The sequence below is a fragment of the Kitasatospora sp. NPDC054795 genome (assembly GCF_053611565.1).
Genome location: NZ_JBSHAP010000027.1, coordinates 1 through 83,708 on the forward strand (window position 1 = coordinate 1; position 83,708 = coordinate 83,708).

An 83,708-nucleotide genomic window follows, 5' to 3' on the forward strand; every position below is an offset into this window, starting at 1 on the left:
GGACGGGTCGGCGCCGTGGCGGGCGCCGCGTCCGTCCGCGTGCCGTGGTGACCGCCTGTGCTGTCTGCGCTGCTCCCGTTCACCCCTACATCATGCTGGAAGCGCCGCCTCATGCGGCGCGGCGGGCGGCGATCCGCTGCGCGTCCGGCCAGCGGACGTCCCGGACCCAGCCGGCCAGCTCGAACCAGCGGATCAGCCGGGCCGAGGAGTCGATCTGCCCGCGCAGCACCCCGTGCCGGGCCGCGGTCGGGTCGGCGTGGTGCAGGTTGTGCCAGGACTCCCCGCAGGAGAGCACGGCGAGCCACCAGACGTTGCCGGAGCGGTCCCGGGAGCGGAACGGGCGGCGGCCGACGGCGTGGCAGATCGAGTTGATCGACCAGGTGACGTGGTGCAGCAGCGCCACCCGGACCAGCGAACCCCAGAAGAAGGCGGAGAGCGCCCCCTCCCAGGACAGGCTCACCAGGCCGCCGATCAGCGCGGGCAGCAGCAGCGAGATGGTGGTCCAGAGCCAGAACAGCCGGGAGATCCGCCGTATGGCCGGGTCGCGCACCAGGTCGGGGGCGTACGTGGCCTGCGAGGTCTGCTCCTCGTCGAACATCCAGCCCATGTGGGCCCACCACAGGCCCTTCATCAGCGCCGGGACGCTCTCCCCGTAGCGCCACGGCGAGTGCGGGTCGCCGTCCTTGTCGCTGAACCGGTGGTGCTTGCGGTGGTCGGCCACCCAGCGCACCAGCGGGCCCTCGACCGCGAGGCTCCCGGCGATCGCCAGCGCCAGGCGCATCGGGCGGTTGGCCTTGAAGGCGCCGTGGGTGAAGTAGCGGTGGTAGCCGATGGTGATGCCGTGGCAGGTGAGGTAGTACATCGCGACGGTGATCGCGAGGTCCGTCCAGCCCAGTCCCCATCCCCAGGCCACCGGGACGGCGGCGACCAGGGCGGTGAACGGTACGAGGATGAACAGGGAGAGCGCGATCCGCTCGGCCGGGCCCTGTTTCTCCCCGCCACGGGTGGCGGACAGCCGGGTGGCCGCGGCGTCGGCGTCGGCGGTCCCGGCGGTCTCGGTGATCGGGGCCGGTTCGGTCGGACCGGTGGGATCGGCGGGATCGGAGTCGGAGGACGGGGTGCGGGATGCGGCGTTCCCCGCGCGCGTCTCGCCGGCCTGGATGGTCATGGGGGTCCCTTTGCGGCGTCCCGGAGCGGGAGGGAAGCGGAGCTACGTCGGCGTAACCTACGGCATCGTAGGTTGCGCTCCGTGTCCAGGGGAACACTCCGCCGCGCGGCGCTTGAGTGAATTCACCCGACTGGATGGATGAACCGGGGGCCCGGCGAGTTCGGTCGCCGGGGGCGGAATCGGGCCGCGGATCGACGCAAGTCGATACCCACGGCAGGGCCCTCTCCGGTAGGGTCTGACACGACTGTCCGCCGTGGTGTAATGGCAGCACAGGGCCCTTTGGAGGCCTTTGTCTGGGTTCGAATCCTAGCGGCGGAGCCTCTGCACGCCTCGGGTTCGGGCGTTTTCCCTCGCGCCGGTATTGTCGGTGCTGCTCGGCGGACTGTGCGAATGGCGACCGGCCTGGGTCCGGGCCGGGCCTGCTCTGCCCTCTCTGTGAACTTACCGAGGAGCCTCCCCGCATGGGTGCCAATTCGCTTGCCGCCGTTGTCGTGCTCGCCGCCGGTGGCGGGACCCGGATGAAGTCGAACAAGCTGCCCAAGGTGCTGCACGAGGTGTGCGGGCGCTCGCTGGTGGGTCACGCGGTCTCGGCGGCCCGGGAGCTGACGCCCGGCCAGCTGGTCGTGGTGGTCGGCCACCAGCGCGAGCAGGTCGAGGCGCACCTGGCGGAGCACTACCCGGCCACCCGTACCGCGGTGCAGGTGGAGCAGAACGGCACCGGGCACGCGGTGCGCACCGCGCTGGAGTCGCTGGCCGCCGACGGCGTGGCGCTGGACGGCACGGTCATCGTCACCGCCGGCGACTCGCCGCTGCTGACCGGCGAGACCCTGCGCCGGCTGGCCGACGCGCACATCGCCCAGCAGAACGGCGTCACCGTGCTGACCGCCGTCGTCCCGGAGCCCTTCGGCTACGGCCGCATCCTGCGGGACGAGGACGGCACCGTCGCCGCGATCGTCGAGGAGCGGGACGCCAGCGCCACCCAGCGCGCGATCACCGAGATCAACTCCGGCGTCTTCGCGTTCGACGCCAAGCTGCTCACCGCGGCGCTGGGCGAGCTCACCACGGACAACTCGCAGGGCGAGGAGTATCTGACCGACACTCTGGAGATCCTGCGCAAGGCGGGCCACCGGGTCGGCGCCGTGGTGGCCGAGGACCACCGGGACATCCTGGGCATCAACGACCGGGTCCAGCTGGCGCAGGCCCGCCGGCTGCTGAACGACCGCCTGCTGGAGCGCGCGATGCGCGAGGGCGTCACCGTGGTGGACCCGGCGACCACCTGGTTCGACGTGCAGGTCAGCTACGAGCCGGACGCCGTGGTGCTGCCGAACACCCAGCTCCAGGGCGCCACGCACCTGGGCGAGGGCTGCGAGGTCGGCCCGAACTCGACCCTCAAGGACACCCTGGTCGGCGCCGGCGCCCGGGTGAGCAACACCACGGCCGACCGCGCCGAGGTGGGCGAGCTGGCCACCGCCGGTCCGTACGCCTACCTGCGGCCCGGCGCCAGGCTGGCCCGCAAGGCGAAGGTCGGCACCTACGTCGAGGTGAAGAACTCCGAGCTGGGTGAGGGCGCCAAGGTGCCGCACCTGTCCTACATCGGCGACGCGACGATCGGCGAGGGAACCAACGTCGGCGCGGCCTCGGTCACCGTGAACTACGACGGCGTGAACAAGCACCGCACGGTCATCGGCGCGCACTGCCGCACCGGCTCGGACAACATGTTCATCGCGCCGGTCACCATCGGTGACGGCGCCTACACCGCCGCCGGCTCGGTGATCACCGGTGATGTCCCGGCCGGGGCACTCGGTGTGAGTCGGGCCACGCAGCGCAACATCGACGGCTGGGTCGAGCGCAAGCGCCCCGGGACGGCATCCGCGCAGGCCGCGCAGGCCGCGGCGGACGGGGCCGAGCAGGCCTGAGCGGCCGGGCCGGGGGGCCGGGGGCGGTCCCGAGGCGGACGGTTTCTGCGCGGGCGCGTAACCTTGGGGACATACGTGCGCCACTGGGCTTACCGCCCGTGTCCAGGCGTACCGACAATTCCCCTACCCGTGCCACGAGCGGGCCCTGCCTGCCCGCCACCGGGTCGAGGGTTCAGCGTTCGCAACGCGAGGAGACGGTGCAGTGAGCGGGATCACGACGTCGGGTGAGAAGAAGCTGAAGCTCTTCTCCGGCCGTGCCCACCCGGAGCTGGCGGGGGAGGTGGCCGCGGCACTCGGGACCGAGCTGGTCCCCACCAAGGCCCTGGACTTCGCCAACGGCGAGATCTACGTCCGCTTCCTGGACTCCGCGCGCGGCGCGGACTGCTTCGTGATGCAGAGCCACACGGCTCCCATCAATCAGTGGATCATGGAGCAGCTGATCATGATCGATGCTCTGAAGCGGGCCTCCGCCAAGAGCATCACCGCGATCCTGCCGTTCTACGGCTACGCCCGCCAGGACAAGAAGCACCTCGGCCGCGAGCCCATCTCGGCCCGGCTGATCGCCGACCTGCTGCGCCAGGCCGGCGCGGACCGCCTGATGGCCGTGGACCTGCACACCGCGCAGATCCAGGGCTTCTTCGACGGCCCGGTGGACCACCTGTTCGCGCTGCCGCTGCTGGCCGACTACATCGGCGGGAAGGTCGACCGCTCCAAGCTGACCGTCGTCTCGCCGGACGCCGGCCGGGTGAAGGTCGCCGACCAGTGGTGCGACCGGCTGGACGCCCCGCTGGCGATCATCCACAAGCGCCGCGACATCACCCGGGCCAACACCATCCTGTCGGCCGACGTCGTCGGTGACGTCGAGGGCCGGGTCTGCGTGCTGGTCGACGACATGATCGACACCGCCGGCACCATCTGCGCCGCGGCCGACGCGCTGTTCGACAACGGCGCCGCGGACGTCGTCGTCGCCGCCACCCACGGTGTCCTCTCCGGCCCGGCCGCGGACCGGCTGAAGAACTCGCGGGTCAGCGAGTTCGTGTTCACCAACACGCTGCCCACCCCGGCGGAGCTCCAGCTGGACAAGATCACCACCCTCTCCATCGCCCCGTCGATCGCCGCCGCGATCCGCGAGGTCTTCGAGGAGGGCTCGGTGACCAGCCTCTTCGAGGGTGTGCACTGACGAAGGCCCGTGCAGGCGGCCCCGGTTCGGACGGACCGGGGCCGCCGCCGATTTCGCGGGAGGCCGCAGGTGCGGTTAGACTCGTGAAACTGCTCGGCGAGGGATGCCGTGTGCCCGTTCGACGGGTGCCCGATCCGTGATCGACGCGCTGCCGGTGCCGGACTCCCGTCCGCCCGGCAGGCCGTTGCCGCCGAGTGACCCCCGAACGTACTGAGGGTGTGGTCCCGGCGGTTTTTCGCGTTGCCTGCACCCCCGCGCCATTTCCACGAGGAGTGCAGTCGTGTCCGAGATCCGTATTGCCGCTGAGACCCGTTCCGAGTTCGGCAAGGGTGCCGCCCGTCGTGCCCGCCGCGCCGGCTTCGTCCCCGGTGTCGTCTACGGCCACGGCCACGCCCCGGTTCACCTGAACCTGCCCGGCCACGACCTGATGATGGCCCTGAAGACCCCGAACGCCCTGCTGGTCGTGCCGATCGAGGGCAAGGACGAGTACGTGCTGCCGAAGGCCGTCCAGCGCGAGGCCATCAAGCGCACCATCGAGCACGTCGACCTGCTGCTGGTCAAGCGCGGCGAGAAGGTCACCGTCGAGATCCCGGTCCACACCGAGGGCGAGCTGGCCCCGGGCGGCAACCTGGTGGAGCACGTCCTGCAGTCCCTGCCGATCGAGGCCGAGGCCACCCACCTGCCCGAGTCGGTCACCGTCTCCGTCGAGGGCCTGGAGGCCGGCGCCTCCATCCACGCCAAGGACATCGTCCTGCCGGCCAACGTCTCGCTGGCCGTCGAGGCCGACGCCGTCGTGCTGCAGGTCATCGCCGCCCAGGCCGCCCCGGTCGAGGACGAGGCCGCCGAGGCCGAGGGCACCGAGGCCTGAGCCTCCTGACGCCCAATTGCTGAGACCGCTGCCCCGGTCGCTCCCGCTGGAGCGACCGGGGCAGCGGTGTGTCCGGGATGATGACGTCGAGCGCGAAGGCGAGGAGAGAAGCGTGAGCGAGCGCAGCGAGCGAGCCATGGAAAGGTGCGCGGTCCGCGAAGCGGCCGCCGAGCGCAGCGAGGTGGGCGCATGAGCGAGGACTACGACGGCCCCTGGCTGGTGGTGGGGCTGGGCAACCCCGGGGAGCAGTACGCCCGGAACCGGCACAACATCGGCTTCATGGTGGTGGACCTGCTGGCGCAGCGGATGAGCGCCAGGTTCAAGGCGCACAAGAGCCGGGCACAGGTGGCCGAGGGACGGCTGGCGGGCAAGCGGGTGGTGCTGGCCAAGCCGATGTCCTTCATGAACCTCTCCGGCGGGCCGGTGACGGCGCTGCGCGACTTCTACAAGGTGCCGGCCTCGGCGCTGATCGCGGTCCACGACGAGCTGGACATCGACTACGCGGCGCTGCGGCTGAAGCTGGGCGGCGGGGACAACGGCCACAACGGCCTGAAGTCGATCACCAAGTCGCTGGGCCCGGACTACCACCGGGTGCGCTGCGGGATCGGCCGTCCGCCGGGCCGGATGGAGGTCGCGGACTTCGTGCTGAAGGACTTCTCCTCGACCGAGCGCAAGGAGCTGGAGTGGTTCGTGGACCGCTCGGCGGACGCGGTGGAGGCGCTGCTGTCCGAGGGGCTGGAACGGGCCCAGGGCACGTACAACTCCTGATCGCCGCTGACCGTCCGTCAGGACCGTGCGCGGGTACGCAACGGTCGTACAACGCTTGCCCGTCCACACCTGAATCGGTGTGAGAACCCCGTGCGGGATCGGATAGCGTCGGCTGGGTACGCGAACGAGTCCTGGGGAGTTCTCGATGCGGGGATTGCGTCCGGTCCGCCGAGTGCGGCGGGGCCGGGTGGTCGAGCTGAAGCGGCTCGGGCGGCGGGTCGGTACGGCCGGTGCGCTGGGGGCGGCCGGCGTCCTGCTGTCGAGCGGTGCGCTGGCGCACGCGGAGCCGGTGGCCGAGTCGGACCCGGCGGTCTCCCCGGAGCCGGCGGCGGCGCAGTTCGGCCCGGTGCTCGGTGATTCGATGGGCCCCGACGCCGGACTGCTGGCGGTCGGCGGCGGCCTGGTGGTGGCGGCCGGCGGCGCGGCGCTGTGGCTGAAGCGCAGGCGCGCGGGCGAGGTGGCGGAGTAGCACCCCGCGGATCAGGGCCCCCGCGCGGTCAGGACCTCGCGCGGTCAGGATCTCGCGCGTCAGGACCTCGCGCGGTCAGGACCCCCGCGCGGAGCGGGAGTTCCGCACTGGGCAGCGCCCCCGCGCGGATCAGGAACCTCGCGGCGATGGGCCGGTGTCCCGGACGGGACACCGGCCCATCGGCCGTTCTCGGGCGGCCGTCAGCCGGTGTTGCGCAGGCCGGCGGCGATGCCGTTGACGGTCAGCAGCAGCGCGCGGGCGCGCAGCGGGTCGTCCTGGCGCCCGGCCGAGAGCTCCTCGCGCTGGCGGCGCAGCAACGCGACCTGGAGGTAGGAGATCGGGTCGAGGTAGGCGTCGCGAACGGCGAAGGTCTGCTTCAACACCGGGTTGTGCTCCAGCAGTTCGTTCTCGCCGGTGAGCCGCAGCACCTCGCGCAGGGTGAGCGCGTGCTCGGCCTTGATCTCGTCGAAGACGTGGCGCAGCTCGCCGGGCACCAGCTGCTCGACGTAGTGCTGGGCGATCCGCAGGTCGGTCTTGGCCAGCGTCATGGCGACGTTGGACAGGAAGTTGCGGAAGAAGTGCCACTCGCCGTACATCTCGTCCAGCACGCCGCCGAGGCCCGCCGCGCGGGCGGCCGCGAGGCCGGAGCCGACGCCGAACCAGCCGGGGACGATCTGCCGGGACTGGGTCCAGCCGAACACCCACGGGATGGCCCGCAGGCCGTCCAGGCCGGCGCCGGAGTCGGGGCGGCGGGACGGGCGGGAGCCCAGGTGCAGCGAGGCGAGCTGGTCGACCGGGGTGGCGGCGAAGAAGTACTTCGGCAGGTCCTCCTGCTCGACCAGGCCGCGGTAGGCGGTGTGGGCGGCCTCGGAGACCTGGTCCATCGCGGCGTCCCAGCGGGCCAGCGACTCGGGGGCCTGGCGCGGGGCGGTGTGCAGCGCGGAGGCGGAGAGCGTGGCGGAGATCGTCAGCTCCAGGTTCTCCCGGGCCAGCGAGGGGAGCAGGTACTTGTCGGAGATGACCTCGCCCTGCTCGGTGACCTTGATCTCGCCCTCCAGGGTGCCCCAGGGCTGGGCCAGGATGGCCTCGTGCGAGGGGCCGCCGCCGCGTCCGACGGTGCCGCCGCGGCCGTGGAACAGGCGCAGCCGGATGCCGTAGCGGTGGGCGACGTCGCGCAGGCGGCGCTGGGCGCGGTGGATCTCCCACTGGGAGGTGGTGATGCCGCCGAACTTGGAGGAGTCGGAGTAGCCGAGCATGACCTCCTGGACGTCGCCGCGCAGCGAGACGAGCAGGCGGTAGGACGGGTCGGAGAGCATCTCGTCGAGGATGCGGTCGGCCTGCTGGAGTTCGTCGGTGGTCTCCAGCAGCGGCACGATGCCGATCTTGGCGATGCCGGCGTGCAGGTCGATCAGACCGGCCTCGCGGGCCAGCACGGTGGCCGCGAAGACGTCGTCGGCACCCTGGCACATGGAGATGATGTAGCTCTCGACGATCTCGTCGCCGAAGCGCTCGAAGCCCTGACGGATCGTGTTGAACACGCCGAGGGTCTTGGTGCCGGCCTCGTCCAGCGGGGCCGGGGTGGGGGCGAGCGGGCGGCGCGAGCGGAGCTCCTTGGCGAGCAGCTTCTGCCGGTACTCGCGGGGCATGTCGGCGTAGCGCCAGGCCTCTTCGCCGAGCCGGTCGAAGAGCTGGCCGAGGGCGTGGTGGTGGGCCTCGGCGTGCTCGCGCACGTCCATGGTGGCGAGCTGCAGGCCGAAGGCCTCGACGGTGCGGATGGCGCGGGCGAGGCGGCCGTCGGCGATGAGCTCGCCGCGGTGGGCGCGCAGCGAGTCCTGGATCAGCCGCAGGTCGGCGATCAGCTCGCGGGTGCCGAGGTAGTCGCGGCCCTCGACGTGCGGGGTGCCGCCGGCCAGCCGCTCGCGGGTGTTCTCCAGCTTGAGCCGGATGCAGGTGGCCTTGAGGCGGTAGGGCTCCTCGGCGTTCATCCGCTTGTAGCGCGGGCTGAGTTCGGGGAGCAGGTGCAGATCCGTGTTGAGCGAGGCGAGCAGCTCGACCGAGGCGCCGGCCAGCCGCTCGGAGGTGGAGAGCGTGTTGCGCAGGTCGTCGATCGCGGAGAGCGCGTCCTTGATGCCGTACTCGTGCTGGAGGTTGAGGACGTCCCAGGTGACCTGCGGGGTGACGTTGGGGTTGCCGTCGCGGTCGCCGCCGATCCAGGTGCCGAAGGTGAGCGGCCGCACGCCGTCGGGCAGGCCCAGGCCGACCCGGGCGAGCTCCTCGTGCAGCTCCTCCAGGACCTCGGGGACGGCCTCGCGGTAGAGCTCGTCCAGGTAGTAGACGGCGTTGCGGGCCTCGTCGGTGGGCTCGGGGCGGGCGATGCGCAGCTCGTCGGTCTGCCAGAGCAGGTCGATGACCTCGGCCAGGCGGCGGTCGGCGGAGCGCTTGGCGCTGCTGGTGCGGGCCTGGTCGGCGGCGGCCAGGCCGGAGGTGACCTCGTCGCGGTGGATGCGGTCGAGGAGCTCGCCGATCCGGCGCAGCTTGTTGAGGACGCTGCGGCGGGCGGCCTCGGTGGGGTGCGCGGTGAAGACCGGGCGGACCGCGAGGTGGGCCAGGGTGTTCTGGAGGTGCTTGGGGTCGGCCTCGGCGAGCTGGTCGGCGGTCTGCGCGAGCAGCGAGCCCTCCCGGGCGCGGCGGGTGGCGAGCTCGCGGCCGCGGTGCACCTGCTCGGTGACGTTGGCGAGGTGGAAGTAGGTGGAGAACGCCCGGACCAGCTTGGCGGCGGTGTCCAGGTCGATGTCGGAGAGGAGTTCGGCGGTGGCCTCGCCGTCGGTGCGGCTCAGCAGGCGGACCTGTTCGACCAGGCCCAGCAGCTGGGGGCCCTCCTGGCGGACCAGCGTCTCGCCCAGCAGGTCGCCGAGGCGTCGGATGTCCGCACGCAGGGCGGCGTTGTCGGCGACGACGGGCGTGGGGCTGTCCGCCGGGGTGGGGACCGGAGCGGTCACGGCTGGCTCCCTCTGGTGGTGGGGTTCGGCAACGGCTCATCGTCACAGGTCCACACGGGTGTGGCGGGTGTGACGCGTGCGGACCGCGCTGTCCGACGCGACCAGCATAGGTGTCGGGGCGGGTGCTGTCCGCGAGGTGGCCGGATGGCGGACAGGGCTGCCGAAAACCACCTGTGGTCTGGACCACTTGACGGCTTCGGGGGGTGTGCCGGGAGATCCCGGTGGGGAGGGGAGGGGGTTGCCGCTTACGCTGTGGGGCATGAGCAAGTCGCCTGGGGAGCGCATGCCGGTCCGGTGGTTCTGGTGGTGGAAGCGGCCGCGCAGCGCCTTCCTGGACGTCGGGCTGGGGCTGCTCGCCGCGGTGGAGTGCGCGGCCAGCACGATCGCCTTCCTCTCCGCCCGGATACACGTCAGTACCGCGGGAGCGGTCGGCATAGCCGTGCTCGGCACGCTGGCCGGCGGCTCGCTGGTGGTGCGCCGGCGCTGGCCGGCCGTCCCGGTCCTGGTGACGCTGCTGGTGATGCCCGGCATGCTGGGCGTGGTGCTGCTGGTGGTGGCGCTGTACACGCTGGCCTCGACCTGGGAGTGGCCCTCGCGCCGGCGCCGGGTGGTGGCGTTGTCCGGGCTGGCCTTCGCCGAGGCGGCCGCCGTGATGGCGGTGTCGCTGATGACGCCCGGCGACATGATGGACCCGCCGCCGCTGTGGGGTCAGATCCTGCTGTCGCTGCTGGTGTCGGTCGGGCTGACCGTCGCCCCGGTGGTGACCGGACTGTACGTCGGCGCGCGGCGCCGGCTGATCGAGTCGCTCAAGGACCGCGCCCACGGCCTGGAGACCGAGCTGGACCTGCTGGCCGAGCAGGCGCAGGAGCGCGCCCGCCGGGCCCGGCTGGAGGAGCGCACCCGGATCGCCCGGGAGATGCACGACGTGGTGGCGCACCGGGTGTCCCTGATGGTGGTGCACGCCGGGGCGCTGGAGCGGATCGCCGGCAAGGACCCGGACAAGGCGGCGCAGAGCGCCAAGCTGATGGGCGAGGTGGGCCGGCAGGCGCTGAACGAACTGCGCGAGATCCTCGGGGTGCTGCGGATGGACGACGAACGGCAGCCGGAGCCGGACTCGCTGGCCGGGCTCCCACGGCTGGTCGACCAGTCCCGCGCGGCCGGGATGGCGGTGACCCTGACGGTCAGCGGCAGCCGGCAGGAGTTCACCGGCGAGGCCGAGCAGACCGCCTACCGGGTCGTCCAGGAGGGCCTGACCAACGCGCACAAGCACGCGGGCGGCGCCCAGGTGTCCGTCCTGCTCTCGTACGCGCCGAACGGGGTGCGGGTGGCCGTGGTGAACGCCTGCCCCGGCGGGGAGCGGGGCGCGGCGAAGCTGCCCAGCGGCGGCAACGGGCTGGTCGGGATGCGGGAGCGGGTGATCGCGCTGGGCGGCACCTTCTCCTCCGGGCCGGAGGCGGACGGCGGGTTCCGGATCGAGGCGGTGCTGCCGTCCCGGCTGGCGGTGCGGGCCGAGCGGCTGCGCTGAGCCGTCCCCGGCCCCCGGCCGTCAGCACTCCTCGGCGGTGCGCAGCCGCTCGGGGGCGGTGCCCAGGACGAGGGTGGAGATCGCCTGGTCGATGCCGTGGCCGAGGAACCACTCGCCGGTGTGGTCCAGGCTGTAGACCCGGCCCTCCTCGTCGACGGCCAGCAGCGCCTGTCCGTACGCCTCCTCGCCGAGCGGGGCCAGCCGGGTGCCCAGCGCCCGGCCCAGGTCGAGCAGGGTGCGCGGCTGGTGCAGTCCGCACAGCGGGTCGATCAGGAACGGTGTGCGGGCCAGCTGGCGGCCCGGGCCGGACAGGTCGAAGGCGAGGCCGCCGAACTCGGCCCAGGCCTCCACCGCCGCCGGGAACACCGCGTGCCGTACGCCGGCGGGCGCGCCGTACCCGGCCAGGGCGTCGGCCCACTCCTCGGCCTGCCGGATCTCCCAGCGGCCGGGGTGCCAGCCGGCCGCCTTGAGCTCGGCGGCGACGTCGGCGGGGAAGCGCGGGCGGGTCCGGGTGCCGGCGGGGGAGAGGGTGGCCGGTGGGGACGGGATCGGCGGGTTCAGGACGGACTCCAGGGCTGGGGGACGGGGGACGTGCCGGCGCTCGGCCGGTCAGTGCGCGGGCGGTCCGACGGCGACGCTGCGTACGGTGAAGTGCTCCAGCATCGGAGCGCAGGAGCGGCACGGCGGGGCGTGGCTGCCGTGCGCCGGGTCGTCCTCCTCGCGGATGCGCACGGTCGTCATCCGGGCGCCCTTGAGCGACTTCCGGGCCTCCTGCAGGGTCATCGGCTTGCGGGCGGCGCGCTTGGAGCGCCGGCCGTCGACCGCGGCCAGGTGCTGGGAGAGCAGGACGGCCTCCGGGCAGCGGCCGGTGAACCGTTCGCGGGCCTCCGCCGGCAGGGTGTCCAGGAAGTCGGCGACCAGGTGGTGCAGCACCGGGCGGCGCGGGTCCTTGTCGCCCGCCAGGGTGTGCACCTCGCCGCCCTTGAGCGACAGCGCGGCGGCGACGGCGGGCAGCAGGCTGTCGCGGTGGTGGCGCAGCACGGGCGGGCCCGCCGGCTCACCGGTGGTCATCCGTCGTCCTCCTCCTCGTAACCCGGCATCGGCCGGAGTGACCGGGCCGGTCCGGGGCAAGCCTGTCAAACGGTACTGACAACCGCACAACCGGGGTGCGGCGGCGACCGGTGCCTCGGCGGGCCGGCCGGCGGTCGCCCGATGCCGGCCGAACGCGCACCCGCCCGTCACGACTTGTCCGCCGATCTACCGAAACGGCCCCCGGGCCCGGTGCCCGGCCGGTACCGTTCCGGCAGCGAGCCGAAGGGGACGCGGCCGACCGTGCGGACAGCCGCCGGCAGCCCGACTCCGGTGCCCGCGTCGGACGTTGAGGCCGCCGGGGAAGGCCTGTCGCCCGCCCCGGCGCTGAGCGAAGGGGCTCGTGCGATGACGTCGGAACCGCAGGACGAGCACTGGCAGACCGCCAACCAGGCACCCGGCGGACACGTGCCCGCACCGGACGAGCCGCCCCGGCCGGTGCCCGAACACCCGGTGGGGCTGGCCGTGGTCGGGGCCGGCTACTGGGGCCCGAAACTGGTCCGCAACGCGCAGCACACCCCGGCGCTGCGGCTGCACTGGCTGTGCGACCTGGACGAGGCCAAGGCCCGGGCGGTGCTGGGGGAGTACAGCACCGTCGGAGCGACCGACAGCTACCGGCGGGTACTCGCGGACGAGCGGGTCGGCGCGGTCGCGGTGGCGACGCCGGCGGGCGCCCACTACGCGCTGGTGCGGGCGGCCCTGGAGGCCGGCAAGCACGTCCTGGTGGAGAAGCCGATCACCACGTCCGCCGCCGAGGCCGAGGAGCTGGTCGACCTGGCCGAGCGGCGCGGGCTGGTGCTGATGTGCGACCACACCTTCTGCTACACCCCGGCGGTGCGGCGGATCCGCGAACTGGTCCACGGCGGGGACATCGGGGACGTCCAGTTCTTCGACTCGGTGCGGATCAACCTCGGCCTGGTGCAGCCGGACGTGGACGTGCTGTGGGACCTCGCCCCGCACGACCTGTCGATCCTGGACTTCGTGCTGCCGCCCGGGGTCGAGCCGGTCGGGGTGTCCGCCCAGGGCGCCGACCCGATCGGGGCCGGCCGCGCCTGCGTCGCGTACCTGACGGTCCGGCTCAGCAACGGCGCGCTGGCGCACTGCCACGTCAACTGGCTCTCCCCGACCAAGGTCCGCACCACCCTGATCGGCGGCTCGCGGCGCACCCTGGTCTGGGACGACCTCAACCCGCAGGCCCGGCTGGCCGTGCACGACCGCGGGGTCGACCTCACCCCGCCCGACCGGCTGACCGACGCGATCCGGCACCGGGCGCTGATCTCCTACCGGGTCGGCGAGATGGTCGCGCCCGCGCTGGTCGAGCAGGAGGCGCTGCGCAACGTGATGGCCGAGTTCGCGGCCGCCATCACCGAGGGCCGGGCCCCGCTCACCGACGGCCGGGCCGGGGTGCGGGTGCTGCAGCTGCTGGAGGCGGCCTCGCTCAGCCTCGAACTCGGCGGCGCCACCGTCCCGGTGGGCGCGGCGGCCCGGACCGGGGCGGAGGTCGCCCGGTGAGCGGGCCGCTGAGTGGGCCGACAAGTGGGCCGACGAGTGGGCCGGTGCGCGGGCCGGTGCGCGGGGGCGCGGCGCGGGATCCGGTGCGGGAGGGCGTCCCGCTGGTCGATCTGGCGGCGGCGCACGCCGAGGTGGCGGACGAGGTGCGGGCCGGCTTCGACCGGGCGCTCGCCTCCGGAACCTTCGTCAAGGGCCCCGAGGTGGCCGCCTTCGAGCGCGAGTACGCGGCCTTCGCCGGTGCCCGGCACTGCGTGGGCGCCGCCAACGGCACCGACGCCCTCGAACTGGCCCTGCGCGCCCTGGGCCTGCCGCCCGGCAGCGGGGTGGTGCTGCCCGCCAACACCTTCGTCGCCACCGCCGAGGCCGTGCTGCGGGCCGGGCTGCGCCCGGTGCTGGTCGACGCCGACCCGGAGTACCTGCTGATGGACCCGGAGCGGGCCGCCGCCGCACTGCCGGGCGCGGCCGCGCTGCTGCCCGTCCACCTCTTCGGCCAACTCGCCCCGATGGGGCCGTTGCTGGAGGCGGCCGACGGACGGCCGGTGGTGGAGGACGCGGCGCAGTCCCAGGGCGCCCGCCAGCACGGGCGGAGCCGGTACGGGCGGATCGCGGCCACCAGCTTCTACCCGGGCAAGAACCTCGGCGCCTACGGCGACGCCGGGGCGGTGCTCACCGACGACGATGCCCTGGCCGACGCCGTCCGGCTGATCGGCGACCACGGCGCCCGCGACCGGTACCGGCACGAACGGTTCGGCTTCAACTCCCGGCTGGACGCGCTGCAGGCCGTCGTGCTGCGTGCCAAGCTGCGCCGGCTGCCCGCCTGGAACGCCGCCCGCCGGGCCGCTGCCGCCCGCTACGACGAGCTGCTGGGCGGGCTGGACGGGCTCGCCCTGCCCCGCACCGCGCCCGGCAACGAGCACGTCCGGCACCTGTACCCGGTACGGATCGGCCCCGGCCGGGACCGCGACGCGGTGCTGGCCGAACTGCTCGCGGCCGGGATCGGCGCCGGGGTGCACTACCCGGTGCCGGTCCACCGGCAACCCGCGTTCCATCACCTCGGGCACCGCGAAGGGACGTTCCCGGTCGCCGAGCGGGCCGCCCGCGAACTGCTCAGCCTGCCGCTGCACCCCCACCTCACCGAGGCCGGGCAGCTGCGGGTGGCCGAGGCGCTGGCGCGGGCGCTGGGCGTGCGGGTGTGACGGCGGGGACGCTCCCGGGCGCGGTTCCGGACGGGTTCCGGGCGGGGTCCGGGCAGGGCTCCGGGCGAGGTCCCGGCCGTGCGCCGCCCCCGGGACCCGCCGTCGCTCCCCCGTCGTCCGCCTGACGGACGGGGGGTTGAAGGCAGGCCCTAGGCTGGTGCCCAGCAGGCACCGTATTTGCAGCAGCCAGTGGGGGCTCCCAGATGACGACAGGTCGGCCCGGCGTCGCCGCCGCACCGAACGCGGCGTACGCAGGTCAGGTGGTGCACTTCCCGGACCCGGTCCGCGCGGAGCGGCACCCCGCCGGGGTCAGGGTGGACGAGTACGGCTTTCCGGACTTCGGCCCGTACGCCGCCGCCGCGGCCGAGGTGGCCGACCCGCCGGAGGGTTTCGGCGTGGACGAGCTGCGGCTGACCGACTACGTGTCGGCCAATGCCGCGCTCTACACCCAGGGCCACCCGCTCTGGGCCGACCTCCCGACCGCCGTCGCCACCCCGCCCGGCTGGACCTGGCACCACGCGGTCGGCCGGGCCGCCCCCGGCTGGCGGCGGATGGAGCTCGTGCCGGTCGAGGTCAAGGCGCTGCTGCGGCACCACGGCGGCCTGGCCACCTCCGGCGCCGACCACACCCGCCGCGGCACCCGCCCCCTGCAGGAGCGCCGGGCGGTGCACTTCTCGCTGGCCGGGGACGGCGGCGACCCGATCGGCGTCCCCGAGGACCTGGTGCAGCGCGCCGAGCAGCGCCTCGGCTACCGGCTGCCCGACGCCTACCGCACCTTCCTCAAGCTGGGCGGCGGCCGCACCCCGGTCGGCGTGGCGCTGGACACCGAGCTCGGACTGCTGCTCGACCAGCCCTTCCTGACGCTCACCGAGGAGTACGGCACCGCGGACGTCGTGTACGCCAACAAGTGCCTGCGCGACCACCTCACCAAGGACTACCTGGCCGTCGCCTACGCCCAGGGCGGCCTGGTCGCGCTCAAGGTGCGCGGCGAGCGGACCGGCTCGGTCTGGTTCCACCTGCACGACGACGCCCGCGACACCGGTGCCCCGGAGGCCCCGGAGGACCGCTGCGCGCGGCTGCTGCTGCCCTGCGGCGAGGACTTCGACGCCTTCCTGCTGAGGCTGGCGGGCAGCCCGCCGGAGCTGGAGACGGTCGCGGAGCTGATGGTGGACGGCGGGTTCGCCCGGGCCGTCCCGGTGGGCTGAGGCGCGTGGTCGCGGTGGTCGCGGTGGTCGCGGTGGTGTCGGTGGAACGGGGGACGAAGAGGATGCGGACAGGGGTGAACCGGGCGTGGTGACGTACACGCAGGCGCAGGAGCTCGCCGAGGAGTGGATCAACGGCGGGGTACCGCGCTCGCAGCAGCGCGAGGTGCGGGTCCGGGAGTTCGACCTGGGCTTCGTCTGCTGGGCGGTGGCGCCCGCGGGCCCGGCCGAGGGCACGGGCGGTGCGGGCGGCGGCACGGGGGAGGCACGGCTGGTGATCGCCCGGGACTCGGGCGCCAGCACGCTGTGGCCCGCGCTGCCCGTCAACGAGGTGGTCCGGCAGTACGAGGAGGTCTACGGGCGGCCGGTGGCGGCCAACCCGGCCGGGGCGGCGAAGCCCGCGCCCGGACCGGTGGAGGCCACCTCCTTCCTGCTGAGCCCGCCGCAGTGGCTCCAGGAGGCGGGGGCCGCGGCGATCGCGGCGGAGGCGGAGCGGCTCGGGACGGCCCCGGCCGGGCCGCAGGGTGCCGAGACTCCGGTCGCGGCCGCTGCTGCCGCTGCCATGTCTGGCGCCGCCGCTGCCACGCCCGTCGAGGAGCAGCCCGTTCCCGCGCCGCTGCCCGCCCCGGCCGTGCTGACCGAGCCGCCGGTCTCCGGCCGGCCCGCCGGGGACGCGCCCACCATGCTCGCGCCGCCGCCCGGGCACGAGGAGCCGGTCGTCGCTCCGCAGCCCTCGCCGCAGCCGCAGGCCGTCGCGCCGGTCGCCCCCGTCGCGCCTGGTGTGCCGGGCCCGTCGGACGGGGCCGACGCCGCCACCGTCCTGATGCCCGAGGGGCTGCGGATCACCGGCTCGGACCTGCCCGGGCCCGCCGCGCCGGCGGGTGCCGAGGCCGCGACCATGCTGATGCCGCCGACGAGCGGCGGCCACGGCATGCCCCCGGTCCCGCCGTTCGCAGACCGGCCGCAGGGGGCGCAGCCGCCGTTCGCCGAGCCGCCGGCCGCCCCGCCCGCCCCGCCGGCCCCGGCACCCGCCCCGGCCGCCGAGCCGGCGCCGACCCTGCTCGCCTCGCCGGACGCCATGCCCGGGCTGATGGGCCTGCCGGGTGCCCCGGCCACCCCGCCCGCCGCTGGTCCGCAGGCGGAGCACGCCCCGACGATGCTGGCCCCGCCGGGCGGCATGCCCGGCCTCGCCGGCCTGCCCGGTGCCCCGGTGCCCGGTGCCCCGGAGGGCGCCGCGCCGCAGGGCGGACTCGGACGCGGTGCCGGCTCGGTCCCGCCGCCGCCCCCGCCGGCCGCGCTGCGCGGTGTCCCCGCCGGTGCCCCCGGTGCGGGTGCCGCCCCCGCCGGACTCGGACGCGGTGCGGGTTCGGTCCCGCCGCCGCCTCCGCCGGCCGGGCTGAAGCACACTCCGGGCTCCGGTACGCCCGTCGCCGCCCCGGCCGGTTCCGGCGGCCGCGGCGCGGCCTCCGCCCCGCCGCCTCCGCCCCCGGCGGGTCTGCGCGGTGGCGAGGCCCCGCCGGCCCCGCAGGGCGCGCCGTCCGCCGGCCCGTCCGCCTCCGGTACGGCGTACGAGGCGACCCAGCTGGCGGGCGCGATCGACCCGGCGCTGCTGGGCGGCCCGGCGGACCCGGGCACCCCGCCGTCCGGCGGTCCCGCCGTCCCGCCGCCGCCCGGCGGCCCGGCGGCCCCCGCCGCGCCCGCGGCCGGCTACGGCTACCCGAACACGGGCGGTGCCGCGGGGGTCGTCCCGCCGGCGGTGCCCGGTTCGCCGCAGGCCGCGCCGGTGCCCCCGGGGGTGCCCGCGGTCGGCCCGGGGTACTTCGCCGCGCTCAGCTACCGGGGCCCGGACGGCTCGGAGCAGAAGCTGCTGCACCGCAGCGAGCCCGGTACCCCGCACCCGGAGTGGAAGATCCTGCAGGACCTGCGCCGGCTCAACGTGCCGCCGGAGCAGGTGCTGGAGCTCTACACCGAGCTGGAGTCCTGCGACCTGCCGGGCGGCTACTGCAACCGCATGATCGCCGCGTCCTGGCCGAACGTCCGGCTCACCCACACCGCCCCGTACGGCCGCGACCACGCGTCCCGGCAGGCCGGGATGGCCGAGCTGCTCGACCACCTGGACGAGCTGCACCAGCAGGCGTCCGGCGCCCAGCGGGTCCGCCCGTTCCGGGTGCCGCCGCCCGCGCCCGGGACGGTCCAGGCGCTGCCGCCGCTCCCGCCGCAGCAGCTCGCCCAGGAGACCGGCGCCGCCTTCGGGCAGAACCTGTTCCGGTACGAGCAGCGCGCCGTCTCCCGCCAGGGCGTGCCCGAGCCGGTGTCCCAGACCCTGATGTGGGCCGGGCTGCCGCGCGACTTCGGGCCGTTCTTCTGGGCGCAGGCGCAGGAGGGCCGCCCGATCCCGACGCTCGCCGAGCTGGCCGCCGAGCGCGGCCTGGCCGCGGGCCCGGACTTCGGCGGCTACCTGGTGCTGGGCAACGACTACGGACGGCAGCTGTGCGTCCAGTACGGCACCGCGCACGTGGTGGCCGTGGACATCGATGGAACCGGTCAGCCGCCCCGGTTCGTCAACAGCGGTGTACCGGAGTTCGTCCGCTCGATGGCCCTGCTGGGCCGGATGTGGCGGCTGCGGTACGGGCTGACCCCGGACCAGGCCGGTCGCTGGACGACCGACTTCCAGGCCCAGCTCGCCGCGATCGACCCGGCGGCCCTGCAGAACGCGGACACCTGGTGGGCCGTGCTGCTGGAGCAGTTCTGGGACGGCCTGCTGTAGCGGACCGTCGCAGCTTCTCGCAGGTGGGAGGGGTCGTTCCGGTGTCCGGAACGACCCCTTCGGCATGCCTCCGCAGCTGTGCCTCGTTGGGGTTTCGCCCAGATCTGCGCAAAATAGGTCAAGGGGATGGGTCTATTCGTCTCGTCCTCGACATATTCCGGTCCGCACGACGACGGAATCCGGCCCGGGGCACCGAACCGGTTCCGGATCCGTCCGTTCCGTCCGATCATGGGCTCCGCAGCCCGCGAAACGAGGGGAAGAGCCCATGAGCGACGCCGTCCCCCAGTACGGCTTCACCCAGGCCCGCCGTGGCTACGTGCCCGAGCAGGTCGACCGAGCCCTTGCCGCCCTCACCGCGCAGCGTGACGAGGCGTGGGAACGGTTGAGCGTCCTGGGCGCCGGCATCCGGCAGATGGAGGCCCGGCTGGCCGACATCCGCCGGACTGCCGAGGAGGCCCCGGAACCCGACTACCAGGTGCTCAGCGAGCAGGCCGCCGGACTGGCCGCGATGGCCGAGAACGAGGCGCGCGCCGTCCGGGAGAAGGCCGAGCGCTTCGCCGAGGACCTGCGGGACGAGGTCTACGAGGCGGGGCAGGCCGCCGACCGCGCCGCCAAGGAGTACAGCACCACGACCCGCACCGACGCGGACGCGGCCGCCCGCCGCACCGAGGAGCGGACCCGGGCCGAGGCCGAGGGCATCCGGTCCGACGCCGACCGGGAGAGCCGTTCCGCCCGCGACACCGCGACCGCGTACGCCGCCAAGGTGCGGGTGGCCGCCGCCGAGGCCAGCGAGCAGGCCGAGGCCGAGCTGGCCGCCCGGCGCCGCAAGGCCGACGAGACCTTCGCCGCCGCCCAGGCCGCGGCCGACGCCGAGGACGCCGAGGTCTCGGCGACCGCCGAGCGCAAGGTCAAGGAGGCGGAGCAGCAGCGGGAGACGGTGCTGAACCGGATCAAGCAGCTGGAGACGGACGCCCAGGCCAAGGCCGACCAGCTGGTCGAGCAGGCCCGTCGGGAGGCCGAGAAGATCAACGCGGAGAGCGAGCGCGAGCAGCGCGAGTTCGACACCCGGCTGGAGACGGTGCAGCAGCACCTGGACCACATCAAGGCCACGCTGGCCTCGCTCACCGGGGCGGCGGTCGGCCAGATCGAGCCCGAGATGGCGGCGGCCGCCGTCGCGGCCGCCCGGGCCGCCCAGGACTCCGTCGGGACCGTCGTGCCCGCCGCGGCGCCCGCGCCCCCCGCGGCGCCCGCGCCCCCCGCGCCGCGGGAAGCGGTCGCGGACGCGGTCGTCGACGCCTCGCCGGTGGACTCGGAGGCGGACACCGGGGAGATCCCGGTGGCCGACCTGCGCAAGACCCTGACTCCCGCGGCTCCCGCCGGGGCCGAGGCCCCCGCCCGGGAGAGGTCGGCGACCGTGCTGCGGACGCCGGTGGTCGGCAGCAGCGCCACCAGGGCCATCGGCGGGCCCGTGGCGACCGGCCCGGTGCCGCCGAAGCCGGCCTCGGCGCCCGCCGAGGAGACGGCCGCCCCCTCGGCCGGGGCCGAGGGAACGGCCGAGGCGAAGTCGGTCGACGGGCCGGCCGCTGCCGGGAAGGGCGACGGGCGGTCCTCGGAGGCCGAGACCCGGATCGTTCCGAAGATCATCATCGTGGACGACGGCAGCGACTACGCGACCCCCCACACGGTGAGCTACAACCGCCGCTGACCGGCGCGCCCGGGCCCTCGGGCGGGAGTCCGGGTCGACGGGCGGGGCCTCGGGGCCGGGTCGACGGGCGGGGCCGGGGCCGGAGGCCGGGGAGGACGGGCGGGCTTCGGGATGGGACGGCGGTCGACGGGGTAGGTCCCCGGGAACGAAAGAGGCCGAGACCCGTGGCGCCCTCCAGGAAAGGGCGCCACGGTTCCCGGCGCTTGGGCGGGCGCCCCCACCCAGGGCCGCCCGGCCTCGCACCTCCGACCCCCATCGGGGGTGCGACAGTGCCCCCCACAGCCATCCCCCACGGTTGGGTGCGGCGGGCACGTTCACCATGGTGCGCGATCTCCATGGACGGCCAGTGACAGGAGTATGTCCAGTTCGTGGCGGATAGCCGTGCCCCGTTCGGGACGGCTCCCGGTTGGTTCGTCCACCGGCCGGTCCGGTGTTCCGTCCAGTCGTTCGTTCTCGGACGTGTTCCTGACAACCTGTGCGGGCGGCCGCGCGGATGCCCGGTACTCCGGATTCCCTGCCGACCCCTATCGCCCCCTTTCGACCCCTTCCGGCCCCGGCGCGGGTCCGGCGCGGCCCCGGTCCGGCCTCGCCGAAGCCGTGGACCGCGTGCGCGTCCCTGCCGCGGCGTAGGCTGGAGACCCCCGGCCGCTCGGCGTGCCGGGCCGTTCGCGTTGCCCCGGCGGGCCTTCGCCGCCCCGGGGCAGCATCAGCCACGGGACGAAGAAGAGACCCCAGATGAGCCTGACCGGACTGCTCGATGTCGTCGCGCGGGACGCGGCGCTCGCCGAGGCGATCGAGGCGGCCACCGCCCCCGGAGCCGCGGCCGGTGGACGCCGCCACCTGGACCTGGTCGGACCGCCCGCCGCCCGGCCGTTCGCCATCGCCGCGCTGGCCCGCGCGCTCGCCGGGCAGGCCGCCGGGGACCGGGGCCGCCCGGTGCTCGCCGTCACCGCGACCGGCCGGGAGGCCGAGGACCTCGCGGCCTCGCTGCGCTCCCTGCTGCCCGTCGACGCCGTCGCCGAGTTCCCGGCCTGGGAGACCCTGCCGCACGAACGGCTGTCGCCCCGCTCGGACACCGTCGGGCGCCGGCTGGCCGTCCTGCGCCGGATCGTGCACCCGCGGGCGGACGACCCGGCGGCCGGGCCGGTCCAGGTGGTGGTCGCCCCGGTCCGCTCGGTGCTCCAGCCGCAGGTCAAGGGGCTGGCCGAGCTGGAACCGGTGGCCGTCCGGCGCGGTGAGTCGTACGACCTGGGGGAGGTGGCCCGCCGGCTCTCCGCCGCCGCCTACGCGCGCGTCGAACTGGTCGAGAAGCGCGGCGAGTTCGCCGTCCGCGGCGGCATCCTGGACGTCTTCCCGCCGACCGAGGAGCACCCGCTGCGGGTGGAGTTCTGGGGCGACGAGGTCGAGGAGGTCCGCTACTTCAAGGTCGCCGACCAGCGCTCGCTGGAGATCGCCGAGCACGGCCTGTGGGCGCCGCCCTGCCGCGAGCTGCTGCTCACCGAGGAGGTGCGGGCCCGGGCCGCCGAGCTGTCCGCCGAGCACCCCGGGCTGGCCGAGATCCTGGACAGGATCGCCGAGGGCATCGCGGTCGAGGGCATGGAGTCGCTGGCGCCGGTGCTGGTGGACGACATGGAGCTGCTGGTCGACGTGCTGCCGCTCGGTTCGGTCGCGGTGGTCTGCGACCCCGAGCGGGTCCGCACCCGGGCCGCCGACCTGGTGGCGACCAGCCAGGAGTTCCTGCACGCCTCCTGGGTCGCGGCCGCGGCCGGCGGGGACCGTCCGATCGACCTGGAGACCATCGACGTCTCCGCCGCCTCGCTGCGCTCGCTCGCCGAGGTGCGCGAGCACGCCGCCGAGATCGGGCTGCCCTGGTGGTCCGTCAGCCCGTTCGCGACCAGCGAGTCGACCGTCGACGGCATCCTGGCCCGCGACGGAGGCGCTGATTGGCACGGAGATGCCAACACGCTGACCCTCGGCATGCACGCCGTCGAGGCCTACCGGGGCGACACCGCCCGGGCGATCGCCGACGCCAAGGAGAGGCTGGCCGCCGACTGGCGGGTCGTCATGGTGACCGAGGGCCACGGCCCGGCCTCCCGGCTCGCCGAGGTGCTGGGCAACGAGGGCATCCCGGCCCGCCTGGTCGCCGACCTCGCCGAGGCGCCCACCCGGGACGTCGTCCACGTCTCCTGCGGCTCGATCGAGCACGGCTTCGTCGACGAGAACCTGAAGCTCACGGTCATCACCGAGACCGACCTGTCCGGCCAGAAGTCCTCCACCAAGGACATGCGCCGGATGCCCTCGCGCCGCCGCAACGCGATCGACCCGCTGGCGCTGGTGGCCGGCGACTACGTCGTCCACGAGGCGCACGGTGTCGGCAAGTACGTCGAGATGGTGCAGCGCACCGTCCAGGGCGCCACCCGCGAGTACCTGGTGCTGGAGTACGCCCCGGCCAAGCGCGGCCACCCCGGCGACCGGCTGTTCGTGCCGACCGACCAGCTCGACCAGGTCACCAAGTACGTCGGTGGCGAGGCCCCGACGCTGCACCGGCTCGGCGGTGCGGACTGGGCGAAGACCAAGCAGCGGGCCAAGAAGGCGGTCAAGGAGATCGCCGCCGACCTGATCAAGCTGTACTCGGCGCGGATGGCCGCCCCCGGCCACACCTTCGGCCCGGACACCCCGTGGCAGCGGGAGCTGGAGGACGCCTTCCCGTACGCGGAGACGCCGGACCAGCTGACCACCATCGCCGAGGTCAAGTCGGACATGGAGAAGTCCGTCCCGATGGACCGGCTGATCTGCGGCGACGTCGGCTACGGCAAGACCGAGATCGCCGTGCGCGCCGCGTTCAAGGCCGTGCAGGACGGCAAGCAGGTGGCGGTCCTGGTGCCGACCACGCTGCTGGTGCAGCAGCACTTCTCGACCTTCGCCGAGCGCTACGCGAACTTCCCGGTGAACGTGAAGGCGCTGTCCCGCTTCCAGACCGACACCGAGGCCAAGGCCGTGCTGGAGGGGCTGTTCGAGGGCTCGGTGGACGTCGTCATCGGCACCCACCGGCTGTTCTCCTCCGAGACCAGGTTCAAGGACCTCGGCCTGGTCATCGTCGACGAGGAGCAGCGCTTCGGCGTCGAGCACAAGGAGCAGCTGAAGAAGCTGCGCGCCAACGTGGACGTGCTCACCATGTCCGCGACCCCGATCCCGCGCACCCTGGAGATGGCGGTCACCGGCATCCGCGAGATGTCCACCATCACCACCCCGCCGGAGGAGCGGCACCCGGTGCTGACCTTCGTCGGGCCGTACGACGAGAAGCAGATCTCGGCCGCGATCCGGCGTGAACTCCTGCGCGAGGGCCAGGTGTTCTACATCCACAACCGGGTGGAGTCGATCGACAAGGCGGCCGCCCGGCTGAAGGACCTGGTGCCCGAGGCGCGGATCGCCACCGCGCACGGGCAGATGGGGGAGAACCAGCTGGAGAAGGTCGTCGTCGACTTCTGGGAGAAGGAGTTCGACGTCCTGGTGTCGACCACGATCGTGGAGTCCGGCATCGACATCTCCAACGCCAACACCCTGATCGTGGAGCGCGGCGACACCTTCGGCCTCTCCCAGCTGCACCAGCTGCGCGGCCGGGTCGGGCGAGGCCGCGAGCGCGGCTACGCGTACATGCTGTACCCGCCGGAGAAGCCGCTCACCGAGACCGCGCACGAGCGGCTGGCCACCATCGCCCAGCACACCGAGATGGGCGCCGGCATGTACGTCGCGATGAAGGACCTGGAGATCCGCGGCGCGGGCAACCTGCTCGGCGGCGAGCAGTCCGGGCACATCGCGGGCGTCGGCTTCGACCTCTACATGCGGATGGTCGGCGAGGCGGTGGCGGAGTTCCGCGAGTCGCTGGCGGGCGGCGGGGAGCCGGAGGAGGAGCCGCTGGAGGTGAAGATCGAGCTGCCGGTCGACGCCCACGTGCCGCACGACTACGCACCCGGCGAGCGGCTGCGGCTGCAGGCGTACCGCTCGATCGCCGCGGTCAACTCGGAGGAGGACATCCAGCAGGTCCGGGACGAGCTGGTGGACCGCTACGGCAAGCTGCCCGAGCCGGTGGAGAACCTGCTGCTGGTCGCGGCGCTGCGGCTGTACGCCCGGCGGTGCGGGATCTCGGACATCACCCTCCAGGGCTCCAACGTCCGCTTCGGGCCGGTGGAGCTGCGGGAGTCCCAGCAGCTGCGGCTGAACCGGCTCTACCCGCGCAGCCAGGTGAAGGCGGCGGCCCAGCAGCTGATGGTGCCGCGCCCGAGCACCGGGCGGATCGGCGGCAAGCCGCTGGTCGGTCGGGAACTGCTGGGCTGGTGCACCGAGTTCCTGTCGGCCATGTTCGACGACCTGGCGGGGGCGAAGAAGTAGGCATCCGGAGGGCCTCCGCCCTCCAGGTGGTTCACGGCGGTCTCGGGCTCTGCCCCGGGGCCGCCGTTTCGTGTGGACGGGCGCCGGCCGTGGTTGACGTGGTGCGGCGGCCGTCCGGCTGTGAACAGCTGCGTCAGCCGAGCTTCCACTGGCCGGTCTGCGGGGCGAAGCCGCTGTCGAGGCCGAACTGGGCCTTGTCGAGCTTGGCGTCCTTCGGGACCTCGAAGGTGACGAAGCCGAGGGCGCTCTCGCCGGGTGCGATGTTGGCGGGGACCTGGAAGCCCGGGCCGGCCTTGGTGTCCGCGATCGTGCTGCCGAAGGCCTGGCCCTGGGCGTCCACCACCTTGGCGCTGTTGCCCGGGACGTCGCTGTAGGCCTTCTTGCCGCTCGCCTTGATCCGGAACTGGACCGAGACGAAGCGCTTGCCGTCGGCCGGGTGGGTGAACTCGTCCTCGCCCTCGGCGTTGTCGACCACCTTCACCAGCGTCACGTCGGCGGTGTCGGCCGGGTCGTTGCCCTTGAGCGCGATGGTGTCGCCGAGCTTGGCGGGCGCCTTGCCGGTGTCGGCGGGCTTGTCCCCGGCGGGCTTGGCGGCCTCGGAGCCGGTGGCGGCCGCGGTCTGCTTCGCCTCCGTCGAGACGGAGGCGCCGCCGGTGGAGTTGCACGCCGTCGCGCTCAGGGTGACCAGCGCGGCGCCCAGCAGCAGGACGGCGGTGCGGCGGGTGGCGCCGCGCCGGGCGGTGGCGCGGCGGACGGCGGTGCGGCGGGCGTTCGCGGACATGGGTGTCTCCCGGTGATCGGTGGTCTTCCCTGTGCCGCCCCGTTCGGTGGCGACGGAGAGATCACACCACTCGGCCGTGAACCATGTCAATGCGATTTCACGAAAGAGCTCTGTTCACATGTGAACTGTGATCGAAGGGTGCGTCGCTATGCTGTGCGGTCACAGCCCCCACCCCCGCCCCGGCTGTGCGGTCGCAGCCCCCACCGAAGGAGCCCCCGTGCCGGACCGTCCCGAAGTGACCGCCGCCGAGATCGCTCGGCTGGCCGGCGTCGGCCGGGCCGCGGTCAGCAACTGGCGCCGCCGCCACCCCGACTTCCCGCGCCCGATCGGCGGCACCGACGCCAGCCCGGCCTTCGCGCTCGCCGAGGTCGAGTCCTGGCTGCGCGCCCAGGGCAAGATCGCCGAACTCCCGCTGCTGGAGCGGGTCTGGCAGCTCGTCGACACCCTCCGCGACCCGGCCGGCCACCCCGCCGCCCCGCTGGTCGAGGCCGGCGCCCTGCTCCTGCTGCTGCACCGCGAGCCCGCGCAGTGGGCCGGGCTCGCCGACCGGCACGACACCCGGCTCGCCCTCGCGCTGCCCCGGGCCGTCACCGGCGCCGCCGTGCACGCCTTCGGCCCCGACGGCGCCCGCACCCTCGGCCTCCCGGGCCTGCTCGGCAGCACCCAGCTGGACCTCGCCCGGCTGCTCGCCGAACTCGCCGCGCAGGCGGGCCCGGTCGGCGCGTACGAGCAGCTGCTCACCCGGTACGCCGAGGCCAACACCCGGCAGCTCAGCCCCACCCCGCCGGAGGCCGCCGAACTGCTCGCCGCCGTCGCCGGCGTCCCCGCCACCGTGCTCGACCCGGCCGTCGGCCTCGGCTCCGTCCTGCTCGCCCACCCGCCGACCACCGGCCGCTACGGCCAGGACGCCGACCCGGTCACCGCCGCCCTCGCCCGGCTCCGGATCGCCCTGCACACCCCCGCCGACGAGCCCGGTCCGCTCCCGCTCGACCTGCGGGCCGACGACGCCCTGCGCGCCGACGGCTTCCCCGGCGACACCTTCGAGGCCGTGCTCTGCCAGCCCCCGTACAACGAGCGCGACTGGGGCCACGACGAGCTGCAGTTCGACACCCGCTGGCCCGGCGGGCTCGTCCCGCCGCGCGGCGAGTCCGAACTCGCCTGGGTGCTGCACTGCCTGGCGCACACCCGCCCCGGCGGACTCGCCGCCCTGCTGCTCCCGCCGACCGTCGCCGCCCGCCGGGCCGGCCGCCGCATCCGGGCCGAACTGCTCCGCTCCGGCGCGCTGCGGGCCGTCATCGCGCTGCCGGCCGGCGCCGCCCCGCCGTACGGCGTCCCGCTGCACCTGTGGGTGCTGCGCGCACCCCGGCCGGGCGACGACTTCCGCCAGGTGCTGATGCTCGACGCCGGGACGGCGCTCGCCGGTCCGGGCGGGGCCGCCGGGACGCAGGCCGCCGAGGGCGGCCGGGACAAGGTCGACTGGACCGAGCTGCGCCGCACCGTCCTGGAGGCCTGGCGCGGCTTCGACCTCGCCGCGCGCGATGGCCTGCCGGTCCCCGCCGACCGTCCCGGCGTCCACCGGGCGATGGCCGCCATCGACCTGCTCGACGACGAGACCGACCTCTCCCCGGCCAGGCATGTCCCACCCGCCGCCCCGCTCGGCGGCGCGGCCGAACTCTCCCACCTCGGCGGCCGGCTGGCCGAGCTGCTGGCCGGCCTGCCCGACCCGGTCGCGCTGCTTCCGCGGCCCGGCGCCGTGTCCGGCGCCGCGTCAGGTGCCGCGTCCGGCGGGGTGGCCGGCGCGGCGTCCGGTACGGCTCCCGTCGGGGTGGTCACCATCGGCGAGCTGGTCCGCGGCGGCGCGCTGGAGGTGCACTCCTCCGGCACCGGCGCCGCCACCCGGCCGGCCGGGGCGGGTTCGGGCGGCACCCCCGTCGTCACCGACCAGGACCTCGCCACCGGCGCCGCGCCCAGCGCCGTCCTGGCCGCAGGCCCCGGCCCGGCCGGGGACGTCCGCACCCGCCCCGGCGACGTCCTGGTCCCCGCCCTCGGCGGCGGCACCGCCCGGGTCGTCCCCGCCGAGGGCCCGCTGGTCGGCGCCGCCCTCGGCCGCCAGCTCCACCTCCTGCGGCCCGACCCGGCCGCCCTCGACCCCGAGTTCCTGGCCGGCCAGTTCCGCTCCACCGCCGGCACCCGGCGCGCCGCCAGCCACGCCACCACCACCGCCCGGCTCGACATCCGCCGGGTCGAACTGCCCCGCCTCCCGCTCCCCGCCCAGCAGCGCCTCGGCGCCGCCTTCGCCCGCCTCGCCGCCTTCGACACCGCCCTCGCCCAGGCCGCCGCCCTCGGCCGCAGCCTCGCCCAGGCCGCCACCGACGCCCTGGCGACCGGCACCCTGGCGCCGCCGGACTGACACCCGCTCCGCGGGCCGGGGCCGGGTCCGCGGGGGACCGATCCGGCAGGACCCGCGACGCGCGCCCGCAGGTGACCCCGGCTCAGTAGCGGCGCGGTACCGGCGGGATACCGATGCGGCAGCGGGCGGACGGAAGCCCTCCGGAGCGGCCGGGCAGGGCGGTACGGTGTGCGGAACCGGTCGCACCGCCCTCGGTGCCGGTCCTCACCAGCTCAGGAGCGCGCATGTCAGGGCAGTACCCCGGGCAGTTCGGACCGCCGCCCGGCGGGGCGCCGTACGGGCCGGGGCCCGGGCAGGGGTACGCGCCGGGCCCGGTGCCGGGCCCGCCCGCACCGGGGGGAGTGGCCGGGCCGGCCCCCATCCCCGGACGGTTCGGGGTGGTTGTGCGGGTGCTGTGCGCGCTGGCCCCGCTGGTCACCTTCGGCCTGCTCGGGGTCGTCCCCTCGCTGCTGCTGGCGGTCCGGCGCCGACGGGCGTACGACATCCTCGGCGCGGCGGTGTTCTGCGCGCTGCTGCTCGCCATGATCGTCTCGGCCGGGGTCGCGGGCACCCTGAAGAACCCGACCGCCGACACCACCGGCCAGATCACGCTGGCCGTGCTGTGGCTCCTGCCGACGGCTCACTTCCTGGTGATGGACAGCCGCGCGGTCTGGCTGGCCGGGCCTCCGGCGCCGCAGGCCGTGCCGCGCACCGCTCCGCAGGTCCTCTCGCCGTACGCGGTGCCGAACGTCTCGCCGTACGGGGCCACCGTGCCCGGGTACGGGGCGCCCGCGCAGGCCGCCGCGCCCGCTCACGCTCCCGTGCCCGCTCCCGTCGCGCCGACCGCGACCGCTGCCTCCGCCCCCTCGGCCCCCGCCCCCGAAACCGCCCACGACCTGCGCGAGCTGGGCGAGTTGCTGCGCCGCCAGGCCCGCGAGGACCGGCCGTGACCGCCGCCCGGCTGATCGCCGGCCGCTACCGGCTCACCGAGAAGATCGGCCACGGCGGCATGGGCCAGGTCTGGGCCGGCCAGGACGAACGACTGCACCGCCCGGTCGCGGTCAAACTGCTCCGCCCCGAGCACCTGCTCCCCGGCGGGACCCGCTCCGGAGGCGAACGGGCCCGCCACAGCGACGAGTTGAGCCGCCGCTTCCTGCGCGAGTGCCGGATCACGGCCGCGCTCGACCACCCCGGGCTGGTCACCGTCTTCGACGCGGGCGAGGACGAGGGCGAGCTCTACCTCGTCATGCAGCGCATCCCCGGGGTCAGCCTGGCCGACCTCATCGCCGAGGACGCGCCCTTCCCGATCGAACGCGCGGCGGCCGTCGCCGCCCAGCTGTGCACCGCGCTGGCCGTCGTCCACGCCATCCCGGTGGTCCACCGCGACCTCAAGCCGAGCAACGTCATGGTCCGCGAGGACGGCCGCACCGTCCTGCTCGACCTCGGCATCGCCACCGCCCTCGACACCGAGACCACCCGGCTGACCCTCACCGGCGTGCCCGTCGGCAGCCCCTCCTACATGGCCCCCGAACAGGCCCTCGCCGCCACCACCGACCCGCGCAGCGACCTCTACGCGCTCGGCTGCCTGCTGCACGAGATGCTCGCCGGCGAGGAGCCGTTCCGGGCCCCCACCGCACTCGGCGTCCTGCGCCGACACGTCGACGAACCACCCGTCCCGCTGCGGGAGTTGCGCCCCGACGTGCCGCAGCCGCTGGAACAGCTGGTGCTCGACCTGCTCGCCAAGCGGCCCGCCGACCGCCCCGCCGACGCCCGGAGCGTGTACGCGCGGCTGCTCCCGCTGCTGCCCACGGCCGACGGCGCCCCGCAGCCCCGCTACACCCCGCTGCCGGACCCGGCCCGCCCCTTCCGCTACCCGCACCAGCCGCAGCCGACGGCCGCGGCGGCCGCCCCGGCGCCCGTGGTCCGCTCCGAGTCACGGCCCTTCCTCATGCCACCCGCCCCCGCGACACCTCCGCCCGTCCCCGCGGAATCCGACCTCGGCGCCGAGTGCGCCCGGCTCTCCGACCTGGTCGACGCCGGACGCCACACCGAGGTGCTCGGCGTCGCCGCCCGCCTGCTGCCCCGGGCCGAGGCCGAACTCGGCGCCGCCGCACCCCTGGTGCGCACCATCCGCACCATCTACGCCCGCACCCTCCTGCACGAGGGCCACCCCCAGCAGGCCCTCCCCGAGTACCGCCGCCTCGCCGCCACCGCCGACGGCGGCCCGCACGGCCCCCAGGGCCTCGACCACCGCTACCGCGCCGCCATCTGCCTCGACCGGCTCGGCCACGGCGCCGAGGCCCTCACCGAGTACCGGGCCCTCCTCACCGCCCACACCGCCCGCCTCGAATCCGGCCTCGACACCGACCCCGAGCGCGCCTACGACCTCCGCGAACGCATCGGCCTCCACCTCGCCGCCACCGGCGACCCCCAGAACGCCTGGCAGTGGCTGCTCCCCCTCCTCCTCGACCGCGAACGCCGCGACGGCCCCCACCACCCCACCGTCCGCCGCCTCCGCCAGTCCCTCTCCACCCTCACCCCCACCTCCACCCCCTGGCCCCCGGCACCGCCGCACTGACCCCACCACCCCGGTCGCGGACCGTTGCGCCTCCCGGCGCCGCCGGTGGGGATGCTGTGCGGCCCCGGCCCCGGCCCCGGCCCCGGCTCCCGGTGTCGCGCCTTCCGGTGTCGTCGGTGCCGACTGTGCGGTTGTGGTCCTGGGTGTCGGCTCCGGGCGCCGCCGGTGGGGTTGGGCTGCCGCCCTGTGCATCGGCCTCGATCCTCGCGGGCCGGGCCACTGGAAAGCCCTGGCCCCGGCGCATCAGCGGCGGCGCCGTACCGGCCCGGGCGTGCCGTCGTGCCCTCTTCGGAGATTCCCCAGCGGCTCCAGCCCGCCTGGAGCCCCGGACCGTCCCGGGACGCACGGCTTCTCCACCGGCCCTCATCCCGGCCCGCGTGTTGACTTTTCGGAGCGGGATGGGGCCCGGCCGACTTCCCGCGTTGGACCGGAACGGGGCCCGGCCGGCACTCCGGGGCGGGGAGTCGGCGGGCCGTGGTGGCTGCGGTGAGCGCAGGGGGGCGGGGCTTGAGCGGTCGCGCGGCGGCGTAGGAAGTCGGCTGGGCCGACTTCCGGCGCTTGCGCGGGCGAGTGGGGTCCATGCCCCGGGAAGGGAGCCCGGGGCGGGGAACGGGCGGGCGGGGTGGGGGTGCGGGGGTAGGTTCGGGGGGTGACGACGAATGCTGTGCCGACGAAGACTCCGGGCGCGAAGCTGATCCTGCTGACCACCACCCACCGGGTGGCTCCCGGCCTGCTGGTGTGGCCGGCGTGGGAGGCGTTGCGGTCGGCGGGGCGGGTGCTGGTGGGGGACGAGCGGCATCCGCAGGTGGCGGCGGTGCGGCAGGCCGGGGTGGTGGTGGAGGTCGTGCCGGCCGGGTCGGCGCCCGCGTTGGCGCGGCTGCTGACCGGGCAGCCCGCCGGGGCCGGGCCGACGGTGTGGCTGGGGAGTCCGGACGGGGATCCGGGGCTGACCGACGCGCTGGCGAGGCTGGCGGTGGAGCACGCCGGCGAGGTGCCGGAGATCGAGGTGCTGCCCGGCTCGTACGACCTGCCGGGGTCGCGGCTGCTGGACCTGGTGACGGTGATGGACCGGCTGCGCTCCCCGGGCGGCTGCCCCTGGGACGCCGAGCAGACGCACGAGAGCCTGGTGAAGTACCTGGTCGAGGAGGCGTACGAGCTGGTCGAGGCGATCGAGGAGGGGGATCGGGAGGCGCTGCGCGAGGAGTTGGGCGACGTCCTGCTGCAGGTGTTCTTCCACTCCCGGATCGCCGAGGAGCACCCGACCGAGCCGTTCACCGTCGACGACGTGGCCGGGGACATCGTCGAGAAGCTGATGTACCGGCACCCGCACGTGTTCGGGGATGTCGAGGCCGGCGGCGCCGCCGAGGTGGAGGCGAACTGGGAGCAGCTGAAGGCGGCCGAGAAGGCGGACCGCGAGTCGGTGCTGGACGGTGTGCCGGCCGGGCTGCCCGCGCTGGCGTACGCGGCGAAGCTGGTGTCCCGGGTGCGCCGGGCGGGCTTCACGGGGGTGCCGGACGAGTCGTACGAGCTGCCGGTCGAGCTGACCGCCGACTCGGCGGGCCGGCTGCTGCTCGCGGTGGCGCAGCGGGCGCACGACGCCGGGGTGGACGTGGACGCGGCGCTGCGGTCGGCCGCGCGCGGTTACCGGGACGCGGTGCGCGCGGCCGAAGGCCTCAAGCCGACCGGAGAGCCCGACGGAGAGCCCGACGGGGACCCGGCCGGGGAGCCCGACGGGAAGTAGGCGCTCAGGCCGCCGTGGCGGTGTGCTCCGGGCGCCGCTGCGGCGGGACGAGTTCGCCGATGGCCTCGCCGACGAGGACGACGAGTTCGGCGAGCCGCTCCAGGTCGAGGTGGTCGGGCAGCTCGGCCAGCGAGATGACCCGCTCGCCGTCCGGGCCGGCCACCGCGAACAGGTCGATCGGCCCGAGGTGCTTCTCGGCGGTGTCGACCAGGGCGGCGACGTCGCTGGGGCGGCGGATGTCGCCGCAGACGCCGACGACGGGGCAGCCCGGCCGGTCGAGTTCGGCGGCGAGGTCCTCGGCGATGCCGACGTACTGGTCGGCGATGAGCATTCCGGAGGCGCCGGCCGCGGCGAACCGGCGGGCGAGTCCCGCGCCCGAACCGCCGTCGAGGACCGCGATGACGACGACTGACCCGCTGACCCGCATGGCCTGCTCCTCCCTGTGGACGACACCGCACCGGCGCCCACGCGTACTGCGGAGGATCGTAGGCACGTCCTGACCCTCCGCAACAGGGATTACCCCGCAGGTGACCAGGCTCACGCCCGCACCGCGGCCAAGAGTCGGCCAAGAGCTGTCCATTGACCGTCCGCGGACAGTCAACGGGCCGTCCATGAACCGTCCATGGGCCGTCCACGGAGCATCGGCAGGACGGCCGCGGACCGTCGGCGGGAGGAGCGGCGGCCCGCCGGAGCGGGGCGTGCCCGTCGCACCGGATACGGTCGGTCCATGCCAGCTCAGCCCGACTCCGCCCGGCCCGCCGCCACGCCGTCCGACGCCACCGCCCCGCAGCTGTTCACCTGGGAGTTCGCCTCCGACCCGTACCCCGCCTACGCCTGGCTGCGCGAGCACGCCCCGGTGCACCGCACCACGCTGCCGAGCGGGGTGGAGGCCTGGCTGGTGACCCGGTACGCGGACGCCCGGCAGGCGCTCGCGGACAGCCGGCTGTCGAAGAACCCGGCGCACCACAGCGAGCAGGCGCACCGCACCGGCCGGGTGGGCATCCCGGGGGAGCGGCAGGCGGACCTGATGACCCACCTGCTGAACATCGACCCGCCGGACCACACCCGGCTGCGCAGGCTGGTGTCGAAGGCGTTCACCCCGCGCCGGGTGGCCGAGTTCGAGCCGCGGGTGCAGCAGCTCACCGACCGGCTGATCGACGGCTTCGCGCAGCGCGGTTCGGCGGACCTGATCCACGAGTTCGCCTTCCCGCTCCCCATCTACGCGATCTGCGACCTGCTGGGCGTGCCGGCCGAGGACCAGGACGACTTCCGGGACTGGGCCGGGATGATGGTGCGCCACACGAAGCCGGGCCACGGCGGCGGCCAGCGCGGCGGCGTGGGGCGGGCGGTGAAGCGGATGCGGGCGTACCTGCTGGAGCTGATCCACCGCAAGCGCGCGGACCTCGGGGACGACCTGATCTCGGGCCTGATCCGGGCCAGTGACCATGGCGAGCACCTGACCGAGAACGAGGCCGCGGCGATGGCCTTCATCCTCCTGTTCGCGGGTTTCGAGACTACCGTGAACCTGATCGGCAACGGCACGTACGCCCTGCTGCGCAATCCGGAGCAGCGCCGGTTGCTGCAGGAGTCGGTGGCCCGCGGGGAGAGCGCGCTGCTGGAGACCGGGATCGAGGAACTCCTGCGCTACGACGGGCCGGTGGAGATGGCGACCTGGCGGTTCGCGACCCGTCCGCTGGCCATCGGCGGGGTGGACATCCCGGTCGGCGACCCGGTGCTGGTGGTGCTCGCCGCGGCGGACCGCGACCCGGCCCGGTTCGCGGCCGAGAACACCCTGGACCTGGCCCGGACGGACAACCCCCACCTGGGCTTCGGGCACGGCATCCACTACTGCATCGGCGCTCCGCTCGCCCGCTTGGAGGGCCGTGCCGCGCTGACCACGCTGCTTTCCCGGCTGCCCGATCTCCGGCTCGCGGAAAACGCGGACGACCTGCGGTGGCGTGGTGGTCTGATCATGCGTGGGCTGCGCGAACTGCCGGTGGAATTCAGTCCGGAGAGCCGCTCCCCGCACGCCTCTCCGCAGACTCCTCCGCGCGCTCCTTCGCAGGCTTCTCCGCAGGCCTCTCCGAACACTCCCGCCACGCCTCCGACGTGCTGAGATCGCACTGACGGGACGTCGTGAACCACCTGCCGACGGGGGTGTGAACACCCATCAATCCGGACATAACACCGCCGTTGGTAGGCGATCGAACACGCGCCGTAATTATTGTGTGATATCGACGATATGAGCTTGTGATTGGTCTGATGATCTGTCTACTCTCCCTGGAGTTCGCAGCTGCGGACCTCGTACGCGGAACGCCGAGTCCTGCCCGCCGCGTCACGGGAAACCGACCAGAACCCTGGGCAGGGGCGGGGGAACCAGGTTTGTTGCCGTCTCCCCACGGCTTGGGGTGAAGCCGCCCGAGCGGAATCGTTTCCGCATACGGCGGCCGGGCCACCTCCCGGTCCGAACCCGACAGCTCACCTCGCAGGCGTGCGGAGAGGGACCTCTTCATGCTGTTCGTTGGAACTGGCCGTCACCGTCGTCGCACCCAGGCCGAGAAGGCCATCGCCGTCGCCGGTGTGGCCGGCGTCGGACTCGCGATGCCGCTCCTCACCGCCACCGGCGCCTCCGCCGCCCCCGCCTCCACCTGGGACGCCGTCGCCCAGTGCGAGGCCGGTGGCAACTGGAGCATCAACACCGGCAACGGCTTCTACGGCGGCCTCCAGTTCACCTCCAGCACCTGGAAGGCGTACGGCGGCACCGCCTACGCGCCGCAGGCCAACCAGGCCAGCAAGGCCCAGCAGATCTCGGTCGCCGAGAAGGTGCTGGCCTCGCAGGGCCCGGGCGCCTGGCCGGTCTGCTCCCAGAAGGCCGGTCTGACCAAGGGCGGCGCCCCGGCCGCGGTCGACACCTCCTCGGACGCCAAGCCGCAGTCCGCCCCCAAGCAGCAGACCCCGAAGGCCTCCGCCAAGCCGGCCGAGAAGCCGGTCGCGCAGCAGCCCGCCGCCCAGAAGCAGGCCCCGAAGCCCGCCGCGCAGCCGGCCCAGCAGGCCGCCCCGCAGCAGCAGGCGCAGCCGCAGACCCCGGGCTTCTCCGGCAAGGCCGGCTGGGACGCCGACGCCAAGGTGTACTGGTACCAGAGCAACGGCGCCTGGTACTGGACCAGCCACCAGAGCGTCTACCAGCAGTACGCCGGCCAGGCCGCCGCCCAGCCGCAGTACGCCCCGCAGGCCGCGCAGTCGGCCCCGCAGGCCGCCGGCCACGACTACACCGTCCGCGCCGGTGACACCCTGTCGACCATCGCCGCCGCCCAGGGCGTGTCCGGCGGCTGGCACGCGCTGTACGAGCAGAACCACGGCACGGTCGGCGGCGACCCGAACCTGATCATGCCCGGCCAGGTGCTGCACCTCGGCTGAGCCGGCCCGCTCGACGCCGGCCCGCCGGCCGCCGGCCCGCCCGCCGCACCCGGCGCCGACGCCGCCCCGGCCCGCCGTCCGAAGGGGACCGGTCCTACCGGTCCCCTTCGTCCGCATTCGCCCGCTCCGGTGGGACAAGCTGGGACAAGCAGGTGAACTACCGGTGGGTAGTGGGGCCACACGCTGAGACGGGACCGAGGCGGACGTGGCCCCGGGAGCCCGGGCGGTTAGGCTCTGGTCGTAACGACTCCGCAATCGTCCTGCTGACAGCACCCACCGTCAGACCGGACCCTGCTTCCGCAAGGAGATGCCTCGTGCCGTCCATCGATGTCGTCGTAGCCCGTGAGATCCTCGACTCCCGCGGCAACCCCACGGTCGAGGTCGAGGTCGGCCTCGACGACGGCAGCACGGGTCGTGCCGCTGTCCCGTCGGGTGCTTCCACCGGTGCCTTCGAGGCGCTGGAGCTGCGTGACGGTGACAAGAACCGCTACTTCGGCAAGGGCGTCGAGAAGGCCGTCCTGGCCGTCATCGAGCAGATCGGCCCGGAGCTGGTCGGCTACGACGCCACCGAGCAGCGCCTGATCGACCAGGCCATGCTGGACCTGGACGCCACCCCGGACAAGTCCTCGCTCGGCGCCAACGCCATCCTGGGCGTCTCGCTGGCCGTCGCGCACGCCGCCTCCGAGGCCAGCGACCTGCCGCTGTTCCGCTACCTGGGCGGCCCGAACGCGCACGTCCTGCCGGTCCCGATGATGAACATCCTCAACGGTGGGTCGCACGCGGACTCCAACGTCGACATCCAGGAGTTCATGATCGCCCCGATCGGCGCGGAGTCCTTCTCCGAGGCCGTCCGCTGGGGCGTCGAGGTCTACCACACGCTCAAGGGCGTGCTGAAGGAGCGCGGCCTGTCCACCGGTCTGGGCGACGAGGGCGGCTTCGCCCCGAACCTGGACTCCAACCGCGAGGCCCTGGACCTCATCGTCGAGGCCATCGAGAAGGCCGGCTACGTGCCCGGCCGTGACGTCGCGCTGGCCCTGGACGTCGCCTCCTCCGAGTTCTACGAGGACGGCGCCTACCAGTTCGAGGGCAAGGACCTCACCGCCGCCGAGCTCATCGAGTACTACGCCGAGCTGGTCGCCGCCTACCCGCTGGTCTCCATCGAGGACCCGCTGGACGAGTCCGACTGGGACGGCTGGAAGGCCATGACCGACAAGCTGGGCGACAAGGTCCAGCTGGTCGGCGACGACCTGTTCGTCACCAACCCGGCCCGCCTGGCCCGCGGCATCGAGACCGGTACCGCCAACGCGCTGCTGGTGAAGGTGAACCAGATCGGCTCGCTGACCGAGACCCTGGACGCCGTCGAGCTGGCCCAGCGCAACGGCTACCGCTGCATGATGTCGCACCGCTCCGGCGAGACCGAGGACGTCACCATCGCCGACCTGGCCGTCGCCACCAACTGCGGCCAGATCAAGACCGGTGCCCCGGCCCGCTCCGAGCGCGTCGCCAAGTACAACCAGCTGCTGCGCATCGAGGAGATCCTCGACGACGCCGCCGAGTACGCCGGCCGCGGCGCCTTCCCGCGCTTCCGCGCCGCGGAGTAGCAGGAACGGCCGTTCCGTGGAGCGACCGGGCCCGGCCGCCGCGCGGAGCGATCCGCACGGCGAGCACGAGGGCCGGGCGCTCCCGGTAGCGCACGCCTGACCGGTGCCCCGCCGTTCACCCCGTAGGGTGGACGGCGGGGCACCGTCGCGACCAGGAGGGGATACGGGAGATGGCTGGCTGGAGGATCCCGGGCTTGGCGGCCCGGCCCCGGTTCACGAGCCGGGCGACCGTCCTCGTCCTGGTGCTCTGTTCGCTGGTGGCGATCCTCGCCTACCCGACGCGGCAGTTCATCTCCCAGCGCGCCGAGATCTCCGCCCAGCGGGCGAAGGCCGACCACGCGCGCCAGCAGGTCGAGCAGCTGCGCCGGGAGAAGGCCCGCTGGCAGGACCCGGAGTACGTGAAGGCGCAGGCCCGCGCCCGGCTGCACTACGCGGTGCCGGGGGAGACCCCGTACATCGCGGTGGATCCGGCCGGCCGGGCCTCCGCCCAGCCCTCCTCGTCCGCGGCGGGTGCGGCCTCCTCCGGCACCGCGGCCTCCGGAAGCGCCGCCGACCGGACGAAGGCCGCCAAGCCCTGGTACGCCGGCATCTGGGATTCGGTGGACGCCGCCGACACCGCGGCGGCGGCCCCCGCCACCCCCCTTCCCCTCCCACCGTCCCCCGTTGGAGACACCTCCCCCCATGACCACTGAGAACCACCCCTCCGTCTCCGACGCCGACGTCGCGGCCATCGCCGCCCAGCTCGGCCGGGTGCCGCGCGGCCTGCGCGGCGTGGCGCACCGCTGCCCCTGCGGCAACCCGGACGTCGTGGAGACGGCCCCCCGGCTGCCGGACGGCACGCCGTTCCCCACGCTCTACTACCTGACCTGTCCCAAGGCCGCCTCGCTGATCGGCACCCTGGAGGCGGAGGGTGTGATGAAGGACCAGAGCGCCCGGCTGGCCGAGGACCCGGAGCTGGCGGCCGCCTACCAGCGGGCGCACGAGGACTACATCGCCCGGCGCGACGCGATCGAGGTGCTGGAGGGCTTCCCGAGCGCCGGCGGCATGCCGGACCGGGTGAAGTGCCTGCACGTGCTGGTCGGCCACTCGCTGGCGGCCGGCGAGGGCGTCAACCCGCTCGGCGACGAGGCGATCGGCATGCTGGAGGACTGGTGGGCCAAGGGCCCGTGCGTCTCCCCGGCGGAGGTCGAGGCCGCCGGTGAGCGGGTCGCCCGCAACCGCGCCAAGGAGCAGGACCACGAGGCCGTGATCGCCGCCAAGGAGCAGAAGACCGTCGAGCGCGCCGCGAAGAAGCGCGCCGTGGAGGAAGCCGCGGCGGAGCGGGAGTCCGAGTGAGCACGACCCGCGTGGCCGCGATCGACTGCGGCACCAACTCGATCCGCCTGCTGGTCGCCGACCTCGACCCGGAGACGGGGGAGATCACCGACCTCGACCGCCGGATGATCGTCAACCGGCTGGGCCAGGGCGTGGACCGCACCGGCCGGCTGCACCCCGACGCGCTGGCCCGCACCTTCGCGGCCTGCCGGGAGTACCAGGAGATCATCGCCGGCTTCGGCGTCGGCCCGGAGCGGGTCCGCTTCGTCGCCACCAGTGCCTCCCGGGACGCCGAGAACAGCGATGAGTACGTCAAGGGCGTGCGCGACATCCTGGGCGTCGAGCCCGAGGTGGTGAGCGGCGAGGAGGAGGCGCACCTGTCCTTCGTGGGCGCCACCAAGGAGCTGACGGGCGGCCAGTTCCCCGGCCCGTACCTGGTGTTCGACCTCGGTGGCGGCTCCACCGAGTTCGTGCTCGGCACGGAGGACGTCCAGGCGGCGCGCTCGGTGAACATCGGTTGCGTGCGGCTCACCGAGCGGTACTTCGGCGACGCCGAGCTGCCCTCGGAGGAGCAGGTCGAGGCCGCCCGGGCGCATGTGCGGGCGGAGCTGGACCGGGCCGAGGAGGTCGTCCCGCTGACCGGCGCGGCCACTCTGGTGGGTCTGGCCGGGACGGTCACCACGGTGTCCGCGATCGCCCAGGGTCTGCCCGGCTACGACTCGGCAGCGATCCACCACTCGCGGATCGGCCGGGACCGGGTCGCCGGGATCGCCCGGGAGCTGCTGGCCGCCACCCACGCCGAGCGCGCGGCCATCCCGTCGATGCACCCGGGCCGGGTGGACGTGATCGCGGCCGGGGCGCTGGAGCTGCTGGAGATCATGGAGCGCACCGGTGCCGCCGAGGTGGTCGTGAGCGAGCACGACATCCTCGACGGAATCGCCTGGGGTATTGCCTCCTGACCCCGTGCGGGGCTTACCCGCCCCGGCCCCGGCACCCCATTCGGGGGCCGGGGCCGGGGCGCGCCCGAGCGCGGGTGGAAAAGTTCGTGAATTTCTTCACATGGCGATCCGGCCATTCGCCGCCCCCACCCGCCCGCTACGTCCGAAATGTGGGACCGAAGGCCTGTCGGCCGGGTAGCCCATGGGATCGCAGGTCAGGGCTCGCTTGAGGTTTGAAATTCGAAATCATGCGCGGGAACCCCGGCGCTGTGCGGATCGTTGCTGCTCAGGCCGGTCGTGCTCCGGCGCGCGCTCGCGCGGGGCTGTCCAGGGGTGGGGGTCGCCGCGCCGGGCCCGGTTTTGCGGCCGCGCAGTGTAGCACGGGGGGTCCTTCATCTTGTGACCGGGCTCACGAAGGCTGCTCCGGACGGTGCTGGATACTTTCGGATATGAGCACCACGGAGCGTCCTCGCATCCTCATTGTCGGCGGTGGTTACGTCGGCCTGTATGCCGCGATGCGCATCCTCAAGAAGATGCGTTACGGCGAAGCGACCGTCACGGTCGTGGACCCGCGGTCGTACATGACGTACCTGCCCTTCCTCCCCGAGGCGGCCGGCGGCAACGTCGCGCCCCGCAACCTCGTCGCGCCGCTGCGCAGCGCCCTCAAGCAGGCGGAGGTGCTGACCGGGTCCGTCACCGGCATCGACCACGCCCGCAAGGTCGCCACCGTCCAGCCCGCGGCCGGCGACAGCTACGAGCTGCCCTTCGAGTACCTGGTCGTCGCGACCGGCTCGGTCTCCCGCACCTTCCCGATCCCGGGTCTGGCGGAGAACGGCATCGGCATGAAGACGGTCGAGGAGGCCATCGGCCTCCGCAACCACGTCATGGCCCAGCTCGACAAGGCCGAGTCCACCACGGACGAGGAGATCCGCCGCAAGGCGCTGACCTTCGTGGTGATCGGTGGCGGCTTCGCCGGCATCGAGACCGTCGCCGAGGTCGAGGACATGGCCCGCGACGCGGCCAAGCTGTACAAGACCGTCAGCCGCGAGGACATGCGCTTCGTGGTGGTCGAGGCGGCCAACCGCATCCTCCCCGAGATGGGCCCGGACCTCGGTCTGTGGACCAAGGAGAAGCTCGAGGAGCGCAACATCGAGGTCTACATCGAGACCTCCATGGACTCCTGCGTCGACGGCCACGTCATGCTGAAGAACGGCATGGAGATGGACGCCTCCACCATCGTGTGGACGGCCGGCGTGAAGCCGAACCCGGTGCTGTCCGAGTTCGGCCTGCCGCTGGGCCCGCGCGGCCACGTCGACACCGCGCCGACCCTCCAGGTCCAGGGCTTCGACTACGTCTGGGCCGCCGGCGACAACGCCCAGGTGCCGGACCTCGCCGCCGGCGAGGGCGCCTGGTGCCCGCCGAACGCGCAGCACGCCTGCCGCCAGGCCGTCGTCCTCGGCGACAACGTGATCTCCGGCATGCGCGGTTTCCCGCAGAAGGAGTACAAGCACAAGAACCTCGGTGCGGTCGCCGGCCTCGGCCTGCACAAGGGCGTGGCGATCCTCTTCGGCAAGTACAAGCTGAAGGGCCGTCCGGCCTGGTGGTTCCACCGCCTGTACCACGGCGCGATGGTGCCGACCTTCAACCGCAAGGTCCGCGTCTTCACCGACTGGACGCTCGCGATGTTCCTCAAGCGCGAGATGGTCGGCCTCGCCCAGATGGAGCGGCCGCAGCTTCCGATCCAGGAGGTCACTCCGCCCACCAAGCCCGTCGAGGCCGCCAAGCCGGCCGCCGACAAGGCACTCGCCAGCAAGTAAGCGACTGAGACCCCGGTGTGGGAGCACCGGGGTATGAGTCGGAGGCCCTCCGCCCGGCAGCGTTGCCGGACCACGACCTCCGTGGTGCTCAGCCGGCCGTGCGACCGGGCGGAGTACAGAAGTAGAAGGTCCCCTGCCGAAACCCTCCGGCAGGGGACCTCTCTCGTTGCGGGACCGGTCAGTCGGTCTTGATGCTCGACAGGATGTCCAGCTTGGACGCCCGGCGGGCCGGCCAGATCGCGGCCACCAGGCCGACCACCCCGGCCAGCGCCAGGAACATCGCCAGCTGGCCGTACGGCAGGACCGTCGTCAGGCCGGAGAGGCTGGACTTCAGGGTGCCGTTGATCGCCCAGGCGATGAAGCAGCCGAGCAGCAGGCCGATGCCGGCGCCGAACAGCGAGATCACCACGGACTCCAGACGGACCATCCGCTTGATGCCGCTGCGGTCCAGGCCGATCGCCCGCAGCATCCCGATCTCGCGCTTGCGCTCGAAGACCGACATCGCCAGCGTGTTGACCACGCCCAGGATCGCGATCAGGACCGCCATCCCCAGCAGGCCGTACATCAGGTTCAGCGCGAAGGTGATGGTCTGGCTGAACTCGTCCCGGACGTCCTGCTTGGACTTCACGTCGATCACCGGGTTGGCGCCGGTGGCGTCCTTGAGCGCCTGCTTGAGGCCGTCGGTGGCGCCGTCCTTGCCCTTGACCAGGACGTCGGAGACGTACGGCTTCGGCTCGTGCTTGGCGATCTCGCTGTTGGCCGTCATGACCGGGCCGAGCATGCCGCCGGCCTTGTACACACCGCCGACGGTGAGCTGCCCGGTGGACTCGTCCGGGAAGGACACGTTGAGCACCGAGCCGGTGGTGACGTTCAGCTTCTTGGCGGCGTCCTCGTCGAGCAGCAGCTGACCCTTGCCGAAACCGGCGGTGGAGCCGCTGGTCAGCTTGACGTCGGCGAGCTGGTCGAGGACGGCCGCGTCCATCCCGCTGACGGTCCTGCTGGTGCCGTTGAGCTCCCAGTACGAGGTCGTCATCGCCGAGGAGGCGGCCACCCCGGGGGCCTTGGCGATCTGGGCGGGCACCTGCTCGGACAGGCTCATGCCGTTGGCGGCACCGACGATGAAGTCGGCCTTCATCGAGCCGGTGACGGCCCGGTCGATGGTGTCGTTGACCGAGGCTCCGATCACGGTGAGCCCGGTGACCAGGGTCAGACCGATGGTCAGCGCGGCGGCGGTGGCCGCGGTGCGGCGCGGGTTGCGCACCGCGTTCTGCTGGGCGAGCTTGCCCGGGGTGCCGCCGAGCCCGCGCAGCAGCGGGCCGACCAGCGCGACCACCGGACGGGAGAGCAGCGGCAGCAGGACGAACACGCCGATCAGGGCAAGGAAGGCGCCCAGGCCGACCGGCATCCGGCCGCTGTCGTTGCCGGTGGAGGCGCCGTAGCCGATCAGGGCGAGGCCGCCGCCGGCGAGCACCGAGCCGATCGTGTTGCGGACCACCAGGCTCTTCTGGGAGACCGGCTGGTCGCCGCTGCTCATCGCGGCCACCGGGGCGATCCGGGAGGCGCGCACGGCGGGCAGCAGGGCCGACATGACCGTCACCAGGACGCCGACCACGACCGTCACCACGACGGTGAGCGGCTTGATCACCAGCGAGCCGTTCGGCATGTTCTCGTTCATCGCGCCGATCAGCGACTGCATCCCGGCGCCGATCCCGATGCCGGCGACCAGGCCGGCCACCGCCGAGACGGTGCCGATCAGCAGGGCCTCGATCAGCACGGACCGGGTGACCTGCTTGCGGCTGGCGCCGATGGCGCGCATCAGGGCCAGTTCCTTGGTGCGCTGGGCGACCAGCATGGTGAAGGTGTTGGCGATGATGAAGATGCCGACGAAGAGCGAGATGAAGGCGAAGACCAGGAGCATCGTGCGCATGCTGCTGGTGCTCCTGGTGATCATGTCCTGCTCGTCGGCCTTGAGCTTGGCGCCGGTCTCGACGTCGAACTGGTGGCCGGAGGGCACCGCGGGCTGGGCCTGGGCGAGCAGCGCGTCCTGGCTGGTGCCGGGCTTGGCGGTGAGCACGATGCTGCTGTAGCGGCCCGGCTCCAGCAGGGTCTGCTGGGCGGTGGCCCGGTCGAACAGGGTGAGCGAGCCGCCGGTGTTGACCACCGGGTCGTCGGTGGTGAAGACGCCGGTGAGCTTCGCCTCGACGACCGGGCCGTTGGCGGCGACCCGGACGGTGTCGCCGACCTTGTAGCCGCCCTTGTCGGCGGTCTTGCGGTCGAGCGCGACCTCCTTGGCGGCCTTCGGGCCCTGGCCCTCGACCATCGGGTAGCGCGGGTCCTTGCCGTCCTGGCCCGGCGCGAAGTTGGCGCCCTTGGCGGCCCAGACCTGGCCGATCAGGTTGCCCTTCTTGTCGGCGACGCCGGTGAAGCCGCTGACGACGCCTCGGGCGCCGGCGGTGCCCGGCAGGGCGGACAACTGCTGGACGGTGGCGTCGGTGAGGGCGGCCGAGCCGCCCTCGCTCTTCTGCCGGGCGGAGGCGGCGGAGCCGGCCGCGCGGTCCACCACCTGGACCGAGACGTCCGAGTAGCTCTTGGAGTTGCTGTCCCGCATGGCCTTGCCGAAGGTGTCGGAGAAGACCATGGTTCCGGCCACGAAGGCGGTGCCGAGCATGACGGCCAGTGCCGTCATCAGCAGTCGGCCCTTGTGGGCCAGCACGTTGCGCAGTGCGGTGCGATACATGGGGTGTCCTGGGAAGGGTCGGTGAGCGGGCTGCGGCCGCCGGGCCGGATCGGTCGTCGTGCTAGCTGGTGCGGCCCTTGGCGTCGAAGCGGCGCATGCGGTCCAGGACGGTGTCGGCGGTGGGGTGGTGGAGTTCGTCGACGATGCGGCCGTCGGCGAGGAAGACGACGCGGTCGGCGTAGGAGGCGGCGACCGGGTCGTGGGTGACCATGACGACGGTCTGGCCGAGTTCGCGCACCGAGTTGCGCAGGAAGGAGAGGATCTCGGCGCCGGAGCGGGAGTCGAGGTTTCCGGTGGGCTCGTCGGCGAAGATGATGTCGGGCTTGCCGGCCAGGGCGCGGGCGCAGGCGACGCGCTGCTGCTGGCCGCCGGAGAGCTGGGAGGGGCGGTGGCTGAGGCGGCCGGAGAGGCCGACGGTGTCGACGACGCGGTCGAGCCAGGCCTTGTCGACCTTGCGGCCGGCGATGTCCATCGGCAGGGTGATGTTCTCCAGGGCGGTCAGGGTGGGGAGCAGGTTGAAGGCCTGGAAGATGAAGCCGATGTGGTCGCGGCGCAGCTGGGTGAGCTGCTTGTCCTTGAGGCCGACGAGCTCGGTGTCGCCGATGGTGGAGGAGCCGGAGGAGACGGTGTCCAGGCCGGCCATGCAGTGCATGAGGGTGGACTTGCCGGAGCCGGACGGGCCCATGATGGCGGTGAACTCGCCCTGGGGGAAGGTCACGGTGACGTTGTCGAGGGCGACGACGCGGGTCTCCCCCTCCCCGTAGACCTTGTTCAGGCCGGTGGCTCGGGCGGCCGCCAGGCCGGTGCGGACGGCGGTTGCGGTCGGCGTGGTCACGGGGGGCTCCTTGTGCTCGTGGACTTGTACCTCCATGCTCCGCGACGTGATCATGGTCTTGCGTCGCTCCGCCGGACGGTTGGTCCTACCACCGCTGGGCGTAGGGGAGGGCTGGACCCTCCTCCTGCGGTATGACGTGAACCCTGAGGCGGCGGGATGGCCGGAACGGATATCCTTCGTGGCCGAATCCCGGACAGTTCGTCAGATGGCAAGGAAACATGACAACTTCCGGGGCAGGGAACATGCGAAAGAGTGAGTCGGGCGACTAGGCTCAGGGTGGTTTCGCAAGAGCCCGGATGGTGGAACGCAGACACGGGCAGCTTAAAACTGCTTGGCCGCGAGGCCGTGCCGGTTCGAGTCCGGCTCCGGGCACTGACAACCGCGGGGGCGCCGACGGCGTCCCCGCCGGTCGTTGTTCACCGGATCCTCCTCGCGGCGTATCCCGGAATTTTTGCCAAGCCATTACCCTTGTACACGGGCGGTGCAGTGCCGCCACGGAGGGAATGAGCAATGAGAAGCAGCAACCCGGTCTTCTCGCGGGAGGGGTCCTTCACCCGCGACTCCGGCTACGCGGGGTTCGGTACCACCGCGCAGGCCGGGAACCCGTACGGCCAGAACGCGCACGGTCAGAACCCCTACGCGGGTACGCCCTACGCCCAGCAGCCGCAGGGCCAGGCCCCCATGACCGACGAGCAGCTCTACGAGCTGTACAACGGGCCGTCGGCCGGCCCGGCGGCCACCGGGCGGATGACGCTGGACGACGTGGTCGCCCGCACCGCCATGACGCTGCTGACGCTGGTCGTCGCCGGCGCGGTGGCCTGGTTCGCGCTGCCGTTCGAGAACTTCGGCTTCGCGATCGCCGCCAGCCTGGTGGCCATGGTCGTCGGCCTGGTGGTCTCCTTCAAGCGCAGCGTCAGCCCGCCGCTGATCCTCACCTACGCGGCCCTTCAGGGCTTCGCGATGGGCGCCGTCTCGCACGCCTTCAACACCTGGCTGAACGGCATCGTGATCCAGGCGGTCCTGGGTACGGCGGCGGTCTTCGCGGCGATGCTGTTCGCCTACAAGAGCGGAAAGATCCGGGTCACCGCCCGCTACCAGCGGATCGGCATCGCGATCGCCCTGGGCTTCGTGCTGCTGATGCTGGTCAACATGGTCGCGATGGCCTTCGGCGCCGACATGGGCCTGCGCTCCGGCCCGCTGGGCATCGTGGTCGGCCTGATCGGCATCGGCCTGGGCGCCTTCTTCCTGTCGCTGGACTTCGCGTCGATCGAGGAGGCCATCGCCCAGGGCGCCCCGCAGCGGGAGTCCTGGCGGGCCGCCTTCGGGCTGACCCTGTCGCTGGTCTGGATCTACATGGAGATGCTGCGGCTGATCGCGATCCTGCGCGGCGACGACTGACGGTCCCTTCCTTCGTGAACCACTGCCGCCGGGCCCCGGAGCGACTCGCTCCGGGGCCCGGCGGCTTTTCGCCTAGGCTCGCTGCCATGCATGACGTAGCGCCCCTGGACGTGGATCCCCTGGTCGAAGCCGCCGAATCCCTGGCGGATCGTTTCCGCTCGCTGCCGCAGAGCAAGCTGCTGGGCGCCGTGCCCGGGTACGGGTCGCGGGCGGCGGCCGCGCTGGAGCTGGCCCGGCGGCTGGTCGCGCTGACGGCGGCGGTGGAGGGCGGCCCGCGACGGGAGTTCCCGGACGCCGGGGCCTTCGCGGCGGGGGACCAGCTGGCCGTCGCCGCCCACGACCTGGCGGCCGCGCTCGCGGCGCTGCCGGAGGGCGCGGAGGTGGCGCTGCAGGACGGGCCGGTGGCGGCGGCCGAGGTGCTGGCCCGGGCGGTGGCCGCGGTGCGGGAGACGGCGGCGCTCTGCGGCTGAGGCCCCGGGACGCGCACACGCCGAAGGCCGGCCGAGTCGGTAACCCCGTGACCCGGCCGGCCTTCGGTGCGCCGCGCGCTGGTGATCCCGCTGTCCGGTGAGGTGGTGTCAGATGCTGGCGACCACCCGGTCGGCGAGCACGTAGACGGCCTCCTCGTCGGTGGAGAAGGTCAGCGAGTACGAGCCGGAGAAGCGCGAGCCGCCGAGCAGTCGGACGTGCTCACCGGCACGGACCGCGTCGATCAGCCGGTAGGCGGCCTCCCGGTCGCCCGGGGCCACGCAGAGGGTGGTTCCGTCGGCGAAGGCGTACACGTCCAGGGTGCCCAGCGGGCCGGGGCGGACGTCGATCAGGGCGACGGCCTCCTCGGAGAGGGCGGCCAGCCGGGTGTCGGTCCACTCCCGGGACGGCGCCTGGCTGGGCACGAAGTCGGGGTGCGAGGGGTGGCGGCGCGGGTCGGGCGCGGCGACCGGGGCCTCCTCGACGGCCTGATCGGCGTCCAGCAGCCCGGCCTCCAGGCCGGTGGCCAGCAGGTCGGCCTCGCGGCGGGCCCGGGCGTCCTTGGTCTCGCCGGCCGGGTGGCCGGGGCGCAGCGGGACGCCGCCCTCGGTGCCGGGCTCGGCCGGGGCGGTGCCGCCCTCGTTGATCAGGTCCTCCAGCGCGGAGCGCAGCGCCTCGCCGAACTCCGGGTCCATCGTCCCGGCGTTGTCGACGGCGTCCTGCGGGCCGGTGGGGCGGGGGAAGAACAGCGGCCACTCGTCGGTGCCGGAGAACGCGCCGGAGAACGGGGAGTCGAACAGCGGGGCGTCCTCGGCCGCGCGGGCCTCCTGCTCGGCCCAGAACGCCCGGGCCTCGGTGATCTCCCGCTCGCGGTCGGCGGCGAGCGCCTCGGCGACGGCCCGGCGTATCGCGGCCTCGTCCACCGGGGCGGGCGCGGCCGGGGCCGCGGCCTGCGCGTCCAGTCGGCGGGAGAGTCCGCGGAGGTGGAGCAGCACGGCGGTCGACACGGCGATCAGGATCAGCAGCAGGATGGTGTAGACGGCGCTCACGGAACGTACTCCTAGCGAGGAGCGGAACGGGGTTACGTGTCCACACTGCCGCATGCGGGGCTGTTACCGCAGTGGCGAATGTCCAATTCGTCCAGGACTTTCGCTCTTGTCCCCAAATTGTTAGGTAACACCGTTCTACGCAGTGGAGTTGATCCGCTCCGCAGTGTCGATTTCCGGGCCGAAAACGAACGAAAAGAGGGCCGGATCGACCTCGCGGTGTGATTCGGCCCTCAATTACGCTGCGTCACTCCAAATGAGTGGTCCAGACCCTTCGGAGGGTGCCCCGAGGGTCAGCTCAGGCGCTCGACGACCATCGCCATGCCCTGGCCGCCGCCGACGCACATGGTCTCCAGGCCGAACTGCTTGTCGTGCCACTGCAGGGAGTTGATCAGGGTGGTGGTGATCCGGGCACCGGTCATGCCGAAGGGGTGGCCGATCGCGATCGCGCCGCCGTTGACGTTCAGCTTGTCCAGGTCGACGCCGAGGTCACGGTAGGAGGGGATCACCTGGGCCGCGAAGGCCTCGTTGATCTCGACCAGGTCGATGTCGTCGATGGTCAGGCCGGCCCGCTTGAGCGCCTGCCGGGAGGCCTCGACCGGGCCGTAGCCCATGATCTCGGGGGAGAGCGCGCTGACGCCGGTGGAGACCACCCGGGCGAGCGGGGTGATGCCGAGCTCGCGGGCCTTGGTGTCGGACATGATGACCAGCGCGGCCGCGCCGTCGTTCAGCGGGCAGCAGTTACCGGCCGTCACGGTGCCGTCCGGGCGGAACACCGGCTTCAGGCCGGACACGCCCTCCAGGGTGACGCCGGCGCGCGGGCCGTCGTCCGCGCTGACCACGGTGCCGTCCGGGAGCGTCACCGGGGTGATCTCGCGCTCCCAGAAGCCGGACGCGATGGCGGCCTCGGCGAGGTTCTGCGAGCGGACGCCGAACTCGTCCTGCTCGGCGCGGGTGATGCCCTTGAGCGCGGCCAGGTTCTCGGCGGTCTGGCCCATCGCGATGTAGGCGTCCGGCAGCAGGCCGTCCTCGCGCGGGTCGTGCCACGCGCCGCCGCCCTCCTCCGCGCGCTTCTTGGTGCGCGCCCGGGCCTCGTCGAAGACCGGGTTCATGGTGCCCGGCATGCCGTCCGAGGTGCCGTTCACGCTGCGGGAGACGGTCTCCACGCCGGCCGAGACGAACACGTCGCCCTCGCCCGCCCTGATCGCGTGCAGCGCCATCCGCGTGGTCTGCAGCGAGGAGGAGCAGTAGCGGGTGATGGTCGCGCCGGGCAGGTAGTCCATGCCCATCTGGACGGCCACGATGCGGGCCAGGTTGTGGCCCTGCTCGCCGCCGGGCAGGCCGCAGCCCAGCATCAGGTCGTCGATCTGGCGGGGGTCGAGCTGGGGCACCTTGGCCAGAGCGGCCTGGATGATGTGGGCGGTCAGGTCGTCCGGGCGGACGTCCTTGAGCGAGCCCTTGAAGGCCCGGCCGATCGGCGAACGGGCAGCGCTGACGATGACGGCTTCGGGCATGGCGGGCTCCTCGCTGAGTGACGGCGGACCTGACGTCCGGGAGGAAAGTTACCGCCTGGTAGGTCAGTCGTCATCCGAAGCAGCGTGTGAGCTGGCCGACGTATTCCCAGGGGCTTCGCCGGCGCGCGGACCGGCTTCCTTCCCGCCCTCCGGGCCGCCCGGGCCGATCCGCAGCCGGTGCCTCAGCTGGGCCCAGCGGCGGCCCGCGCCCTCCGCCGCCACGGCCGCCACCTCGGTGCCCTCCCGCCCGGCCGCCGCGGCGGCCGCGACCGCGACCGGCAGCACCGCGGCGCCCCGGACGGCCGTGGCCGGGCGGTCCTCCTGGGGCCAGAGCCCCAGCACGGCGCAGACCGAGGGCAGTACGGCCATCGCGGCGGTCGCGTAGCCCTGGGCGGAAGGGTGGTAGCGGTCGGCGGCGAACATCTCGGGGCGCGCGGCGAACTCCGGGCCCAGCAGTGAGCCCAGCGAGACCGTCCGGCCGCCCGCCTCCACCACCGCGATGGTCTGCGCGGCGGCCAGCTGCCGGCTCAGCCGGCGGGCCACCCAGCGCAGCGGCGGCCGCACCGGCTTGATCGTGCCGAGGTCCGGGCAGGTGCCCACGACCACCTCGCAGCCGTTGGCGCGCAGGGCGGCGACGGCCTCGCCGAGCTGGCGGACGGCCAGTTGGGCCGGGCTGTGCCGGGTCACGTCGTTGGCGCCGATCATGATCACGGCGACGTCCGGGCGGTGCGGCAGCGCCTGCTCCAGCTGGCCGGAGAGGTCGGCGGAGCGGCCTCCGGAGCGGGCCACGTTGACCAGCCGGACCGGGCGCTCGGCCACCGAGGCGAGGCCCGCGGCCAGCAGCGCGCCCGGCGTCTCGCCGGAGCGGGCCACGCCGAGACCGGCGCCGGTGGAGTCGCCGAGGACGGCCAGCACGAGCGGGGCCTGCGGGGCGGTGGAGTGGTCGGCGAAGGCCTCGCCGTAGACGCCGTCGGCCCTGGGCGGGTGGGTCTCCAGGACGCCGATGGCCTGGATCGCGAGTTTGCTCTCGGTCAGCAGCAGGCCGACCAGGCCCACCCCGAGCAGGCCGAGCCCGCCGCCGCCGTACGCCGCGGCGGTGGCGATCCGGCGGGCCACCCGGGCCCGCGAGTGCTGCGCCCCTGGCATCCCGGTGCCCCCTTCCCGTGCTCCTGCCGGCCCCTCCGGGCCACGGCAATGCCTGCACAGCGCTCTTACCCGCGCGGGGGCCGGGAGTACCGGGGGTGTCGGCGGGGGTGGGCCATTGGGGGCGGTGGGATGGAGGGGAACCGCGGGGCGGGTGCCACGCCCTACGCTTTGCAGTACCGATAAGCAGTCGCACGCCCACACTCCGGGAGGATCCCCGTGCGGTACCACAACTCGATCATCGATCTGGTCGGCAACACGCCGCTGGTCAAGCTGAACAAGGTCACCGAGGGCATCAGCGCGACAGTGCTGGCGAAGGTCGAGTACTTCAACCCCGGTGGCTCGGTCAAGGACCGCATCGCGATGCGCATGATCGAGGCCGCCGAGGCCTCGGGCGCCCTCAAGCCGGGTGGCACCATCGTCGAGCCGACCTCCGGCAACACCGGTGTCGGCCTGGCGATCGTGGCCCAGCAGAAGGGCTACAAGTGCATCTTCGTCTGTCCGGACAAGGTGTCCACCGACAAGATCAACACCCTGCGCGCGTACGGCGCCGAGGTGGTCGTCTGTCCGACCGCCGTCGCTCCGGAGCACCCGGACTCGTACTACAACGTCTCCGACCGCCTGGTCCGGGAGACCCCGAACGCCTGGAAGCCGGACCAGTACTCCAACCCGGACAACCCGGCCTCGCATTACCACTCCACCGGCCCGGAGCTGTGGGAGCAGACCGAGGGGAAGATCACCCACTTCGTGGCGGGCGTCGGCACCGGCGGCACCATCTCCGGCACCGGCAACTACCTGAAGGAGGTCTCCGGCGGCAAGGTCCAGGTGATCGGCGCCGACCCGGAGGGCTCGGTCTACTCGGGCGGCACCGGCCGGCCGTACCTGGTCGAGGGCGTCGGTGAGGACTTCTGGCCGACCGCCTACGACCGCGGCGTCGCGGACGGGATCGTCGCCGTCTCCGACAAGGACTCGTTCCAGATGACCCGCCGCCTGGCCAAGGAGGAGGGCCTGCTGGTCGGCGGCTCCTGCGGCATGGCCGTGGTGGCCGCGCTGGAGGTGGCCCGCGGGCTCGGGCCGGACGACGTCGTGGTGGTGCTGCTGCCGGACGGCGGCCGCGGCTACCTGTCGAAGATCTTCAACGACGACTGGATGGCCGACTACGGCTTCCTGCCCTCGTCCACCGACGAGGCGCACATCGGCGAGGTGCTGGCCCGCAAGGAGTCCATCGCGCAGGGCGGCGTCCCGCAGTTCGTCCACATGCACCCCAACGAGACGGTCGCCGAGGCGGTCCGGGTGCTGCGCGAGTACGGCGTCTCGCAGATGCCGGTGGTCTCCCCGGGGGCCGGCCACCCGGACATCATGGCCGGCGAGGTGATCGGCTCGGTGGTGGAGAAGCTGCTGCTGGAGGGCATCTTCGCCAAGGACATCGAGCTCACCGACACGCTGGACAAGGTGATGTCCAAGCCGCTGCCGGTGGTCGGCTCGGGCGAGACCGTCACCAACCTGATGAGCGTGCTGGAGAAGGCCGACGCGGCCGTCGTGCTGGTCGAGGGCAAGCCGCAGGGCATCGTCACCCGCCAGGACCTGCTGGGCTTCCTGACCGGTCGCAGCCAGCACTGACCCGGCGTCACCGGCGCCCCGTCACCGCCCTGTCGTCACGCTCCCGTTGCCGCGGACGGGCGCGGAGGATTCGTCCACGGCGGAAGTGGTACACCGGCGTCACCTGTCCGCAGCACGTGGTTAACACGGCTCGGGCATCGTGGTGGTCAACGGCAGGACGCCGAGTGAGGCGACGGCAACCGTCCGGGAGCGGCTCCCCGGCGACCGCGGTCGGCTCCGGACACATCGGGTGGCCCTGACCCGGCCGCTGTGTCCTCCGCCGTGGGAGGCGCCGTCGTCCCGCCCCTGCCCGGCCCCGGCCGGCTGACAGGGTGCGGCGGCTCCCGCGGCAGCACCGCGCCGCACGGCGCGTGTCCCCGCGACTCCCGGGTGGGGGAGTCCAGGCGGGGCAACGGTGGGGCCGGTCCTTCTCCGAGGGGCCGGCCCCTTCCGTTCGCGCTGTTCGCGCTGTTCGCGCTGTTCGCGCTGTTCGCGCTGTTCGCGCTGTTCGCGCCGGGCGCGCGGGGTGTGCTCCGGGCGGCCGCCCGTGCTCCGCGCCGGGCGCGGCCGTCCCGTACGCTCGCACGCATGACCAGCACTGAAACGACCGACCAGGATGCCCCGCGCTACGTCCGGGTGAAGATCGAGCTCATCGCGGAGATCACCGACGAGGGCGCGCTGAAGGCCGCCGCCCTGGAGGCGGTCACCGCGGACGAGTACCTCGACGACGAGGAGCGCGCCCAGTCCGTCGAGGCCATCGAGGTGGACCCGTCGGGTTCGCTCGCCCACTTCATCGACCCCGTCGCGCTGCTCGGCGACGTGCCCGGCGTGGAGCTCGCCTCGGCGACCTGGGAGTCGGCGCAGACCGAGTTCGACCCGGACGACGAGGAGTGGGACGAGTACCAGGTGGAGGGGTCCGCCGAGTAGGACGGAACCGCCGGGTGACGGTGCTCGCCGTCACCGCCCGTGAACGCCCGGTCCGCTCCGCGGGCCGGGCGTTTCGTCCCTGTTCGTCAGGAAGTTGGGTCATCTCATACGATCGCTTACCCTTCGGTGGTGGAACCGTGAACGGGCGTATTGCGTTTCTGTATCCGTAATGCCCGGGATGATCAGCAGGGAGACGCGACGTGACGGCACGGGACGGTCAGGGGCGGGTGGCCGGAAGCAACTGGAGCCGACGCGGGGTCCTCGCGGGACTGATCGGCGCGCCCGTCCTGCTGCTGGCGGCCTGCAACGACAACAGCGGCGGCGGCAGCGGTAACGGCGCCGGCGGCAACGGCAACGGCGGCGGCAGCGGCTCCGGCGGAGCGAGCGGCACCCCGGCCGGTGGCGGTGCGAGCAGCGCCCCGAAGACCTCGGCCGCGGTCATCACCGTCGCCCCGGCCGACGGCGCCGCCTCCGCGAGCTTCAGCGAGCCGGTCAAGGTCACCGTCGCCAACGGCACCCTGACCAGCGTCAAGGTCACCGACAGCACCGGCAAGGAGCTGGCCGGCCAGCTCTCCGCCGACGGCACCGGCTGGACCTCGGCCGCCGCCCCCGCCAGCGGCACCAAGTACACCGTCGCCGCCACCGCCCTCGACAAGGACAAGCTGGAGGCGGACTCCAACGCCGTCTTCACCACGGCGACCCCGGCCAACACCTTCGTGGGCTACTTCACCCCCGAGGACGGCTCCACCGTCGGCGTCGGCATGCCGGTCTCGATCAACTTCAGCAAGCCGGTCACCGACCGCAAGGCCGTCCAGCAGGCGATCACGGTGATAGCCGAGCCGGGCGTCGAGATCGTCGGCCACTGGTTCTCCAGCACCCGACTCGACTTCCGGCCGCAGGAGTACTGGGCCAAGGGCACCAAGGTCACCCTCAAGCTCCGGCTCAAGGACGTCGAGGGCGCCAAGGGCGTCTACGGCACCCAGTCCAAGGACGTGAGCTTCACCATCGGCCGCGCCCAGACCAGCGTCGCCGACCTCGCCACCAAGAAGCTCACCGTCACCACCGACGGCCAGGTCAGCGCGGTGTACAAGATCTCCGGCGGCTCGCCCGAGCACACCACCTGGGGCGGCAAGATGGTGATCTCCGAGCAGTACACCCAGACCCGGATGAACTCCCAGACGGTCAACCTGGGCAGCGAGTACGACATCGCGGACGTGCCGCACGCCCAGCGCCTCAGCACCTCGGGCACCTTCATCCACGGCAACTACTGGTCCTCGCCGTCGATCTTCGGCGGCCAGAACACCAGCCACGGCTGCATCGGCCTGCGGGACGCCCAGGGCGCCCAGGACTCCGGTACGGACGGCTTCAAGTTCTACAAGTCCTCGATGGTCGGCGACGTGGTCGAGGTCGTGAACTCCGGCGACAAGACGGTCGCCCCGGACAACGGCCTGAACGGCTGGAACATGGGCTGGGCCGCCTGGAAGGCCGGCAGCGCCGTCTGACCCGGCACCGCACCCCGGACGGAAGAACTTTCCGGGCGGACCGAACCTCGCGGTCCGCCCGAGGAGTAGGACGGGTGTGAAACGCGAGCAGAGGCAGCGGCAGGACGACGAGTTCAGCGCGTTCGTCGCCGGGAGCGGCCGCCAACTGCTGCGGCTGGCCGAGCTGCTGACCGGAGACCCGGACCGGGCCAAGGACATCGTGCAGTCGGCGCTGGAACGCGCCTACCTGCACTGGCACCGGATCACCGGCGACGACCCCACCGCGTACGTCCGCAGGATCGTGGTGAACCAGCACCGCGACTGGTGGCGCCGGTTGCGCAACCACGAGCTGCCCATCGAACGCGTCCCCGACCGGCCGCTCGCCGACGACCTCGCCGAACGGCAGGCCGAACGGGCCGTGCTGCACCAGGCGCTGGGCACACTCACCCGCCGGGAGCGGACGGTCGTCGTGCTGCGGTACTACGGAGACCTCACCGAGGCCGCCATCGCGGCCGAACTGGGCATCGCCCCGGGCACGGTGAAGAGCACGCTGCACCGGGCGATGTCGAAGCTGCGCGCACTGCCCGAACTCGCCGACCGCTCCGGCGTGGCGGTGGGTCCCACGACGCACATCGAGGTGACGGTATGAGCTTCGAGCGCCGGATCGGCGAACTGCTCAAGGACGAGGACCCCTACGCGGTCGGGCCGGACCCGGTGGTGATCATCGCGGGCGCCCGGCGCCGCCGGGCCAGGCGCAGGGCGGGGACCGGGGCCGCCGTGGTCGCGGTGGCCGTGGTCTGCGGGGTGACGGCGGTGACGGCCGGGAACGCCCGGCACGCCGGGCGGATCGCGGGCGAGGCCGGGGCGGCGATGACGCCCTCGGCGGCGACGGCCGCGGGGGCGCCCGACGTCCCGGTGCCCACCGCGCCGTCGCCGATCGGGCTGCCGTTGTCGCCGGTGAAGCGGGTCGTGGCGAAGGAGAAGGTCGAGGTAGTCCCCGGGATCCGGCTGTCGGTGACCCCGACCCAGGACTGCCAGGACACCGTCGAACCGGCGACCGGCGCCTACGGGCGCACGGCGTGCACCGACGTCCTCTCCGCCCCCGGCATGCCGTACGACCGGCCCGGCATCACCCTGGCCTTCAACGAGACGGCCGACCGCCTCGTCGTGCACAGCTACTACCGGGGGCCGACCCCGGCCCGGATCGTCCTCTTCGTGGGCGGCAGGCCCACCGTCGCCACCCTGCTCACCACCCCGGGCATGCAGGGCTGGATCTCCTACTACGGCGACCTGCCGCGGGCCGGCCTCCGGACGGGGAGGTTGCAGGCCGTCCCGGCCGTCGGGGCCTACGACGCCGCCGGGAAGCTCCTGGCGGGAAGCCCCGGCCAGGCGGCGGACGGGGCCGCGGAGAAGCCGCCCGCCATGCTCTGAGGCGTTCCGTTCACCGCTTCGCGTAGTCCGCGAAGCCCTGCCAGTCGATGATCACACAGGCCTCCGGGCCCACCGTCCAGGCGTCGTGCCCGGGCGGACAGAGCATGAAGTCGCCGGGGCCGACCTCGAATCCCCGGCCGTCGTCCATGACGATCTTCATCCGGCCGGAGACCACGTACCCGGCGTGGGAGGCCTGGCAGCTGTCGGTCCCGGCGATCGGCTTCACGTGCTTGGACCACTGCCAACCCGGTTCGAACACGGCCCGGCCCACCGGGCCGCCGTCCAGGTTGACCAGTCGCAGCTCCCCCGTGCCCTCCTCGAAGGGACGGACTTCCTCGGGATCGTCGAAGTTCCGCTGGTAGAGACCGGACATGGCGCACTCCTCTCCCACGAGGACGGCCCGGCCACCCGTGGGTGGCCGGGCCGGCCCTGCTGGCCCTTCCAGTCTGCGCCCCGATCGGGGATCGGTCACGTTGAGTGGCCGCTCCCGGGCCCGGCCCGTGCCGCTCCCGGGCCTTCCCGGCGCCCGGGAGGTCAGCCCCGGGTGCGGGCCACGCCGATCGGGCAGGAGGCCCCGGTGCCGCCGAGACCGCAGTAACCGCTGGGGTTCTTGGCCTCCGACAGGTACTGCTGGTGGTACGGCTCGGCGGGGTGGAACGGGCCCGCCGGGGCGATCTCGGTGGTGATCGGGCCGTAACCGAGCGCGGTCAGCGAGGGCTGGAACGCGTCCCGGGTGGCCGCCGCGGCCTCGGCCTGGGCCGGGGAGTGGGTGTAGACGGCGGAGCGGTACTGGGTGCCCACGTCGTTGCCCTGACGGTTGCCCTGGGTCGGGTCGTGCGCCTCCCAGAAGGTCTTCAGCAGGCGCTCGTAGGGGATCACCGCAGGGTCGTACACCACCCGGACCGCCTCGGTGTGCCCGGTAAGCCCGCTGCACACCTCCTCGTACGTCGGGTTGGGGGTGTGGCCGCCCTGGTAGCCGACCAGCGTCGTCCAGACGCCGGGGAGCTGCCAGAAGACGCGTTCGGCGCCCCAGAAGCAGCCGAGCCCGAAGTCGGCCACCTCCAGGCCGTCCGGGTACGGGCCGGTCAGCGGGTGGCCGAGCACGGTGTGCGGCTCGGTCAGGGTGAAGGCCGGGGTCGGCCGGCCGGGCAGCGCCTGGTCGGCGGGGACGAGCGAGGTCTTGTGGCGGTTGAACAGCACGGCCTGCTCCAGCGGGTCGGGGATCCTGGCACGGTGTGCAACGCGAACGGCCGCCCCCGGATTCCGGGAGCGGCCGTCGCGGCCGTCGGCGGCGGCCGGTCGGGCCCGGCGCTGAACGCGTGTTCGACCGATGGGGTCGCGGCGGTCGGAGGGGCCCGCGCGCCGCGCCTGCGGCCCGCCGTACCACCGCTCCCACCTGCGGGTTCGTCCCGATCGTCGGTTCGTGCGGGCTCGACGGCATTCGCACACTAGGCTCGGACCCATGACCGAGCACCAGCTTCCTCAGGGCTTCGAGACCCTCGCCATCCACGCGGGTCAGGAGGCAGACCCCCAGACCGGGGCCGTCGTCACGCCGATCTACCAGGTGTCCACCTACAAGCAGGACGGGGTGGGCGGCCTGCGGGGCGGCTACGAGTACAGCCGCAGCGCCAACCCGACCCGTACCGCGCTGGAGGAGTGCCTCGCGGCGCTGGAGGGCGGCGCCCGCGGCCTCGCCTTCGCCTCCGGCCTGGCCGCCGAGGACACCCTGCTGCGCAGCATCCTCAAGCCGGGCGACCACATCGTGATCCCCAACGACGCCTACGGCGGCACCTTCCGGCTGTTCGCCAAGGTGCTGACCCGCTGGGGCGTCGAGTTCTCCGTGGCCAACACCCAGGACCTGGCCACCGTCCGCGACGCGATCCGCCCCAACACCCGCGCGGTGTGGGTGGAGACCCCGTCCAACCCGCTGCTGGGCATCACCGACCTGGCCGCGCTCGCCGAGGTCGCCCACGGCGCCGGTGCGCTGCTGGTGGTCGACAACACCTTCGCCAGCCCGTACCTCCAGCAGCCGATCGCGCTCGGCGCGGACGCCGTGGTGCACTCCACCACCAAGTACATGGGCGGCCACTCGGACGTGGTCGGCGGTGCGCTGGTGCTGGCCGACGCGGGCCTCGGCGAGGAGGTGGCGTACCACCAGAACGCGATGGGCGCCGTCTCCGGCCCGTTCGACGCCTGGCTGGTGCTGCGCGGCATCAAGACGCTGGGCGTCCGGATGGACCGGCACAGCGCCAACGCGGAGAAGGTCGCCGAGCTGCTGGCGAGCCACCCGAAGGTCAGCCAGGTGCTCTACCCGGGCCTGCCCGAGCACCCCGGCCACGACATCGCGGCCAAGCAGATGAAGGCCTTCGGCGGCATGGTCTCGTTCCGGGTCGCCGGCGGCGAGGAGGCGGCCGTCGAGGTCTGCAACCGCGCGCAGCTGTTCACCCTCGGCGAGTCGCTCGGCGGCGTCGAGTCGCTGATCGAGCACCCGGGCCGGATGACCCACGCCTCGGTGGCGGGCTCGGCGCTGGAGGTGCCGTCCGACCTGGTGCGCGTCTCGGTCGGCATCGAGTCGATCGACGACCTGCTGGCCGACCTCAAGCAGGCGCTGGGCTGAGGCGATAGGGGCCCCGCGGCCCCTCGTCGCCGCTCACTGCCCCTGCTGGTCCGCCGTGTACGTCTCCATCGCGAGGTTGAAGCGGGCCAGCAGGGCGCAGAACGCGTGCTGCTCCTCCGGTGGCCAGTCGGCCACCAGGCGGCGGGTCAACTCGGCCCGGCCGTCCCGGACTTCGGTGAGCCGGCCGACGCCGTGCGAGGTCAGCGCGAGCCGTACGGCACGGCGGTCGGCCGGGTCCTGCACCCGGCCGACCAGCCCGGCCGCGACCAGCGGGGCGACCTGGCGGGTCACCGTGGAGGAGTCCACGCCCAGGGCCTCGGCCAGGGCCTTGACGTTGGCCGGCCCGTGCCGCTCCAGCCGGTCGAGCAGCAGATAGGCGGCCCGGTCCAGCGCCCCGACCCCGCCGCCGGAGGTCCGGACCTGCTCCATCCGGCGCGCGAACACCGCGAGCTGGTACTGGAGTCGGGCGTGCACGGGGTCGATGCGGTCGGTGGCCTGGGGCGAGGTCGTCGTCATCGCGGCTCACGATCGTCGTGCGGTGAGGGAGGCTCAGAAGCAGCAGAGTACGCGGGCCGGGCGGGCCCGGGAACAGGCCCGACATCCCGGATTGCCGCCGCCCCCACCCGTAGTCTGGCGCCATGCACACCTGGCCGATCACCCTCGACGACGTCCGCGGTGCCCAGAAGATGCTCGCCGGGGTCGCGCGGGTGACCCCGATGGAGGGCAGCCGGTACCTCTCCGGGCTGATCGGTACGCCGGTCCACCTGAAGTGCGAGAACCTCCAGCGCACCGGGTCCTTCAAACTGCGCGGGGCGTACGTGCGGATCGCGGGACTCTCGCCGGTGCAGCGGGCCGGCGGGGTGGTGGCGGCGAGCGCCGGCAACCACGCCCAGGGAGTGGCGCTGGCGGCCGCGCTGCTGGGCGTGCGCTCCACGGTGTTCATGCCGGTGGCCGCGCCGCTGCCGAAGGTCGCGGCGACCCGCGAGTACGGCGCCGAGGTGCGGTTGCACGGTGCCACCGTGGACGAGGCCCTGCAGGCCGCGCAGCGGTACGCGGAGGCGACCGGCGCGGTGTTCATCCACCCCTTCGACCACTGGGACGTGGTCACCGGGCAGGCGACCGTCGGCCTGGAGATCCTGGAGCAGTGCCCGGAGGTGCGGACCGTCCTGGTCGGGGTGGGCGGGGGCGGACTGCTGGCCGGGATCGCGGCGGCGGTCAAGCCGCTGCGGCCGGACGTGCGGGTGGTCGGGGTGCAGGCGGCCGGTGCGGCCGCGTACCCGCCCTCGCTGGCGGCCGGGCGGCCGGTGTCGCTGGAGCACTTCGCCACCATGGCGGACGGGATCATGGTCGGGCGCCCCGGCGACATCCCGTTCGAGGTGGTCAACACGCTGGCGGACGGCATCCGTACGGTCTCCGAGGACGCGCTGTCGCGGGCGCTGCTGCTCGGGCTGGAGCGGCTGAAGCTGGTGGTGGAGCCGGCCGGGGCGGCGCCGATCGCGGCGCTGCTGGAGCAGCCGGACTCCTTCGAGGGCCCGGTGGTGGCGGTGCTGTCCGGTGGCAACATCGACCCCCAGCTGATGCAGCGGGTGCTGCGGCACGGGCTGGCGGCGGCCGGGCGCTACCTGTCGCTGCGGGTGCGGCTGGCGGACCGGCCGGGCGCGCTGGCGGACCTGCTGTCGGTGCTGACCAGGGTGGACGCCAACGTGCTGGACGTGGCGCACGTGCGGATCGACCCGCGGCTGGGGCTGACCGAGGTCGAGGTGGACCTGCACCTGGAGACCAAGGGACCGGAGCACTGCGCGCTGGTGGTCGGGGAGTTGCGGGACGCGGGGTACGTGGTCTCCCGCTGAGCCCCCTCCCTTGACGCGATATATCGCGTACTGGGAGACTCGCGATACATCGCGTTCTGGCCCCGCGGGCCGAGAATCGGGTCGCCCGTGCGCCCAATATCAGGGCAAAGTGGGACAGATCGCCCCATATGTTCGAGGAGATGAGGCAAGGCCATGGCGCCAGCCATCCAAGCCGAGAACCTGGTGAAGACCTTCGGCGACGTACGAGCCCTGGACGGCGTCAGCCTCGACGTCCCCGAGGGCACGGTGCTCGGGCTGCTCGGCCCGAACGGCGCCGGGAAGACCACCACCGTGCGGGTCCTCACCACCCTGCTCCGCCCCGACTCCGGCCGCGCGGTGGTCGCCGGGGTCGACGTGCTCAAGCACCCCAACCGGGTCCGCAGCCTGATCGGCCTGTCCGGCCAGTACGCGGCGGTCGACGAGTACCTGACCGGCTTCGAGAACCTCACCATGGTCGGTGAGCTCTACCAGATGAGCAACCGTGCCGCGAAGGCCCGGGCGCTGGAGCTGCTGGAGTGGTTCAACCTCACCGCGGCCAAGGACCGCACCGCCAAGACCTACTCCGGCGGCATGCGCCGGCGCCTGGACCTCGCCGCCGCGCTGGTCGTCCGGCCGCCGGTGATGTTCCTGGACGAGCCGACCACCGGCCTCGACCCGCGCAACCGGCTCGCGCTCTGGGAGGTCATCGAGACGCTGGTCGAGCAGGGCACCACGCTGCTGCTCACCACCCAGTACCTGGAGGAGGCCGACCGGCTCGCCCACGACATCGCGGTCGTCGACCAGGGCCGGGTGATCGCCCGCGGCACCGCCGACCAGCTCAAGGCGCAGATCGGCGGCGAGCGGATCGAGGTCGTGGTGCACGAGCCCGGCCTGGTCGCCGACGCGGTCGCCGCGCTGTCCGGCTACGCGCTGAACGAACCGACGGTGGAGCGGAACACCCGCCGGATCACCGCGCCGGTCACCGGCGGCGCCCGGGTGCTCGCCGACGTGATCCGCGAGCTGGACTCCCGCGGGATCGAGATGGACGACATCGGCCTGCGCCGCCCGACCCTGGACGACGTCTTCCTCACCCTCACCGGCCACGTCGCCGAGGAGCGCCCCGAGGAGGAGAACGGTGCCGGCCGCAAGGCGCGCGGCCGGGGCGGGAGCGGCCCGGGGCCGGACAAGCAGGCCGTCGCGGCCGGGAAGGAGAGCTGAGATGAGCACCGCCACCGAGCATGCCATCGGCCCGGCGATACCCAGGCAGCGCCGGGGGGTCGCCGCCGCCCTGCACGACTCCTGGGTGGTCGCCAAGCGCAACCTGCGCCGGATGACCCGCATCCCGGAGATCGTGGTCTTCGGGCTGATGCAGCCGGTCATGTTCGTGCTGCTGTTCTCGTACGTGATGGGCGGGGCGATCAAGATCCCCGGCACGAGCTCCGGCTCGGACACGTACATCCAGTTCCTGATGGCCGGCATCTTCGCCCAGACCGTCACCTTCGCCGTCGCCGGAGCCTCGGCGGGCATCGCGGAGGACATGAGCAAGGGGCTGGTGGACCGGTTCCGCTCGCTGCCGATGGCCCGTTCGGCGGTGCTGGTCGGCCGCACCCTCGCGGACCTGTGCCAGACCGCGTTCATCCTGGTCGTGCTGGCGATGGTCGCGTTGCTGGTCGGCTGGCGGATCCACGACGGCCTGCTCAACGCGCTCGCCGCCTTCGGCCTGCTGCTCCTGCTCGGCTACGCCTTCTCCTGGATCGGCGCGCTGATCGGCCTGTCGGTGCGCAGCCCCGAGGCGGCCACCTCGGCCGGGCTGATCTGGCTGTTCCCGCTGACCTTCGTGTCCAACGCCTTCGTGCCGGTCACCTCGATGCCGGAGTGGCTCCAGCCGGTCGCGTACTGGAACCCGTTCAGCGCCACCGTGCAGGCCTGCCGGGTGCTGTTCGGCAACCAGGTCGGGCCGGTGGACAGCGCCTGGCCGATGCAGCACGCGGCGCTGGTGTCGGTGCTGTGGTCGATCGTGATCACCGCGGTGTTCTCCTGGCTGTCGGTGCGCAAGTACCGCTCCTCGACCGTCTGACCGGGCGCCGTCCGGAACGCCGCAGGGCGGCCGGATCAGCCGGCGTGCGGCACGACCTTGACGATCTTCACCATGGCCGGCTTGCCGTTCGGCAGCTCGTAGGTGGCCTCGTCGCCGATCCGCTTGCCGTCGATGGCGCGGCCCAGCGGGGACTGCGGGGAGTAGACGTCCAGGTCGTCGGCGCCCGCGACCTCGCGGGAGGCCAGCAGGAACTCCATGAGGTCGTCCGCGTCGCCGTCGAAGGCGACCGTGACGACCATGCCCGGGGCCACCACGCCCGAGTCGGCCGGCGCCTCGCCGACCTTGGCCCGCTCCAGCAGCTGGGTCAGCTGACGGATGCGCAGCTCGTACTTCCCCTGCTCCTCCTTCGCCGCGTGGTAGCCGGCGTTCTCCTTGAGGTCGCCCTCCTCGCGCGCCGCCTCGATCTTCTGGGCGATCTCGATGCGCCAGGGCCCGGTCAGGTGTTCCAGCTCGGCCTTGAGCTGGTCGTAGCCGGCCTGAGTGAGCCAGGTCACGTTCTCGCTGGTCTGGGTCACGGGTGCTCCTCGTAGGTGCTGGGGGCTGTGCTGAGGGTGTGAGTCGTCAGCAGGGGTCGGTGGTGATATCGGTCTCAACTACAAAGCAACGCCCGCTCCCGTACCATCCGGTGCGGAAGGGGCGAAACCACGAGACTAACAAGTCCTGCTGACAAGCGGGAGGGGCGTTTGCGCGCCATTGACGGCGGCGTTACGCCCTGGTGTACGGCAGTGGTGTGCGGGACCCTCTACGGATGCCCGCTCCCCGGATCGAATATGCGCGCTACCGGGGGTGGGTGCGCCGCTCGGGGCGCGCGTTGCCCGGGCGCGCTACTTGGCCGGGGTGCAGCCCAGCAGCTCCGCGGTGGTGCCGCGCGCGGTGGTGCGCAGGGTGACCACCGCGTCGTAGCTGGATCCGGCCGCCGGGACCGGGAAGTCGGCGACCCCGACCACCGCGTGGTCGTCGGACTGCGAGCGGACCGTGCAGGTGCCGGCCTGCCCGTCGCCCTTGCGCACGGTGAGGTGCAGCTGGACCTCGGAGTCGGAGAGCACCTGGAAGGTCGGCACCGAGCCGTTGATCTTCGACTCGCGCAGCAGGTAGGAGCCGCCCAGCCAGGCGATCAGGCCCAGGCCGAGCACGCCGCAGACCGCGCCGATCACCTTGAGGCGGCGGTCCGAGTCGCGGTCGCCGCCGCGGCCGTAGCGCCCCTCGGGCAGACCGGTGGCGGTGGTGTCTGCACTCATCGGACTCCGTCCTCTCCTGGGGGCGCGGGGTGGTGCGGGGGAATGCGACGCTCCTCCAGTCCGTCACTATAGGAGGGGCACGCCCGCGGCCGGTCCGGCGGGGGCAGGGCTCGGCCGCGCCGGTGACGTTCCGCGGCCCGGCCCCGCGGCGACGCGGTCCCGGAGTGAGCGGTTCGAACGGTGGGCAGACCCGGACTTCGCGGAACGCCCGACGAGTGTGGAAGGAACGCAAGGCGTTGACTGAGCAGTTGCGACTGATGGCGGTGCACGCCCACCCGGACGACGAGTCCAGCAAGGGCGCGGCCACCATGGCCATGTACGTCGAGCAGGGCGTGGACGTGCTGGTGGCCACCTGCACGGGGGGCGAGCGCGGGTCGGTCCTCAACCCCAAGCTCCAGGGGGACCCGTACATCGAGGAGAACATCCACGAGGTGCGCCGCAAGGAGATGGACGAGGCGCGGGCGATCCTCGGCGTCGGGCAGGCCTGGCTGGGCTTCGTGGACTCCGGCCTGCCCGAGGGGGACCCGCTGCCCCCGCTGCCCGAGGGCTGCTTCGCCCTCCAGGACGTCAAGGAGGCGGCGGAGCCGCTGGTCCGGCTGATCCGCGAGTTCAAGCCGCAGGTCATCACGACCTACGACGAGAACGGCGGCTACCCGCACCCGGACCACATCATGACCCACAAGATCACCATGCTGGCGTTCGACGCCGCGGGCGACCCGGACGCCTACCCGGAGGCCGGCGAGCCCTGGCAGCCGCTCAAGCTGTACTACAACCACGGCTTTCCGATGGGCCGCATCCGGGCCCTGCACGAGTACCTCACCGAGCACGGCCACGAGTCGCCGTACGGCGAGTGGATCGAGGGCTGGGAGAAGAGCGGCCGCAAGGAGCGCGAGATCACCACCCGGGTCCGCTGCGACGACTGGTTCGAGACCCGCGACCGCGCGCTGATCGCCCACGCGACCCAGATCGACCCGGACGGCCCGTGGTTCCGCGTCCCGCTGGAGGTACAGCGCGAGGTCTGGCCCACCGAGGACTACGAGCTCGCCCGTACCCTGGTCGACGTGGACCTGCCGGAGGACGACCTGTTCGCCGGCCTGCGCACCCCCACCCTGGCGGCCGAGGCCGCCGACACGCGCGACTGAACCACCCCCCGACGGCCCGGCTCCGCGTGAGCCGGGCCACCATAGAGATATGAGCGCCTCCGTGAACCTCATCAACATCGCCGCTGACCTCGCCGTCGACGACGCCAAGGTCACTCCCGGCCTGCTCGGCTTCCTCGTCTTCGCGGCCCTCGGCGTCGCGACCTGGTTCCTGGCCAAGTCGATGAACCGGCAGTTCAAGAAGGTCGACTTCGTCGAGCAGCCGGAGGCGCCGAAGGAGTGAGCCGTCGGCCGGTCCCGCGGGACCGGCCTTCGGTGAAGCAGCCCTGGCGGGCCGTCAGGCTTCGTAGGATCCCGAACCATGACGTGGTCGTGGCACACCGTGGTGCGCAGGGCGGGGTACGGAGCGGCGGCGGCGGGGGTGCTGGCGGCCGCGGCGGCGGGGTTGGGGAACCCGGGGCCGCTGATCGTCCTCTCCGGCGCGGTGGCGGTGGTGGCCGGGCTGTTCCCGGTGCTCTGGGCCCCGGGACGGGTCGGCGCGGTGGGCCCTTCGGTGCTGGCCGCCTGCGCGGTGTCGCTGCTGGTGACGGCCGGCTACCGCGGACCGGTGTTCGGCAGCATCGAGTCCTGGTGGCTGCTGGAGACCGTCGCGCTGCTCGCGCCGGTCGTCCCCGCGGTGCGCAGGCCCCCGGCGGCGGCCGCCTTCGGCTACGGCGCGCTGCTGGTCGCGGCGGTGGCGCTGATACCGCTGCGGATCGGGGTCTGGGCCGAACCGCCGGCCCCGCCCGCGGTGACCACCAAGCTCTGCCTGATCTCGGCGCTGCTGGCCTGCGCGGTGGTCGGGGTCGGCTGCTACCTGCGCTCGATGGATACCCGTGCCCGGGCGGCGGTGGTGGCCGAGCGGCGGGCACAGCGCCTGGACCTGGCCCGCGACCTGCACGACTTCGCCGCGCACGACGTCACCGGGGTGGTGGTGCTGGCCCAGGCCGCGCAGGTGCTGGCCCAGCAGGACCCCCAGCGGGTGGTCGAGCTGCTGGCCGGGATCGAGGCGGCCGGCCGGCAGGCGCTGGTCACCATGGACCGGACCGTGCAGGTCTTCGCGGCGGACGATGCCGATCCGGAGCCGCGCGGGCGGTCCGGGACGGAGACGACGGCGGACCGGGGGGCGGCGGCGGGAGCCGGACGGGGCGCGGGGCGGGCGGCGGCGGGTGGGCCCGGTGCGCGCACTCTGCGCCGCGACCTGAGCGAACTGCCCGCGCTGGCCGAGCGGTTCACCCGCAGCGGTTCCGCGCGGGTGCGGCTGGAGGCCCCCACGGAGGCCGAACTGGCGGCGGTGCCGGCGGCGATCAGCGGGCTCGGCTACCGGCTGGTGGTGGAGGCGCTGACCAATGTCCGCCGGCACGCGCCCGAGGCCCGGGAGGTGGCGATCGAGGTCGGTCCGGACCGGTGCGGCGAGCGGCCGGCGTTGCGCGTCACGGTCACCGACGACGGGGTGCCGGGCGGGGCGGGGGACTCCGGCGGGGCGGGCGGTAGTGGTGGTGCGGGTGGTGCCGGGGGTGCGGACGGTGGCGGCGGTGCCGGCGGCGCGCTGGGCGGGGCGGAGCGGGAGGGCGGCGGCTTCGGCCTCGCGGGCCTGCGGGAACGGGTGGAGGCGGCCGGCGGTGAGCTGACGGCCGGACCGGGGCCGGAGGGCGGCTGGCGGGTCGGCGCGGTGCTGCCGACGGAGGGTGTGGCGGGCCTCGGGGGCTGACCGGGCGGGGTGGTTCCGTCGGCCCCGGCCGGACGGCTGATTCGAGCCTGCCGACCGGTCCATCCAGGCCATTCGGCACATCCGGCGGCGGCCGATTCGGTGTTCCGGACGATCAAATGGGCCGATCGGCCGATGGCGACGCGCCTCGCGGGCGGGCAAGGATGTCGGTGCGGCGATCAGGGCGCGGGGTTCCCCTGGGCCGTCCCGACGCAAGAATCCCGAGCGGGGGAACAGCCTGTGATTCGCATTGCGATGTCTGCCGAGGATCTGGCTCGTGTACGAATTGCTGGAAATGTCAACCAGGAGATGGAGGCGGTGCTGGCACTGGAGGCGTGGCGGAGCGGCGGGGAATTCTTCCGCCCCTGGCAGCGGGCCGTTCGCGGGCAGTTGGCGCGACAGCCGGTGCTGGCCGAGCGGCTGCGGCGCCTTTCGGGAGCCAACGGTGGTTTCCGGGACGTACTGCGGGTGTGGGCGAATGGCCGGATCGTGTCGTCCGGCCGCGGCGCCGAGCCGGTGGTCCAGCGGGCCGATGTCGCCGCGGCGGTCCGCGAGTTCCACCGGGTGGCGCTGCAGCCCTGCTGGGCGGACGTCCGGTCCCGGCTGGAGGCGGAGCGGGACGTCCGCCGCCAGATCGCCGGCCGCGGCGGGGTGGACGCGCTGCTCGGCACGCTGCACCCGCAGATCCGCTGGGCCGCCCCGGTGCTGGAGATCCCCGCCGAGCGGGACGTCGAGCTCGCCCTCGACGGGCGGGGGCTGCGGCTGGTGCCCTCGCTCTTCCTGCAGGGCGCCGCAGTGGTGCTCCGGCCCCGGCGCGGGGAGCCCGAGGAGGCCCCGACGCTGCTCTTCGCGATGCGTCCCGACCGGATCGGCCTTCCCGTGCCCGCGGGTGCGCCGGACGCGGCGCGGTGCGCGCGCCGGGGCGGGGGCGAGCCGCTGGCCGCCCTGGTCGGCCGGACCAGGGCCGCGGCCCTCCACGCCGTGCTGGACGGCTGTACCACCGGCGAGCTGGCGGGGCGGCTGGGCGTGACCGCCTCGGCGGTCAGCCAGCACACCTCCGTACTGAGGGCGGCCGGGCTGATCGACACCCGGCGCTGCGGCAACGGCGTGCTGCACACCGTCACCCCGCTGGGGCGGGCGCTGCTGCGCGGTGAGGCCCCGTCGGGCAGGGAGGGTCGGCCCCTCGGCGGCGCGGCCCCGCGGCGGGTCGAGGGCCGTCGGCGGGCGCTGCGATGAGGGGCCCGGGTCGTGCGGCCGGTCGCGGGCGGGCCGGCTCAGCCGCGCTCGGTCAGGCCCGACTCCCAGGCCCAGGTGGCGATGCCCACCCGGTTGCGGGCCTTCAACTTGCGCTGGAGGTTGGCCAGGTGGGTCTTGACGGTGCTCAGCGAGATGAACAGCTCGGCGCCGATGTCGGAGTTGGTCAGCCCCTCGGCGACCAGGACGGCGATCTCCTCCTCGCGGCCGGTCAGCGGCTCGACGGGGGAGCGGTCGACCCGGCGCGGGCCGGTGAAGTGGTGCAGCAGGCGGGTGGTGATCTGCGGGCTGATCAGCGAGTCGCCGACCACCGCCGAGCGGATCGCCTCGGCGAGCAGTGCGGGCCCCGAGTGCTTGAGCAGGAACCCGCAGGCGCCGTTGCGCAGCGCGGTGTGCACGTACTCGTCGAGGTCGAAGGTGGTCACCACCACGACCTTCACCTCCGGGGTGATGCCGGTCAGCCGGCGGGTGACCTCCAGCCCGTCCAGCTCCGGCATCCGGATGTCGACCAGCAGGACGTCCGGCCGCAGGGCGCGGACGGCCTCCAGGGCCTCCAGGCCGTCCGCGGCCTCGGCCACGACCTCCATGTCGGGCTGGGCCGCCAGGATGTGCCGGAACCCCTGGCGGACGCTCGCCTGGTCGTCGGCGATCACGACACGCGTCTTCATGGCGTCATGATCGCACGGGTTTTCGGCGCTTCCGAAGTGAAGGCCGGGATTCCGCCTGGTATGTGTCGGATTCAGTTCCCGCTTAACACTGTTGTCATGTGACGGGGCGTCCGGGAAGGATGGTTCCTGTCGGAACGGGGCACCGAGGCTTTGAAAGTTCCGGCGAAAACCGGAATTCGGTTCAGCGGAAATTCGAAAGGGGGCGGAGGGCGAAGTGGACGCGAAATACGAGTCGTATGCGATAGCCGACCCGGTGTGGTACGACGCCCTGGAGCGGTGTGACGACCAGGACTCCCGGTTCGCTCCGGGCGGGGGCCTGCTGCCCGAGGGCTGGCGCGGCCGCACCCAGGGGGTGTGGGAGGTGCTGGCGCCGCCCGGCGGCCCCCGGCTGCCGGAGCAGGGCTGGAAGGTCCACGTCAGCGCCACGCCCGAATCCGCCGAGGAGACGATCGAGACGGCCTGGCGGGTCTGCCGCCGGCTCGGACTGCCCTGGAAGTACCTGCGCAGCCGGCTGGTGGTCGCGGTGACGAACGCCAAGTACGCCGACCGGTCCGCCAGCGGCAAGGTCGTCACCGTCTACCCGCGGACGGCCGCGGAGCTGGAGACCGTCCTCGCCGAGCTGGACGAGGCGCTGGGCGGCCGCCCCGGTCCGTACGTCCTGTCCGACCTGCGGTGGAACCAGGGCCCGGTGTCGGTGCGCTACGGAGGCTTCGCCCTGATGTGGTGCGAGCTGCCGGACGGCACCAGGGTGCCCGCGGTGGAGGACCCGGACGGCCGGCTGGTGCCGGACGCCCGGCGCCCGCGCTTCACCGTCCCGGAGTGGGCCTCCACCCCGGACTTCCTGGCCGAGCGGATCGCCGCGGCCGCCGCCGACGCGGGAGCCGGCCTCGGCCGCTACCGGGTGGTCAAGGCGCTGCACTTCTCCAACGCCGGCGGGGTCTACCTCGCCGAGGACGAGGACGGCCGACAGGTCGTCATCAAGGAGGCCCGTCCGCACGCCGGACTGGACGCCTCGGAGACGGACGCGGTGGCCCGGCTGCTGGTCGAGCGGGACGCCCTGGAGCGGATCGGCCACCTGCCGTTCGTGCCGGAGCTGTACGAGTACTTCACCAGCTGGGAGCACCACTACCTGGTGATGGAGTACATCCCCGGCGAGTCCTTCAGCGCCTGGCTGGGCCGGGAGTACCCGCTCACCCGGCACCGCCCGGACGCCCGGACGCTGGCCGACTTCGCGGGGCTCGCGGTCACCCGGCTCGCGCTGGTCGAGGAGTGCGTCGCGGCGCTGCACCGGGAGGGGGTGGCGTTCGGGGACCTCCACCACCGCAACATCATGATCCGTCCGGACGGCACCGTCGCCCTGGTCGACTTCGAACTCTCGACGCCGCTCGACACCCCGCGCAGGCGTACCCTCGGCGCCCCCGGCTTCACCGACCCGGCGATCACCGACGCCCGCGAGGCCGACCTGTTCGCGCTCGGCTGCTGCCAGCTCGCCGCCTTCGTCTCGCTGACCGCGCTCACCCGGCGCAACCCGGCCGTCGTCGGCGGGCTGCTGGACCTCGTCGCGGAGTCCTTCCCGACGGTGCCCGCCGGCTTCGCCGAACGGATGACGGAGCGGCTCGCCCTCTCCCCGGCGCTGCGGCCCCACCTCGGGGCCCGGCCCGCGGCCGGGCCCCGGGCGGAGCTCACCGCCGCGGCCCTGCTGCGCGGCATCGACGGCGCGGCGACGCCCGGGCGGGAGGACCGCCTCCATCCCGGCGACGTGGCCGGGCTGCGCCCCGGCGGCGCACTCGGGCTGGCGTACGGCTCCTCCGGCGTGCTGCTCGCCCGGCACCTGGCCGGGGCCGCACCGGACGAGGAGCAACTGGACTGGCTCACCGCCGTCGTGCGGCGCGCCCCGGCGGACACGCCTGCCGGGCTGTACGACGGGCTGGCCGGAGCCGGCTGGCTGTTCCACCGGCTCGGGCACCCGGACGCCCCGAACGTGGTGGACCGGCTGCTGGCCGGCCCGTTGCCCTCCTCGCTCGGCCTGTACGGCGGCCTGACGGGCGTCGCCCAGCTGCTGCTGGAGGCCGGCGCGACGGACGAGGCGCTCGCCCTGGCCGCCAAGGCCGCCGGGCGGATCGGCGAGGCCGGGCTGCTGGACCGGCCGGGGCTGCTGCGCGGCTGGTCCGGGCCGGCGGTGCTGTTCGCCCGCTGCGCCCGCCTCACCGGCGACACGGCCTGGGCGGAGGCCGCCGAACGCGCCGTCCGCTGCGACCTGCGGCACGGCCGGCTGGTCGACGACATGCTGCAGACGTACAGCTCGGGCCGGCTGCTGCCGTACCTGGCGGAGGGCTCGGCCGGAGTGGCGCTCGCCGTCCTGGCCCTGCCCGAGGCGCAGGCCGAAGCCCTCGGCGCCGAGCGGGTGCTGGAGGCCGCGGCCCGGGCCGGCGCGGTCCGGGTGGTTGTCCAGGGCGGGCTGTTCAACGGCCGCGCCGGGCTCGCCTACACCCTGTTCCAGGTCGCCGCCCGCCTGCCGCACTGGCGGGCCGGGGCGGAGGACCAACTCCGGCTGGTGGAGCTGCACCTGGCCCCCCACCAGGACGGCAGCGTCCTGCATGGGGACCAGCTGATCCGGCTCTCTACCGACCTGGCCACCGGCTCCGCCGGCGCCCTGCTGGCGCTGGCCGCCGCCAAGAGCCCCGGGCAGTGCCTGCTCCCCGGCGCCCACCCCGTTCACGGGTGGACGCCGGAGCCGGCCGAGCCCGGTACCACGTCCCGGCGAGATGGCGAGGGGAGGTGACTGACATGGCCGACATCCTGGCGCTTCAGGAGCTCGACGAGGAGATCGTCGTCGACGCCCCGTTCAGCTCGTACAGCCTGTTCAGCTGCTGACCCTCGGGGGCCGGCAGTAACGGATGGCAGGTGGGGAAGACCGCGGCACATGCGGCCTTCCCCAACTCTGCATCCTATTTACCGTTTTGGGGTGAGATAACCGTGGCCGTGGCATCGGAACCGACTACCCGACCGAGCGGACCGTTCGGCGCGCTGCGACTGTGCGTCGCCGAGGTACGGGCGTACCCGGGGCGGGTCATAGGTGTCGCGGTCGCCTGCGCGCTCACGGCCACCGGTGTGGGCGCCTGCCTGCTGCTGCTCGCGGCGGTCAGCGGCCCGTCCTACCCGGAGGGTTCGGCGGCCGGAGCGGCGGCCAAGGACGCGCAGAGCCTGCTGGGCCTGCTGCTGACGCTGCTGCTGATGTCGGCGGTGCTGGTGACGGGGTCGACGGTCGCGCTCTGGACCAATCAGCGGCTCGGGCAGTTCGCCGTGCTGCGCGCCCTCGGGGTGACGGCCGGCCGGCTGCGGGCCCTGGTCGTCGCGGACGTCGCGCTGGTCGCGCTGGCCCCCTCCGCCGTCGCCGCGGTGGCCGGGACGGTCCCGGCGGCCGGGTTCGGCCGGCGCCTGCTTATCGAGCGCGAGCTGTTCCCCGCCGCCGTCGACCTGCCCTCCACCGGGCAGACCTGGGCGATCGCGGCCGGCGCCTGCCTCGGCACCTGCGCGGTCGCGGTGCTGGCCGCGCTGGCCAGCGTGCTGGCGGCCGGCCGGGTCCAGCCGATCGACCTTCTCAAGGACCAGTCACTGGCCCTGGCCCCGCCCCGCCGCAACGCCGGCCGGCTGGTGGCGGGCATCGCCATGGTCCTGCTGCTCTGTGGTCCGCTCGTGGCCCTGATGGTCGTGATGGACCTGCCGCCGGTGCTCCAGGGCGCGATGGTGATGGGCCTGGCCACGGTCGTCATCCCCACGCTCGCGGTGCTCGCACCCTGGTTCGTGCCGCTGCTCGTCGGCCCCTGCTGCGCGGTGCTGCGGCTGGACCGGAAGGCCGGCCGGATCGCCGCCGCCGGGCTGCGGGCCGCGCCCGCCCGGACGACCGCGATCGCGGTGCCCGTCCTGCTGGCCGTCGGCACCGTGGTCTGCCTGCTCGGCTCGGGGGCGACCATCGGGGCCGCCGTGCAGCAGCAGACCGAGCAGGCGCTGCGGGCCGACGCGGTGGTGACGGCCGAGCCGGGCAACCAGTTGCCCGCCCGGCCCGCCGGCCTGCCCGGCGGGAGCACCGTCGCGCCGATCGCCACCCGGGTGACCGCGCCGCCCAGCTTCTACGACAACAAGCCCAAGCCCACCCGCGCCTGGGGCGTCGACGGGGCGGCCCTGCGGAGCGTCCTGGACCTCGGTGAACAGCAGGGCCGACTGGACGAGCTGGCGCCCGGTACGTTCGCCGCCGGCAGCACCGAGGCCACCTCGCACCACTGGAAGCTCGGCCAGGCCGTCACCTTCACGCTCGCCGACGGGCAGGAGGCGCAGCTGCGGCTCGTCGCCGTCTACCAGCGGGATCTGGCCTTCCCCTCCTACGTCCTCCCCCCCGACCTCGCCCTCGCGCACACCCCGGCCCCGTACGCCGACCGGGTGCTGCTCCGCGGTGACCCGAGCGCCTGGGAGCTCCGGCCCGGCCAGCGGCTCGCCGCGCGGGCCGACTACCTGGCCCACCTGCGGCCGCGCAACGTGCAGGACGACATGGCCTCCCGGCTGATCGTCTCCGTGGTGGGCGGGTACGCGCTGCTCGCCGTCGCCAACACCTGCGCCATCGCCCAGCGGGACCGCCGCTCCCAGCGCGCCCACCTGCGGGCCCTCGGCCTCGGCCGCGGGCAGCTGCTGCGCTGCGTGGTGTACGAGGTGCTGGCCTCGGCGCTGGTCGGGACGGTCCTCGCGGTGGCGACGGCCGGGATCTGCCTGGTGCCGCTGGCCGGGGCCGTCGGGCAGGGGGTGCTGCCCGCCCTGGACGTGCCGTGGACGGTCGGCGTCCTGCTCGGGGTGCTGGCCGCCACCGCCGTCCCGGCGGCGCTGGCGGCCCGTCCGTTGCGCGGCATCCGGAGCCAGTTCGCGACGGGGTCGGCGTGAGCGCGGCGGCCGTCGGGGGGCTGGGGCGGTCGTTCTGGCTGCTCTACGGCGGCGAGTCCGCCTCGGCCCTGGGGACGGCCGCCTCGGTGATCGCCCTCCCGGTGGTCGCGCTGCGGGCCGGCGGCGACGTCCGGCAGGCCGGACTGGCCGGCACGGCGCTCTCCGTCGGGGTGCTGCTGGCCCGGCTGCCGGCCGGCGTCCTCGCCGACCGCTGCGAGCGGCGGACCGTGCTGCTGCTCGGCAACGCGGCCGGCGCGGTCGTGCTGGCCGTGCTGGCCCTGTCGGCCGCCGGCGGCACGCCACCGCTGTGGGCGCTGCTGGTCGCCGCCCTGCTGCTCGGCGCGGTGGGCAGCACCCTGGCGCCCGTCGAGAACGTCGTGGTGCGGTGCTTCGTGCGGCCCGAGCACCTCCCCCGCGCGGTCGGCCTGCTGCAGAGCAGGGCGGCCGTCGCGACGACCGCCGGCCCGCTGGCCGGCGGCGCGCTGCTGGCCGTCCACCCGTCCTGGGTGTTCGCCGTCGACGCCGGCAGCTACCTGGCGGCCGTCTGCTGCGTGGCCCTGCTGCCCGGGGGACGGCGGGAGCCCCCCGAGGACGAGCCCGCCGCGCCCGGAGTCCGGGCCGCGCTGGCCGAAGGCGTCCGGTTCATCTGGCGGGTGCCCTTCCTGCGCTACGCGGTGGTCAACGCGGCCGTGCTCAACCTGGTGTTCAACGGGCTGCTGATCGTGGTGGTCGCCTCGGGCGGGGGCGCCCTGCACATCGGGGTGCTGACCGCGGCCCTGGGCACCGGCGGGCTGGCCGGATCGCTGCTCGCGCCGGCCCTGGCCCGGCGGCTGCCGCCCGCCCGGGGCATCGCCCTCGGCACCGCCGTGGTCGCGCTCGCCCTGCCCGGTTTCACCCTGGCCCAGGGGCACTGGGCGGCGGTCCTGCCGCTGGCCGTCGCCGCGGCCGCCGGGCCGGTGGTCACCCTGCTGATCGCGGTCACCCAGATGGAGGTGACCCCACCGGGTCTGCAGGGCCGGGTGCACAGCGGCATCGGCTTCCTCGCCCAGCTGGTCGCGCCCGCCGGACCGACCCTCGCGGGCCTGTGCGCCCACGCGTTCGGACTGACCGGCACGGTGGCCGGCGCGGCCGTGATCGTGGTGCTCCTCGCCGTGGTCGGGACGGCCGCCACGGCGGGCCGGTCCGGCTACCGGCCCCCCGGACCGGCCGGGCCGGGAGACGACCCGGAACGACGGAGCGACAACCCCGCAGAGGCCGTCCATGGCTGACCTCGACCACCGGGCGGCGCACCCCGCGCCGGCGGACCCGTACCGCTGGCTGGAGGACGCGGACACCCCGCGCACCCGGGCCTGGCTCGCCGATCAGCGGCGCCTGCTGGCCGCCCGCCCGCAGCGCTCCGACGAGCCCGCCTGGGCCGCCCTGCTCGACCGGGTGGAACGGGAGGCGCCCGACCGGACGCCCACCCCGCCCGCCGAGGCCGGCGGCCTGCTCTTCCGCCACGAACGCGGCCCGGACGGCGACGTCCTGACCGTCCGGCACCCCGACGGCACCCGCCGGACACCGACCGAGGGCGTCATCGGCCCCGGCGACCGGATCGCCGGCTGGCAGCCCGAGCCGCACGGCCGGTTCATCGCCGTCCAGCTGCACCGGGACGGAACGGAGACCGGCGGCCTGCACCTGCTCCCCACCCACCCGGGCGACCGGCCCCGCCACCTGCCCGACGCGGCCCCGTACGCGACCCTCGCCTTCACCGGCGAGGCGCTGGTGTACACCGCCGGCACCCGCACCGAGCACACCCTGGTGGCCCGCCACCCGGCCGACGGCCCCGCCCGTCGGCTCGCCCTGCCGGTGCCCGGGCCGGTCCGGCTCACCCTCCACGGCGGACCAGGCGGGAACCTGCTGCTGCGCACCCGCCCGCAGCCGTCCGGCCCGGTGCGCTGGTGGGCCACCCGGTGGACCGGCCGGGCGATGCCCGACTGGCAGCCGCTCGACCTCGACGGCCGGCGGGTCACCGCCCTGGACCTGAACGAGACCGTCTGCTTCCTCGCCGGCGACGAGCTGCTTGCGCTGGACCTGGACGAGCCGGCCCGGGGCGCCACCGGCCGGCCCGCGCCGCTCGCCGGCGGCGGGCCGCCCGCTGCCGGCGAATCGCCCGTCGTCGGCGAAGCGCCCGCGGGCCCGGTCACCGCCCTGCGGGTGCTCGGCCCGGGCCGGAGGCCCGGCCTGGCGCTGCTCCGCCGGCTGGGGACCACCCACCGGCTCGACGTGCACCGGCCGGGCGGGGCGGCGGGCGGGGCACCGGGAGAGGCAGCGGACGGGACGGCGGGCGGGGCGCCGGGTGGCGGTGTCACCGCACTGCACTGGCCCGCCCGGCTGCGCCTCGGCGCCACCCCGTACGACCGGCACGGGCGGGTCGGCGGGTCGGTCTGGCTGCTCGCCGACGACCCCCGGTACGGCACCTGGACCAGGAGTCTGGACGGCTCGGGCCCGGTCGAACCCCCCGAGCGCCGCGCCGCGCTGCGCACACTCACCGCCGCCGGCCGGGACGGCGCGCCCGTCCCGGTGACGGTCTGCGACCCCGGTCCGCAGGACAGCGGCCGCCCCGCACCCACCCTGCTCACCGTCTACGGGGGCTTCGGCCTCCCCCTGGAACCCGCCTGGGATCCGGCCCTGGAGGCCTGGCTGCGGGCCGGCGGCCGGATCGCCTGGGTGCACGCGCGCGGCGGCGGCGAACTCGGCCCCGCCTGGGCGGCCGCCGGCCGGGGCGCCGGCAAGAGCGCCACCGTGGACGACTTCCGGGCCGCCGCCGCGATGCTGGTCGAACGCGGCGAGGCCCCGGCCGGCGGGCTGGGCGCGCTGGCCGCCAGCAACGGGGCCCTGGTGGTCGCCGCCGCGCTCACCCGGGAGCCCGGTCTGCTGTCCGCCGCGGTGTGCGCGGCCCCGCTCACCGACCTGGCCCGCTACCAGGTCGGCGGCCTCGGCCGGCTCTGGGCGGAGGAGTACGGCGATCCGGCCGACCCGCAGGCGCTGCGGGCGCTGCTCGACTACTCCCCGTACCACCGGGTGGTGCCCGGGACGGCGTACCCGGCGGTGCTGTTCGCCACCGGGGCGAACGACGCGCGGGTGCCGCCCTGGCACGCCTGGAAGCTCTGCGCGGCGCTCGGACGGGCCGGCACCGGGGCCGCGCCGGTCCTGCTCGACCACCACGACACCGGCGGCCACCAGGGCCGCCCGGCCGCGGCCGGGCGGGAGCTCGCGGTCCGCTCCCTCGCCCTGCTGGGCGCCGGCACCGGCCTGGTGCCGCCCGCCACCCCGTGCACCGGCCCGTGCACGGGCCCGCCCGCAGGCCCGTCCGGCCCCCGGCCCAGACCCCAGTCCTGACCTTCGCCCGTGTCCAGCCGAGGAGAGCACCACCGATGACCGAGCCCCACTCCCTCGCGGGAGGCCCGTCCCGTCCCGGAGGCCCGCCCCGCGCCGCCGCGAACCACGCCCCGGCCGCCGCGGCGGCCGTCGACCTGACCAAGGTGCACGGGTCGGGAGACGCCCGGGTGGTGGCGCTGGAGCGGGTCTCGGTGGCCTTCCGGGAGGGGGAGTTCGCGGCGATCATGGGCCCGTCCGGTTCCGGCAAGTCCACCCTGCTCCAGTGCCTCGCCGGGCTGGAGTCCTGCACCTCGGGCGCGGCCCGGATCGGCGACGTGGACCTGACCCGGCTGAGCGACGGCCAACTGACCAGGCTCCGCCGTGACCACGTGGGCTTCGTCTTCCAGGCCTTCCACCTGATCCCCACCCTGACGGTGTCGGAGAACATCACCCTGCCGCTGACCCTGGCCGGCCGCACCCCCGACCAGCAGTGGCTGCGCACCCTGGTCGAGGCGGCCGGCCTCGGCGCCCGGCTCGGCCACCGCCCGGCCCAGCTCTCCGGCGGCCAGCAGCAGCGCGTCGCCTGCGTCCGGGCGCTGGCCGGCCGGCCCCGGATCGTCTTCGCCGACGAACCGACCGGCAACCTGGACTCCCGCTCCGCCGCCGAGATCCTCGCGCTGCTGCGCCGGTGCGTCCGGGAGCTCGGCCAGACCGTCGTGATGGTCACCCACGACCCGGTCGCGGCCTCGTACGCCGACCGCGTCGTCTTCCTCGCCGACGGCCGCATCGTCGACGAGCTCCTCGGCCCGACCCCCGACCAGGTGCTCGGACGGATGCGCACCTTCGACGCCAACCTCGGGATCAGTTACTGGTCCGGACCGGCCTGACCTGCCGCGCGCCGAGCGCCGGATGCGCGAGGATGGACGCATGCCGAACCGTCTCGCGGACGCGACCTCGCCGTACCTGCTCCAGCACGCCGACAACCCCGTCGACTGGTGGCCCTGGGGCCCCGAGGCCTTCGCGGAGGCCAAGCGGCGCGGCGTGCCGGTGCTGCTGTCGGTGGGTTACGCGGCCTGCCACTGGTGCCACGTCATGGCGCACGAGAGCTTCGAGGACGCCGGGCTCGCCGAGTACCTCAACGAGCGGTTCGTGCCGGTCAAGGTGGACCGGGAGGAGCGGCCGGACGTCGACGCCGTGTACATGGAGGCGGTGCAGGCCGCGACCGGGCAGGGCGGGTGGCCGATGACGGTGTTCCTCACCCCCGACAAGGAGCCGTTTTACTTCGGCACCTACTTCCCGCCGCAGCCCCGGCACGGGATGCCGTCCTTCCGGCAGGTGCTGGAGGGCGTGGAGGCCGCCTGGCGGGACCGCCGGGAGGAGGTCGGGCAGGTCGCCGGGCGGATCCGGGCCGACCTGGCCGAGCGAGCCGCCGTCTACTCGGCCGGCGCCCACAACCCGCCCGGCGAGGCGGACCTGCACCAGGCGCTGGTGAGTCTCAGCCGGGACTTCGACCAGAGCCGCGGTGGCTTCGGCGGCGCGCCCAAGTTCCCGCCGGCCATGGTGCTGGAGTTCCTGCTGCGCCACCACGCCAGGACCGGTTCGGAGGCGGCGCTGGAGATGGCCGTCCGCACCGGCGGGGCGATGGCCCGCGGCGGCATCCACGACCAGCTCGGCGGCGGCTTCGCCCGGTACGCGGTGGACGCCGGCTGGGTGGTGCCGCACTTCGAGAAGATGCTGTACGACAACGCCCTGCTGCTGCGCGCCTACCTGCACCTGTGGCGGGCCACCGGCTCGCCCCTCGCCCGCCGGGTCGCGCTGTCCACCGCGGACTTCCTGCTGCGCGAACTCCGCACGCCCGAGGGTGCGTTCGCCTCCGCGCTGGACGCCGACAGCCTCGACGAGGAGACCGGGCAGTCCGCCGAGGGCGCCTACTACGTGTGGGAGCCCGGCCAGTTGGTCGACCTGCTCGGCCCCGCCGACGCGGCCACCGCCGCCCGGCTGTTCACCGTCACCGCCGAGGGCACCTTCGAGCACGGCACCTCGGTGCTCCAACTCCTCGCCGACCCCGAGGACTTCGCCGAGTACGAGGCGATCCGGTCGCGGATGGCCGAGGCCCGGGGGGCCCGCCCCGCCCCGGCCCGGGACGACAAGGTGGTCGCCGCCTGGAACGGCCTGGCCGTCGCCGCGCTCGCCGAGACCGGCGCGCTGCTGGACCGCCCCGACCTGGTCGAGGCCGCCGAACGCGCCGCCGACCTGCTGCTCGCCGTCCACCTCACTCCGGACGGCCGGCTGCTGCGCACCTCCCGGGACGGTCGGGCCGGTGCCAACGCCGGCGTGCTGGAGGACTACGCGGACACCGCCGAGGGCTTCCTCGCGCTGTACGCCGTCACCGGCGAGTCCTCCTGGCTCCAGCTGGCGGGCGGCCTGCTCGACACCGTGCTCAAGCACTTCACCGACGAGACCTCCGGCGCGCTCTACGACACCGCCGACGACGCCGAGGAACTGATCCGCCGCCCGCAGGACCCGACCGACAACGCCACCCCGTCCGGTTGGACGGCCGCCGCCGGCGCCCTGCTCACGTACGCCGCGTACACCGGATCCGACCGGCACCGCACGGCCGCCGAGCGGGCCCTCGGCGTGGTCGGCGCGCTCGCCGGCCGGGCGCCGCGGTTCATCGGCTGGGGCCTCGCCGTCGCCGAGGCGCTGCTCGACGGGCCGCGCGAGGTCGCCGTGGTCGGCCCGGACGGCGATCCGGCCACCGCGGCGCTGCGACGGGCCGCGCTGCTCGGGACGGCGCCGGGGGCGGTGGTCGCGGTCGGCGCGCCCGGGGAGCCCGAGGTGCCGCTGCTGGCCGACCGGCCGCTGGTCGGCGGGGCGCCCGCGGCGTACGTCTGCCGGCACTTCGCCTGCGACGCCCCGACCACCGATCCGGCGGCGCTGGCCGGGAAGCTGGGCGTGGCGGTCGAGTAGCGGGAGCCCCGGGGGCGGCCGCGAAATCGTTGGCGAACCGGCCCCGGGCGGTCCACCATGGGCCATGACCTGGACTTTCAGCACCTCCCTCGACGAGTTCCGCGACCAGGCGGGCGCCTTCCTGGCCACCCGCCCCGCCGAGAACACCGTCCTGCTCACCATCGCGCACCGGCTGGCCGTGTCCGGCCTGACGGTGTTCGGCGAGCCGCCGGTCTTCGGCTGGTGGCGGGCCGAGGAGGACGGTCCGGTCGCCGGGGCCTTCCTCCGGACACCGCCGTTCGACCCCAGGCTCTCCTTCATGCCGCCGACCGCGGCCGCCGAGCTGGCGGTCGACCTGGCCGCCGCCGGGTCCGGGTTCACCACGGTGACCGGGGTCGGCGGGGGTGCCGAGGCGGTCCGCGCCTTCGCCGCCGCGTGGACGGCGGCGACCGGCACCGAGCAGTCCGTCCGCTTCGACGAACGGCTCTACCGGCTCGGCGAGTTGACCGGCCCGCCGCGCCCGCCCGCGGGCCGCCACCGGCTGGCGGAACCGGCCGACCGCGAGCAGGCGATCCGCTGGTACGAGGAGTTCCTGGCCGAGGCGGGGGTCGACGTCCCCGACGTCCCGCGGGCGGTGGACGAGCGGACCGCGAGCGGCTGCCTGCACCTGTGGGAGGACGACGGCCGCCCGGTCGCCCTGGCCGGCAGCAGCCCGATCCTCGCCGGGATGTCCCGCATCGGCCCGGTCTACACCCCCGCCGAGAGCCGCGGCCGCGGCTACGGCACCGCCGTCACCGCCGCCGTCTCGGCCCACCTCCTCGCCCGCGGCGCCACCGAGGTCCTGCTGTACACCGACCTCGCCAACCCGACCAGCAACTCCATCTACCAGCAGATCGGCTACCTGCCGGTGGAGGACTCCCTGATCATGGACTTCCGCCGGGCGTAGCCGGTGGCCGGTGCCCGGTCGCGCGTCCCCGGCCCGGCGTCCGGTCTCCCGCCCCCCGGCCGGGCACCGGGCCGGCCGCCCCTCACTCCCAGTCCCAGCGGATCCCCAGCAGGCACGGCCGCACCGCCGTCGCCACCAGGTGGACGCAGTGGTGCCCGTCGAGGGTGAGCTCCTCGGTCTCGTACGGGGCGGCGCCGGGGGAATGGAGGGCGAAGCGGTGGCAGCGGACGGGGAGGGCGGCGGGGTGGAAGGTGATCTGGAGGACGTACTGGCCGGCGCCGGAGTTGAAGCCGCGGACGTACTCGCAGCTGGGGTCGGGCGAGGGGGAGTCGTCGAAGCCGTAGCCGAGCAGGTGGGTGTCGCCGGTGCGCAGGCGGCGGTCGAGGAGGAGTTCGGTGGCGAGCAGGTGGTGGGCCTGGTCGCGGCGGATGCGGCCGGGGCGGCAGTTCTCCTCGGCGCGGACGCCGACGCGGGTGATGTCGCTGCCCGGGTCGCCCTGGTAGAGGGCGAGGTAGCGGTCGATGCCGTCGCGGTGGGCGCGCAGGGCGTGCTGGGAGTCGCGGCGGGCGATCCGGCGGTCGGGGCCGACCCGGATGCGCTCGATGTGGGTGATGGTGTGCAGCCCGGTGTCGCGCGGGCCGGCGAGGGTGGCGAGCAGGCCGTCGACGGCCACGGCCGGTGAGATGAGGTCGCGGTAGGGGCGCACCGGCGGGCCGGCCGGGGCGGGGCCGGCGGCGCGACGGGGGCCGAGCAGCCGGGTCAGGGAGTGCTCGGGCAGGTCGAGGACCTCCTCCAGGGCGGCGACGGCGCGCAGTGACTCGGCGCGTTCCGGGCGGCGGTGGCCCTGCTGCCAGTAACTGAGGCTGGTGAGACCGACGTTGACGCCGCGCAGGGCGAGGTGGCGGCGGATGCGGTGCAGGGCGAGGCCCCGGGCGGAGATCGCGGTGCGCAGGGCGAGGTGGAAGGGGCCCGTGCGCAGGGCGGCGGTGAGGTCGGCTGGGTCGCTCCTGCGGATGGCGGCCTCCTGGGGCGGGCGTGCGGGCGTGCGTGCGTGCGTGCGTGCGGGCGTGCGGGTGTGCGGGTGTGCGGGTGTGCGGGCGGTCCGGCACCGACGGCTGGGACGGGCCGCCGTTTGACCGTGAATATTCACATCGATGCGGCGGTTTGTCACCGGTCCGGGCCTGCTGCGCGGGGGTTCCCGGGGCGTCGTTCACATCCGCACCGGCCCGTTCACACCTCGGTCCGGGCCGCACCGAGGCCCGTTGACCCGTACCTGACGAGGCGCGATGCTCGGGGCGCGATCCGGACCGCGCCCCCACACAGCCCCTCGCTCCACTCGTGCAAGGAGGCATTCCCCCATGCCAGTTCCACGGATACGGCTGCGCCGCACGGTCTCGCTGCTCACCCTCGGCGTGCTGGGCCCGGCGCTCACCGCCGCGATGGCCGCACCCGCGATCGCCGCCGCCCCGGCCGGGCAGCCGGCCCAGTACCGGGCCACGCACCAGGTCCGCCAGGCCGCCGCGCCCGGCAGCACGGCCGACCTGGCCGGCACGTACAAGAAGCTCAACATCACCATGCAGCAGCAACAGCAGACCAACTGGTGCTGGGCGGCGAGCGGGAACACCATCGCCACCTGGTTCGGCTACAACTACAGCCAGAACCAGTTCTGCAACGCCGCGTTCGGCCGCTCCGTCAACTCCAGCTGCCCCAACAGCCAGGCCACGCTGGGCGATGTGCAGAACGGGCTGAGCTGGGTCGGCATCAACCCGGGTTCGTACGTCAACGGGTACCTGAACTACGGCACCGTACAGTCCGAGGTGAACGCCAACCGCCCGATCGAGACGCGCATCCAGTGGAGCTCCGGCGGCGGCCACATGCACGTCCTGTACGGCTACGACACCGGGAGCAACTGGGTCTACTGGGGCGACCCGTGGCCCTCCAACTACCGCTACAACTGGGCGGATTACCAGTACTACGTGAACAACGACACGTTCTCGTGGACCCACTCCCTGTACCGGATCGGCGCGTGAGGGCGACCATGACCGAGATCAAGAGCCGCCGTCGGGCCGTCACCTCCACGGCCGCCGTCACCGTCCTGCTCACCGCCGGTCTCGCGCTGGCGCTCGCCCCGGCCGCGCACGCGGACTCCCCGTCCGCCCCGGCCCCGGTGCCCGCCGCCGAGCTGGCGCAGGCCCGCAGCGCCGTCCAGGACGCGGCCGTCCTCGACAAGGTCGGCCACTTCTTCGCCCGCAAAGGCGTCCCGCCGACCCGACAGCTGACCATCGGCGCCGCCGAGGAGGCCCGGGCGGCGAGCGAGGCCGCGCCGCGGCTGGCCGGCGACACGGTGCCGGTGTACCTGCTGGACCCGGGCTTCGTGGCCGGCACCCCGGGCGCACCGGTGGCGAAGGCCGAGTTCACGGCCAGCAAGGTGGTCGCGGCGGACGGGCAGAGCGCCTCGGTCTGGACCGTGCGGCAGGGCGGGGCCTGGAAGGTCGTCAACATCGCCTCGGGCGGTGACGAGAGCGACTACGCGGCGAAGGCGGCGGGCAGCGGCGGCGGCACCGCCTTCCGCGAGCCGCAGGTCAACGCCTGGTACGTGCTGCGCGACGGCCGGGTGCTGCCGCTGGACGACGAGGCCCGGCGCTCGGTGGGCGCGGGCGGGGTCACCCTGGCCGCCTACCAGCAGCTGGTGCACCAGCGGTACGGGGACAAGCTGCCCGGCTCGGCGTACGACCGGTCGGGCGAGGGCGGCGGCTACCAGGTGGACGCCGCGCCGGAACTCGCCGCCGTGGCGCAGGCCCCGCAGGCCCCGGGCGGCGGTTCGGCACTGCCGGCCGTGACGGCGGCGGCCGCCCTGGGAGCCACCGCGCTGGTGGGCGGGGGTGCCGTGCTGCGACGGAGGACGGGCGTCCGCCGCGGCTGACGGCGGGCGGGGTCCGGTCGGTCGGGCCGGGCCCCGCTGCCCGCACACGTGATGAACCCGCACGCGTCATGAACCCGCGCACCGAACAGAAGGGGACAACCGCACAGGCGCCGAACCGGCCGCCGACCAGACGGTCGGCGGC

Annotated in this window: 64 protein-coding genes, 2 tRNA genes, 1 pseudogene and 1 riboswitch; of the genes and pseudogenes, 49 read left to right on the plus strand and 18 right to left on the minus strand. The window is 74.1% G+C overall.

All coding sequences use genetic code 11. The annotated features are described in order from the left end of the window. Positions 1–109: 109 nt before the first annotated feature. A complete protein-coding gene (locus ACWGJO_RS12590) occupies positions 110–1,168 on the minus strand; it encodes an acyl-CoA desaturase (protein ID WP_452183421.1) in 1,059 nt (352 codons plus the stop codon). A gap of 247 nt (positions 1,169–1,415) precedes the next feature. Between ACWGJO_RS12590 and ACWGJO_RS12595 the strand changes: the two genes are divergently transcribed. The 6 genes from ACWGJO_RS12595 to ACWGJO_RS12620 all read left to right on the plus strand — a co-directional run bounded on the left by ACWGJO_RS12595 (position 1,416) and on the right by ACWGJO_RS12620 (position 6,369). Beyond that, positions 1,416–1,486 (plus strand) — tRNA-Gln (locus ACWGJO_RS12595). Positions 1,487–1,629: 143 nt separating this feature from the next. Then, on the plus strand, positions 1,630–3,084 hold the full coding sequence (gene glmU, locus ACWGJO_RS12600) for a bifunctional UDP-N-acetylglucosamine diphosphorylase/glucosamine-1-phosphate N-acetyltransferase GlmU (protein WP_380539344.1): 1,455 nt from the start codon (positions 1,630–1,632) through the stop codon (positions 3,082–3,084). Between the two features lie 202 nt (positions 3,085–3,286). Continuing rightward, positions 3,287–4,264 (plus strand): ribose-phosphate diphosphokinase, encoded by a 978-nt coding sequence (locus ACWGJO_RS12605; protein WP_452183422.1) that lies wholly within the window; start codon positions 3,287–3,289, stop codon positions 4,262–4,264. Between the two features lie 280 nt (positions 4,265–4,544). After that, positions 4,545–5,132, plus strand: a complete 588-nt coding sequence (locus ACWGJO_RS12610; RefSeq protein ID WP_380539347.1) for a 50S ribosomal protein L25/general stress protein Ctc — start codon at positions 4,545–4,547, stop codon at positions 5,130–5,132. A 189-nt stretch (positions 5,133–5,321) separates the two neighbouring features. Then, on the plus strand, positions 5,322–5,900 hold the full coding sequence (pth, locus tag ACWGJO_RS12615; RefSeq protein ID WP_452183423.1) for an aminoacyl-tRNA hydrolase: 579 nt from the start codon (positions 5,322–5,324) through the stop codon (positions 5,898–5,900). Between the two features lie 145 nt (positions 5,901–6,045). Then, entirely contained in the window at positions 6,046–6,369 is a 324-nt protein-coding gene (locus tag ACWGJO_RS12620) for a hypothetical protein (RefSeq protein ID WP_452183424.1), read from the plus strand. 200 nt (positions 6,370–6,569) lie between these two features. Here ACWGJO_RS12620 and ppc read toward each other — a convergent pair whose 3' ends face one another. Beyond that, the gene (ppc, locus tag ACWGJO_RS12625; protein ID WP_452183425.1) at positions 6,570–9,368 is read right to left on the minus strand and encodes a phosphoenolpyruvate carboxylase; all 2,799 of its coding nucleotides are present in this window, start codon (positions 9,366–9,368) and stop codon (positions 6,570–6,572) included. A gap of 259 nt (positions 9,369–9,627) precedes the next feature. On the opposite strand from ppc, the gene ACWGJO_RS12630 reads away from it, so the two are divergent. Next, positions 9,628–10,893, plus strand: a complete 1,266-nt coding sequence (locus tag ACWGJO_RS12630; RefSeq protein ID WP_380539354.1) for a sensor histidine kinase — start codon at positions 9,628–9,630, stop codon at positions 10,891–10,893. 21 nt (positions 10,894–10,914) lie between these two features. Here ACWGJO_RS12630 and ACWGJO_RS12635 read toward each other — a convergent pair whose 3' ends face one another. Together ACWGJO_RS12635 and ACWGJO_RS12640 are read right to left on the minus strand one after the other, a co-directional pair. Continuing rightward, positions 10,915–11,442, minus strand: a complete 528-nt coding sequence (locus tag ACWGJO_RS12635; protein WP_452183466.1) for an SUKH-3 domain-containing protein — start codon at positions 11,440–11,442, stop codon at positions 10,915–10,917. Positions 11,443–11,502: 60 nt separating this feature from the next. After that, a complete protein-coding gene (locus tag ACWGJO_RS12640) occupies positions 11,503–11,964 on the minus strand; it encodes a YwqJ-related putative deaminase (protein ID WP_359910045.1) in 462 nt (153 codons plus the stop codon). A 366-nt stretch (positions 11,965–12,330) separates the two neighbouring features. Between ACWGJO_RS12640 and ACWGJO_RS12645 the strand changes: the two genes are divergently transcribed. The 6 genes from ACWGJO_RS12645 to mfd all read left to right on the plus strand — a co-directional run bounded on the left by ACWGJO_RS12645 (position 12,331) and on the right by mfd (position 24,753). Continuing rightward, positions 12,331–13,494, plus strand: a complete 1,164-nt coding sequence (locus ACWGJO_RS12645) for a Gfo/Idh/MocA family protein (protein WP_452183426.1) — start codon at positions 12,331–12,333, stop codon at positions 13,492–13,494. Between the two features lie 44 nt (positions 13,495–13,538). Further along, on the plus strand, positions 13,539–14,690 hold the full coding sequence (locus ACWGJO_RS12650; RefSeq protein ID WP_452183427.1) for a DegT/DnrJ/EryC1/StrS family aminotransferase: 1,152 nt from the start codon (positions 13,539–13,541) through the stop codon (positions 14,688–14,690). Positions 14,691–14,893: 203 nt separating this feature from the next. After that, positions 14,894–15,895 carry an SMI1/KNR4 family protein gene (locus ACWGJO_RS12655; protein WP_452183428.1) on the plus strand — a complete coding sequence of 334 codons (1,002 nt, stop codon included), beginning with the start codon at positions 14,894–14,896 and terminating at the stop codon, positions 15,893–15,895. Positions 15,896–15,980: 85 nt separating this feature from the next. Beyond that, positions 15,981–18,659, plus strand: coding sequence for an SUKH-4 family immunity protein (locus ACWGJO_RS12660; RefSeq protein WP_452183429.1), 2,679 nt, complete (start codon positions 15,981–15,983; stop codon positions 18,657–18,659). 265 nt (positions 18,660–18,924) lie between these two features. Then, positions 18,925–20,364 carry a hypothetical protein gene (locus ACWGJO_RS12665; protein WP_452183430.1) on the plus strand — a complete coding sequence of 480 codons (1,440 nt, stop codon included), beginning with the start codon at positions 18,925–18,927 and terminating at the stop codon, positions 20,362–20,364. Between the two features lie 735 nt (positions 20,365–21,099). Next, on the plus strand, positions 21,100–24,753 hold the full coding sequence (gene mfd / locus ACWGJO_RS12670) for a transcription-repair coupling factor (protein ID WP_452183431.1): 3,654 nt from the start codon (positions 21,100–21,102) through the stop codon (positions 24,751–24,753). A 133-nt stretch (positions 24,754–24,886) separates the two neighbouring features. On the opposite strand, the gene ACWGJO_RS12675 is transcribed toward mfd, so the two are convergent. After that, positions 24,887–25,534 carry a DUF4352 domain-containing protein gene (locus ACWGJO_RS12675; protein WP_380539375.1) on the minus strand — a complete coding sequence of 216 codons (648 nt, stop codon included), beginning with the start codon at positions 25,532–25,534 and terminating at the stop codon, positions 24,887–24,889. A gap of 217 nt (positions 25,535–25,751) precedes the next feature. On the opposite strand from ACWGJO_RS12675, the gene ACWGJO_RS12680 reads away from it, so the two are divergent. The 4 genes from ACWGJO_RS12680 to ACWGJO_RS12695 all read left to right on the plus strand — a co-directional run bounded on the left by ACWGJO_RS12680 (position 25,752) and on the right by ACWGJO_RS12695 (position 32,242). Next, a complete protein-coding gene (locus ACWGJO_RS12680; RefSeq protein ID WP_452183432.1) occupies positions 25,752–27,944 on the plus strand; it encodes an N-6 DNA methylase in 2,193 nt (730 codons plus the stop codon). A 224-nt stretch (positions 27,945–28,168) separates the two neighbouring features. Then, positions 28,169–28,873 carry a hypothetical protein gene (locus ACWGJO_RS12685; protein WP_452183433.1) on the plus strand — a complete coding sequence of 235 codons (705 nt, stop codon included), beginning with the start codon at positions 28,169–28,171 and terminating at the stop codon, positions 28,871–28,873. Then, complete coding sequence (locus tag ACWGJO_RS12690; RefSeq protein ID WP_452183434.1) at positions 28,870–30,501, plus strand: protein kinase domain-containing protein; 1,632 nt, start codon at positions 28,870–28,872, stop codon at positions 30,499–30,501. The genes ACWGJO_RS12685 and ACWGJO_RS12690 overlap by 4 nt, the downstream gene beginning before the upstream one ends. A gap of 649 nt (positions 30,502–31,150) precedes the next feature. Then, on the plus strand, positions 31,151–32,242 hold the full coding sequence (locus tag ACWGJO_RS12695) for a MazG family protein (RefSeq protein ID WP_452183435.1): 1,092 nt from the start codon (positions 31,151–31,153) through the stop codon (positions 32,240–32,242). 4 nt (positions 32,243–32,246) lie between these two features. Here the strand turns inward: ACWGJO_RS12695 and ACWGJO_RS12700 are convergent, their stop codons facing one another. Continuing rightward, positions 32,247–32,669, minus strand: coding sequence for an SDR family NAD(P)-dependent oxidoreductase (locus ACWGJO_RS12700; RefSeq protein ID WP_452183436.1), 423 nt, complete (start codon positions 32,667–32,669; stop codon positions 32,247–32,249). 300 nt (positions 32,670–32,969) lie between these two features. Here ACWGJO_RS12700 and ACWGJO_RS12705 point away from each other — a divergent pair, with 300 nt between their 5' ends. The 7 genes and pseudogenes from ACWGJO_RS12705 to ACWGJO_RS12735 all read left to right on the plus strand — a co-directional run bounded on the left by ACWGJO_RS12705 (position 32,970) and on the right by ACWGJO_RS12735 (position 41,329). Next, positions 32,970–34,358: a cytochrome P450 family protein gene (locus tag ACWGJO_RS12705; protein ID WP_452183437.1), complete on the plus strand. Its 1,389-nt coding sequence runs from the start codon at positions 32,970–32,972 to the stop codon at positions 34,356–34,358. A 221-nt stretch (positions 34,359–34,579) separates the two neighbouring features. Then, positions 34,580–34,748, plus strand: a riboswitch (cyclic di-AMP (ydaO/yuaA leader). A 5-nt stretch (positions 34,749–34,753) separates the two neighbouring features. Next, positions 34,754–35,659 (plus strand): LysM peptidoglycan-binding domain-containing protein, encoded by a 906-nt coding sequence (locus ACWGJO_RS12710; protein ID WP_452183438.1) that lies wholly within the window; start codon positions 34,754–34,756, stop codon positions 35,657–35,659. Between the two features lie 314 nt (positions 35,660–35,973). Next, positions 35,974–37,260: a phosphopyruvate hydratase gene (gene eno / locus ACWGJO_RS12715; RefSeq protein ID WP_380634519.1), complete on the plus strand. Its 1,287-nt coding sequence runs from the start codon at positions 35,974–35,976 to the stop codon at positions 37,258–37,260. 170 nt (positions 37,261–37,430) lie between these two features. Next, complete coding sequence (locus ACWGJO_RS12720; RefSeq protein ID WP_359910000.1) at positions 37,431–37,952, plus strand: FtsB family cell division protein; 522 nt, start codon at positions 37,431–37,433, stop codon at positions 37,950–37,952. Beyond that, positions 37,924–38,463, plus strand: a pseudogene (locus ACWGJO_RS12725) (DUF501 domain-containing protein); the annotation flags it as partial. The gene ACWGJO_RS12720 and the pseudogene ACWGJO_RS12725, both read left to right, overlap by 29 nt. Before the next feature lie 128 nt (positions 38,464–38,591). Then, positions 38,592–39,533: a Ppx/GppA phosphatase family protein gene (locus tag ACWGJO_RS12730; RefSeq protein ID WP_452183439.1), complete on the plus strand. Its 942-nt coding sequence runs from the start codon at positions 38,592–38,594 to the stop codon at positions 39,531–39,533. 428 nt (positions 39,534–39,961) lie between these two features. Next, positions 39,962–41,329 (plus strand): NAD(P)/FAD-dependent oxidoreductase, encoded by a 1,368-nt coding sequence (locus ACWGJO_RS12735; RefSeq protein ID WP_452183440.1) that lies wholly within the window; start codon positions 39,962–39,964, stop codon positions 41,327–41,329. 178 nt (positions 41,330–41,507) lie between these two features. Here the strand turns inward: ACWGJO_RS12735 and ACWGJO_RS12740 are convergent, their stop codons facing one another. Both ACWGJO_RS12740 and ACWGJO_RS12745 read right to left on the minus strand, forming a co-directional pair. Next, positions 41,508–44,066 carry an ABC transporter permease gene (locus ACWGJO_RS12740; protein WP_452183441.1) on the minus strand — a complete coding sequence of 853 codons (2,559 nt, stop codon included), beginning with the start codon at positions 44,064–44,066 and terminating at the stop codon, positions 41,508–41,510. Positions 44,067–44,127: 61 nt separating this feature from the next. Beyond that, entirely contained in the window at positions 44,128–44,937 is an 810-nt protein-coding gene (locus tag ACWGJO_RS12745) for an ABC transporter ATP-binding protein (protein ID WP_380634525.1), read from the minus strand. A gap of 254 nt (positions 44,938–45,191) precedes the next feature. Between ACWGJO_RS12745 and ACWGJO_RS12750 the strand changes: the two genes are divergently transcribed. The 3 genes from ACWGJO_RS12750 (at position 45,192) to ACWGJO_RS12760 (ending at position 46,769) form a co-directional block, all read left to right on the plus strand. Continuing rightward, positions 45,192–45,273, plus strand: a tRNA-Leu gene (locus ACWGJO_RS12750). A gap of 138 nt (positions 45,274–45,411) precedes the next feature. Then, complete coding sequence (locus tag ACWGJO_RS12755; RefSeq protein WP_452183442.1) at positions 45,412–46,299, plus strand: Bax inhibitor-1/YccA family protein; 888 nt, start codon at positions 45,412–45,414, stop codon at positions 46,297–46,299. Between the two features lie 86 nt (positions 46,300–46,385). After that, entirely contained in the window at positions 46,386–46,769 is a 384-nt protein-coding gene (locus tag ACWGJO_RS12760; RefSeq protein WP_452183443.1) for a hypothetical protein, read from the plus strand. 108 nt (positions 46,770–46,877) lie between these two features. On the opposite strand, the gene ACWGJO_RS12765 is transcribed toward ACWGJO_RS12760, so the two are convergent. The 3 genes from ACWGJO_RS12765 to ACWGJO_RS12775 all read right to left on the minus strand — a co-directional run bounded on the left by ACWGJO_RS12765 (position 46,878) and on the right by ACWGJO_RS12775 (position 50,473). Beyond that, positions 46,878–47,816, minus strand: coding sequence for a hypothetical protein (locus ACWGJO_RS12765; protein WP_452183444.1), 939 nt, complete (start codon positions 47,814–47,816; stop codon positions 46,878–46,880). A gap of 290 nt (positions 47,817–48,106) precedes the next feature. Continuing rightward, positions 48,107–49,327: an acetyl-CoA C-acetyltransferase gene (locus ACWGJO_RS12770; RefSeq protein ID WP_452183445.1), complete on the minus strand. Its 1,221-nt coding sequence runs from the start codon at positions 49,325–49,327 to the stop codon at positions 48,107–48,109. Positions 49,328–49,390: 63 nt separating this feature from the next. Then, the gene (locus ACWGJO_RS12775; RefSeq protein WP_452183446.1) at positions 49,391–50,473 is read right to left on the minus strand and encodes an SGNH/GDSL hydrolase family protein; all 1,083 of its coding nucleotides are present in this window, start codon (positions 50,471–50,473) and stop codon (positions 49,391–49,393) included. Between the two features lie 216 nt (positions 50,474–50,689). Here ACWGJO_RS12775 and ACWGJO_RS12780 point away from each other — a divergent pair, with 216 nt between their 5' ends. The 5 genes from ACWGJO_RS12780 to ACWGJO_RS12800 all read left to right on the plus strand — a co-directional run bounded on the left by ACWGJO_RS12780 (position 50,690) and on the right by ACWGJO_RS12800 (position 55,908). Then, on the plus strand, positions 50,690–52,090 hold the full coding sequence (locus ACWGJO_RS12780) for a cystathionine beta-synthase (protein WP_452183447.1): 1,401 nt from the start codon (positions 50,690–50,692) through the stop codon (positions 52,088–52,090). A gap of 567 nt (positions 52,091–52,657) precedes the next feature. Next, positions 52,658–52,996, plus strand: coding sequence for a hypothetical protein (locus tag ACWGJO_RS12785; protein WP_359914041.1), 339 nt, complete (start codon positions 52,658–52,660; stop codon positions 52,994–52,996). A 200-nt stretch (positions 52,997–53,196) separates the two neighbouring features. Continuing rightward, positions 53,197–54,498, plus strand: a complete 1,302-nt coding sequence (locus ACWGJO_RS12790) for a L,D-transpeptidase (RefSeq protein WP_452183448.1) — start codon at positions 53,197–53,199, stop codon at positions 54,496–54,498. A 76-nt stretch (positions 54,499–54,574) separates the two neighbouring features. Further along, a complete protein-coding gene (locus tag ACWGJO_RS12795) occupies positions 54,575–55,126 on the plus strand; it encodes a SigE family RNA polymerase sigma factor (protein ID WP_387695530.1) in 552 nt (183 codons plus the stop codon). Beyond that, positions 55,123–55,908, plus strand: coding sequence for a hypothetical protein (locus tag ACWGJO_RS12800; RefSeq protein WP_452183449.1), 786 nt, complete (start codon positions 55,123–55,125; stop codon positions 55,906–55,908). Before ACWGJO_RS12795 ends, ACWGJO_RS12800 begins: the two co-directional genes overlap by 4 nt. Before the next feature lie 10 nt (positions 55,909–55,918). On the opposite strand, the gene ACWGJO_RS12805 is transcribed toward ACWGJO_RS12800, so the two are convergent. Then, positions 55,919–56,281 carry a cupin domain-containing protein gene (locus tag ACWGJO_RS12805; protein WP_452183450.1) on the minus strand — a complete coding sequence of 121 codons (363 nt, stop codon included), beginning with the start codon at positions 56,279–56,281 and terminating at the stop codon, positions 55,919–55,921. A 161-nt stretch (positions 56,282–56,442) separates the two neighbouring features. Next, the gene (gene msrA / locus ACWGJO_RS12810; protein WP_387695533.1) at positions 56,443–57,108 is read right to left on the minus strand and encodes a peptide-methionine (S)-S-oxide reductase MsrA; all 666 of its coding nucleotides are present in this window, start codon (positions 57,106–57,108) and stop codon (positions 56,443–56,445) included. Between the two features lie 262 nt (positions 57,109–57,370). Here msrA and ACWGJO_RS12815 point away from each other — a divergent pair, with 262 nt between their 5' ends. Further along, entirely contained in the window at positions 57,371–58,525 is a 1,155-nt protein-coding gene (locus ACWGJO_RS12815) for a cystathionine gamma-synthase (protein WP_452183451.1), read from the plus strand. Between the two features lie 33 nt (positions 58,526–58,558). Here the strand turns inward: ACWGJO_RS12815 and ACWGJO_RS12820 are convergent, their stop codons facing one another. Beyond that, positions 58,559–59,041, minus strand: coding sequence for a MarR family winged helix-turn-helix transcriptional regulator (locus tag ACWGJO_RS12820; RefSeq protein WP_359914020.1), 483 nt, complete (start codon positions 59,039–59,041; stop codon positions 58,559–58,561). 122 nt (positions 59,042–59,163) lie between these two features. Between ACWGJO_RS12820 and ilvA the strand changes: the two genes are divergently transcribed. The 3 genes from ilvA (at position 59,164) to ACWGJO_RS12835 (ending at position 62,431) form a co-directional block, all read left to right on the plus strand. Next, positions 59,164–60,375 (plus strand): threonine ammonia-lyase, encoded by a 1,212-nt coding sequence (ilvA, locus tag ACWGJO_RS12825; protein ID WP_452183452.1) that lies wholly within the window; start codon positions 59,164–59,166, stop codon positions 60,373–60,375. Positions 60,376–60,528: 153 nt separating this feature from the next. After that, positions 60,529–61,572, plus strand: a complete 1,044-nt coding sequence (locus ACWGJO_RS12830) for an ATP-binding cassette domain-containing protein (protein WP_452183453.1) — start codon at positions 60,529–60,531, stop codon at positions 61,570–61,572. Position 61,573: 1 nt separating this feature from the next. After that, positions 61,574–62,431: an ABC transporter permease gene (locus tag ACWGJO_RS12835; protein WP_452183454.1), complete on the plus strand. Its 858-nt coding sequence runs from the start codon at positions 61,574–61,576 to the stop codon at positions 62,429–62,431. Positions 62,432–62,466: 35 nt separating this feature from the next. On the opposite strand, the gene greA is transcribed toward ACWGJO_RS12835, so the two are convergent. Together greA and ACWGJO_RS12845 are read right to left on the minus strand one after the other, a co-directional pair. Then, on the minus strand, positions 62,467–62,967 hold the full coding sequence (gene greA / locus ACWGJO_RS12840) for a transcription elongation factor GreA (protein WP_359899456.1): 501 nt from the start codon (positions 62,965–62,967) through the stop codon (positions 62,467–62,469). A 309-nt stretch (positions 62,968–63,276) separates the two neighbouring features. Then, the gene (locus ACWGJO_RS12845) at positions 63,277–63,690 is read right to left on the minus strand and encodes a DUF4307 domain-containing protein (protein WP_359899458.1); all 414 of its coding nucleotides are present in this window, start codon (positions 63,688–63,690) and stop codon (positions 63,277–63,279) included. Positions 63,691–63,926: 236 nt separating this feature from the next. On the opposite strand from ACWGJO_RS12845, the gene mca reads away from it, so the two are divergent. The 4 genes from mca (at position 63,927) to ACWGJO_RS12865 (ending at position 67,773) form a co-directional block, all read left to right on the plus strand. After that, complete coding sequence (gene mca / locus ACWGJO_RS12850) at positions 63,927–64,832, plus strand: mycothiol conjugate amidase Mca (RefSeq protein ID WP_401044080.1); 906 nt, start codon at positions 63,927–63,929, stop codon at positions 64,830–64,832. 49 nt (positions 64,833–64,881) lie between these two features. Continuing rightward, positions 64,882–65,073: a hypothetical protein gene (locus ACWGJO_RS12855; protein WP_359899461.1), complete on the plus strand. Its 192-nt coding sequence runs from the start codon at positions 64,882–64,884 to the stop codon at positions 65,071–65,073. 78 nt (positions 65,074–65,151) lie between these two features. Next, positions 65,152–66,540, plus strand: coding sequence for a sensor histidine kinase (locus ACWGJO_RS12860; RefSeq protein ID WP_452183455.1), 1,389 nt, complete (start codon positions 65,152–65,154; stop codon positions 66,538–66,540). 252 nt (positions 66,541–66,792) lie between these two features. Continuing rightward, positions 66,793–67,773 carry an ArsR/SmtB family transcription factor gene (locus ACWGJO_RS12865; protein ID WP_452183456.1) on the plus strand — a complete coding sequence of 327 codons (981 nt, stop codon included), beginning with the start codon at positions 66,793–66,795 and terminating at the stop codon, positions 67,771–67,773. A gap of 38 nt (positions 67,774–67,811) precedes the next feature. On the opposite strand, the gene ACWGJO_RS12870 is transcribed toward ACWGJO_RS12865, so the two are convergent. Beyond that, positions 67,812–68,459, minus strand: a complete 648-nt coding sequence (locus ACWGJO_RS12870; protein WP_452183457.1) for a response regulator — start codon at positions 68,457–68,459, stop codon at positions 67,812–67,814. A gap of 214 nt (positions 68,460–68,673) precedes the next feature. On the opposite strand from ACWGJO_RS12870, the gene lanKC reads away from it, so the two are divergent. The 7 genes from lanKC (at position 68,674) to ACWGJO_RS12905 (ending at position 80,643) form a co-directional block, all read left to right on the plus strand. Beyond that, positions 68,674–71,241: a class III lanthionine synthetase LanKC gene (gene lanKC, locus ACWGJO_RS12875; RefSeq protein ID WP_452183458.1), complete on the plus strand. Its 2,568-nt coding sequence runs from the start codon at positions 68,674–68,676 to the stop codon at positions 71,239–71,241. A gap of 200 nt (positions 71,242–71,441) precedes the next feature. Then, positions 71,442–73,388: an FtsX-like permease family protein gene (locus tag ACWGJO_RS12880; RefSeq protein WP_452183459.1), complete on the plus strand. Its 1,947-nt coding sequence runs from the start codon at positions 71,442–71,444 to the stop codon at positions 73,386–73,388. Then, entirely contained in the window at positions 73,385–74,656 is a 1,272-nt protein-coding gene (locus ACWGJO_RS12885; protein ID WP_452183460.1) for an MFS transporter, read from the plus strand. The genes ACWGJO_RS12880 and ACWGJO_RS12885 overlap by 4 nt, the downstream gene beginning before the upstream one ends. Then, positions 74,649–76,769 (plus strand): prolyl oligopeptidase family serine peptidase, encoded by a 2,121-nt coding sequence (locus tag ACWGJO_RS12890; protein WP_452183461.1) that lies wholly within the window; start codon positions 74,649–74,651, stop codon positions 76,767–76,769. The genes ACWGJO_RS12885 and ACWGJO_RS12890 overlap by 8 nt, the downstream gene beginning before the upstream one ends. Positions 76,770–76,804: 35 nt before the next feature. Further along, a complete protein-coding gene (locus ACWGJO_RS12895; protein ID WP_359899475.1) occupies positions 76,805–77,635 on the plus strand; it encodes an ABC transporter ATP-binding protein in 831 nt (276 codons plus the stop codon). A 40-nt stretch (positions 77,636–77,675) separates the two neighbouring features. After that, the gene (locus ACWGJO_RS12900; RefSeq protein WP_452183462.1) at positions 77,676–79,718 is read left to right on the plus strand and encodes a thioredoxin domain-containing protein; all 2,043 of its coding nucleotides are present in this window, start codon (positions 77,676–77,678) and stop codon (positions 79,716–79,718) included. Between the two features lie 64 nt (positions 79,719–79,782). Then, entirely contained in the window at positions 79,783–80,643 is an 861-nt protein-coding gene (locus tag ACWGJO_RS12905; protein WP_452183463.1) for a GNAT family N-acetyltransferase, read from the plus strand. Between the two features lie 82 nt (positions 80,644–80,725). On the opposite strand, the gene ACWGJO_RS12910 is transcribed toward ACWGJO_RS12905, so the two are convergent. Continuing rightward, complete coding sequence (locus tag ACWGJO_RS12910) at positions 80,726–81,658, minus strand: hypothetical protein (protein ID WP_452183467.1); 933 nt, start codon at positions 81,656–81,658, stop codon at positions 80,726–80,728. Between the two features lie 343 nt (positions 81,659–82,001). On the opposite strand from ACWGJO_RS12910, the gene ACWGJO_RS12915 reads away from it, so the two are divergent. Both ACWGJO_RS12915 and ACWGJO_RS12920 read left to right on the plus strand, forming a co-directional pair. Beyond that, on the plus strand, positions 82,002–82,673 hold the full coding sequence (locus ACWGJO_RS12915) for a papain-like cysteine protease family protein (RefSeq protein WP_452183464.1): 672 nt from the start codon (positions 82,002–82,004) through the stop codon (positions 82,671–82,673). Between the two features lie 8 nt (positions 82,674–82,681). Then, a complete protein-coding gene (locus tag ACWGJO_RS12920) occupies positions 82,682–83,566 on the plus strand; it encodes a hypothetical protein (protein ID WP_452183465.1) in 885 nt (294 codons plus the stop codon). The last annotated feature ends 142 nt before the right edge of the window (positions 83,567–83,708 follow it).

What these genes read in the sequence shown, in the direction of transcription:
- ACWGJO_RS12890 (WP_452183461.1), top strand. Translation starts at nt 74,649, where the DNA reads ATGGCTGACCTCGACCACCGGGCGGCGCACCCCGCGCCGGCGGACCCG.
- ACWGJO_RS12905 (WP_452183463.1), top strand. Translation starts at nt 79,783, where the DNA reads ATGACCTGGACTTTCAGCACCTCCCTCGACGAGTTCCGCGACCAGGCG.
- ACWGJO_RS12775 (WP_452183446.1), bottom strand. Translation starts at nt 50,473, where the DNA reads ATGCCAGGGGCGCAGCACTCGCGGGCCCGGGTGGCCCGCCGGATCGCC.
- ACWGJO_RS12645 (WP_452183426.1), top strand. Translation starts at nt 12,331, where the DNA reads ATGACGTCGGAACCGCAGGACGAGCACTGGCAGACCGCCAACCAGGCA.
- ACWGJO_RS12675 (WP_380539375.1), bottom strand. Translation starts at nt 25,534, where the DNA reads ATGTCCGCGAACGCCCGCCGCACCGCCGTCCGCCGCGCCACCGCCCGG.
- ACWGJO_RS12895 (WP_359899475.1), top strand. Translation starts at nt 76,805, where the DNA reads ATGACCGAGCCCCACTCCCTCGCGGGAGGCCCGTCCCGTCCCGGAGGC.
- ACWGJO_RS12800 (WP_452183449.1), top strand. Translation starts at nt 55,123, where the DNA reads ATGAGCTTCGAGCGCCGGATCGGCGAACTGCTCAAGGACGAGGACCCC.
- ACWGJO_RS12760 (WP_452183443.1), top strand. Translation starts at nt 46,386, where the DNA reads ATGCATGACGTAGCGCCCCTGGACGTGGATCCCCTGGTCGAAGCCGCC.
- ACWGJO_RS12820 (WP_359914020.1), bottom strand. Translation starts at nt 59,041, where the DNA reads ATGACGACGACCTCGCCCCAGGCCACCGACCGCATCGACCCCGTGCAC.
- ACWGJO_RS12740 (WP_452183441.1), bottom strand. Translation starts at nt 44,066, where the DNA reads ATGTATCGCACCGCACTGCGCAACGTGCTGGCCCACAAGGGCCGACTG.
- ACWGJO_RS12860 (WP_452183455.1), top strand. Translation starts at nt 65,152, where the DNA reads ATGACGTGGTCGTGGCACACCGTGGTGCGCAGGGCGGGGTACGGAGCG.
- ACWGJO_RS12770 (WP_452183445.1), bottom strand. Translation starts at nt 49,327, where the DNA reads ATGCCCGAAGCCGTCATCGTCAGCGCTGCCCGTTCGCCGATCGGCCGG.
- ACWGJO_RS12700 (WP_452183436.1), bottom strand. Translation starts at nt 32,669, where the DNA reads ATGCGGGTCAGCGGGTCAGTCGTCGTCATCGCGGTCCTCGACGGCGGT.
- ACWGJO_RS12710 (WP_452183438.1), top strand. Translation starts at nt 34,754, where the DNA reads ATGCTGTTCGTTGGAACTGGCCGTCACCGTCGTCGCACCCAGGCCGAG.
- ACWGJO_RS12685 (WP_452183433.1), top strand. Translation starts at nt 28,169, where the DNA reads ATGTCAGGGCAGTACCCCGGGCAGTTCGGACCGCCGCCCGGCGGGGCG.
- ACWGJO_RS12785 (WP_359914041.1), top strand. Translation starts at nt 52,658, where the DNA reads ATGACCAGCACTGAAACGACCGACCAGGATGCCCCGCGCTACGTCCGG.
- ACWGJO_RS12705 (WP_452183437.1), top strand. Translation starts at nt 32,970, where the DNA reads ATGCCAGCTCAGCCCGACTCCGCCCGGCCCGCCGCCACGCCGTCCGAC.
- mfd (WP_452183431.1), top strand. Translation starts at nt 21,100, where the DNA reads ATGAGCCTGACCGGACTGCTCGATGTCGTCGCGCGGGACGCGGCGCTC.
- ACWGJO_RS12665 (WP_452183430.1), top strand. Translation starts at nt 18,925, where the DNA reads ATGAGCGACGCCGTCCCCCAGTACGGCTTCACCCAGGCCCGCCGTGGC.
- ACWGJO_RS12830 (WP_452183453.1), top strand. Translation starts at nt 60,529, where the DNA reads ATGGCGCCAGCCATCCAAGCCGAGAACCTGGTGAAGACCTTCGGCGAC.
- ACWGJO_RS12745 (WP_380634525.1), bottom strand. Translation starts at nt 44,937, where the DNA reads ATGGAGGTACAAGTCCACGAGCACAAGGAGCCCCCCGTGACCACGCCG.
- ACWGJO_RS12720 (WP_359910000.1), top strand. Translation starts at nt 37,431, where the DNA reads ATGGCTGGCTGGAGGATCCCGGGCTTGGCGGCCCGGCCCCGGTTCACG.
- ACWGJO_RS12735 (WP_452183440.1), top strand. Translation starts at nt 39,962, where the DNA reads ATGAGCACCACGGAGCGTCCTCGCATCCTCATTGTCGGCGGTGGTTAC.
- ACWGJO_RS12655 (WP_452183428.1), top strand. Translation starts at nt 14,894, where the DNA reads ATGACGACAGGTCGGCCCGGCGTCGCCGCCGCACCGAACGCGGCGTAC.
- ACWGJO_RS12755 (WP_452183442.1), top strand. Translation starts at nt 45,412, where the DNA reads ATGAGAAGCAGCAACCCGGTCTTCTCGCGGGAGGGGTCCTTCACCCGC.
- ACWGJO_RS12855 (WP_359899461.1), top strand. Translation starts at nt 64,882, where the DNA reads ATGAGCGCCTCCGTGAACCTCATCAACATCGCCGCTGACCTCGCCGTC.
- ACWGJO_RS12835 (WP_452183454.1), top strand. Translation starts at nt 61,574, where the DNA reads ATGAGCACCGCCACCGAGCATGCCATCGGCCCGGCGATACCCAGGCAG.
- glmU (WP_380539344.1), top strand. Translation starts at nt 1,630, where the DNA reads ATGGGTGCCAATTCGCTTGCCGCCGTTGTCGTGCTCGCCGCCGGTGGC.
- ACWGJO_RS12865 (WP_452183456.1), top strand. Translation starts at nt 66,793, where the DNA reads ATGTCTGCCGAGGATCTGGCTCGTGTACGAATTGCTGGAAATGTCAAC.
- ACWGJO_RS12620 (WP_452183424.1), top strand. Translation starts at nt 6,046, where the DNA reads ATGCGGGGATTGCGTCCGGTCCGCCGAGTGCGGCGGGGCCGGGTGGTC.
- ACWGJO_RS12900 (WP_452183462.1), top strand. Translation starts at nt 77,676, where the DNA reads ATGCCGAACCGTCTCGCGGACGCGACCTCGCCGTACCTGCTCCAGCAC.
- ACWGJO_RS12630 (WP_380539354.1), top strand. Translation starts at nt 9,628, where the DNA reads ATGAGCAAGTCGCCTGGGGAGCGCATGCCGGTCCGGTGGTTCTGGTGG.
- ACWGJO_RS12815 (WP_452183451.1), top strand. Translation starts at nt 57,371, where the DNA reads ATGACCGAGCACCAGCTTCCTCAGGGCTTCGAGACCCTCGCCATCCAC.
- ACWGJO_RS12590 (WP_452183421.1), bottom strand. Translation starts at nt 1,168, where the DNA reads ATGACCATCCAGGCCGGCGAGACGCGCGCGGGGAACGCCGCATCCCGC.
- ACWGJO_RS12915 (WP_452183464.1), top strand. Translation starts at nt 82,002, where the DNA reads ATGCCAGTTCCACGGATACGGCTGCGCCGCACGGTCTCGCTGCTCACC.
- ACWGJO_RS12870 (WP_452183457.1), bottom strand. Translation starts at nt 68,459, where the DNA reads ATGAAGACGCGTGTCGTGATCGCCGACGACCAGGCGAGCGTCCGCCAG.
- ACWGJO_RS12920 (WP_452183465.1), top strand. Translation starts at nt 82,682, where the DNA reads ATGACCGAGATCAAGAGCCGCCGTCGGGCCGTCACCTCCACGGCCGCC.
- pth (WP_452183423.1), top strand. Translation starts at nt 5,322, where the DNA reads ATGAGCGAGGACTACGACGGCCCCTGGCTGGTGGTGGGGCTGGGCAAC.
- ilvA (WP_452183452.1), top strand. Translation starts at nt 59,164, where the DNA reads ATGCACACCTGGCCGATCACCCTCGACGACGTCCGCGGTGCCCAGAAG.
- ACWGJO_RS12845 (WP_359899458.1), bottom strand. Translation starts at nt 63,690, where the DNA reads ATGAGTGCAGACACCACCGCCACCGGTCTGCCCGAGGGGCGCTACGGC.
- ACWGJO_RS12805 (WP_452183450.1), bottom strand. Translation starts at nt 56,281, where the DNA reads ATGTCCGGTCTCTACCAGCGGAACTTCGACGATCCCGAGGAAGTCCGT.
- ACWGJO_RS12640 (WP_359910045.1), bottom strand. Translation starts at nt 11,964, where the DNA reads ATGACCACCGGTGAGCCGGCGGGCCCGCCCGTGCTGCGCCACCACCGC.